General features: G+C 60.2%; 78 protein-coding genes, 2 tRNA genes and 5 pseudogenes. 37 read left to right on the top strand and 48 right to left on the bottom strand.

Annotated elements, in window-relative coordinates:
• Positions 1 to 38: 38 nt before the first annotated feature.
• From pth to HMPREF2614_RS03165, 5 genes are all read right to left on the bottom strand, one after another.
• Entirely contained in the window at positions 39 to 647 is a 609-nt protein-coding gene (pth, locus tag HMPREF2614_RS03185; RefSeq protein ID WP_070560114.1) for an aminoacyl-tRNA hydrolase, read from the bottom strand.
• 144 nt (positions 648 to 791) lie between these two features.
• On the bottom strand, positions 792 to 1,433 hold the full coding sequence (locus HMPREF2614_RS03180) for a 50S ribosomal protein L25/general stress protein Ctc (protein ID WP_038626221.1): 642 nt from the start codon (positions 1,431 to 1,433) through the stop codon (positions 792 to 794).
• 250 nt (positions 1,434 to 1,683) lie between these two features.
• Positions 1,684 to 2,661, bottom strand: a complete 978-nt coding sequence (locus HMPREF2614_RS03175; protein ID WP_016423206.1) for a ribose-phosphate diphosphokinase — start codon at positions 2,659 to 2,661, stop codon at positions 1,684 to 1,686.
• 7 nt (positions 2,662 to 2,668) lie between these two features.
• The gene (glmU, locus tag HMPREF2614_RS03170; protein ID WP_038626219.1) at positions 2,669 to 4,159 is read right to left on the bottom strand and encodes a bifunctional UDP-N-acetylglucosamine diphosphorylase/glucosamine-1-phosphate N-acetyltransferase GlmU; all 1,491 of its coding nucleotides are present in this window, start codon (positions 4,157 to 4,159) and stop codon (positions 2,669 to 2,671) included.
• An 87-nt stretch (positions 4,160 to 4,246) separates the two neighbouring features.
• Positions 4,247 to 4,317: transfer RNA gene (locus HMPREF2614_RS03165), tRNA-Gln, on the bottom strand.
• Between the two features lie 100 nt (positions 4,318 to 4,417).
• Between HMPREF2614_RS03165 and HMPREF2614_RS03160 the strand changes: the two genes are divergently transcribed.
• The 9 genes from HMPREF2614_RS03160 to HMPREF2614_RS03120 all read left to right on the top strand — a co-directional run bounded on the left by HMPREF2614_RS03160 (position 4,418) and on the right by HMPREF2614_RS03120 (position 14,495).
• A complete protein-coding gene (locus HMPREF2614_RS03160; protein WP_141737464.1) occupies positions 4,418 to 5,110 on the top strand; it encodes a TetR/AcrR family transcriptional regulator in 693 nt (230 codons plus the stop codon).
• Positions 5,111 to 5,154: 44 nt separating this feature from the next.
• The gene (gene mfd / locus HMPREF2614_RS03155; RefSeq protein ID WP_070560112.1) at positions 5,155 to 8,781 is read left to right on the top strand and encodes a transcription-repair coupling factor; all 3,627 of its coding nucleotides are present in this window, start codon (positions 5,155 to 5,157) and stop codon (positions 8,779 to 8,781) included.
• 7 nt (positions 8,782 to 8,788) lie between these two features.
• Positions 8,789 to 9,814: a MazG nucleotide pyrophosphohydrolase domain-containing protein gene (locus tag HMPREF2614_RS03150; protein ID WP_038626213.1), complete on the top strand. Its 1,026-nt coding sequence runs from the start codon at positions 8,789 to 8,791 to the stop codon at positions 9,812 to 9,814.
• A 71-nt stretch (positions 9,815 to 9,885) separates the two neighbouring features.
• Positions 9,886 to 10,746, top strand: a complete 861-nt coding sequence (locus HMPREF2614_RS03145) for a lytic transglycosylase domain-containing protein (protein WP_038626204.1) — start codon at positions 9,886 to 9,888, stop codon at positions 10,744 to 10,746.
• 85 nt (positions 10,747 to 10,831) lie between these two features.
• Positions 10,832 to 12,106 (top strand): phosphopyruvate hydratase, encoded by a 1,275-nt coding sequence (gene eno / locus HMPREF2614_RS03140; protein ID WP_038626202.1) that lies wholly within the window; start codon positions 10,832 to 10,834, stop codon positions 12,104 to 12,106.
• A gap of 112 nt (positions 12,107 to 12,218) precedes the next feature.
• Positions 12,219 to 12,755 (top strand): septum formation initiator family protein, encoded by a 537-nt coding sequence (locus HMPREF2614_RS03135; RefSeq protein ID WP_038626200.1) that lies wholly within the window; start codon positions 12,219 to 12,221, stop codon positions 12,753 to 12,755.
• Positions 12,756 to 12,882: 127 nt separating this feature from the next.
• The gene (locus HMPREF2614_RS03130; protein ID WP_016423198.1) at positions 12,883 to 13,419 is read left to right on the top strand and encodes a DUF501 domain-containing protein; all 537 of its coding nucleotides are present in this window, start codon (positions 12,883 to 12,885) and stop codon (positions 13,417 to 13,419) included.
• Positions 13,420 to 14,409 (top strand): Ppx/GppA phosphatase family protein, encoded by a 990-nt coding sequence (locus HMPREF2614_RS03125; RefSeq protein ID WP_038626198.1) that lies wholly within the window; start codon positions 13,420 to 13,422, stop codon positions 14,407 to 14,409.
• A gap of 12 nt (positions 14,410 to 14,421) precedes the next feature.
• A tRNA-Leu gene (locus HMPREF2614_RS03120) sits at positions 14,422 to 14,495 on the top strand.
• A 65-nt stretch (positions 14,496 to 14,560) separates the two neighbouring features.
• Here HMPREF2614_RS03120 and HMPREF2614_RS03115 read toward each other — a convergent pair.
• Entirely contained in the window at positions 14,561 to 16,144 is a 1,584-nt protein-coding gene (locus HMPREF2614_RS03115; protein ID WP_038626196.1) for a succinic semialdehyde dehydrogenase, read from the bottom strand.
• Between the two features lie 71 nt (positions 16,145 to 16,215).
• Positions 16,216 to 16,548 carry a hypothetical protein gene (locus HMPREF2614_RS03110; protein WP_016423195.1) on the bottom strand — a complete coding sequence of 111 codons (333 nt, stop codon included), beginning with the start codon at positions 16,546 to 16,548 and terminating at the stop codon, positions 16,216 to 16,218.
• A gap of 238 nt (positions 16,549 to 16,786) precedes the next feature.
• On the opposite strand from HMPREF2614_RS03110, the gene HMPREF2614_RS03105 reads away from it, so the two are divergent.
• Positions 16,787 to 17,614, top strand: coding sequence for a Bax inhibitor-1/YccA family protein (locus tag HMPREF2614_RS03105; RefSeq protein ID WP_016423194.1), 828 nt, complete (start codon positions 16,787 to 16,789; stop codon positions 17,612 to 17,614).
• 321 nt (positions 17,615 to 17,935) lie between these two features.
• On the opposite strand, the gene greA is transcribed toward HMPREF2614_RS03105, so the two are convergent.
• A complete protein-coding gene (greA, locus tag HMPREF2614_RS03100) occupies positions 17,936 to 18,448 on the bottom strand; it encodes a transcription elongation factor GreA (protein ID WP_038626190.1) in 513 nt (170 codons plus the stop codon).
• Between the two features lie 174 nt (positions 18,449 to 18,622).
• On the bottom strand, positions 18,623 to 19,090 hold the full coding sequence (locus HMPREF2614_RS03095; RefSeq protein ID WP_038626188.1) for a DUF4307 domain-containing protein: 468 nt from the start codon (positions 19,088 to 19,090) through the stop codon (positions 18,623 to 18,625).
• Between the two features lie 261 nt (positions 19,091 to 19,351).
• Between HMPREF2614_RS03095 and mca the strand changes: the two genes are divergently transcribed.
• The 4 genes from mca (at position 19,352) to HMPREF2614_RS03075 (ending at position 22,746) form a co-directional block, all read left to right on the top strand.
• Positions 19,352 to 20,206, top strand: a complete 855-nt coding sequence (gene mca / locus HMPREF2614_RS03090) for a mycothiol conjugate amidase Mca (RefSeq protein WP_042388838.1) — start codon at positions 19,352 to 19,354, stop codon at positions 20,204 to 20,206.
• Between the two features lie 27 nt (positions 20,207 to 20,233).
• Complete coding sequence (locus HMPREF2614_RS03085) at positions 20,234 to 20,518, top strand: hypothetical protein (RefSeq protein WP_016423190.1); 285 nt, start codon at positions 20,234 to 20,236, stop codon at positions 20,516 to 20,518.
• 312 nt (positions 20,519 to 20,830) lie between these two features.
• Positions 20,831 to 21,922: a 3-deoxy-7-phosphoheptulonate synthase gene (locus tag HMPREF2614_RS03080; RefSeq protein ID WP_070560110.1), complete on the top strand. Its 1,092-nt coding sequence runs from the start codon at positions 20,831 to 20,833 to the stop codon at positions 21,920 to 21,922.
• 38 nt (positions 21,923 to 21,960) lie between these two features.
• Complete coding sequence (locus HMPREF2614_RS03075) at positions 21,961 to 22,746, top strand: isoprenyl transferase (protein ID WP_070560108.1); 786 nt, start codon at positions 21,961 to 21,963, stop codon at positions 22,744 to 22,746.
• 30 nt (positions 22,747 to 22,776) lie between these two features.
• Here the strand turns inward: HMPREF2614_RS03075 and coaA are convergent, their stop codons facing one another.
• The gene (gene coaA / locus HMPREF2614_RS03070) at positions 22,777 to 23,712 is read right to left on the bottom strand and encodes a type I pantothenate kinase (RefSeq protein WP_038626177.1); all 936 of its coding nucleotides are present in this window, start codon (positions 23,710 to 23,712) and stop codon (positions 22,777 to 22,779) included.
• 150 nt (positions 23,713 to 23,862) lie between these two features.
• On the opposite strand from coaA, the gene glyA reads away from it, so the two are divergent.
• Positions 23,863 to 25,164, top strand: a complete 1,302-nt coding sequence (glyA, locus tag HMPREF2614_RS03065) for a serine hydroxymethyltransferase (protein WP_049192849.1) — start codon at positions 23,863 to 23,865, stop codon at positions 25,162 to 25,164.
• A 71-nt stretch (positions 25,165 to 25,235) separates the two neighbouring features.
• On the opposite strand, the gene HMPREF2614_RS03060 is transcribed toward glyA, so the two are convergent.
• A complete protein-coding gene (locus HMPREF2614_RS03060) occupies positions 25,236 to 26,453 on the bottom strand; it encodes an HNH endonuclease signature motif containing protein (protein WP_235191262.1) in 1,218 nt (405 codons plus the stop codon).
• Between the two features lie 171 nt (positions 26,454 to 26,624).
• Positions 26,625 to 27,182: a GNAT family N-acetyltransferase gene (locus HMPREF2614_RS03055; RefSeq protein ID WP_070560106.1), complete on the bottom strand. Its 558-nt coding sequence runs from the start codon at positions 27,180 to 27,182 to the stop codon at positions 26,625 to 26,627.
• Positions 27,183 to 27,262: 80 nt separating this feature from the next.
• Between HMPREF2614_RS03055 and HMPREF2614_RS03050 the strand changes: the two genes are divergently transcribed.
• Positions 27,263 to 28,021: an enoyl-CoA hydratase-related protein gene (locus HMPREF2614_RS03050; RefSeq protein ID WP_049182362.1), complete on the top strand. Its 759-nt coding sequence runs from the start codon at positions 27,263 to 27,265 to the stop codon at positions 28,019 to 28,021.
• Between the two features lie 42 nt (positions 28,022 to 28,063).
• On the opposite strand, the gene metS is transcribed toward HMPREF2614_RS03050, so the two are convergent.
• From metS to HMPREF2614_RS03025, 5 genes are all read right to left on the bottom strand, one after another.
• Entirely contained in the window at positions 28,064 to 28,231 is a 168-nt protein-coding gene (gene metS, locus HMPREF2614_RS03045; protein ID WP_038626160.1) for a methionine/alanine import NSS transporter subunit MetS, read from the bottom strand.
• Positions 28,232 to 28,236: 5 nt separating this feature from the next.
• Positions 28,237 to 29,847, bottom strand: coding sequence for a sodium-dependent transporter (locus HMPREF2614_RS03040; RefSeq protein ID WP_070560104.1), 1,611 nt, complete (start codon positions 29,845 to 29,847; stop codon positions 28,237 to 28,239).
• A gap of 295 nt (positions 29,848 to 30,142) precedes the next feature.
• A complete protein-coding gene (locus HMPREF2614_RS03035; RefSeq protein WP_038626156.1) occupies positions 30,143 to 31,315 on the bottom strand; it encodes an acyl-CoA dehydrogenase family protein in 1,173 nt (390 codons plus the stop codon).
• Between the two features lie 636 nt (positions 31,316 to 31,951).
• Complete coding sequence (locus HMPREF2614_RS03030; RefSeq protein WP_038626154.1) at positions 31,952 to 32,725, bottom strand: alpha/beta fold hydrolase; 774 nt, start codon at positions 32,723 to 32,725, stop codon at positions 31,952 to 31,954.
• A 42-nt stretch (positions 32,726 to 32,767) separates the two neighbouring features.
• Positions 32,768 to 33,160, bottom strand: coding sequence for a DUF5997 family protein (locus HMPREF2614_RS03025; RefSeq protein WP_070560190.1), 393 nt, complete (start codon positions 33,158 to 33,160; stop codon positions 32,768 to 32,770).
• Positions 33,161 to 33,200: 40 nt separating this feature from the next.
• Here HMPREF2614_RS03025 and HMPREF2614_RS03020 point away from each other — a divergent pair, with 40 nt between their 5' ends.
• Together HMPREF2614_RS03020 and HMPREF2614_RS03015 are read left to right on the top strand one after the other, a co-directional pair.
• Positions 33,201 to 33,953 (top strand): type 2 periplasmic-binding domain-containing protein, encoded by a 753-nt coding sequence (locus HMPREF2614_RS03020; RefSeq protein WP_038626152.1) that lies wholly within the window; start codon positions 33,201 to 33,203, stop codon positions 33,951 to 33,953.
• Between the two features lie 64 nt (positions 33,954 to 34,017).
• Positions 34,018 to 34,650 carry a GNAT family N-acetyltransferase gene (locus HMPREF2614_RS03015; protein WP_038626150.1) on the top strand — a complete coding sequence of 211 codons (633 nt, stop codon included), beginning with the start codon at positions 34,018 to 34,020 and terminating at the stop codon, positions 34,648 to 34,650.
• Between the two features lie 30 nt (positions 34,651 to 34,680).
• On the opposite strand, the gene HMPREF2614_RS03010 is transcribed toward HMPREF2614_RS03015, so the two are convergent.
• The 4 genes from HMPREF2614_RS03010 to glpX all read right to left on the bottom strand — a co-directional run bounded on the left by HMPREF2614_RS03010 (position 34,681) and on the right by glpX (position 39,785).
• Positions 34,681 to 36,279 (bottom strand): MDR family MFS transporter, encoded by a 1,599-nt coding sequence (locus HMPREF2614_RS03010; protein WP_070560102.1) that lies wholly within the window; start codon positions 36,277 to 36,279, stop codon positions 34,681 to 34,683.
• Positions 36,269 to 36,964 (bottom strand): TetR/AcrR family transcriptional regulator, encoded by a 696-nt coding sequence (locus HMPREF2614_RS03005; RefSeq protein ID WP_224786636.1) that lies wholly within the window; start codon positions 36,962 to 36,964, stop codon positions 36,269 to 36,271. The genes HMPREF2614_RS03010 and HMPREF2614_RS03005 overlap by 11 nt, the downstream gene beginning before the upstream one ends.
• A 234-nt stretch (positions 36,965 to 37,198) precedes the next feature.
• A complete protein-coding gene (locus HMPREF2614_RS03000) occupies positions 37,199 to 38,599 on the bottom strand; it encodes a class II fumarate hydratase (protein WP_048733835.1) in 1,401 nt (466 codons plus the stop codon).
• Between the two features lie 160 nt (positions 38,600 to 38,759).
• A complete protein-coding gene (gene glpX / locus HMPREF2614_RS02995; protein WP_038626141.1) occupies positions 38,760 to 39,785 on the bottom strand; it encodes a class II fructose-bisphosphatase in 1,026 nt (341 codons plus the stop codon).
• A 370-nt stretch (positions 39,786 to 40,155) separates the two neighbouring features.
• Here glpX and HMPREF2614_RS02990 point away from each other — a divergent pair, with 370 nt between their 5' ends.
• Positions 40,156 to 40,785, top strand: coding sequence for a DUF4245 domain-containing protein (locus tag HMPREF2614_RS02990; RefSeq protein ID WP_083300192.1), 630 nt, complete (start codon positions 40,156 to 40,158; stop codon positions 40,783 to 40,785).
• Positions 40,786 to 40,903: 118 nt separating this feature from the next.
• Here HMPREF2614_RS02990 and HMPREF2614_RS02985 read toward each other — a convergent pair whose 3' ends face one another.
• From HMPREF2614_RS02985 to HMPREF2614_RS02970, 4 genes are all read right to left on the bottom strand, one after another.
• Entirely contained in the window at positions 40,904 to 41,194 is a 291-nt protein-coding gene (locus tag HMPREF2614_RS02985; protein ID WP_070560098.1) for an exodeoxyribonuclease VII small subunit, read from the bottom strand.
• 61 nt (positions 41,195 to 41,255) lie between these two features.
• Positions 41,256 to 42,491: an exodeoxyribonuclease VII large subunit gene (gene xseA, locus HMPREF2614_RS02980; RefSeq protein ID WP_070560096.1), complete on the bottom strand. Its 1,236-nt coding sequence runs from the start codon at positions 42,489 to 42,491 to the stop codon at positions 41,256 to 41,258.
• Positions 42,492 to 42,598: 107 nt separating this feature from the next.
• Positions 42,599 to 43,753, bottom strand: a complete 1,155-nt coding sequence (locus HMPREF2614_RS02975) for a DUF6542 domain-containing protein (protein WP_070560094.1) — start codon at positions 43,751 to 43,753, stop codon at positions 42,599 to 42,601.
• A gap of 79 nt (positions 43,754 to 43,832) precedes the next feature.
• On the bottom strand, positions 43,833 to 45,383 hold the full coding sequence (locus HMPREF2614_RS02970) for an AI-2E family transporter (RefSeq protein ID WP_070560092.1): 1,551 nt from the start codon (positions 45,381 to 45,383) through the stop codon (positions 43,833 to 43,835).
• Positions 45,384 to 45,477: 94 nt separating this feature from the next.
• Between HMPREF2614_RS02970 and ychF the strand changes: the two genes are divergently transcribed.
• Positions 45,478 to 46,560 (top strand): redox-regulated ATPase YchF, encoded by a 1,083-nt coding sequence (ychF, locus tag HMPREF2614_RS02965; protein ID WP_070560188.1) that lies wholly within the window; start codon positions 45,478 to 45,480, stop codon positions 46,558 to 46,560.
• A gap of 20 nt (positions 46,561 to 46,580) precedes the next feature.
• Positions 46,581 to 48,092, top strand: coding sequence for a recombinase family protein (locus HMPREF2614_RS02960; RefSeq protein ID WP_070421670.1), 1,512 nt, complete (start codon positions 46,581 to 46,583; stop codon positions 48,090 to 48,092).
• 540 nt (positions 48,093 to 48,632) lie between these two features.
• Here the strand turns inward: HMPREF2614_RS02960 and HMPREF2614_RS02955 are convergent.
• A complete protein-coding gene (locus HMPREF2614_RS02955; RefSeq protein ID WP_048733850.1) occupies positions 48,633 to 49,037 on the bottom strand; it encodes a MerR family transcriptional regulator in 405 nt (134 codons plus the stop codon).
• Between the two features lie 169 nt (positions 49,038 to 49,206).
• Here HMPREF2614_RS02955 and HMPREF2614_RS02950 point away from each other — a divergent pair, with 169 nt between their 5' ends.
• Positions 49,207 to 50,766: a SulP family inorganic anion transporter gene (locus HMPREF2614_RS02950; protein WP_034664651.1), complete on the top strand. Its 1,560-nt coding sequence runs from the start codon at positions 49,207 to 49,209 to the stop codon at positions 50,764 to 50,766.
• Positions 50,767 to 50,935: 169 nt separating this feature from the next.
• On the opposite strand, the gene HMPREF2614_RS02945 is transcribed toward HMPREF2614_RS02950, so the two are convergent.
• Positions 50,936 to 51,472, bottom strand: coding sequence for a hypothetical protein (locus HMPREF2614_RS02945; RefSeq protein ID WP_218079069.1), 537 nt, complete (start codon positions 51,470 to 51,472; stop codon positions 50,936 to 50,938).
• 35 nt (positions 51,473 to 51,507) lie between these two features.
• Between HMPREF2614_RS02945 and HMPREF2614_RS11270 the strand changes: the two genes are divergently transcribed.
• The 5 genes from HMPREF2614_RS11270 to HMPREF2614_RS02930 all read left to right on the top strand — a co-directional run bounded on the left by HMPREF2614_RS11270 (position 51,508) and on the right by HMPREF2614_RS02930 (position 53,996).
• The gene (locus tag HMPREF2614_RS11270) at positions 51,508 to 51,771 is read left to right on the top strand and encodes a recombinase family protein (protein WP_371325817.1); all 264 of its coding nucleotides are present in this window, start codon (positions 51,508 to 51,510) and stop codon (positions 51,769 to 51,771) included.
• A 28-nt stretch (positions 51,772 to 51,799) separates the two neighbouring features.
• A complete protein-coding gene (locus HMPREF2614_RS11265; RefSeq protein ID WP_246815668.1) occupies positions 51,800 to 51,982 on the top strand; it encodes a helix-turn-helix domain-containing protein in 183 nt (60 codons plus the stop codon).
• Positions 51,983 to 52,152: 170 nt separating this feature from the next.
• Complete coding sequence (locus HMPREF2614_RS02935; RefSeq protein WP_049181628.1) at positions 52,153 to 53,175, top strand: DUF4192 domain-containing protein; 1,023 nt, start codon at positions 52,153 to 52,155, stop codon at positions 53,173 to 53,175.
• Between the two features lie 160 nt (positions 53,176 to 53,335).
• The gene (locus tag HMPREF2614_RS11105) at positions 53,336 to 53,479 is read left to right on the top strand and encodes a hypothetical protein (RefSeq protein WP_016456431.1); all 144 of its coding nucleotides are present in this window, start codon (positions 53,336 to 53,338) and stop codon (positions 53,477 to 53,479) included.
• A gap of 91 nt (positions 53,480 to 53,570) precedes the next feature.
• Positions 53,571 to 53,996 carry a single-stranded DNA-binding protein gene (locus HMPREF2614_RS02930; protein WP_016456430.1) on the top strand — a complete coding sequence of 142 codons (426 nt, stop codon included), beginning with the start codon at positions 53,571 to 53,573 and terminating at the stop codon, positions 53,994 to 53,996.
• 569 nt (positions 53,997 to 54,565) lie between these two features.
• On the opposite strand, the gene HMPREF2614_RS02925 is transcribed toward HMPREF2614_RS02930, so the two are convergent.
• The 4 genes from HMPREF2614_RS02925 to HMPREF2614_RS02915 form a co-directional block, all read right to left on the bottom strand.
• Positions 54,566 to 55,897 (bottom strand): hypothetical protein, encoded by a 1,332-nt coding sequence (locus tag HMPREF2614_RS02925; RefSeq protein ID WP_016456429.1) that lies wholly within the window; start codon positions 55,895 to 55,897, stop codon positions 54,566 to 54,568.
• A 269-nt stretch (positions 55,898 to 56,166) separates the two neighbouring features.
• Positions 56,167 to 56,397: a hypothetical protein gene (locus tag HMPREF2614_RS11025; protein ID WP_070431900.1), complete on the bottom strand. Its 231-nt coding sequence runs from the start codon at positions 56,395 to 56,397 to the stop codon at positions 56,167 to 56,169.
• Positions 56,398 to 57,439: 1,042 nt separating this feature from the next.
• On the bottom strand, positions 57,440 to 57,739 hold the full coding sequence (locus HMPREF2614_RS02920) for a hypothetical protein (protein WP_024058949.1): 300 nt from the start codon (positions 57,737 to 57,739) through the stop codon (positions 57,440 to 57,442).
• A gap of 171 nt (positions 57,740 to 57,910) precedes the next feature.
• Positions 57,911 to 58,219, bottom strand: coding sequence for a helix-turn-helix domain-containing protein (locus HMPREF2614_RS02915; RefSeq protein WP_022865471.1), 309 nt, complete (start codon positions 58,217 to 58,219; stop codon positions 57,911 to 57,913).
• 2,205 nt (positions 58,220 to 60,424) lie between these two features.
• On the opposite strand from HMPREF2614_RS02915, the gene erm reads away from it, so the two are divergent.
• Complete coding sequence (gene erm, locus HMPREF2614_RS02910) at positions 60,425 to 61,279, top strand: 23S ribosomal RNA methyltransferase Erm (protein WP_016456425.1); 855 nt, start codon at positions 60,425 to 60,427, stop codon at positions 61,277 to 61,279.
• 70 nt (positions 61,280 to 61,349) lie between these two features.
• Here the strand turns inward: erm and HMPREF2614_RS11260 are convergent, their stop codons facing one another.
• The 4 genes from HMPREF2614_RS11260 to merA all read right to left on the bottom strand — a co-directional run bounded on the left by HMPREF2614_RS11260 (position 61,350) and on the right by merA (position 64,425).
• Positions 61,350 to 61,703 carry a type IIL restriction-modification enzyme MmeI gene (locus tag HMPREF2614_RS11260; protein ID WP_016423158.1) on the bottom strand — a complete coding sequence of 118 codons (354 nt, stop codon included), beginning with the start codon at positions 61,701 to 61,703 and terminating at the stop codon, positions 61,350 to 61,352.
• A 368-nt stretch (positions 61,704 to 62,071) separates the two neighbouring features.
• Positions 62,072 to 62,461: a peptide chain release factor I gene (locus tag HMPREF2614_RS02900; RefSeq protein WP_038626129.1), complete on the bottom strand. Its 390-nt coding sequence runs from the start codon at positions 62,459 to 62,461 to the stop codon at positions 62,072 to 62,074.
• A 192-nt stretch (positions 62,462 to 62,653) separates the two neighbouring features.
• Positions 62,654 to 63,004: a hypothetical protein gene (locus HMPREF2614_RS02895; RefSeq protein WP_038629112.1), complete on the bottom strand. Its 351-nt coding sequence runs from the start codon at positions 63,002 to 63,004 to the stop codon at positions 62,654 to 62,656.
• Positions 63,001 to 64,425: a mercury(II) reductase gene (gene merA, locus HMPREF2614_RS02890; RefSeq protein ID WP_038626127.1), complete on the bottom strand. Its 1,425-nt coding sequence runs from the start codon at positions 64,423 to 64,425 to the stop codon at positions 63,001 to 63,003. The genes HMPREF2614_RS02895 and merA overlap by 4 nt, the downstream gene beginning before the upstream one ends.
• A gap of 98 nt (positions 64,426 to 64,523) precedes the next feature.
• On the opposite strand from merA, the gene HMPREF2614_RS02885 reads away from it, so the two are divergent.
• Entirely contained in the window at positions 64,524 to 64,913 is a 390-nt protein-coding gene (locus HMPREF2614_RS02885) for a heavy metal-responsive transcriptional regulator (protein ID WP_005290994.1), read from the top strand.
• Between the two features lie 46 nt (positions 64,914 to 64,959).
• Here HMPREF2614_RS02885 and HMPREF2614_RS11255 read toward each other — a convergent pair.
• Positions 64,960 to 65,205 (bottom strand): annotated as a pseudogene (locus HMPREF2614_RS11255) (alkane 1-monooxygenase); the annotation flags it as partial.
• 114 nt (positions 65,206 to 65,319) lie between these two features.
• On the opposite strand from HMPREF2614_RS11255, the gene HMPREF2614_RS02875 reads away from it, so the two are divergent.
• Positions 65,320 to 65,607 carry a putative quinol monooxygenase gene (locus tag HMPREF2614_RS02875; RefSeq protein ID WP_038626125.1) on the top strand — a complete coding sequence of 96 codons (288 nt, stop codon included), beginning with the start codon at positions 65,320 to 65,322 and terminating at the stop codon, positions 65,605 to 65,607.
• Positions 65,608 to 66,040: 433 nt separating this feature from the next.
• On the opposite strand, the pseudogene HMPREF2614_RS02870 reads toward HMPREF2614_RS02875, so the two are convergent.
• The 4 genes and pseudogenes from HMPREF2614_RS02870 to HMPREF2614_RS02855 form a co-directional block, all read right to left on the bottom strand.
• A pseudogene (locus HMPREF2614_RS02870) lies at positions 66,041 to 66,342 on the bottom strand (cytochrome c biogenesis protein CcdA); the annotation flags it as partial.
• A pseudogene (locus tag HMPREF2614_RS10850) lies at positions 66,339 to 66,953 on the bottom strand (TlpA family protein disulfide reductase). The pseudogenes HMPREF2614_RS02870 and HMPREF2614_RS10850, both read right to left, overlap by 4 nt.
• Positions 66,954 to 67,103: 150 nt before the next feature.
• Positions 67,104 to 68,585: a multicopper oxidase family protein gene (locus HMPREF2614_RS02860; protein WP_048731338.1), complete on the bottom strand. Its 1,482-nt coding sequence runs from the start codon at positions 68,583 to 68,585 to the stop codon at positions 67,104 to 67,106.
• Between the two features lie 70 nt (positions 68,586 to 68,655).
• A complete protein-coding gene (locus HMPREF2614_RS02855) occupies positions 68,656 to 69,231 on the bottom strand; it encodes a CueP family metal-binding protein (RefSeq protein ID WP_038626118.1) in 576 nt (191 codons plus the stop codon).
• 404 nt (positions 69,232 to 69,635) lie between these two features.
• Here HMPREF2614_RS02855 and HMPREF2614_RS02850 point away from each other — a divergent pair, with 404 nt between their 5' ends.
• The 7 genes and pseudogenes from HMPREF2614_RS02850 to HMPREF2614_RS11395 form a co-directional block, all read left to right on the top strand.
• Positions 69,636 to 70,358 carry a response regulator transcription factor gene (locus HMPREF2614_RS02850; RefSeq protein ID WP_038626116.1) on the top strand — a complete coding sequence of 241 codons (723 nt, stop codon included), beginning with the start codon at positions 69,636 to 69,638 and terminating at the stop codon, positions 70,356 to 70,358.
• Positions 70,355 to 71,482, top strand: a complete 1,128-nt coding sequence (locus HMPREF2614_RS02845) for a sensor histidine kinase (protein WP_070560090.1) — start codon at positions 70,355 to 70,357, stop codon at positions 71,480 to 71,482. The genes HMPREF2614_RS02850 and HMPREF2614_RS02845 overlap by 4 nt, the downstream gene beginning before the upstream one ends.
• 114 nt (positions 71,483 to 71,596) lie before the next feature.
• Complete coding sequence (locus HMPREF2614_RS02840; protein ID WP_070560088.1) at positions 71,597 to 71,923, top strand: heavy-metal-associated domain-containing protein; 327 nt, start codon at positions 71,597 to 71,599, stop codon at positions 71,921 to 71,923.
• Between the two features lie 52 nt (positions 71,924 to 71,975).
• Positions 71,976 to 74,171, top strand: a complete 2,196-nt coding sequence (locus HMPREF2614_RS02835) for a copper-translocating P-type ATPase (RefSeq protein WP_070560086.1) — start codon at positions 71,976 to 71,978, stop codon at positions 74,169 to 74,171.
• Between the two features lie 297 nt (positions 74,172 to 74,468).
• Positions 74,469 to 74,669: a DUF305 domain-containing protein gene (locus HMPREF2614_RS11340; protein ID WP_255463406.1), complete on the top strand. Its 201-nt coding sequence runs from the start codon at positions 74,469 to 74,471 to the stop codon at positions 74,667 to 74,669.
• 25 nt (positions 74,670 to 74,694) lie between these two features.
• Positions 74,695 to 74,937, top strand: a complete 243-nt coding sequence (locus tag HMPREF2614_RS11335) for a DUF305 domain-containing protein (RefSeq protein ID WP_115598834.1) — start codon at positions 74,695 to 74,697, stop codon at positions 74,935 to 74,937.
• Between the two features lie 494 nt (positions 74,938 to 75,431).
• Positions 75,432 to 75,770, top strand: a pseudogene (locus HMPREF2614_RS11395) (pyridine nucleotide-disulfide oxidoreductase); the annotation flags it as partial.
• A gap of 78 nt (positions 75,771 to 75,848) precedes the next feature.
• On the opposite strand, the gene HMPREF2614_RS02825 reads toward HMPREF2614_RS11395, so the two are convergent.
• The 8 genes and pseudogenes from HMPREF2614_RS02825 to HMPREF2614_RS02795 form a co-directional block, all read right to left on the bottom strand.
• Complete coding sequence (locus tag HMPREF2614_RS02825) at positions 75,849 to 77,741, bottom strand: heavy metal translocating P-type ATPase (RefSeq protein ID WP_070560084.1); 1,893 nt, start codon at positions 77,739 to 77,741, stop codon at positions 75,849 to 75,851.
• Positions 77,738 to 78,097, bottom strand: a complete 360-nt coding sequence (locus HMPREF2614_RS02820) for a Cd(II)/Pb(II)-sensing metalloregulatory transcriptional regulator CmtR (protein ID WP_005510636.1) — start codon at positions 78,095 to 78,097, stop codon at positions 77,738 to 77,740. Before HMPREF2614_RS02820 ends, HMPREF2614_RS02825 begins: the two co-directional genes overlap by 4 nt.
• Positions 78,098 to 78,179: 82 nt before the next feature.
• A complete protein-coding gene (locus tag HMPREF2614_RS02815; RefSeq protein WP_038626104.1) occupies positions 78,180 to 78,326 on the bottom strand; it encodes a hypothetical protein in 147 nt (48 codons plus the stop codon).
• Between the two features lie 377 nt (positions 78,327 to 78,703).
• Positions 78,704 to 79,246, bottom strand: coding sequence for a DUF488 domain-containing protein (locus HMPREF2614_RS02810; RefSeq protein ID WP_070560082.1), 543 nt, complete (start codon positions 79,244 to 79,246; stop codon positions 78,704 to 78,706).
• Positions 79,247 to 79,739: 493 nt separating this feature from the next.
• Positions 79,740 to 80,237, bottom strand: coding sequence for a sodium-independent anion transporter (locus HMPREF2614_RS11390; protein WP_338079002.1), 498 nt, complete (start codon positions 80,235 to 80,237; stop codon positions 79,740 to 79,742).
• A 66-nt stretch (positions 80,238 to 80,303) separates the two neighbouring features.
• Positions 80,304 to 81,434 (bottom strand): annotated as a pseudogene (locus HMPREF2614_RS11385) (SulP family inorganic anion transporter); the annotation flags it as partial.
• Between the two features lie 312 nt (positions 81,435 to 81,746).
• Positions 81,747 to 82,055 carry a hypothetical protein gene (locus HMPREF2614_RS02800; protein WP_038626100.1) on the bottom strand — a complete coding sequence of 103 codons (309 nt, stop codon included), beginning with the start codon at positions 82,053 to 82,055 and terminating at the stop codon, positions 81,747 to 81,749.
• Between the two features lie 291 nt (positions 82,056 to 82,346).
• A complete protein-coding gene (locus HMPREF2614_RS02795; RefSeq protein ID WP_070560080.1) occupies positions 82,347 to 82,670 on the bottom strand; it encodes an amphi-Trp domain-containing protein in 324 nt (107 codons plus the stop codon).
• Between the last annotated feature and the right edge of the window lie 131 nt (positions 82,671 to 82,801).

Genomic DNA, 82,801 nt, shown 5'->3' with positions numbered 1-82,801 from the left:
GGGGGGGGGGGCTCGTTGCTGCCATTTGCCTCTATTTGCTACCGCCCGTGCACCTGGTTCTGAGCAATTTCCAGCCCGTGGCTGGCGATTAGCTCCACTGCCTCCGCCGCGGTGGGCAGGGTGAAAGCGAGTTCCTCGCGCTCCTTGGCATTGAAGTTGTGCAGCACATAATCAGCTGGATCCTGGCGGCCCGGAGGACGACCAATGCCAATGCGCACGCGCATGTAGTCCTTCGTGCCCAATGACTTCGAGGTCGAACGCAGCCCATTGTGGCCATTCTCGCCACCGCCACGTTTGAGGCGGACCACGCCCGGGTCCAGATCTAGCTCATCGTGGACCACCACGACGTCGGTAGGTGCGATGTTGAAGAACTTCGCCAGCGCCGCGACCGGCCCGCCCGACAGATTCATGTACGTCCGGGGTTTAGCCAGAATCACCTGTCGCTCGCCACCATCGGAGGTTTTAAACCGAGTCTGCACAATCTCAGCGTTGGACTTCTTGTGCACGCTAAACGACGACGGCATCGGAGAAGTGCGGCTAGCTAGTTCATCTAGCACCAGATGTCCGACGTTATGGCGGGTGAGTTCATATTTGGGCCCAGGGTTGCCGAGGCCCACGACAAGTAGAGGCGTGGTGGAGGCGTTCATGAGTTCAATCTTGGCACACGGTAAGCAATCTTTTGGTTTTGGGGAGTGCAAAAAAGGGACGGACAAGAGCGTCCGTCCCTTTTTTGTTAGCTAAGCGTGAAAGCCTGTATTGGCTCAGTCAGCTAGAGCTATTCAGCGCTTAAATTACTCAGCGGATTCCTCAGCTGGCTCATCCGGGGTCTCAGCCTCGCCCATGCCCTCGATGTCGGCATCGACGTCACCAGCCGGCTCCTCCTCCGGCTCGACGATGTTGAAGATGAGCAGGTCAGCGTCGTCGGTGAGGACCAGGCCCTCTGGCAGGGTAACGTCGCCGGCGTGAACCATGGTGCCGACCTCTGCACCCTCGACGGAGACCTCAATCTCTTCCGGAATAGCCAGAACCGGTGCGTTGACCAGAATGGTCTCGGCATCCTGCATGAGCAGGGCACCCGGAGCGAGCTCGCCAGTCGGAACGACCGGAACCTCAACCTCAACCTTCTCGTCACGGTGAATGGCGAGCAGGTCAGCGTGGTCGATGTCGAGAGTCAGCGGGTTCTGGTCAACAGCCTTAACCATGGACAGCTGGGACTCGCCCTCGATGTTGACGTCCAGAACAGCGTTGACACCGTGGTTACGGATGACAGCGTGGAAATCCAGAGTGTCAACGAGGATGTGCTTCGGAGCATCCAGGTCAGCGCCGTAGATGACAACCGGGATGTCGCCAGCAACGCGGGCACGGCGAGCGGCACCCTTGCCGAACTCGGTGCGGTTACGAGCATCAATCTTGATGATGTTGGGCTTTGCCATGAAAATGGACTCCTAAACGATTCGATACTGAGTCGTCGAGTCGAGCACGTGCCGCATCCATGCCTCTGTGGGCGCAAAAGTTGGGCTGCGAGCGTCGCGTCGATAACGGCAACCAGCTATTGTGGTCGCCCTCGCCGAGACTTACCGGAAAAATTGTAGTGGACTAACAGGTCAAACAGCAAACCCCGCCACCACCAGCAAAACTAGGTTGCTGGTCGCAGCGGGGTGCCCGTCGGCAAGCGGAAAGAGCTTATGCCTGGCCCTCGAAGAGAGTGGTGACGGAACCGTTTTCGAAGATCTCGTGGATCGTCTTAGCCAGCAGCGGCGCAATTGGCAGGACGGTCAGGTTGTCCCAGCCCTCGGTGGACTGCGGCAGAGTATCGGTGGTGATGACCTCGCGGGCACCGCACTTCGACAGGCGCTCGCGAGCTGGGTCAGAGAAGACACCGTGCGTGGTAGCGATGATGACATCCTCAGCGCCAGCCTCACGCAGCACCTTGACAGCGCCGGCGATGGTGCCGCCGGTGTCAATCATGTCGTCGATGAGTAGACAGGTCTTACCGGAGACCTCGCCGACCACACGGTTGGCGACAACCTGGTTCGCGACATCGACGGAACGGGTCTTGTGAATGAAAGCCAGCGGGGCATCGCCCAGGGTGTTGGCCCACTTCTCGGAAACCTTCACACGGCCGGCGTCAGGGGAGACCACGACGAGGTTGTCCAGGGAGTAGTTCTTCTTGATGTACTCCGACAGAATCGGCATGGCGTGCATGTGATCGACCGGGCCGTCGAAGAAGCCCTGAATCTGATCGGTGTGGAGGTCCACGGAGACGATGCGGTCAGCGCCAGCGGTCTTGAGCAGGTCAGCGACCAGGCGAGCGGAAATCGGCTCACGGCCACGGTGCTTCTTGTCCTGGCGGGCGTATGGGAAGAACGGCAGGATAGCGGTGATGCGCTTGGCCGAACCGCGCTTGAGCGCGTCAATCATAATCAGCTGCTCGATGAGCCACTTATTCAGCGGTGCCGGGTGTGCCTGTAGCACGAAGGCATCGGAACCGCGGACGGATTCCTCGTAGCGCACGAAGATTTCGCCGTTGGCAAAATCACGAGCGGTCATCGGAGTCAGCTCTGTGCCGAGCTCCTTGGCAACTGCCTCGCCCAATTCCGGGTGTGCCCTTCCGGAGAAGAGCATGAGGTTCTTTTGGTTATCGATCCACTGGCCGGTCATCTGCCGTCTAGCCTTCCTGGTCTTCCTTGTTGTTGTCAGCGTTGTCAGCTACCTGCGCCGCCTGCGCTGCCTCAGCAGCAGCGGTACCTGGACGCTTCCGCTCGACCCATCCCTCGATGTTGCGCTGACGGCCACCACTGACCGCCAATGCTCCCGGAGGAACGTCGTCCTTAATAACAGTACCTGCACCTGAGTACGCACCATCACCCACGGTCACCGGAGCGATGAACATGGTGTCGGAGCCGGTGCGAACATGCGAGCCGATAACGGTGCGGTGCTTGTTGACACCGTCGTAGTTCACGAACACGCTGGAGGCGCCAATGTTGGAGTGCTCGCCAATCTCCGCATCGCCGACGTAGGTCAGGTGCGGAACCTTCGAACCGTTTCCGATCTGCGCGTTCTTCGCCTCTACGAAGCCACCGAGCTTCGCGCCGACACCGAGTTTGGTGTTCGGGCGAATGTAGGTGAACGGTCCGACCGTCGCATCCTCGCCGATCTCCGAATCGGAACCGTGCGTACGCACGACGCTGGCGCGCTTGCCGACGACCATGTTGGTCAGTGTCGTGTCCGGTCCCACGGTGGCCCCGTCGCCAATCACAGTCTTGCCGTGCAGCTGGGTGCCCGGCAGAATCGTGACATCGCGTCCGATCTCCACCTCAACATCAATCCACGTGGTGTCCGGATCGACGAGAGTGGCACCTGCGCGCATAGCTTCCTCGCAGGTGCGGCGGTTGAGCTCGCGGCCAAGGGTAGCCAGCTGTACGCGGTCATTGACACCGGCGACGACGGTGGCGTCGGCGAGGCGGTGGCCGCGCACTGAGCGGTCGGCCTCCCGGGCGATGCCAATGACATCGGTGAGGTAGAGCTCGCCCTGGGCATTGTTGGTGTCCAATTGCTTGAGGGCGTTTGCCAGGGTCTCGGCATCGAATGCGTAGACACCGGAGTTGACCTCGGTGATCTCACGTTCCTCGTCGGAGGCGTCCTTTTCCTCCACGATGCGCAGAACTTCGCCGTCGGCGTTACGAACGATGCGGCCGTAACCGTGCGGGTTTTCAGCAGTGGAGGTCAGCACGGTCACGGCAGCGCGTGGCTTGCGGTTGTGTTCTTCGAGCAGCGCCTGGAGCGCTTCGGAATCCAGCAGCGGAACATCGGAAGTGGTTACCAAGATGGTGCCATCGAAATTCTGCAGCTCAGGGTGTTCCAGTGCGCACTGAACAGCGTGGCCGGTACCGTTTTGCTCTTCCTGCGGGGCAATGACGACGTCGTTGGAGTGCTCGGCCTTCTCTGTCCAGGTGCCGATGGCGTCGATTACCTTTTCGCGCTGGTGGCCAACGACAACAGCAATCTCATCCGGACTAATGCCCTTGGCGGCATAGAGCGCGTGCTCCAACATGGTGCGACCGCCGATAGCGTGCAGCATTTTCGGCGTATCGGATTTCATTCGGGTGCCTTGACCCGCGGCGAGAATGACCACAGCGGTGGCCGAACCGTTTGACATGAAACTTGCTACTCCTCGGTCAGGGTGCATCACGGTCACGGCGGGGCGAAAAGTCACTTCTTAATTAAGGGGCCGGCCCCCCGCTTGCTCTCCCACCAGGACTCGAACCTAGAATGCCGGTACCAAAAACCGGAGTGTTGCCATTACACCATGGGAGAATGGGGCGAACGCGAAAAAATTGCATGGCTGAGTCGACTCAGCCGGCTCGCTTGCGCCTGCGATATACGATAGCAAGACTTTAGCCACTAATCTAAAAGCATGGCCTCTAATTCTCCGAGACGACGTATGACCGGTCCACAGCGCAAAGCTCAGCTGACAGAAGTCAGCCGTGGAATCTTTGCCGCCAAGGGGCTTGATGCCGCCTCAATGGAGGAGATCGCTGCCGCAGCCGGGGTGTCAAAGCCGGTTGTCTACGAGCATTTTGGTACCAAAGAGCGGCTCTACCAGGCAGTCGTCGACCAGGAGATGAAGACCCTGGAGGCCACGATTAGGGAAGCGTTGTCCCTGGGGCGCTCGCGTTACCGCATCGAACAGGCGGTGTTGGCATTGCTGACTTATGTCGAGGAAAACCCGGAGGGATTCTCCATTATTTCTCGCGACCCCGGTGTGGCGGGTGGCTATGAGACGCTGCTGAATAATGCCACTGAGTCGGTTACGCCTATCCTCTCCGAGGCTTTCAAACGCGCTGGTTTCGACCCGGCCATGTCGGTGCTCTACGGAAACTGCATGGTCGGTATGGTTTCGCAGACTGCTCGCTGGTGGATGGAGAAGCGCAGTCCGGATAAAGAGACGGTGGCGGCGCACATCGTGAACCTGTGCTGGAACGGGCTGGCCGGCATGGAGGGGGCCCCGACTCTGCATGGCTCCGCTGATGTACCAGCGGCCGCTGAGGGCGCGAAGTTCGGAGCAGGTGCTGCGGCAGACCCGATGCAGGTGGCGGAGAACGGCTAACCAGCGCGCAGGGTGAATCCGGGGTGCATGGTTATATTGGGGCTATGCCAACTTCTGCGTCTTCCTCGGCGAAAGCCACACCCAGCATTCTGCCGAACCCGCTGTCGGGGCTGGAAAGTCTCGTTGTCACGGATCCTCAATTTGTCGGCGTGCTCGGGCGCGTCGGCGAAGACGGGCTGGCGCTCACGGGTGCGGACGCGGTGCGTTCGCACCTTATTTACGCCATGTCCACGAAGGTGCCGGTGCTGGTCGTCACGGCTACTGGCCGTGAGGCGGAGGACCTGACTGCCGAGGTCAAGTCGATGATCGGCGACCGTGTAGCTATGTTCCCCTCGTGGGAGACGCTCCCGCATGAGAAGCTTTCGCCGGCTGTGGATACTGTGGCGCAGCGTCGTAAGGCGCTTTACGACGTTCGCCGGGGCAAAGTCGACGTTCTGATTGCGGCGGTGCGCTCGTTGGTGCAGCCGATTGTGGACGACCTCGAGGCTGAAGCCAGCGCGCCCATCCACATCCAGCTGGACCAGGACTGCGAGAACCTGGTTGAGCGGCTGGTGCATCACGGCTATTCGCATGTGGACATGGTCGGCAGGCGTGGTCAGTTTGCCGTGCGTGGCGGCATCGTCGATGTCTTCCCGGCGACCGAAGAGCTGCCGGTTCGTATCGAGCTCTGGGGTGACGAGGTTACCGACCTGCGCGCCTTTTCCGTCGCTGACCAGCGCACGATCTCTGAGATAGAGGTCGACCAGCTGGATATCTTCCCGTGCCGTGCACTGCTTATCGACGACGACGTGAAGGGCGCCGCGGAGAAACTCGCCACCACGCGTTCTGGACAGGTCCAAGAAATGCTCACCCGCATCGGTGATGGCCAGTGGGTGGAGGGCATGGAGTCGCTGATCCCACTGATTAGTCAGCATCCGATGAAGATGCTCACCGAGGTCATGCCGGAGAAAACGCATGTGCTCATGTGCGGGCCGGAGCGCATTCGCTCTCGCGCGCAGGACCTGATTAGTGCGGGCGAGGAGTTTATGGCCGCAGCGTGGGAAACGGCCGCGATGGGTGGCTCGGCGCCAATCGCCACCGATGGTCTGGAGCCCAGCGCTTACCGTAGCTTGGCCTCTATCCCGATGCCCACCTCGTGGCATATTTCCCCGCCCGGCATGTTGGAGGCGGGGGTCACCGAAGATGATGTGCTGCCGCTAACCTTTGAGCCTGGGCCCGCGCCACGCGGTGACTTAAAGGAAATTGGTCACCTGATGAGGCAGCTGCGCGATGCCACGGTCGCGGGGGAACGAGTGGCGTACGTGGCGGCGACGCCCGCGGGCGCGCGTCGGCAAGCGGAAAGGTTTAGGGAAGCCGGAATTGCGACGCGCATGGCGGCGGGCCCGGAGTATCCCGAGTCCGGGAGAATTACCGTCTACCAGGGTGTTTTGCACGGCGGCCTGGTGTTCCCGCGTATTCCCGGTGGCGCGCTGACTCTGATTACTGAGCAGGACATCACGGGTAACCGCATCGCGGAAGGTGCCCTTGGTGGTCGCCGTAAACCGGCGAAGCGCCGTGGTCGCGTGGATCCGCTGGCACTGAAGGCCGGCGACTATGTCGTACACGACACTCATGGCATCGGTCGATTTGTGAAGCTCACTGAGCGCACCATCGGCACGGGCGAGGATCAGGCTCGCCGCGAGTACGTGGTGCTCGAGTACGCACCGAGCAAGCGCGGAGGTCCCTCGGACCAGCTCTACGTGCCGATGGAGAGCCTGGATCTGCTGTCGCGCTATGTCGGCGGCGAAAAGCCCGCGCTGTCGAAGATGGGCGGCTCGGACTGGAAGTCCACCAAGCGCAAGGCCCGTGGCGCTGTCCGCGAGATAGCGGAAGAGCTGGTCAAGCTCTACGCCGAGCGTCAAGCCGCGCCGGGCCACGCGTTCGCGCCGGATACGCCGTGGCAGCAGGAGATGGAGGATAACTTCCCCTTCACCGAGACTGAGGACCAGCTGCAGGCCATCGACGAAATCAAGTCCGACATGGAAAAGCCGGTACCGATGGACCGCGTGCTCATCGGCGATGTCGGCTACGGCAAGACCGAGGTGGCACTGCGTGCTGCTTTCAAAGCGGTTCAAGATGGCCGTCAGGTAGCAGTGTTGGTGCCGACCACGCTGTTGGCACAGCAGCATTTGACTACTTTCACTCAGCGTATGGAGGGCTTCCCAGTCACCATCCGCGGGCTGTCCCGCTTCACCTCACCGAAGGACTCCAAAGAGGTTCTCGAAGGGTTGAAGAATGGGACGGTCGATATTGTTATCGGCACGCATCGTCTCTTGCAGACTGGCGTGCAGTGGAAAGAACTCGGTCTGGTCATCGTTGACGAGGAGCAGCGTTTCGGCGTCGAGCACAAGGAGCACATCAAGGCGCTGCGTCACCACGTCGACGTGCTCACCATGTCCGCAACGCCAATTCCGCGCACGCTCGAAATGTCGATTGCCGGCATCCGCGAGATGAGCCAGATTCTTACCCCGCCGCAGGACCGCCACCCGGTGCTGACATACGTCGGCGCGCAGTCTGACAAGCAGGTCGCCGCTGCTATCAGGCGCGAGCTGCTTCGCGACGGCCAGGTGTTCTACCTGCATAATAAGGTGGAAACCATTGACAAGGTCGCACAGAATATCCGCAATTTGGTGCCCGAGGCCCGTGTGGTAGTGGCCCACGGTCAGATGGGGGAGGAGCAGCTGGAGCGCACGGTCGAGGGCTTCTGGCAGCGCGAGTACGACGTGCTGGTGTGTACCACCATCGTGGAGACCGGCCTGGATATTGCCAACGCGAATACGTTGATTGTGGAAAACGCTCACCATATGGGTCTTTCCCAGCTGCACCAGCTGCGTGGTCGCGTGGGCCGTTCCCGTGAGCGCGCCTATGCCTACTTCCTCTACCCGGAGAATCAGACGCTGACGGAGACTTCCTACGACCGTCTGTCCACGATCGCGCAGAACAATGACTTGGGTGCCGGTATGGCCGTGGCCATGAAGGACCTGGAAATGCGCGGAGCCGGAAATATCCTCGGTGCGGAGCAGTCCGGTCACATTGCCGGCGTCGGCTTCGACATGTACGTCCGACTGGTTGGCGAGGCCGTGGCTGCACTGAAGGCAGTGGCCGATGGTGAAACTCCGGATGCTTCCGATAACGAACCGAAGGAAGTTCGGATTGATTTGCCGGTGGATGCGAATATTCCGGCCGAATATGTGTCGTCGGAACGCCTACGTCTAGAGGCGTACCGCAAATTTGCTGCCGCCAGTGCGCTGGACGATATCGACGTAGTGCTCGAAGAGCTCGTCGACCGTTACGGAACCCCACCCATTGAGGTGGAGAGACTGGCGGTTATTTCACGGCTTCGAATTATTTGCCGGGAATTCGGCGTGCATGAAGTTCAAGCCATGGGGGCGCACATTAGAATAACCCCTATGGAGCTTGCTGACTCCAAGCAGGTGCGTCTCAAGCGCCTGTATCCACAGGCGACCTATCGTGCGGCAACGCGCACGGTTTCCGTCGGAATGCCGAAGGAAGGGCGAGGGTTGCGGGCAAAACCTGTCCGCGATATTGCATTGGTGCAGTGGGTAGCAGACTTCTTGACATCGATGGCGGGAATTCCACGTATGGATATCTCGCACATGGGAAAGGACTAGAAAACGTATGACTATCATCAAGCTCGATAGCCGCTTTCCAACTGCGATTCCGCTGGAAGCCGCTAGCCTGCTGACCGGTGAAGTCAGCTACACCGAAGAAGTCCCGATCCGTGTGCGCTGGGCAATCGCCGACGCCGGTGGGCACTCGGTGTCTCGGGCGGAGATTCTGGTCACCACCGATATGGAAAATGATGAGGTACTCGATCGCCTCGATGCGGGCGAGAAAGTCTACTCGGTCGAGCTGGATGATGCGCCGGACCCAGCAGCTCCAGCGGACCCGGCCGCTCCGGTTGCCGCGGCTCCCGTGCAGGAGTCGGCGCCGGAACCAGAATCGGAACCAGTGGCAGAACCGCTGACTCTGCAGGAACAGCTTGCCGCAGCTCGTCTGCCCCACGTCGTCGAGGCTGTGGACATCATGGCGGCCGCACGGCGCACGGGGCAGTGGGAAGCTCGCCAGACGCACAAGAGCCTGCTGCCGTATCTCATTGAAGAGACCTACGAGTTTGTCGATGCAGTCAACGAAGGCGGTGACATTCGTAGCGAGCTGTCAGATCTGCTGCTGCAAGTCCTCTTCCACGCTGAAATCGCTGAGGACTTCGACTTCGACGACGTGGCGACCGACTTTATTTTGAAGATGCGAGCTCGTCAGCCGTACCTCTTCGACGGCACTGTGGCCGAGGGAGAAATGGTCTCGGAGGAAGAGCAGGAGCGACTGTGGACTTACGGCCGCGGACGTCCGCGCTCGAACCCGGCTACGCAGTTGCCAGCTCTGACTTTGGCTGAGGAAGCCATCCGCCGCGCACGTGCGCTGGGACTGTCCGATGCCGACATTCCAGTGGAGATTCTGGTCCCGACCCCGGGACTGGAGACTGAGTCCGGTGCTGAAGAGCGGACCCGACAGGCTTCACGCGCATTCCTGGCTGAGCTGGCCCAGATGGAGAATCAGCAGGCCGGTAGTGCTGAGCAGTGGGCAGCGGGCAGCGAAGATAACGAAGGGGCTGAGGACCTCGGCCCGTCGGAAAGCGACAGCTAGTTTCCAACAAAAGTGATTTCTGTCCTCGAGTTTGAGTGATTTTTACGGTTCACCCCGTAGAGTAATTCCCCATGCCTTCTAATTCTCCCTTTGATGAATACGCGCACCCCGCACCCCGCGGGGCGAAGTCGCGTGGCCGCAGTAGGGGGAAAAAGAAGTCCTCGCGAGGCTGTGGCTGCCTCGGTCTAACCTCCCTGGCGGTGCTGATTATCATTGGCACGGTTGGGGCGTTGGCGATGTTCACTGGACCCGTTATCCCGTCGTTGACCAAGAAGCCGATTCCGGACAATGTGCCGCCTGCCGCGGCTGAGCCACCGCCGATGATTGATGTCAACGCGCCCGGGCGCACCTCTGAACAGCTCCGACAGTGGGCGCAGCAGATTTCCCCGAAGACGGGGATTTCTGAGGACGCCCTCCGCGCCTACGGCAACGCATATGTGATTGCGGCCGAACAGTTCCCGAACTGCCACCTGGAGTGGAACACGCTTGCAGGACTGGGCAAGGTGGAGACTAATCATGGCACGTACTCGGGCAATTGGCTCAAGCCGGCGCATATCGGTGCCGATGGGGTAGTGCGTCCGACGATTATCGGCCCGCCGCTGGACGGCACGAATGGCTTCGCCGAGGTTCTCGATACTGACAATGGCGAACTCGACGGTGACACAGAGTATGACCGCGCTGTGGGGCCGATGCAGTTTATTCCCGAGACATGGCATCGCTTTGCGATGGATGCTTCGGGTGATGGTGTCGCCGACCCCAACAACATCGACGACGCGACTGCGACAACCGCACGGATGCTCTGCAGTGGGGAACGCGACCTCGCCACCCCGGAAGGGTGGGCATCTGCAATTCGCTCATATAACCAATCTGAGCAGTATCTTCGCGATGTTCGGGACGCTGCGGCGAACTATGCGCTGAATCAGCCCGCATAGGGTGAAAAGGATTTAAGGCGAAGGTTGGCAAACCGTGCCAAAATTGGAGTCATGTGCCGGAACGGTTCCGGCGGAAAGGTGACCTATGGCTGCAATCATCGAGTTGAACGCACGCGAAATTCTGGACTCCCGTGGTAACCCGACCGTTGAGGTTGAGGTGCTGTTGGAAGACGGCGCTGTGGGCCGCGCTGCGGTTCCGTCCGGTGCCTCTACCGGTGTACACGAGGCTCACGAGCTCCGCGATGGTGAGGATCGTTACCTGGGCAAGGGTGTCCAGAAGGCTGTCCGCGCGGTGCTCGAGGAGATTGAGGACGCAATTATTGGCCTCGAGGCTGAGGATCAGCGTCTGGTTGACAAGACCATGATTGAGCTGGACGGCACCGACAACAAGTCTCGCCTGGGTGCCAACGCCATTCTCGGTGTGTCCATGGCCGTTGCCAAGGCCGCTGCTGAGTCCGCTGGCCTGGACCTGTTCCGCTATGTCGGTGGCCCGAACGGCCACGTTCTACCGGTCCCGATGATGAATATCCTCAACGGTGGTGCACATGCGGACTCCGGCGTTGACGTCCAGGAGTTCATGATTGCTCCGATTGGCGCCCCGACCTTCAAGGAGGCACTGCGTGTCGGCGCTGAGGTCTACCACGCACTGAAGAAGGTCATCAAGGACAAGGGTCTGTCCACTGGTCTCGGCGATGAGGGCGGCTTCGCTCCGTCGGTTGACTCCACCAAGGCTGCTCTTGACCTGATTGTTGAGGCAATTGAGGCCGCTGGCTACAAGCTGGGCGACGACGTCGCTCTGGCTCTCGACGTGGCTTCTTCCGAGTTCTTCAAGGACGGCAAGTACCACTTCGAGGGCGGCGAGCACACCGCTGAGGAGATGGCCGATGTCTACGCTGACCTGGTTGAGAACTACGCCATCGTCTCCATCGAGGATCCACTGCAGGAAGATGACTGGGAGGGCTACACCAAGCTGACCGCTCAGCTTGGTGACAAGGTCCAGATTGTCGGCGATGACTTCTTCGTTACCAACCCGAAGCGTCTGGCTGAGGGCATTGAGAAGAAGGCCGCTAACGCTCTGCTGGTCAAGGTCAACCAGATCGGTTCCCTGTCTGAGACCTTCGAGGCCGTCGCAATGGCCCACAACGCCGGTTACAAGACCATGATGTCGCACCGCTCCGGTGAGACTGAGGACACCACCATCGCTGACCTGGCCGTCGGTCTCAACTGTGGCCAGATCAAGACCGGTGCTCCGGCTCGCTCCGAGCGCGTTGCTAAGTACAACCAGCTGCTGCGCATCGAAGAGTACCTCGGCGACGCTGCAGTCTACGCTGGCCGCAGCGCTTTCCCGCGTCTTAAGTAAGCAGTTGATACGCTGCGAAAGCTGCGTATAGCATTGCCCGCCCGCACCACGCACGTGGTTGTGGGCGGGTTTTTGTTATTTCATCGGCTGGCGGTCGGGTAGAGTGTGGGGCATGAGTGCATCGGACCGATCTCGCCGCGGAACACAGTCGCGCCCTGCAGGGGCGGGGCAGCGTTCGGCAGCGGCAATCGCATCGGGAATGCGCTCGCTGAGCACGGCACAGAAGATCGGGATTGGTCTGCTGGTACTTTTCTTAGTATCTGTTCTCGCAATCCCGCTGCGGACTTTTGCACAACAGCAGGCGGATGTAGCCGCAACGCAGGACAATATTGTTCGCATGGAACAGCGAATTGAGCAGCTAGAGGATGAAAAGGAGCTTTACTCCAACCCTGCCTATATCAAGGAGCAGGCACGTCTGCGCCTGGGGCTGGTAGAGCCGGGGGAGACCCCATTCCGTATCCTCGATCCGGCAGTGGGCGAACAGCCCGTGACGCAACCGGAGGAAATGCCGCAGCACCAGGCCAAGAAGTGGTACGAGACTCTGTGGGATTCCATTTCCATCCCGCCCGAGCCTGAAGAGACTCGCCCTAATCCGGGGCGCGATCAGGCAACGAGGCCTGAGAGCTTGCCGACGGTACCGGAGTCCTAAATCTCCGTAGGGCTCTCGGTGGGGTTGAATGCGCGGCGGAGTGTGCCGTCGTAAAGCGAAACAACGCGCTTGTAAGGCGACTGTGAGATTATGTGTCAGTAAAACGGAAGCAAAAGGAGTGTGACCGATGTCTGTGGATACCGCAGATTTGGAAGTGATAGCGGAGCAGCTCGGACGTGAACCACGGGGTGTAGTGGACATCTCTTACCGCAGCCCCGACGGCACTCCTGGTGTGGTCAAGACGAAGCCTCGTTTGGACGATGGCACTCCGTTTCCCACGCTCTTTTACCTGACTGATCCGCGACTCACCGCGGAGGCCTCCCGGTTGGAGACGACCGGCGTGATGAAGGAAATGACCGCGCGTCTGGAAAGTGACGAAGAGCTTGCCGCCGATTACCAGCGTGCACACGAGGCGTTTCTGGCGGAGCGCAATGAGATGGAAGACCTGGGCACGGACTTCTCCGGTGGTGGCATGCCGACGCGCGTGAAGTGCCTACACGTTCTTATTGCCTACGCGTTGGCAAAGGGGCCGGATCACTTCCGACTGGGTACGGAGTCAGTGGCGCTGGCGGCGGAGAATGAGAAGCTGCGCGGCACCGCGATTCCCGCGGACTGGCCGACGATTTCCGAGCTCGGTATTGCGTATCCGGGGGTGGAGGGATAAATGACGACTCTCGCTGCCGTCGACTGCGGCACTAACTCGCTTCGACTGCTTATCAGCCGGGTCGAGGTCGTCGATGGAGTTCTCGAAATCACAGAACTGCACCGACTGATGGAAATCGTCCGCCTTGGCCAGGGCGTGGATGCCACTGGCATGCTGGCCCCGGAGGCACTGGAGCGCGTGCGGGAGGCTCTGACGAAGTATGCAGAGCTTATGCAAGTCGAAAAAGTCCAAGCAGTCCGAATGGTGGCGACATCGGCGACGCGCGACGCAAGCAACCGCGACGATTTCTTCGCCATGACCCGCGAGATTCTCGCTCCGTGGGGTGCAGAGGCCGAGGTTATTTCCGGCGACGAGGAAGCCGCGCTGTCCTTCCGCGGGGCAGTCGATGACTTGGAGCCCGAGCTGGGGCCGTATTGCGTCATCGACGTCGGCGGCGGCTCCACCGAGGTTATTGTCGGTGACCACGATGGTACGGTAGCCGGCTCTGATTCCGTGGCTATGGGCAGTGTGCGCTTGACCGAACGGTTCCTGCAGGCCTCGCCGCCGACGGCGGAGCAGGTCCAGGAGGCGCGTTCGTATGTTGCGGAACTGGCCGACGAGATTGTTGCGAAGGTGCCTGTCGACAAGGCTCGCACCATCGTCGGCTGCGCCGGGACCTTCACCACTCTGTCGGCGCTGGCACAGGGCCTAGAAACCTATGACCCGGAGGCAATCCACCTGTCGCAGCTGCGCTTTGCGGCGTTGCGTGCGTTGACAGCATCCGTCGTCGAGACCGATGCGGAATCCCTTGCTGCGAATCCGGTCATGCACCCGAAGCGCGCGGATGTCTTCGCCGGTGGTTCCATCATTGTTGACGGTCTGATAGACATGTTTGAGGCGTTGCCGCTTTCCGAGGCAGCCAAGGAAGAGCAGCGCTTTTTCTACATCAGCGAGAAGGATATCCTCGACGGAATTGTGGCGAGTTTGGTAGACACCCATATCGCCCATTAATCTTTCTTAGGGGCCCCTATAGCCCAATTGGCAGAGGCAGAGGACTTAAAATCCTTTCAGTGTGGGTTCGAGTCCCACTGGGGGCACTAAAAGGCCAGGTAGAAGCGTTTTTCTACCTGGCCTTTTGCTATTTGTGTGCGCTACACACGTATTACGGCAGGACGTTGAACTTCTTGCCGAGAACAAGTGCCGTGTTGAACACCTTCGAGTACAGCTCACGCGGCATCTGTGGCATCGACACCGGGGAAAGACGCTGCACGGTCACCGTCTGCGCATCGGTGTACTTCAGCAAGCCGCCCGCTGCTTGACGACGGCCCACACCCGAATCCTTGAAACCACCCATCGGGGCATCGACAGACGCGAAGGCCGCAGCAAAACCATCGTTGACATTGACGGTGCCGGCCTCAAGCTGTGGAGCCAGCTCCTTTGCGCGACGCGGGGAGGTCCACAGCGAAGCGTTGAGGCCATAACGGGAATCGTTGGACTTGGCGATGGCCTCATGAACATCCGAGACGCGCTGGAGGACTACTACTGGGCCGAATACCTCTTCGGTCAGCAGGGCGACGCCCTCCGGGACGTCGGTAAGCACGGTTGGCTCGTAGAACAGCGGTCCCAGATCGGGACGAGGACGACCACCGGCCAGTACAGTGGCGCCGGCCTCGATGGCCTCGTCGACCATGGACTTGACGATGTCGAACTGCCCCTGCGACTGTAGGCAGCCCATTTCGGTTTCCCACTCGTAGCCAGCGCCGATGGACATTGCCTTCACGCGGTCGGTGAATGCCGGGACGAATTCGTCCCAGACGGAGTCCACGACATAGATTCGCTCAATGGACACGCACAGGTGACCGGAGTTGGTGAAGCAGCCGATGCGCGCGCCCTCGACCGCGCGGTTGATGTTGGCATCCTCAGCGACAATCAGCGGGTTCTTGCCGCCGAGCTCCGCGGAGAAACTAATCAGGCGCTCGCCGCACTGCTGTGCCAGTGAGCGGCCGGTCTCGGAGGAGCCGGTGAACATCAGGAAGTCGCACTGGCCGACAATGCCCTGGCCGACCACGCGACCCGGACCTGGAATGACCTGGAAGAGATCTTCCGGAAGACCAGCGCGGTAGAGCAAATCGACAGCGAAGAGAGCGGTAAACGGAGTGGTGCTGTCCGGCTTGAGCACGATGGCGTTACCGGCCATCAGCGCAGCTAGCGCGTCGGAAACCGCGAGAGTCAGCGGGTAATTCCACGGCGCAATAACACCGACGACACCCTTGGGGTGGTGATAAACGGTGGTTTTGGACAGCACCGGTACTGCGCCGTGTGCTCGCTTCGGCTCCAGCAGCTTCGGCCCCTGGTTGCCGTAGTAACGAGCTGTGATGGCGGTGTGTACGAGCTCCTCGTGGGCACTGGCTCGGTTCTTGCCGGTCTCGGCCTGCAGTAAATCCAGCACCTGGTCGCAGTGGGTAAACAACAGGTCGTGGAAGTGGTGCAGCACTTCGCCGCGCTTTTCCGGTGCCATGCGGGCCCACTTCTTCTGCGCCGCACGGGCACGCTTGAAGGCCTCGTCGACATCGGCCTGGGTACCGACAGGAATCTGCGCCAGCTCCTGGCCGGTAAATGGCGCCGAGATAGTGGCGGTCTTCGACTTATCAGCTACCGTGACGCGCTGAAGAAGGCGGGCAACGAGCTCGTCGTTAAGCGGATTGCGGATGGTAGTTCGGTTTGTCGTGGCAGTAGATGCTGTCATGGCACAGATACTACTGTCGTACGGCACCCCGAGATAGAAAATTTGGCAAAACTACTAAAATTTAGAAAACTCTAGTAAGTAGTCCAGCCCATCCGACGGTTGCGGTCCGGGTCTCGCGGGCCATCGTTGCCGAACTCGAACGGTTCGTGACCGTCGACATCGCCGTAGCGCATCTCCGGGTCATCATCCAGATCGTCATCGATGTCGATGTCCGGCTTTTCCTCTGCCAACCGCTTGCCGAGAGTGTCATGCGGAGAAGCGCCTCGCCAGCGGTCTGGAGGATCCATTACATAATTCTCGCCGTCACCGGTGAGGAAGTCGCCATCGAGCCCCTCTGAGCCATCGAGCGTGGTCTCGTCGAAATCACCAGTGGTATCCGGATCGTAGTCAAGGCCATCAGACATCTTGACCAACCTCCTGTTTCGTAATCACTCAAGTGGTGCCCACGCCTGGCGACTGTGAGTGTTTCCGCGATTACAAAATCACCGCCAGCAGGCGAGGAATTACCTTGATACTAACTGTTTTTCAGGGTTGGGAACAATACCTTTACGTCGCCCGTTGAAGACAGTGTAGGCAGACGTATGCACGTGTGCCTAAGTTCAAAACTTGTAAGAAAAACTGAGAAAAAGAAAGAAGGACGACGTGCGCGAAAGCAGCAATCCTGCATTCAGTTCACTTACTAAGACCGTCGCCCGCGGACAGGCGGGCGCACAACACTACGGCCAAGGTCAGATGGGCGCTGACTACGGGGATAACCCGTACCAGTCGCAGGTTGCCGCCGACTACCGTCCGATGACGGTCGACGATGTCGTTTCCAAGACCGGCATCACGCTGGCAACCATCATCGTTTTGGCTGCAGTCAACTTCTTCATTGCCGTTAGCGTCTCCACCAGCCTGGCCATGATTCTGACCATCGTCGGCGCCATCGGTGGTCTGATTACTGTTTTGGTTTCCACCTTCGGCAAGAAGTACGGCTCCGCGCCGGTTACCCTCACCTACGCGGCCTTCGAGGGGCTCTTTGTCGGCGGCATCAGCTTCATGTTCACCGCCCCGATTCAGGGCGTTGCTGCTGGTGCGCTGATTATGCAGGCCGTGCTGGCCACCCTGGGTGTCTTCATCGGTATGCTCTTCGTCTACAAGTCGGGCGCTATCCGTGTGACCCCGAAGTTCACCCGATTCATGAGTGCGGCTCTGATTGGTGTCCTGGTCCTCATGCTGGGCAACCTGGTGCTCTCCCTGTTCGGCCTGGGCTTCCCGCTGCGTGACGGTGGCATGCTGTCGATCATCTTCTCGCTGGTCTGCATCGGCCTGGCAGCCTTTAGCTTCCTGATTGACTTCGATCAGGCTGACCGACTGGTCCGCGCAGGTGCTCCGGCTCAGTACGCCTGGGGTGTCGCCCTCGGCCTGGCTGTGACCTTGGTCTGGCTCTACACCGAGATTCTGCGTCTGCTGTCCTACTTCAGGGACTAAGCGCTAGAAAACTGAATAACGCATAAGCGCCGGTTGGCCCGTGATTACGGGTTGGCCGGCGCTTTCTCTTATCTGAAGTGCTACTTTTTCGATTCGCATTAAACACGGACGCGCGGTGGGCCAATCGACCGGCAGTCGACATATTGATCGATCGGGCTGTGCAGTGTGACGTCGTAAAGCGCGATATTGAAGCGGGAGAGGGTACAAAAAATGGACCGATAGGCCATATGGGCTTCTATCGGTCCAAGAATCGGGCGCTGTGGCCCGAGATCGCCGCCTGGGTTGAGGCGGTCTAGCGCCGGGGGGGAGTAACCTCGGCGTTTAGGCGTCCATATCCGGGTCGTACGGCTCAGCCTTAACTACGGTGACAGACACTTCGTCGCCGCTCGGGGAAGCGTAAGTGCGGGTCTCGCCCTCCTTAGCGCCGACCAGAGCCTTACCCAGCGGGGAATCGGTGGAGTAGGTCTCCAGATTCGGGTTGGAGGAGTCAGCGCCACGGGTACCGATGAGGAAGGTCTCGGTGTCGTCCTCGTCGCCGTCGTAGTAGACGTGGACCACGGTGCCGACCAGAGCCACACCGGACTCCTGCGGAATCTCGCCGACAGTGGCGCGCTGGAGCAGGTCTTCGAGGTAGCGGATGCGTGCCTCTTCCTGTCCCTGCTGCTCGCGGGCGGCATCGTAGCCGGCGTTTTCCTTCAAGTCGCCCTCTTCGCGGCGCTCGTTAATCTCGGCGGCGATGACCGGGCGGTTTTCATATAGCGCCTCAAGCTCGGCCTTGAGCTTGTCGTAGGACTCCTGGGTGAGCCATGGGCTATTGTTCTTTGCCTCAGTCATGGTTCCTCCTGTGTTTTTGGCTATTTAATACAAAAGCGGCCCCGCGTGGGGCCGTCGGCTGCGTCACAGGATAGCACTGTCACGCCACATGGCAATAACAGGCGCGTCGGAGTGTTGTCGCGCACGCTTTACGACGTGCCCCCGCAGCGCATGATCCTCAGTCGCGAAGGGAGATTATTTCGCAGGTGCGAGGAACTCCGGAATGTCGGTGGAGCAGCCATAGACATCGCCTGCGACGGCCAGCTCGCGGGTGGCAATGGGGACGTCCATCCGCACGGTAGCGGGGCCGCCGCCCGGGATGAATACGTCGCGACGGCCGACCTCTGCCACGTCATAGTTCAGCGCATAGATAATGCAGTAGCTATCCAGCTCCGGCTTTTCGCGGGTGACATCCAGTGTGAAGATGAACTGCTCATCTTCCTTACCTGGAGTGCGGCTCCAGCCCGCTTGCGTTGCAGAGACATCCGGGGCGGAGACGCGGTTCATCTGAACGAAGATGTATGCGCCGGCGATGACGAGCATGCCAACAATAGCGATGACAACCAATTTTGCGGGGAGAGTGCGACTGTTGTCCCCATAGCGCTCGCGCTGCTCGTTAGGCGCTGCGGTATTTCGGGTGTTTCGCTCCGAACTTTCAGCCATGCTTTTTAGCCTATCGGAGTTCTCGGTCGACGTGGTAAAATGTTGACAGTTAAACAATCTTTCTGGTGTGGCGCGGTGTCCTGCTGCTATGTCGTTCCGCCGAGTAGCGATGCTGCGTGGTCATATGATGGTGCAGCGCTATAGTGGGGCGGTATTGAAACGGTGCTGGAGTAGCATCGTTGCGGTCGAAGGGCTCCGGCCTTGGCCAGAAAACATGGACTGAGATAGTAGCGGGAGTGACTTCAATTGACACTTCGTCTGATGGCAATTCACGCTCATCCTGATGACGAATCGAGCAAGGGCGCCGCAACGATGGCCCGATATGCGGCGGAAGGGCATCGCGTCAAAGTGGTGACCTGCACCGGCGGTGAGGCCGGTAGCATTCTCAACCCTGCGATGGATCGGCCGGAGGTGCGGGAGAATATCGCCGCAGTGCGCGTTCACGAAATGGCTGCAGCCGCTGAGACTCTCGGCGTTGAACATGAGTGGCTCGGCTTTACCGACTCCGGTCTGCCTGCGGGCAACCCGGTGCCGGTGCTGTCGCACGGAGTGTTTGCTCGCCAATCGGTCGAGGATGCGACCAAGCCTCTCATTCGGGCAATTCGCGAGTTTCGTCCGCACGTCGTCATTACTTACGACGAAAACGGTGGCTACCCGCACCCGGACCACATCATGACCCATATCGTGTCCATGCGCGCTTGGCTGGAGTCTGGAACGGATAAGTACCCCGAGCTCGGTGAACCATGGGAAATCTCCAAGCTCTACTACACCCACGGTTTCATCAAGGCGCGTCTCATCGCGCTGGACAACTACTACCGCGACAACGGTTTGGAAAGCCCGCTGGCCGAGTCCTTCCGCCGTTGGACTAAGACTCCCGGCGACATCATGACCCGCGTGACCACGCAGGTTGAGTGCGGCGAATACTTCCAGCAGCGGGATCAGGCGCTGCTGGCGCACGCTACGCAGATCGATCCGAACGGGCCATTCTTCGCCGTGCCGGTAGACATTCAGCAGCGCGTTTGGCCGACCGAAGAGTTTGAGCTTGCCCGCACTCGAGTGCAGACCGAGCTGCCAGAGACCGATCTCTTCGCCGGTATCGACCCCGACGCGGAATAGTCCGGAATTAACGCTAAGCTGGAACTCATGATTGAAAGCTTCGATGCCTTGGCGGCTCGCACGACAATTTTCCTGGCGCAGAACCCCACTGGTCCGCGGGGTGCTGACTTCGGAAAGGCCTCTCCTGTTGGCCTGCTCATCATTGTCGTTTTGCTCATCGTCATCCTGGCTCTCGGCTGGGATCTCTCGCGGCGCGCGAAGCGCATGGCCGCTCGCCGGAAGTTCGCCGAGGCGCACGACATGGATCCCTTCGATTCCGAGGCTGTGGATAAGGCGATGGCTGCAGCAGAGCAGCGTCGTGAAGCGGAGTAGTCAGCGTCAAGGTGTGTGCGCGTCGCTTGACGACGGGTAGTTGCGCGCACCCCTGATTGTTTCCCGTGTGGCGGGATTTGGAGTTCGAATTGCGGGATTCTAGGCAGTGCGCTACAGTCAAGCGCATGCGTATGTGGCGATTTTATTTTTCGAAGGCTCCGGAGGCAGTGACGACATAGTCACAGCCGGCGGCTAATCGTCACGTCGCCACCAACCGGAGCCAAAGGCAGCAGCCCCACCAATAGGGGCGCTGCCTTTTGTCGTATCTACAGCCAAATACATGCGTAACGCCCCAGAGAAAAGAGACCTCAGATGACCCCTCCAACTTCCCTCGAAGCCCCCGCCTCTACCGCGAACCGCCGTGTCGTAGCCTTCCACGACCTGCCCTCCCCAGAAGAGGTCATGGCCAAACAGCCACTGACCCCGAACCTAGTTAACGAAGTGGAGCAGTCGCGACTCGACATCGCCCGCGTCATCGCCCGCGAGGACGACCGCCTGCTGGTCGTTGTCGGCCCGTGCTCCATTCACGACCCCGAGGCCGCCATCGACTACGCCCGCCGCCTGAAGGCCACCGCCGATGAGCTCGACGAGGACCTGCTGGTCGTCATGCGCGTCTACTTCGAAAAGCCGCGCACCACCGTCGGCTGGAAGGGACTCATCAACGACCCCGACCTGGATAGCTCCTTCAAAATCAACAAGGGCCTGCACATGGCCCGCGAGGTGCTCATCGAGGTCCTGCGCACCGGCCTGCCCGCCGGTGCTGAATTCCTCGAGCCCAACAGCCCGCAGTACATCGCCGACGCCGTCTCCTGGGGTGCGATTGGTGCGCGCACCACGGAGTCGCAGGTCCACCGCCAGCTCGCTTCCGGACTTTCCATGCCCATCGGCTTCAAAAACGGCACCGACGGCAACGTCCAGGTCGCCGTGGACTCGCTGGTCTCTGCAGCAAACCCGCACTTCTTCTTCGGCATGAACGACCAGGGCCGCGCCGCCGTCGTCGAAACCGCCGGCAACCACAATTGCCACCTCATTCTCCGCGGCGGCACCTCCGGCCCGAACTGGGACGAGGCATCGCTTAACGACGCCGAAGCCCGCCTGAACAAGGCCGAGCAAACCATCAGCATCATGGTGGACGCCTCCCACGCCAATTCCGGAAAATCCGAGGTGCGCCAGGCCGAGGTCGTTGAGGAGCTCGGCAAGCTCATCGGTGCCGGCGACGAGCGCATCACCGGCATCATGATGGAGTCCTTCCTCGAAGCCGGTGCGCAAAAAATTACCGATGGGCGTAATGGCCTCGTATACGGCAAGTCCGTCACCGATGCCTGCATGGATTGGGAAACCACCGACCGGCTGCTGCGTACGCTTGCGACAGAAGTCCGGAAGCGTCGGCAGGCACGTGACTAAGCACAAAGCGGCCGTGCCCATTGGGTAGAGTTACATATGTGAAAGAAAACCAGCCGTCCTCACTCCGGCGGATTGCGTATCCGCTCTACGAGCGCAAACTAGCCCAAGAGCTAGAAGGAAAACCTCGCCCCAAGCACGTTGCCATCATGGCCGATGGCAACCGCCGCTGGGCGAGGGAGGCTGGCTTCACCGACGTAAGCCACGGCCACCGCGTCGGCTCCCGCAAAATCGCAGAATTCGTCGGCTGGTGCGCCGAGCAGGAAATCGAGCTGGTCACCATCTACCTGCTCTCCACCGAAAACCTCGGGCGCGACCCCGAAGAGCTGGAGTTACTGTTCGACATCATCGCCGACGTCGTCGACGAATTGGCGCAATCGCCTAACGACGTGCGCCTGCGCATGGTCGGCCACCTCGAGCTCCTTCCGGAAAGAATGACCGCCCGGCTACGCCACGACGAAGAAGTCACTGCGAACAACACCGGCATCCAGGTCAACATCGCCGTTGGCTACGGCGGCCGGCAGGAAATCGTCGACGCAGTACGCAGAATCATCCGGGAATCAGTCGCCGAAGGAATCGATGCTGCCGAGCTCGAGGAGAGCATCACCACCGACGCCATTTCTCGCCGCCTCTATACATCCGGACAACCGGACCCCGATCTAGTCATCCGCACTTCCGGAGAACAGCGGCTCAGCGGCTTCCTCCTCTGGCAAACCGCCTACTCCGAGATTTGGTTCACCGATACCTACTGGCCCGAATTCCGCCGCATCGACTTCCTCCGCGCACTTCGAGACTTTTCGCAGCGCTCACGCCGCTTCGGCAAATAACCTCCCTACATCCGGAAAAATTTCCGGATGTTAGAGTTTGCGCATCCGGACCCTCGAAACCTTGTGGTCCCGAGACTTCGTAAGAACTAATGACGCCCGCACTCGAGTGGGCAAAATATTTTCCGTCAGGTTCGGCAAGTTCACCTGCTGCCAAATGCGTCGGGCCACCTCGGCCGCAGCTTCGTCGTCAAGCGTGGCGTAATCCGCGAAGTGTGCGCCCGGAGCGCGAAACGCCGTCTGGCGGAGACTGAGGAAACGATTAATGTACCAGCGTTCGATGTCCGCGCGCGGGGCATCGACGTAGACACTGAAATCGAAAAGATCGGAAATCATCAGCGTCGGGCCCGTCTGCAAAACGTTGAGCCCCTCGAGAATGAGAATGTCCGGACGATCGACATCGACGAACTCATCCGGCACCCGGTCATAGAGCGTGTGCGAATACACCGGCGCCTTCACATGCCGCGCCCCCGACTTCACCGCCGTGACAAACCGCATCAACGCACGCTGATCATACGACTCCGGATACCCCTTGCGCTGCATAATGCCACGGCGATTCAATTCCTCAGAAGGGTAGAGGAAGCCATCAGTGGTGACCAAGTCCACCCGCGGATTAGTCTCCCAGCGCTCGAGCAGTACCTGCAGCAAACGCGCCGTCGTTGACTTGCCGACCGCCACCGAACCCGCGACGCCGATAATGAACGGCACCGACGCCCCCTTCGAAGGATTTTCCCCAAGGAAGTTCGACGTTACAGCGTTCAGCTCCCGATGCGCCGCCACACGCATGTGAATCAGGCGAGAAAGCGGAAGATAGACCTCGGCGACTTCGTCCAGGTCGATGTTTTCACCGATACCGGAAAGTCGTTCAGCTTCCTCTTCCGTCAGCACCAGAGGCATATTCTTGCGCATTTCGCGCCACTGCTCGCGTTTGAACTCGACGTACGGGCTGGGGGATGTTGCGCGCGTCATACTTCCAATTGTGCCAAGGGGGTGCCGAAAACCGGAAAACGAGTCAATAAAGGGGGCATGCTTGATTGGTGCTGCTTTCGTGGTTTGCCCCATAAAGGGCTAGCATGGCCTGTGGCATTGAAGTTTTATTGAAAGGTCGAAAACCTACTCATGACCGGGGCTAACAATAACGATGTCCGCTACCAATCGCTGCGTGAACTCGATCCCGACCTCGCAGAGGCAATGGCAGGGGAGCTCTCTCGTCAGCGTGACATGCTCGAAATGATTGCTAGTGAGAACTTTGTTCCACGTGCAGTGCTGCAGGCTCAGGGCTCGGTTCTGACCAACAAGTACGCCGAAGGATACCCGGGTCGTCGTTACTACGGCGGCTGCGAATACGTCGACGTCGTCGAGGACATGGCACGCAACCGCGCCAAGGAGCTCTTCGGCGCTGAGTTCGCCAACGTTCAGCCGCACGCAGGCGCGCAGGCCAACGCTGCCGTTCTGCATGCGCTGATCAACGCCGGCGACAAGATTATGGGCCTCGACCTGGCACACGGCGGTCACCTGACCCACGGCATGAAGCTGAACTTCTCCGGCAAGCTCTACCACGTCGCCGCATACGGTGTGGATAAGGACACCATGCGGATCGATATGGACAAGGTGCGTGAGCAGGCGCTCGCAGAAAAGCCGGATGTCCTCATCGCAGGTTGGTCGGCGTACCCGCGCCACCTCGACTTCGAAGCTTTCCGCTCCATCGCCGATGAGGTCGGCGCGAAGCTGTGGACGGACATGGCGCACTTCGCAGGTTTGGTTGCCGCCGGTCTGCACCCGTCGCCGGTTCCGCATTCTGACGTTGTGTCGACCACCGTTCACAAGACTCTCGGTGGCCCTCGTTCGGGCATGATTTTGGCCAAGCAGGAGTACGCCAAGAAGCTGAACTCCGCTGTTTTCCCGGGGCAGCAGGGTGGCCCGCTGATGCACGCTATCGCCGGCAAGGCCGTGGCGCTGAAGATTGCTGGTACCGAGGAGTTCAAGGAGCGCCAGCAGCGCACTCTCGCCGGTGCCCGCATCCTGGCTGAGCGTCTCACCGCTGCCGACTGCGCCGAGGCTGGCGTCGATGTTCTCACTGGCGGCACCGATGTCCACCTGGTTCTGGCGGATTTGCGGAATTCGGAGATGAACGGCCAGGAGGCCGAGGATCTACTCCATGCTGTTGGTATCACTGTCAACCGGAATGCTGTTCCGTTTGACCCGCGTCCTCCGATGGTTACATCTGGACTTCGTATCGGTACTCCGGCGCTGGCCACCCGCGGTCTCGACGAGAAGGCCTTCACCGAGGTCGCCGATGTCATCGGTACTGCTCTCGCCGCCGGCAAGAATGCGGATGTCGACTCCCTGCGTGCTCGTGTTTCGAAGATCGCTCAGGAATTCCCGCTTTACGACGGCATCGAGGACTGGAACCTCATCTAATTCTGCGTTTTTGCAGCGCAAGTACCCGTTCTAGCAGTGCGCTAGGACGGGTTTTCCCGTACATCCGGGTTTTATTCCGGAGGTGGTGGCTCCGGCCCGAGCTGTCTCGTCGTACCCGCTCGATACCCCGCGTAGGACCTCCCGGACATTGATGTCACAAATGAGTTGCTAAACAGAGGCGGTCGAGTTTTGTCCGGCGGGCGCCATCGAATATGTCCGGATGTGGGGATGCGTTCGAGGTAGCCGTTGCGTCCTTCCCGGTCGTCGTCGTTAAGCCCGTTGTGTTCTCGGCAGACCATGGTGAGGTTGTCCAGCGTGGTTGTGCCGCCGTTTTTGTGGGCGACTAGGTGGTGCGCTTGTCCGCTATAGGCGGGGCGTTCACAGCCGGGCCAGGCGCAGATGGGGTTGTCGATGAGCATCGCGATGCGCTGCTCTTCAGTCGCCAGACGTGGGTTGCCGATGGGAAATAAGTCCGTAATGGCGCTGTGTTCGTCGTAAAGCACGGCCCACCCGGTGTCGGCGAGTAGGGCGTTGAGGAAGACGTCGGGCGCGAGCGCGGAGCCGTTGGTGGTGGCGGCGAAGCGCGGGCTGTAGTCGACGATGTCTTGCGCGGTGATGATGATGGCGGGTTGGTAGCGCATTTCATCGAGCTTGTCGACGGGCATTGCGGCATCGGCATGCTCGAGGCGTTCGGCAAGCGCCTGACCGACGCATCGGTCGTGGGAAAACTCCGGATGGGACTTCCGGATTTCTGCGGCGCGGATGGTAAGCGGCGACAGGAGATTGTCGAGCATATCCGAGGGGCCGGAGATGTGGAAGTGCTTCATTCCCCGGATGTCTACCTTCCGGGAAAACCGGGCGCGCAGGTGCTGGGGTGGTTCGTCTTCGGTGTTGAGCTCGGTGAGAGTTTCCCGCATGTAGAGGTCCAGTTCTTCGAAGCCGAGACGCTCGGCCGCCGCGACGAATGTGAGCCGCAGGTTGTCGTGGAGTTCTGCGTTGTTGGCTTGGCGGCTGCGCTTGTCGATAAGCACGCAGGTGTCCAGGCTGAGCCCGAGTCGGCGGGCCAGAGCTGCTGCGTCTTCGCGGGCTTTGGTGTTTTCCTCGGTGTCAGCGGGTTGGAGATAGTGGGCGGCGACGCGTAGCAACAGCCGAAGGCGCGCCGGGTCAAGGCCGAGGGTTGCCGCCAGGTGGGAGGTGGCGGCGTGGCCGTCGGGACGCGCGGCGTGGAGTTCCGCCAGCGTGTCCATTCCGCGCGAGGCCAGTGCGGCGAGCGTCCCAAGAACTGTCATGCCTTTGAAGGTAAAAGTCCGGATGTAGGGGGACAACGCCCATGAGGGCAGGCTGTGGATAAGTCAGCCGGTTTAGCAGTTATCCACATCCGGACTTTTCTGTTGCCGCATTACCCTGCAAACGCAGCGCAGCTGAACCTTCACACCGCCGCACAGCAGCATCTCCGCTTTCTACGCCCCGAAGTCGCTTAGGGCATCGCCGGTGAGGCGGAAGGTCTCCCATTCGTCCATGGGGAAGGCACCGAGGGAGCGGTAGAAGTCGATGGAGGGCTGGTTCCATTTCAGGACGCACCATTCGACCCGCGAGTATCCGCGTTCCACGGCAATCCGCGCGAGGTTTTGCAGCAGCGCCTTGCCCTTGCCAGTGCCGCGCGACTCAGGACGGACGTAAAGGTCTTCGAGGTAGATGCCGTGGGTGCCTTCCCAGGTGGAGTAGTTCAGGAACCACAGTGCAATGCCGTCGAGGCGAGGGCCGCCACCAACACCGCCACTACTAACAACACTGCCACTACTAACACCGGCGCCGTTATCGTCGCAATCGTCCAAATTTCCGGATGTGGAGTCGACGACGTGGCAGAAAATCGCGGGGTTGTCCCCGAAGAGCTGTTCGCGCAGGCGCTCGGGGGTCAGTCGGACGGCGTCGGGTTCTTTTTCGTAGGCTGCCAGGTCTTTGATGAGGTCGACGATCTCGTGGACGTCGTCAGGCGTGGCGGGGCGTGGAAGTGTCATGTGTCCCTTGTTACTCGCGGCGGGTGATTTGGTGCAAAAGTGCGTCCGAGGCGGGGGAGATTGCGATAACCTGCGAGGTTATGAGCAACGTTACTCAAGACTTTTCCGACGGCATTCTAGCCATCACCATCGACCGCCCGGATGCATACAACTCCCTGGATAAGAATCTCCGGTTGGAGCTAAAAGCCGCTTTTGAGCGTGCGCAAGAGCCGGACGTGCGCGCTGTTATCCTGCTCGGCGGGCCGAAGGCGTTTTGCACGGGCCAGGATTTGAAGGAGCACATCTCTGACCTGCAGTCGGGCGCTGGCATGGGCAAGGTTGTCGAGGAGTACAACCCGATGGTTGCGGAGCTGACCGCGATTAACGTTCCGGTTACTGCCGCTATCGAAGGTGCTGCGGCGGGTGCCGGTTGGTCGCTGGCGCTGCACTGTGATTTCCGTATCGCTGGCCCGAAGGCGTCGTTCAAAGCGGCGTTCCCGTCGATTGGCCTGGCCACGGACTGTGGCATGTCGGCGCTGCTGCCGCGCATGGTCAGCGACGCGAAGGCGCGTGAGCTGTTGTTCTTCGATAAAAAGGTGCTTGCCGACGAGGCCCTGAGCCTCGGCCTGGTTACTGAAGTGGTAGACGATCCAGCGGCTCGGGCACGTGAGTTGGCAGCTCAGTTTGCCGCGGGCCCGACGGCCGCGCTGAAGGAGATTAAGGCTCTGCTGCGCCGGGACACTCTGGCCGCTGCGGCGGCGGAGGCGGATGCGCAGGCACGCCTGGCGGTCTCGGCCGACCATAAGGAAGCGGTGGCCGCTTTCTTGGAGAAGCGACCACCGCGTTTCGTAGGTGAGTAAGTCAGATACCTGGAGTGGCTGGGGAGAGGTAGTAGTGAAGAACTACTGCTCTTCCTGCGCTCCTAGTACTTCGCTGGTGAGTTCTGGGTGATCTCCCAGCTCACCGGAAACCTCGTCAGGGTGCTTGGATAGGCTGACCAGCGCGACCGCCAGGCCGCCCCAGATGACGATGATGAACAGTGCCATCATGACAATTGCGATACCGGACATTTGGCTTAAACCTCCTGATTTTCCGGAGTGTGCTTGCGTGGCAGGTGTGAGGTCCGCTTGAAATCTGGCGTCACGCCGAAGTCCGAGCCCGGAGGGCCGTCGAGACGGTGTTGGCCGCGCCAAGGCAGGATGGCCATAATCAGAGCGCCGATGAGAATCACGCCGATGACGCCCCAACCAAAGATGTCGATTTGGGTGTCGGAGTAGCCTTCGTAGTTTTCCTGGAAAAGTCCGATGAGCTCCTGGAACAGGATGACGGCGAGAATGACCGGCGTGATGTTTCCGACGAAGATCTGCCACATGGTGCCGACCTTGAACGAGGACACGGCGTTGAGGTGCATGGCGAATTCGTTGGTGCGGCGCAGGATCCAGTCGATTGCGATGATGGTCAGCAGCGCAACCAGGACGATACCGACGTTGTTGGTGAACTTATCGACGATGTCGAGGGTTACCAGACCTGAGGTGGTCGGGAAGGCCAGCAGCGAGATGACGGCCATGGAGCCACCGACGGTGAGAGTGGCCTGGACGCGGCCGAGGTTCAGCTTGTCCTTGACTGCGGAGACGACGACCTCAAGCAGCGACATCAGGGAGGTCACACCGGCGATTGCCAGGGAGAGGAAGAACAGCAGGCCGAAGACCGAACCGATGAAGTTTGGCATCTCAGAGATGACCGTCGGGAAGGCGATAAAGGCAAGGCCGATACCGGAGGTTGCGACCTCGTCGACAGCCTGGCCCGACTGCGTTGCCATGAAGCCCAGGGTGGCGAAGACACCGATACCGGCGAGAACTTCGAAGGAAGAGTTCGCGAACGCGGTGACCAGGCCGGAACCGGTGAGGTTGGTGCGTGGCTTCAGGTAGGAAGCGTAGGTCAGCATGATGCCGAACGCCACGGACAGGGAGAAGAAGATCTGGCCGTATGCGGCGATCCACACGCTGGAGTCGGTGAGTGCGGACCAGTCCGGGGTGAAGAATGCGTCCAGGCCCTTGGCAGCGCCTTCCAAGGTCAGGGAGTAGATGACCACTGCGACGAAGAGAACGGTCAGCAGTGGGATGAAGATAATCGAGACCTTACCGATGCCCCTGTCCACACCAGCGGCCAGAATGCCGATGACGAGAACCCAGACGACGAGCAGGACAATAGAAATCGACGGGACGAAGTCCAGCGAGAAGACGCTTTCGGTGTCGGCTTGGAGGAAGTCCTTCATGAAGTGGGTCTCGGCATTTGGACCCCAGCTCTTGCGGATGGACTTCCAGGCGTAGATGAAGGACCACGCGATAATAACGGCGTAGTAGACGGTGATGAAGAAGGCGATACCGACCTGAATCCAGCCAATTGGTTCAGCCCAGGGCTTGATGCGACGCATCGACTTCGGTGCTGACCCGCGGAAGCGGTGGCCGATGGCGAAGTCGAGGAAGAGTAGTGGGATACCTGCGGTCAAAAGCGCGACCAGGTAGGGGATAAGGAAGGCGCCACCGCCGGAGTCGTATGCGACATAGGGGAAACGCCAGATGTTTCCGAGCCCGACTGCCGAGCCGATGGCGGCGAAAATGAAGGCTGCTCGGGTGGAAAACACCTCCCTTCGCTGAGGGGTAGCGGTCGAGTTGGTTGTGCTCATACCTCTGGAACTCCAATCCTTCATCTTCGGTCACGCGCCCCGCGTGGCCGAGGGGAAAATTGGTGAAGTGCATCACCATTACCTAATGGAATCTTAGTATATGAGATAGGTATCTCATTGTATAGTTTCAGTTTTGTAGGGGGTAATGGTTTTGGTGAGGACTGTGGCACAGGGGGGGGGCAGCTCCAATCAAGCCTCGTAAATAATCACCAGCCATCCACTTTGAGGTATGCAAAACCCCGCCAGGAAAACCTGACGGGGTTTGTGTCGAATCAGCTAGGCCGACGTGCGCTATTTACTCTGCGCCGCCCTTGGCGATGCGACGGAAGATGATTTCCTTCATGATCTCGTTGGTGCCACCGTAAATGGTCTGGACCTTGGAGTCGAGGTAGTGAGTGGAAATCGGGTACTCGAGCATGAAGCCGTAGCCACCGAACATCTGCAGGCAGCGGGTAACGATGTCCTGCTGCTCCTCGGTAGTCCAGTACTTGGCCATGGAAGCGCCGGTCTCGTCCAGCTTGCCTGCGTTGTGAGCCATAACAGCCTGGTCAACGAAAGCCTGCAGGGCGGTGACGCGGGTAGCGATGTCGGCCAGGTAGTGGCCGTGGACCTGGTGCTGGATGATCGGGCGGCCGAATGCCTCGCGCTCCTGGGCGTACTTGTAAGCCAGAGTCCAAGCGCGGCGGGAAGTTGCGACAGAGCCGCAAGCCAGGGTCAGGCGCTCGTGTGCGAGGTTGGTGCGCAGGTAGCCGAAGGCAGCGCCCTCTTCGCCGAGTAGGTTCTCGGCCGGAACGCGGACGTTGTCGAAGTTGAGCTCAGCGGTGTCCTGGGCCTTCAGGCCGACCTTCTGCAGCGGGCCAGCCTTGGTGAAGCCCTCGAGGTCGGCGTCGACGATGAACATGGAGACACCAGCGCGGCCCTTGGATGGGTCGGTGATAGCTGCGACGAGAGCGAAGTCGGCCATCATGCCGTTGGAGATGAAGATCTTGGTGCCGTTGAGGACGTAGTGGTCGCCGTCCTTCTTGGCGAAGGTGCGCATACCTGCCAGGTCGGAACCTGCGCCCGGTTCGGTCATGGCGAGGCAGCCGATGGTGTCGCCGGCGTTCATGGAAGCCAGGTACTTCTGCTTCTGCTCTTCGTTGCCGAACTTAGCCAGGTACGGAGCGACCAGGTCGTTGAGAACGCCGAAGGAAACGACGATGGAGCCACAGTCAGCGTTGGAGAGCTCCTCGTTCAGGACCTGGTTGTAGCGGAAGTCCATCTCTCCGCCGCCGCCGTATGCCTCCGGAGTGGACATACCAATCAGGCCGAGCTCACCGGCCTTCTTGAAGACCTCGCGGTCCGGCTGACCTTCCTTGTGCCAGCGCTCTACGTTCGGGGTGATTTCCTTCTCGACGAAGCCGCGAACCATGTCGCGGAACATGTTGTGCTCTTCTTCGAAGTGAGTACGGGGCAGAAAGTCCTTCATGACATGCTCCTAGAAATATTGTCGTGGAATTTTTGTCTTAAGGCCTTTTCGTACGTCGCAGATAAACGCTGCAGATAAACGCGATGGCCTCGGTTCATCGTCATAGTGACTATGACTGTTGTACCCCATTATGCATGAGTGTGATGAGAGACACTTGTTTTTTTAAAAGTTTTTTCCCGATTGGTGATGTGGAATCGCTTGACGACGGATATTGCGCTCAGCCCTCCCGGAAAACTACCCCCGTTGCGGTTGGGGGTTGCTATTGAATTTTGGGCTATCAGCGACGGTCGGCAATGTTAGGTAATGCTAACCTGCAAAGCCAGGTGAATGGCTATTTTTGTCATGTTTGCTAGTTGGGCCGCTGGGGCTTTGGGGTGCGGGGGTTGTGTGTGTGAGGTAGTCGCCATGGGGGTGATTAACGAAACATTTTCGTTTTCTTATTCCCATTAGTGCTGGTGGTCGTTAGTATGAGCATCAGGTGGAGACCGGTTCCCTTGATTATCCGAGTTTCTTCCACTGCAGTCATAGCAACCTCCAATTGCACTCGAAAAAATGACGCGACCCGTGCGCCGTCCCTGTGGAATGGACAGCGAGCAGGTCGCGTCATTTTTATTTTTTTATTGCTTCGATTAGGCGCTAGTCGGCAATCCCATCAATGTGCGCCAGCAGAGCAGAGTTGTAGTACTCCGGGGTTTCCTGGTTAAGCAGGTGCTTGGCCGGCGAAACGACGACCATGGTCGAGCCCGCGATGCCGTCGTGAAGCGAAGTGACGACGTCGAGTGACGTAGAGGTGTCTTGCTTGCCAGCGATGACCAGCGTCGGAGCGGTGATCTCGGCGAGGCGCTCGCGGGTGTCGAAGCGGGACAGTGCTCCGCAGGCGCCGATGTAGCCGTCATCGGGGCAATCTGCGATCATGTCGCGGAAGCGGGCGGGGAGCTCAGGGGTGGTGTCGAAGCACTCGTCGGTAAACCAGTTGCGGACGACAGTGTCTGCGAGCGCGACCGTGCCCTTGTCGCGCACGAGCTCGGCCTTTTCCTGCCAGGCCTCGGGTGTGCCGAATTTCGGTGCCGTCGACGACAGCGTCAGGCTGACCACACGATCGGCGTGTTCTAGTGCGACGGTCTGGGCGATAGCGCCGCCGAGAGATAGTCCCACAAAATGTGCGCGGTCAACATCCTCTTCGTCGAGGACCTCGATGATGTCGGCGGCCAAGTGGCTCATGTCCCACTCACCCTCGGGGATAGGGGATTCGCCATGGCCACGGACATCTGGCGTGATGACCTGGTACTTTTCGCTCAAAGCGGCTACCTGTGGCTCCCACATCCCCTGTGTGGTGCCCAGCGAGCCAATCAGGACAACCGTACCGTTGCCCTTGTGGTTGATTGCATGTGCGGTGTAGTCGATGGCCACGAGGATCCTCCTTGAAGACGTCGGCTGTGTCGGCTGTGTCTGCTATTTCTCGGCGTTGCGAGCAGCTTCGGCGGCAGCCCGACCAGGGCCGTCGTCCTTCTTGGACTCTGCCTCAGCGGCTTCCACGCGCTGCTTCGCCATGGACTCACGAGCGACCTCCAGCCACTCCGGCATCTGCTCGAGCAAATCCTTAATCTCCGCCGTTGTCAGCGGCCTGTCCATGTCATTCTTCTTCAACGCCGTGATAGTAATGCCCAGCTTGCGGGCAACTTCCGGGCGCGGGTGCGGTCCGTTGCGACGTAGCTCAGCGAGCCACTCCGGCGGATTGGACTGCAGTTCCGCAAACTGCGCGTGCGAAATCTCACCAGTGCGAAATTCCTCGGGTGTGGCCGGGAGGAAAATGCCAAGTTTCTTGGCTGCGGTTAGGGGTTTCATGGGTTCAACGCTAGCACCCATTCGAGTAACCTTGCGGAGTATGTCGACTCCTGAACCCGCCGTCCTGCGCATCGTGTTCGCCACCGGCACCAGTCCCGAGAAGTGGTTTCGCCGCTTTAGAGAGCGGATTCCGGCAACACTGCACACCCACGCCGCCGACGATCCGATGTCCGACCTGGTCGGCGGTGCCGCTGACATGGCGCTGGTTCGGTTAGAGTCTGAAAGCTCGCTGCCCGAGTCGCTCCATCGCATCCGGCTTTACGACGAAGCCTGGGGCGTGGCCTACGAAAAAGAACACGTATTCTCCCTCACAGAGTCCGTGCCGGAGGAGCTGTTGGCAGACGAAACTGTGCTGCTGACCTCCGTGGATGCGGACGAGCTGCGACAGATGCTGCCTGTCGCAGCCACTGGTGCAGGTGTCGTAGTGGGGCCTCGCACGATTTTGAAGGCGCTATCGAAGAAGGCGGTGGCCTCATCGAACTTGGTGGCCGAGGAAGGTGCCACAGATCCGCTGTCCCGGACAGCTATTTGGTTGGTGTGGCCGAAAGCAGAGGACGACGAGCTCCGGCAGGAGTTCGTCGGCATTGTCCAGGGGCGTCGGGAGGGATCGACACGCACGCAGCTGGGGCGCAGGAACCCTGATGAGCACCCGAAGAAGTTGTCGGCCCGAGAAAAGACGCTTGCTAAGCAAGCCCGCCGGCAGCGCGCTGGGGCCGTCGTAAAGCATGCGCGCAGTGGCCGTGGCGGACGTCGAAGCGGTGGCGGAAGCGGGCGACCACGCAGGAGAAAGTAATCTTTTTACAATATTTTTGCCGTTTCGTTCGACGTGCGCGAAAAAATTAGCCACACTTGTAGTTATGGCTGAAAAGAAGCGCGATTTCACGATTCGAATGATGCGTGAAGAGGACTATCCACAGATCCAAGAGATCTACGAGATTGGCCTGGATACGGGGCATGCGTCGTGGGAGCACTCCGCTCCGGAGTGGGACGAATTCATCGCACTCAAACGAGTGGATTTGTGTTACGTCGCCGTCGACGCAGAGAACCCGGATAAGATTCTGGCTTGGGCATCAGCAGCGCCGGTATCCAAGCGCCCGATTTTCAATGGCGTCATCGAAGACTCCATCTACGTCCACCCTGACGGGCAGGGCATGGGGCTGGCGGCGACGCTGCTGCAGAAGCTTATCGACGATGCCACGGAGCGCGGCTGCTGGTCGATTCACTCGTGGGTCTTCCCGGAGAATGTGGGATCGCTAAAGCTGCATCGAAAGCTTGGCTTCCGAGAAGTGGGGATTTACCACCACATGGCAAAGATGACCTACGGCCCAATGGCGGGGCAGTGGCGCGATGTCATTATTTTGGAAAAGCTCCTGGAAAAGCCAGAGGAGCGTGCGCTGAAGCGCGTCCAGGAAGAAGCAGAAGCCGCCGGTGAGCCGAACCGTCCGATTCTGGACAAGCTCGACCGCGCCGACGGCCAGGTGGGGGCATAGCTGCCGGGAGCTGTGGCTCCCGCGAATTAATTACTCGACGGTTTCCTTCAAAGGATCCTCGCGAACGAAGAACACAATGATTGCTGCCAGAATAATCACTGGCGTTAGTACCAAGAAAATCGGCGTCAAACCATCGTTGTAGCTGGAGATCAGCGCTTCATGGATTGGCGCCGGCATGCTATCCAGTACATGCGGTGTCAGTGAGCCAATCGACTTAGAGGAAAAGCCCTCCGGGCCCATCTGTTTTGCGAACTCCGCTGCAGCCTCCGGTGATGCGGCCTTGATTTGTTCGACAGCCGCCGGAACGCGTTCGCCTGCCAGGTCCTTCATCCGGTGGATGAAAATCGAACCCACAATGGAGGAACCGACCGCACCGCCAATCTGGCGGAAGAAGTTATTCGCAGCGGTAGCGGTACCGACCATGGCGACCGGGAAGGAGTTCTGCACGATGAGAACCAGAACCTGCATGCCGGTTCCCAGGCCGAAGCCCATGATGAACAGGTAAACACCAACCTGCCACAGTGGGGTGGTGGTCTCCAGCGTGGACAGCAAGTAGAGGGAGACAGCCATAATCATCAGGCCGACGAAGGGGTAGAAGCGGTATTTACCAGTCCGGGAAACAATCTGGCCCACGCCAATCGAGGTCAGAAGCATGCCGACCATCATCGGCGTCATCATCAAACCTGCAGCGGTCGGTGACATTGAGTGCACCATCTGCAGGTAGGTCGGAATATAGGCCATAGTGCCGAACATCGCGATACCCAGAATGAGGCCCGACACAGTCGTGAGCACGAAGTTCCGGTTATTAAACAAGTGCGTCGGAATCAGTGGGTTGGAAACGCGAGTCTCGGTGAGGAAGAACAGCCCCCAGGAAACGACAGAGGCAACGATAAGCGAGATGATGATCCGGGAGTTCCAGTCGTACTGTGTACCGCCCCACGTGGTGGTGAGAATTAGCGTCGAGGCAGCAGCGGTCAAGAACGTCGTACCGATGTAGTCGAAGTTTCCTTCGCGCTGGCGTCGGGGCAGCTTCAGGAAGGCCGCAGCTGCCGATAGTGCAATCACGCCCATCGGGACGTTGATCCACAGACCCCAGCGCCAGCCCGGGCCGTCGGTGAACCAGCCTCCCAGTACTGGTCCCAGCACAGAACTCAGGCCGAACACAGCACCCATGATGCCCATGTACTTACCGCGCTGGCGTGCGGGAATAACCTCGGCCAGGATGGCCTGTGAGGAAACCATCAATGTACCGCCAGCAAATCCCTGAAAAGCGCGGGCGGCGATGAGCAGGCTCATGGAGCTGGTGACTGCACCCATGACGGAACCAATCATGAACAGAGCGATGCCCATCATGAACAGGCCCTTGCGCCCAATCATGTCACCGAGCTTGCCGACAATCGGCATTGCCACAGTCTGTGCCAACAGGAATGCAGAAATAACCCACGACATGTGGTCAACTCCGCCGAGCTCGCCGACAATGGTCGGCAGGGCGGTGGCGAAAATCATCTGCCCCAGCGAGCTCATCAGCATAGTGAGAATGAGCGCGAAGAAGATGATTCCCAAGTGGGACTTGTTGTCAGAAACCGTGGTGTCGGTTTGGCCTTGAGCAGTGGTGTTGCTAGCTGTCACTATTCCTCCTCCAGAAATTTTTAACGACGTCGGCGGCGTCGTGAAGCGGTGTGTCTGTTGTGAATTCGTCCCGATGAGCCGATGAGTAGAGCACGCATTCGCGGACGAAACCGACCGACAGTGCTACCTCGTGCCCGACGGGCAGCTCGGGGTGCGTGCGCGACTGTGGATTCATCTCGAAATAGCGCTCAAATGCGGACCGGACGCGGCGCATTGAGCTGCCAAAATTGGAAATGACAACCGTCGAGAGCTTTGGCTCATTGCGCAAAATCTCGCGGATACGCTCCTTGAGCATGCGGTGAAATTCCTCGGTTGCCCCCAGCTCTTTATATCGGAGTAGCTGGGCCCGCTGCTTTTTCTCGATGAAATTGAGCATGTCCGCAATGGGGTCTTGGTGGGTTTGGGCGAGGAATGTCTCTTCATCGTCAGCATCGAATGACATGATGCCGTTGCCGAAGATGGATTGATCCTTGGAGTCGAAGTAATTGAAGAATGTGCGTCGACTGATATTGACCCGCTGGCAGATGTCTTCGATGTTGACGTGGTCGTATCCGCGATCCAGCACAAGAGTGGTCGCGGCATCGGCCAAAGCGCAGTGTGTTTGAAACCTTTTGAGCTCCCGGAGACTGCATTCGGGACGTTCGCCCGGGTCCAATCTGGGAGAAGCTTTTTCATCAATTTGCACAAGGTGCAAAGTTACACCGAGTGCAATGTGGTGGCAAGTTGATTAATCAACAAAAAGTTTGCCGCAGGGCGCATCCCCGGCAGTATGGCAGGGGTCGAATGGGGGACACGAAGTCACTCTCCGATCATTGCGAATGGGGAGTACCAAAACAAAGGACCCCGGAGTCTCTCAACGAAGTGAGACTCCGGGGTCTTATACGGAAGGTGCATTCACACCTTTGAGCTCAGAAAAGAACTAGTCACGATCAGTGTTGGCCATTGCCAGCACGTCGAGGCGCTTGTCCAGCTCTTCCTCGGTCAGCTTCTCGCCGTCGACGAAGCCCATGTCAATAACAGTCTGACGGATGGTCTTACCTTCCTTCAGAGCGGTCTTAGCGACCTTAGCTGCGTTCTCGTAGCCGATGGCGGAGTTCAGCGGGGTCACAATCGACGGGGAGGACTCAGCCAAAGTCTTCATACGCTCAACGTTCGGCTCGATGCCGTCGACCAGCTTCTCAGCGAAGACACGTGCGGTGTTCGCCAGCAGCTTAGCGGACTCCAGCACGTTACGTGCCATGACCGGGATGAAGACGTTCAGCTCGAATGCGCCGTTAGCACCCGCGAACTCAACAGCGGTGTCGTTGCCCAGAACCTGCGCTGCGACCTGGGTGGCGGTCTCGCACAGAACTGGGTTGACCTTACCTGGCATGATGGAGGAACCCGGCTGCAGGTCCGGCAGGTGAATCTCAGCAAGACCGGTCAGTGGGCCGGAGCCCATCCAGCGGATGTCGTTTGCGATCTTGTTCAGGGAGACTGCGACGGTGCGCATAGCGCCGGAGAATTCCACCAGGCCGTCGCGGTTAGCCTGAGCCTCGAAGTGGTTCTGAGCCTCGCGCAGCTCCTTGATGCCGGTCAGCTCGACGAGCTCAGCGGTGACCTTGGCGCCGAAGTCCGCCGGGGTGTTCAGGCCAGTGCCAACAGCGGTACCACCAATTGGCAGCTCGCCCAGACGCGGCAGGGTCGCCTCGATGCGCTCAATGCCAGCCTCAATCTGGCGAGCGTAACCGGAGAACTCTTGACCCAGGGTCACCGGAACAGCGTCCATCAGGTGAGTGCGGCCGGACTTAACAACGGTCTCCCATTCCTTGGCCTTCTTAGCCAGGGACTCCTGCAGAACCTTCAGTCCCGGGATGAGGTCCTTGACAGCTGCCTCGGTTGCTGCGACGTGAGTAGCAGTTGGGAAGGTGTCGTTGGAAGACTGGCCCATGTTGACGTGGTCATTCGGGTGAACCTCAACACCGTTGGCCTTTGCGATGGATGCAATGACTTCGTTGGTATTCATGTTGGAGGAAGTGCCCGAACCGGTCTGGAAGACATCAATCGGGAACTCAGCATCGTGCTTGCCTTCAGCAATTTCCTTGGCAGCGGCGACGATGGCATCTGCCTGCTCAGCAGACAGCAGGCCGCGGTCCTTGTTGACGATGGCGCAAGCTGCCTTCAGCAGACCCATAGCGCGAATCTGTGCAGACTCCAGCGGACGGCCGGAAATCGGGAAGTTCTCAACTGCACGCTGAGTCTGTGCGCGCCACAGTGCGTTAACCGGAACCTTGACCTCGCCCATAGTGTCGTGCTCGATGCGGAACTGCTGCTCTGTCATTCGTTGCCTCTTTCAGTTAGGGGAACTTGAGTGCGTGCACAACGGCCGATTTCGCATGTCATTTTCATGCGATGCAGAGCCGCTAGCGCATTCGCCTTCAAGTATGAATCAGATTGATAAAAAAGTGGTGCCCTGAGGGCACCACTAAAGGGGTAGTTACTTACAGATCGATGTCAGGCATCTCGCCCTTGCCGTAGTCGATGGTGGCGTACTTACGCAGCTTCTCCAGGGAGTGGAAAGCCTCGATGCGGCGAATGGTGCCGGACTTGGAGCGCATAACCAGCGAGCGGGTCCATGCACCGTTACCGCGGTAAGCGACGCCGCGCAGCATGTCGCCGTTGGTGACACCGGTGGCAACGAAGTAGCAGTTGTCGGATGCGACCAGGTCATCGGTGGTCAGAACACGAGAAAGATCGTGTCCAGCGTCGAGAGCCTTCTTAATTTCAGCCTCATCGCGCGGGTGCAGTTTGCCCTGGATCTCGCCGCCCATACACTTCATGGCGCATGCGGTGATGACACCTTCTGGGGTGCCGCCGACGCCCATCATGATATCGACGGAGTTCGTGTCCTGCGCTGCGGCAACAGCGCCGGCAACGTCACCGTCGCCGATTAGGCGAACCTTGGCGCCAGCCTCGCGGATGTCACGAATCATGTCAGCGTGGCGCGGGCGATCCAGCACGACAACGGTGACATCTTCCGGACGCAGACCCTTGGCCTTAGCGACGGCTTTAATGTTGTGCTCAACCGGAGCCTCGATGTCAATCTTGCCGGCAGCTTCCGGGCCAACAGCAATCTTGTCCATGTAGAACACAGCCGATGGGTCGTACATGGAACCGCGGTCTGCAGCGGCAAGAACAGCGATGGAGTTCGGGCGGCCCTCAGCCATCAGAGTCGTGCCGTCAATCGGGTCAACCGCGATGTCAACGGCCGGGCCTTGGCCGTTGCCGACCTTTTCGCCGTTGAACAGCATCGGGGCTTCGTCCTTTTCGCCCTCGCCAATTACAACGACACCGTTCATAGCCACGGTGTTGATGAGCTGACGCATGGCATCGACGGCAGCGCCGTCGCCCTTTTCCTTCTGACCACGGCCGACCCACTGGCCGGCTGCCAGTGCAGCGGACTCAGTAACTCGGACGAGCTCCATCGCAAGGTTGCGATCTGGTGCTTCAGGATTCGAGGCGTTCATTGAATTCTGGCCCTTCCGTCTTTTTTAGGAACTCTTTTGAGGTTTGAGAATGTGCTGGGAGACGCCACGCCAGGAAACTGGGGTTTGGCGCTGCAACAATTTCTATTTATCGATGTTTGGCGCGTCCTTTTGAGCGCCATTGCATCTGTTACTAGTGTTCCACCTTTTTCATGTTCGGGGGTGGACGCAGCGCCAAAGTGGGGGGAGCTTCAGGGCTAAACCCCCACATCATGCGGGTATCAAAAGTTTGTTCCGGCGTCAGTTCGCTTGACGACGTCGACAGCGTCCGTCATCAAGTATTGCTAGCCGCAGCTGTGCGGATGCGACTGATGACTAGGTTCGTTGCGAGGCCTTTGGCATACTTGAGCGCGTGGCGAATGAGAAACCTAGGATTTTGCAGGACAGTCGAGACATGGTTCTCACCCTCGTGGTGATGTTTCTTGCGGTGGCTGTCACCATCGGCTTTACCGGCCTGTGCAGTTTTAACCCCGGGAAGCCGGAAAACGGTCCGGTGCGCGAGGTCGATGCCGCCCCATTCGTGAACATGGAGGCTCGGCGCGTGGACTATCCAGTTCGCCTGCCGAAGGTGCCTGAGGGCTGGACTTCAAACTCGACCCGCGCGGGTATGGCAGCGGGGAAGCAGACGACCATTATTGGCTATGTCACCGCTAGCGGAGCATTCATTCAGGTCACGCAAACAGATGCGGAAGCAGGTCAGCTGCCGGATGACGGTAAGAATCGTCTCCGCGACGGTACCACTGACGTGGAAGGTACAACCTGGACTAAGTATGTGCCGGCTGAGGACAACGTGCGTCGCGTATGGGTTGGGGACCTCGGTGACTCCCGCGCAATTATCGAGGGCACTGCCAACGACGAGGAGTTCACACAGTTGGCGGCGGCTTTGCAGAAGGCCGAGCCAATCGATCCGGACGCGACAATGCCGGATCCGTCACAGCCACAGCAGACTGCGTCCGAGACGCCATCGGCACCAGCAAAGTAGGCCGAGTCGAGCACTCACCTGGATTGGTAATCCCAACTAGGGCCATAAAATAGCTGAACTCAGCTATCGGCGACGAGACGAGAAACGACGTGCACTGACGGTCGTTCCTCGTCTCTTTTTATTCCTTACCGCCCCCATTCTCGGCCGAAGTCGCGGCATCCTGATTTTTGCTGGCCAAGGCGGCTTCAACCTTTGCCCGGGCGCCAGCCAAATGCTCCTCGCAGCGGCGGGCCAACGCCTCGCCTCGCTCCCACAGCGCCAGGGATTCATCCAGGCTCATCTGCCCGAGTTCTAGGAGCTTGACGGTCTCGACGAGTGCATCTCGCGCCTGCTCGTAGCTCAGGTTCTCAACCGGTACCTGTTCCTCCGAAGAGGGAGCCTGACCCGCGCCGAAAACATTGTCATTCATTAGCGAATACGTCCTTCACATCTAGTGATTAAAGCTTCAAGGTTGGAAAAGTCATTGCTTACTAATTCGCCGGCTTCGTAGCTAGCGTCGCTGCAGAGATGGAACCGTCACTGACGCGAATTCGCAGTTGGGAACCCATCGGAGCATCTGTAATAGAAGTCACAATCTGTGGTTCTGGCTGAGCAGCCGATTGTGCCTGCACGATGGCATAGCCGCGAGCGAGTGTGGCAGAGGGGCCAAGTGCTGAAACCTTGCCGCGCAATCCCGATACCACTGCTTCCTCGCGTTCCAGACTGCGGTGAATGAGAAAACGCAGCCGATCCACCTGCGCCGTGACAAACTCGTCACGCACGCGGATGGGAGTGAGTGGATCGCGCAGTACCGGCCGCGACGTCAAATCCCGCAGGGTCGCTACTTCACGGTCAACCCATCGCCGCAGAGATGCTGAGGAGCGCTCACGCAGCTGTGCAATTAGGCGGCGTTCCTCAGCAGCATCGGGCACTGTTTTCTTCGCTGCATCCGTAGGTGTGGCAGCACGTAAATCAGCGACGTAATCCAACAGCGGAGTATCCGGCTCGTGTCCGATCGCAGAAACCACCGGTGTTGTCGCCTTACTCACCGCACGAATCAGCGCCTCATCTGAAAAAGGCAGCAAATCTTCGACACTGCCACCGCCACGGGCGACGATGATGACATCGACCTCCGGGTCGGCGTCGAGCTGTGCCAGCGCCTCAATAATCTCCGGAACAGCCTTGGCTCCCTGCACAATTGTGTTGATTACCCGGAAGTCCACCTCAGGCCAGCGGGCACCCGCAACCGAAAGCACATCGCGTTCAGCTGCCGAACCGCGACCGGTAATCAACCCGATTTTGTTGGGGAGGTAGGGCAGAGGGCGTTTCAGCCGTGGATCAAAAAGGCCTTCCGCCGCTAGCGCCTGGCGCAGCTGTTCCAGCCGTGCCAATAGTTGCCCCAAACCTACGGGCCTCCACTCCGTAGCCCACAGGGAAAACTGCCCCCGCCCGGCATAAAACGCAGGCTTACCCAAAACCACTACGCGGTCGCCGTTGCGCAACGGATTATTGCGCAGAGCCGCGGTAGAACAAGTCACCGACACCGAAAACTCCGCGGAGGTGTCACGCAGAGTGATGTAGGAGAGCTTCCAGCTCGGCTTGGAGTTGACCTGGGCGATTTCCCCCTCGACCCAAATCTGTCCAAGGCGCTCAATATAGTCCTTGACTAACTGGTTCAGGCGCCGAACCTGAACCGGTTTCTCGGCCGACGTTTCCATTTTCGACATACATCAACACTTACACGATGGGGCGGATCGCCCTGCTAATAAACGCAGGTTGCCCACAGGCTAAATTTGCCTGTGGGCAACTGTGACGGTAAAAGTGCAAGCCCGAGCTACTTGCGGTAACGAGACCTGCTATCGCGGCCGGTTATCCGCTCCTGGCGAGGGCGCTGCTGTCGCGGTGGCCACTCCTCGGTGTGGCGGTGGTTGCCCACTTGGCGTGCGGGGCTCTGTTGAGACTTTTCGGACGGAGACTCCGGTGAAGACTGTTCTCCCCACATCCGTGCCGTTCCTTCAGCTTGACGACGGGGAAATTCTGGCGTTGGCCGCTGCGGTGCGTTTGGCCTTTCAATCGGACGACGAGGCTGCTGTCTAGTCGATTTTGGCGAAGTGGAATCCTGAGTGAACTGCACCTGCCCCGGATGCGGGCGAGACTGCCAACGGGAGGTTGGCTGCTGAGCCCGCTGTGCGAAATTCGAGCGCTGCTGGGCACGCTCCCCAGAACGGTCAACTGGTCGCTTACGCAGTTGCTCGGCGTTGCGCGATGCCGAGTTGGCGTTCGCTGCAGGTCGGGCACCAGAACGAGAAGTCTCCTGCCGAGAGCGTGCAGCTTGCTGGCGCGCCTGGCGGCGAGCTTCGGCATCTCGGATAATGTCCGCAGCGGGACGTCGTGAAGCAGGACGTTCCTGGGTACGAGAGGCGACCCGGCGATCAGATTCGGCGAGACGACGGCGAACCTGAGAGCTGGATTCGACAGCGGCTTCGTCACGGTGCTGGCGTTGTTTAGCGACCTTGCGCTGGGTGTTGAGGGATTTCTCCTGGGTGCGGGTGATTTCGAGGTAACGCCACACTGCGATGATGACACAGATAATCATCAAGACCAGCAGCCACGGGAACTGCTGGATGATGGGATATGCCGAGGTCACCAGGCGAGCGCGTTTAGAGGTCGTCGCGGTCGCGCCACCATTTTCAGGATCGGCGAGAGAACCGGTAAACCACGCTGTGAAAAAGGTGACAAGCGCGAACAAAATGGGGATTTGAGCGACGGTAACTACCAGACCGCGAGGAACCACCAACAGTGTTCCGGCCACAGCAGCCACGGCAAAAGCAATGAAGTAGGGCTTGCCAATCGAACCGTTGGGAACAGAAAAGAGCAAACCAATAACGCCAGCTAGAAGCATCAGCAACGGCGGCACAAACATTGGCACGCGTGGAAGCAGGGGTTTGTTTCCACTGCCTTTACGGGTTATTGCTGATCTGTTCGACACGAATGCGTATCCTACCGGTTATTAGTGATAATACGGGCAAGCCCGGTATGTGGGCTCGCCCGTGTCTTAAAATTTCGCCTTACTTCTTTTTCTTAGAGAAAGACCCGGAGACCACTTCAGAGACTTTATGGAAGGCCTTGGTCATCGTTCCCTCTTCCTGCTTGGTCGGACCAGCATCGGGGGAAACCTTACCGGCGGTGCGAGCATCTGCCTTCACGGCGCTCTCTGCAGAGCTGTCGGAGTCGTCACTGCCCAGGCGGAACGAAGCCAGTCGGTCGCGCATCGCACGGCCGGCAGCTTCAATCTGAATGCCGGAGATCGATCCGGCATCCGTGGCGAACTCGATATCCTTTGCGGTCTTGTCACCCGTACGCAAATCTGTGAGGTCGCCGAGGTAGCGGAACCAGACCGCGACGACTGCAGTGACTGGCACCGCGAGGAAGGCGCCGATGATGCCGAAGATACCGCCACCGAGCAGAACCACCAGCAGGACGATTGCGGCGTGCAGGTCCATAGCCTTGGACTGCAGAATCGGGGAGAGGATATTGCCCTCAATCTGCTGGACGGCAATGATGATGAGCAAGACAAAGATTGCTGTGGTCAGGCCGTTGGCAACAAGTGCGACTACCACTGCAATGAAGCCGGCGGTGAAAGCACCGACAATAGGAATGAAGCCAGCGAAGAAAGTCACCACGGCCAGAACCATTGCCAGCGGCACATTCAAAATCGCAAGACCAGCACCGATGAAGACCGCGTCGATAAGCGAAACGATAGCCTGCGTGCGGATGTAGCCCGACAGCGTGTTCCAGGAGCGGGTGAGTACCTCCGTGAGATGCCAGCCGAGGCGACGTCCGGTCAGGCGGCGGAGCCATGGCAGGAAGTCCTGGCCGTCCTTGATGAAGAAGAACGTCAGAACCAGCATTGCCATCAAGGTTACGGCGACCGAGGAGACCACCGAGATGCCTTGGAAGACTGTGTTGGCGATATCGCCGGAGCGCTCCTGAAGCCATGTGGACCCCTGGTCCAGAGCATCGAGAATCTGCTCATCCTTGACGTTAAATGGTGGGGCCTGAATGATGTTCTGGACTTCTTGGATGCCGTCGGTGAACTGGCGACGCAATTCTGGGAACTGCGACTGCACAGTCGGTGCGAGGACCGCGACAACGCCGCCAAGCACCGCCAGCGCGCCTAGGATGACCGTCAGTGCGGAGAGCGCGCGGGGCCAGCGGTGCTCCATCAGGAACACTGCGGGCGGAGCCAGCACCGTGGAGACAATCAGGGCCAACAGAATCGGCAGAACGCCAGCCCAAATCTTTCCCAGAATCATAGCGCTGACGTACAGCGCCGCTGCGGTGATGAGGAAACGCAGGCACCAACCTGCGAACCATCGGGCGCCCTCGCCAATGACGTCGGCGCGGTCGATGGACTCGGAGTCGTTTTCGCTCATAAGCTCATCGAGATTCTCAGCATCTTCCGGCAAATCCGGTTGCGTTACCGCTGACTTATGGGCGTCGGAGGGGATAGACAGAGACTGTTCTACACACAGAGGCTCCGATCCCATTACGTGATCGATAGCGTCTTTTTCGGACTGTGCAGTCCACTCTTCGCCTTCATTGGGTTTATTGCTCACATATTCATTATGGGGGTTCGCAGGGGATAGGGGGCAACTTCACGAAGTTAGGGCGAGTTCAAATCTGTCTTCCCAAGCCCGTAAGATGGGCAATGTGAGTCTTACACTTGGAATCGTCGGTCTGCCCAATGTCGGAAAGTCAACCCTGTTTAACGCCTTGACGCGCAACGATGTGCTGGCTGCGAACTACCCATTCGCCACCATCGAGCCGAACGTCGGTGTTGTGGAACTTCCCGATCCCCGTTTGAATAAGCTCGCGGAAATTTACAAATCGAAGCGTATCGTTCCGGCTACGGTGTCGTTTGTGGATATCGCCGGCATCGTCAAGGGCGCATCCGAGGGTGAAGGTCTGGGTAACAAGTTCCTCGCCAACATCCGCGAGGCTGACGCGATCTGTCAGGTCGTCCGCGTCTTCAATGATGACGACGTCGTGCATGTCGACGGCAAGGTCGACCCGGCCTCTGACATCGGTGTGATTGAAACCGAGCTGATTCTGGCGGATATCCAGACTATTGAGAAGGCGCTGCCGCGGCTAGAGAAGGAAGCCAAGAAGGACAAGGACAAGGTCGGCGAGGTTGAGGCCGCCAAGCAGGCTCATGCCGTACTGGAAGAGGGGCGCACCCTCTTCGCTGCTTCCGATGATGTGAAGCTGTCGGCTCTGCGCGAGCTGCACTTGCTCACCGCAAAGCCCTTCCTCTACGTTTTCAATGCTGACGAGGAAGTGCTTGCCGACGAGGACCGCCGCGCGGATCTGGCCGCCGCTGTGGAACCGGCGGACTGTGTATTCCTCGATGCGAAGGCTGAGTCGGACCTGCTGGAGCTGGATGAGGAATCCCGCAATGAGCTGCTGGCCGAAATTGGTCAGACTGAGCCGGGCCTGCATTCGCTTGCTCGCGCTGGTTTCCGCACGCTGGGGCTGCAGACTTACCTGACTGCTGGTGAGCAGGAAGCTCGTGCGTGGACTATTCGCAAGGGCGCTACGGCTCCGCAGGCTGCCGGTGTGATTCACACTGACTTTGAGCGTGGCTTCATTAAGGCCGAAATTGTGTCCTTCAACGACTTGGTTGAGGCCGGCTCAATCGCTGAAGCGAAGGCCAAGGGCAAGGTCCGCCAGGAGGGCAAGGACTACATCATGCACGACGGTGATGTGGTGGAGTTTCGTTTCAATGTAACCTGAGGCGCGCTAGTGTTAGCGGCATGACAACACGTGCTGCTATTTACCTCCGTATCTCGCTCGATGCTGCCATGGACGGCCTCGCCATCGACCGGCAGCGCCAGGACTGCGAAGCCCTTGCCGAGCAACGCGGCTGGGACGTCGTGCATACCTACGTCGATCAGTCGATCTCCGCGTCGAAGAAGGACGTGGACCGCCCCGACTACGACGCGATGGTGGCGTCCTTTGAGCGCGGCGAGATCGACGCGATCATTTGCTGGGACCTCGACCGCCTCACACGGCAGCCCTGGCAGCTCGAAGAGTGGATCGACAGGGCAGAGGAGCAGGGGCTGAAACTCGTCACTGCGAACGGTGATGCTGACCTTGCCACCGACGGCGGCAGAATGTACGCGCGCATCAAAGCAGCCGTGGCACGCGGCGAGATCGAGCGAAAGAGCATGCGCCAGTCTCGTGCGCAACAGCAACGCGCCGAGCAGGGCCGCTGGTACTCCGGCGGTGTGCGCCCTATCGGCTACACCTCCACCGGCGAGATCATTCCATCCGAAGCCGCCGCCGTGCTCGGTATGTTCCGCGCTGTCGAGAGGGGCAACTCCATGCGCGACATTGCGCGCGCCTTATCTGGGGTCGATCAACCGGGCTTGCCGGATATCCCGACCACGCCGCGCCATATGTACACCGTGGTCACAGAGCGCAACGCTCGACGCCGCGCTGAAGGCCAGGAAGAAAAGCCGGTTCCCGACGCGCAGCCGTGGGCCTACACGTCGTTGCACTCGATCCTGCGCAACCCCGTGTATGCGGGTTACTCCACTTATAAGAAGGCCAAGCGCAAAGGCGTGAAGAACAAATACCGCCGTGTCACGCATATCGTCCGCGACCCCGATACCGGCGAGCCGGTGAAAGGGCAGTGGGAGCCGATCGTCACACCAGATCTGTGGTGGCGCGTGCAGAACGTGCTCGACGATCCCGACCGGCTGACCAACAAGGAGCGCCGGAACACTCGCCGCCATCTCGGCTCGGGTCTGTATGTCTGCGACGAGTGTGGCAACCCCGTGCGCACACATGCCGACCGCTACCGCTGCGCCGCCTGTGGATTAGTGCGCACACATAGCGTCGATGATTTTGTGCTCGCCGTGATCCGCGCCCGCCTTGGCCGTGACGACCTGGCGGACCTGCTGCCGACTGTGGACGACGACGAGGTCAACGCCATCGACGACGAACTCGCTGAGCTTCGCGCAAAGCTCGCCCGCGTCCAGGCTGACTACGATGAGGAGCTTATCGAGGCCCGTGACCTCAAGCGCGCGCGAAACCGTTATGAGCCGCAGATCGAGAAACTCGAAACGCGCCGTGCCCGTCTTGCTGGCGCATCGGCGCTGCTCGACACAACCGGCTACGCCTCGCCCGTGGATGCCTTCGACAACGCAGAGCTTGCCGTGCAGCGCCGAGTCATCAATACCCTGTGCCAGGTGCGCCTGCGCCGTGGCGTGCGCGGCACCAAGACCTTTAACCCTGAATCGGTGCAGATCGTGTGGAACTAGGTTGCAGTGTGTGACACGTCAACAATCGCGCGCATGCGCTGCGGCGCGCAAAGCTCTTACGAAGGAACGCCACGGGAGCCGGCAGTTCGGGGGAGATCTGCCTTCGTGTATCGGGGGCGACACTGCTCAACCGTGGCGTTCGCAGGAAGTATGACACGGCTCTTGTTACCCCAGAGGTCGTAGGTTCGAATCCTGCCCCCGCTACCAACTTCCAAGCCCCTACCAGGAGAAACACTGGTAGGGGCTTTAGTTATTTCTCTTAAGGCGCACGTCCTGGGACTCAAATCGGGACTTTAGCGATGGCATTTTGTCACTTAAGCCGGTTTGGAAGTGATGGGGTTAAGTGACAATTTTCGATTTTGTGACCTTGGATGACTGTGTCGTTTTGAGGAGTCGTCTGCACGGATTTCAGAAGTCCTCTGTACTATCGCCATCCACTCCGGAGAGGCCGCGGGCGTTCGTCCACTTCATCTGGAACGCGATTCGACAGAGCGCATTTAATACGATGGTCTTTTTCTCCCTGCGAAGGATGGGGGCAGTTTAGGGTACCAGGGTGTTGACCAGATCGAGGAATTCCTCAGCGTAGGCAATTTGCTTGCGTAGCTTTTCGTAGCGGGTGCGCGTCTCCTCACGAATGTCGGCAAGGGTGGCCTTGGCATTACTCCGTGCCTGCTGTGCGGTATCACTGTCCTGCCCGCCATCTGAACTATGAAGAATCTCCGCAGCTTCCAGGAATTCCCGCATCTGATCCAGAGTAAACCCCAGCGGTTTCATCCGTCGCACCAGCAAAACACGACGTACATCAGCCTCACTATAAAGCCTGAACCCACCAGGGCTACGCCCCGATGGGGTAATCAGGCCGACGTTGTCATAATAACGCAAGGTGGGAATCGACAACCCCGTCTGGTCAACGACCTCGCCGATCTTGAAATTACTGTTTTGCATTGCCTGTTCTCCTTCACGGTGATGTTGCCCACGGGTTCCTGTGCCTGGGTTGGCGGTTGAGTAAAACTCCCGCTACCATGACCACCATCACCAAACCTAAAGTTACTAGAGGGTTGGATTCCTTTCGGGCGTTCGCCCAGTTACCTATCCCCTCAAAGATTGGACATCTATGACTGAAACTAGCACGGCGGCCCCCCGCCCCCTCCTGAGTCCAGACGGCGCTGATGCCCCTACCGGGATCATCGCATCCTTCCGTTACGCATTTTCTTCCCCCGCCCGTATCCGTATAGAGATTCTGGCCGGACTGGCGGTATCCCTGGCGCTGATCCCTGAGGCCATTGCCTTTTCCATCCTTGCCGGTGTTGACCCAGCCATGGGTCTGTTTTCCTCGGTAGTCATGGCCATTGCGATCGCCTTTACCGGTGGCCGCCCGGCAATGATCACCGGCGCCACCGGGGCTATTGCCCTAGTCATTGCTCCTGTGGCGCGTGGTTACGGGATGGATTATTTCATCGCCACCGTCCTGTTGGGCGGTGTCCTACAAATCGTGCTCGGCGCCCTCGGTGTGGCGAAACTTCAGCGTTTTATCCCCCGATCGGTGATGCTGGGTTTCGTCAATGCACTGGGCATTATGATTTTCACCGCCCAACTCGAACACCTCATTGATGTGCCTTGGATAGTCTACCCACTCGTCGGCTTGGGTGTGGTGATCATGATTTTCTTCCCCAAGCTCACCAGTGTGATCCCCGCCCCGCTGGTCACGATTATCGTGCTCACCGGTTTGGTCATTGCCGCCGGTTTGACTGTCCCGACGGTCTCGGACATGGGCAAGATGCCGGAGACCTTACCGTCCCTGTTTATTCCGAACGTGCCGTGGACGTTGGAGACCCTGCAGATCATCGCGCCTTATGCCCTGGCCATGGCCGTGGTCGGTCTCATGGAATCGTTGATGACCGCCAAGCTCGTCGATGACATCACCGACACTCATTCCGATAAAACTCGTGAATCCTGGGGACAGGGGGTGGCTAATATTGCCTCCGGTTTCTTCGGCGGCATGGGTGGCTGCGCGATGATCGGTCAAACCATGATCAACGTCCGCGAATCCGGGGCACGTACCCGCCTATCCACCCTGTTAGCCGGTGTGTTCCTGCTGGTCCTGGTCCTGGCACTGGGCGACATCGTTGGCATGATCCCGATGGCTGCCCTGGTGGCAATCATGATCATGGTCTCGGTCGGCACCATCGACTGGCACTCGGTGCATCCACGCACCCTTAAACTCATGCCGGTCTCTGAGACCATTGTTATGGCCGTGACGATTATTGCCACCCTAGCCACCAGCAACCTGGCCATTGGTGTGGTGTTGGGTGTGGTCACCGCGATGATCATGTTCGCCCGTCGGATGGCACATATCGCTTCCATTGAAAAGGTCTCCGAGATCGACGGCGACGGCGATGGAGAGATTGATACTCGTACCTACCGGGTGCATGGCCAGTTGTTTTGGGCATCAAGCAATGACCTGGTTTATCGCTTTGATTACACCGATTCTGCCCGTCATATCACTATTGATCTCACTGAGGCGGAGATCTGGGATGCCTCCACGGTCGCGACCTTTGACGCGATTACGCAGAAGTTCCAGGACAGAGGCAAAACCGTGTCCATTATCGGGCTCGACGGTCCCAGTCAGGACCGGCTGAACCGCCTGTCTGGCCGGCTTGGCACCGGCCACTAACATCCCCCGACTCGAGCACATCGACTTGGCGCCCCAACTTATAACCGGGGCGCCAGTTTATTGGTGCTGTTGCAAAGTTGGGGCATAGGAAGAGCATAAAAGAAGCGTAGCGGTTAACCGCTACGCTGTGTTGTGGGGATTTTTACTTTTTACGGTGCACGTGTTCTAGTTAGTGGTTCGTTTCTTTCCTCGGGTGATTGCGACGGTATTCCTCGACTAAGTGAGCAATACCCGGCGCAGCCTGGGACAACATCCAGGTCATAAGCGCTATAAGAACCCCTATGACGATAAGTGTTAACGCCAACCAGCCCAGTGTTGGGCCGATGCCGTTGGCCTCCTGGACGTGACCCCACAAGGCAGACACGCCGTCGGGTATGCCGAGCATACTTAGCAGCCCGTTCCCCAAGGCTCCGACAGCAACGAGTGCGATAGCAACGAAGAGAACACTGGCTGCAATCCACGAGGCAGACATGCAGGCCTTAATAAAGTTCGTGTTCGACTTTTCCATATCGTCGTTATACTGCTTGCGTTCTGCGCGTATCTCCTCCAGCAGCTTTTCGTTGGACTCCTTCTCCTGGAGCAGAGCGCTGCGAGCCTTCTTAGAGGCTTCTGCTGCCTCGTGCAGGCTCTTAGGCTCTTTCGACATTGCCTCAGATACAGCTACTTCTACCAGCGGTTCCAGGCTAGAAGTCAGGCTCGAAGTCATCTGAGCGTTCAGGCTCTGGCTGCGACCCGGACCACATCTACTCAGACACCATCTCCGGCACCAACTGGCAACGGCCTGGTCTTGATGACGCGCTGGCGTACATGCGCCCCGACGACACGCTCGTTGTCACGCGCTTGGACAGGCTCGGCCGCAGCCTCGCGGACACCGTGAACACCATCGCTGACCTCGCCGAGCGTGACATCAACGTCAAGGTGTTGGAGCCAGCGCTGGACACGTCGAAGCCCACCGACAAGGTGGTTATCAACGTCATGGCAAGTCTTTGCCGAGTGGGAGCGTGACCTGCTTGTCCAGCGCACCCGTGAGGGCGTGGCGCACGCCCGCGCACAGGGCAGGGTCGCCGGCCCCAAGCCGAAGCTCAGCGCTGAGCAGGCGCAGATGGCCAAGGAGCTTATCGACGGCGGCAAGTCCGTCAGCGCTGTAGCGCGCACCTTTAACGTCTCGCGGCCGACGATCTATCGCGCTCTCAAGCGCATCGAAGCCGACGCTTAAGCACAGGCTGCGTCGCTAGCGCTCGCACCCGGCGAGAAGGCATCAGGCTGCGCTAGCGACGCTCGGCACACATGAGTGCTGCACTGCTGGGATACGCCTGCGACCGGCAGAGCCGGGCCGAATACGGGATTGACCACATACACCCCGTATTCGTGCAAAGGAGCACTGCCATGTCCACCCATTCTCACACGCTTGCATCCCACGGCGAGATCCTCGCGAACCTCCCCGGCATCCTCGGGTTCTACCCGAACAACTCGCTGATCCTCGCGTTCTTCGTCGACGACGAGGGCGTCGACACCGTCCGCCTCGGCCCGGTCGCACGGTTCGACCTGGACGAAGCAGTGGAGAAGCTCACCGAGAGCCGCGAGCGGTTCGCAGCGTGGGTCCACCACCTCGAACTCGACGCTGTTATCGCGTACATGATCAGCGATGACATTGCGCAGCCGGTCTTCGACGAGACGGCCACGTACCTCACCAGCGGGGCCTCGCCGCTACCGCCGCTGCTCGGGGTGGTGCAGGTGCCCGAGATCGTCACTGGGGCTGCTTGGTGGTCTGTGTACCAGCATCCGCTCATCGACGAGCCGCGCCACGGTGTTGTCGGCGAGGTCGCCGCATCAGCGGCGCTGCAGCAGATGCTAGAGCACACCGGCGAGCTGCCGGAGCCGAGCAAAGACGACATCGAGGCACGGTTGAACAGCACTGACCACGGCATCGACGCTGCCGAGCACGCCGACATCATCGAAGACGCGCTGGCGTATATCCCGCCCATGTTCGCAGACGTGCTGCAGCGTGAGTATGAGCAGGCGGCGGCAGGGATCACCCAGCCGAGCGCTCGCGCTGTTCGGTCTGCGCTGAAATGCTTCACCACGCCGCGCTTGCGGGACACGCTGCTTGCCGCACTGCTCGATGACCCGCAGGCGGGCCTTGCGTTCATAGAGAAGGTTATGCGCGCTGTCCCGACCAGCTGGCCAGGCATGCGCTCGCAGCTCACCGCCACTGTTGCCGTGCTCGCTCACGCCACAGGCCAGCCGGGGCTAGCTGGCGTGGCTGCGCAGCGAGCCACCGAGATCGGGCCAGACGAGAACTTCCCGTCGCTGGTGGCGAAGCTGACCGATATCGGCCAGGGCGAGCGGATGGTCGAGCTTGTCCGCGAGGGCGCTGAGAAGACCCGCACGATCTTGTTTGCCGAGTAGCACCACACACCCCGTTGTAGCAATGCAACGGGGTTTCTTTTTCTCGCGGGGCCTTGGCTTGCGACGACAGACACCGCAACGAGGCAGGGGAGTGACCTTTAGACAGCAGAGCTGTCTCCAACAGACGGATTGACCATCAATCCGAACAAGGAGGCACGTGATGCGCGACATCACCCACACCGACCTGGAACTGCTCTACCAGCTCGCCGACGGCATCGACGGCGAGGACGCCGATCCGGGCGCAGCACAAGAACTGCGCGACCTAGAGGCGGCAGGCACACCGCTGCCCTGGGCAGTGTTGTAACGACAGCGCAACCGCCCCGCAGCAGCAAAGCAGCTGCTTAAGTACCCAAATTGCACGGCAAATCACACCCACTCACGTAAGGAGAACCAACATGTCCAACCCCTTCAACAACGGCACCATCGTCGGCAACGCAGCTCGCGCACCCAAGCTGTTCGAGCACGCAAACGGCGGCGCGACGGTGAAGCTCAGCGTCTATGCGCGCAACACCTTCAAGAACAAGTCCACCGGCAAGGTGGAAAGCGAGATCGTGGAGCTGACCGGCTACGTCCAGGACGCCGCGAACCCCGGTGTGTTCGGCTGCATCGGCTCCGGCGATCGCGTTGCGGTGAGCTACTCGCTCAAGACCGACGTCTACACCGACAAGGACGGTGTGAAGCAGTACCCGCTGGTGGCGCGCATCGACACGGTGCAGCTGATCGATTCCAAGAAGGAGTCCGCTGCTCGCGCTGCCCGTCGCGGAGGCGAGGCGGCGACCGCCGCCCTGGCTGGCGCTGAGGGCGAAGAAGTACCGTTCTAACTACGAAACCCCGCAGGGAAACCTGCGGGGTTATTTTTTCAACCATTTCACACGCCAATTTGCTGCGAATCACTTGTGCAGTTTTACGGTGCAGTGGTGCGGTGCTTTTACTGGCGTTTCTGCTGCGCAACTCACTGCACTATGTAGTGTCTGTGACATTTCATTAACACGTAGGTTGCACTGTGTATTGGGCACCCATTTCATCGACACGTTTACTGCGCAATCAAATGCCCTGTCACTTTAATGACATGTGAATTGGGCAGTGAAGTGGTTTGTCATCCTATTGACACCTTTACTACGCAACAGAATGACAACGACATTCTGTCGGCCCTTCTACGGACATCTCTTCTGCGCAGCACATGCCCCGTCGTACACACCGACGTGCTGCGCACTATCTCCGCCACTCAACAGGCCAATTCACTGCGCAACGTAGTGACACCGGCCCCGCCTAGCCGAGATTTCTTCGATTTTCGCTGAATATCAGCCGTTTACCCGCCGCCAATGACCTACGACGCCGACGGCCCCCTGTTAGGCCCGCAGAAGGCCGTACAGGGCAGGGGAGAGCAGTGCTACAACTCCATACCGCCATCACGATCACGCTGCTGTTGCTGCTGGCGGCGCTTCTCGATGCGCTCGCGTGCACGCTGCTGCGCCCCGCCCTTCTTGCCTGAGGTCTGCGACTGCCTGAACAGCGTGTAACGCTCAAGCAACTCTGGGCTGCGATGCAGTTCTTGCACCAGGAACTTCTTATCCAAGTGCTCCAACTGTTGTCCTGACTTCACCGCTTCTTCGATGATGATGGCGGCTTCATCTTCGGCGTCCGTGTGCGCGTTGCGGCGGATCTGATCAGCCTCATCGCGGGCATCCTTGCGCGTTACTGCAGCGTCGCGTGTGGCCTCGTCGCGGATGCTCGTGGCCTCATCTCGTGCTTTGCTGCGGATCGTCTCGGCGTCGCGCTCAGCCTGCTTACGGGCCTCGTCGGTCTTGCGAGTGATCGTCTCTGCTTCGCTGCGAGCTGCGGCTGTAATATCGCCCGCCTTGGCCCGCGCAGTCTCTTCGGCTCGTTCGAGCAGCTCGTCTGCTTGCGCTTCGGCCAGGCCCAACTCCTGCTCAGCATCCTTGCGTGCTTCGCTGCGGATCTCTTCGGCTTCTTGCTCGGCCTTCTCGCGTGCTTCCTTGAGCACACGCTCGGCAACCTCGCGAGCCTGTGCTTCAGCATTCTCCTGTACGCGCTGGGCTGCTTCGCGGGCTTCTTGCGCCTGTTCAAGTTCCTTAGCAGCCTGCTCGCGGTCACGATCAATTGCGTCCATGTCGCGCTGCACGGATCGCTTCTTGACTTCCACATCATCCTCGCGCTTGGCGAGATCGCGCTCCCGGTCTTGTTGCTCGGTGTAGCGGTCGAGGTTCAGCGACTCGTCGTGTCGTTCAGAGACTTCCAGCTCGACCGGATAGCCGAGCGAGTGCATGTGTTCGCGCAGGCCCCGTTGCGCGTCGATGAACTTCTGGTTACCCGAGATCTGCTTGCCCTTCTTCGGGCCGGATGTGTACCGCACTGAGGTGTCAGTGTTGTACGCGATGCCGGGGCGGCAACGGAGCTTGTCGGGATCTTCGGGCTTCGGTGAGAACGTATCCGCCTGGAACTGGATGTGTGGCGTTGATTCGTCAAAGTTCATATCACCGCCAGCGACTGCGTCGATACCGCCGGGGATGAAGTTTTCTGCAAGCCAGCGCATTGACTCTTCGAGGTACTGCTTTGCTTCCTCGTAGTCGCGGGCGACATAGCGCGGACGTTTCACTTCGCGCCCGTCCACCTCACTGGTGTAGTAGTCGGGGATCTCCTTGCACATCGACTTCGGCAGATACACGACGAACAGCGACGTCTTGAAACTGTTCTTCTGCACGCGCACTCCGTCCATCCGAGGCGTCTACGGCCGCCACAGGGCCGTACAGCCGCTGCCACAAAGATGAACCAATCGAGTCGCGGCGCTACACATTTGCATCAACAGCTGCCGCTGGATCTGCTGCGAGCGGGCGCTCGCGAAACACACGTCGCTGGCGGTGCTCATTACATGCGCTTGCGCGCATATCTCCGCCGCGAGCGTGATGCGTCTGCACCGATACTGTGCTTATGGCACGGGCCGATATGGAGTGTGTTACTCAGCCCGTGTCGTTACCCCCGCAGCAGCATCAACACCGCCTGGCGGCGGATGGCTCGCTGCGGGATTTTCACCACCCTGCAATAACCGCCTAACGGCGGTGTCACGGTGCAGGGTGTGGCTGTGCGCACCACGTAGGCGATGTCGGTCTTGCCGTTCAGTTCGACGCCGTGGCACGTTCGCAAGCTCACGTTGCACACGGCGTGCGCGATGACGCGGGAAGACGCCGCAAGCGGCGTTTCCACCCGTCATCGGCCCTTACTTTAAGACCGACATACAACGGACGTAGCCGCATGTGGTGCGCACAGCGTGGCGACCTGCAGGTTTTGCGTAGGCACCATGTGCGCTTCGCGCATCAACGGGCCGTTTCGGGTAAGGGTCGAAGACCGCATTAAGACCCGAAACACGCAGGTCGCAGCCCCCTTCTGTGTCAAAACCCCTATATGTTTGTCGTTATAGGGGTAGAAGGGGGAAAAGGGCATAAGGGGGTGCGACGCCTCCGCTGCGCTCCGGCGCTCGGCATAGCCGAGGCACTGCACCGGGTATTACTGCTCGCTGGCGCTCGCATAACCCGCTGCCCGGCGCTGGCGCGCCGCCCCCTACAGCCCCAGTCTCAGACCTCGCTCGCTCGGTCTGGCTGGTGCTGTCTTGCCCTCCGCTTGCGCTCCGGTCAAGATGCCCAATAGTGCAGCTGGCGCTGCACCTTGTGTGATGACCCATGCTCTGCATCACGACACTGCCGGCAATCCGATATATCCCGTTGATATACATTCGGATATGCCAGCATCGATGTGTCGTGTTTGGGTCATCACGAAACGCTCCATCACGGCAAGCCTGCCGAGATGGATATTGGCGTATCTCACGACGCGGCATTATGCGGCATGCGCCGCATACCATCTGCCGTCGCGGTTGCATCTTCAGCAGCACAGCTGCTGAAATCTGCTCTGTCCACGCTGCTGTCTTTGCTGCACCCACGGCCCCGTCTTCGGCATATTTCAAGTCCACACAAGACTATGCCGGCCAGAACCGCGCATAACAGCAGCGCGACATACCGCCAGCCATGTGGCGGATGATCCAGGCGACGGGGCAGACGTGTATATGCCCCGTCGCCGATACCGGCGCAAGCATCGTGACAGTGTCACGTGTAGCGGTGCCGCAGCCACCCGCACACACGCGAAAACCCCGCCCTTGCGAGCGGGGTGTGTGGCGACATCAAACGTGACGGCTGTACGTCGTCACGCCGCGTGGCCGTACACACATGAGGTGATTGCGTGTACGGCTAAAGGGTTAGTCGGGTACAACTTCTAGATGCCGCTTCGGCTTACTGCCCTCGGTGCTCTCAGGCGTGTCGCCGTCACCGTTCTCAGGTGTATCGCTGTCGCCTTCGGTGCTGGCGGACTTGTCACCGTCCCCTTCGGTGCTGGCGGACTTGTCACCGTCGAGATTCACCTCGAACTCTTCGGCATACTTGCGCAACTGCGCAAGGCGCTCCTTTGTCGCTTTGTGTGCACGGCGCGCCTCGTTCACGGTATCTTTTGCTTGCTGCTCATCGCGCAGCGCTGCTGCGTAATCGTCTCTGAAAGACATGGTTTGTTCTCCTTGGTTGAATGAACTGTTTATTTGGACTCGGGGCACGACGGTGGAGCGCGCGTGTGTAGTAGCACGGCCATCACCCATCAGCCCTCGCACTCAGTTCAAGACCCAGCCTGACTAGCTGAGCTAAGCGGCGGGATCTCGTCGTAGGCGGGTTTGTCCGCACTAGTGCTTCGCACCACCCAGCACCGTGACGAGCTGCTGGCGCTGCTCATCTGTCAGTTGGGGCGCTGCATCCACGACGGCATCGACGAAGCCGTCAAATAGCTGCGGGGCAGGGCGGCGTGCGGCCGCGAGGTAGGCGTCGAGATCGTCTTGGCGAATCCGATAGGCGGTGCCGAAACGGTGGAATGAAAGACGGCCCTCTTTAATAGCTTTTCGCAACGTGGACTCAGAGCCGACACCGAGATCGGTGAGTTCTTGCAGCGTGTAAAAGCGTGGCGCGACAGCGGTAGTCGTGTCCTTTTCGGACATAGAAAAACGCTCCTGGGCAGATTGATCTGTCCCGGAGCGGGGTGCTTTACCGGCTTGCTATTCAGGCGGCTTGGAGTGCCGTGCTCAACTCGCTAGAACGGTGGTCTGCCGTCCCATTGCTTTACGGGAGCGCTTACTCCCTACCTGACCGCTTTTGTGGTTGGCAATGCCGTTGCCAACCGGTCTATCTCGTCGGAGGAACCGCGCCTATCACGGTCGAGAGACTATCTCTTTGTGAATTATCCTCGGGGTTATCCCCCGTATGCGGCTGGCTAGACCAGAAACGAATTAAAACGCCACATACGGTCTAGAGGCCATCGTACGAAACTTATGCGTCGCGCACAATAGCCTGCGACCTGAACTTTAAAGACAGATCCGAGTACGTCTCTACACGCCACGTGACACGGCTGGGGTGTTGTGGTGGGGCAGCTGTTGTGTGGCGGCATGGTGACACGCAAGGGGCGCGCCTCTTTGTGACCTGTGACACGTCTGTAGTGTGCTCGTTTCGTAGTTTTGGCCTCGTTTCGTAATTTGCCGATCAAAATACGAAAAAATTACGAAACGCTCTACCTGCGGTTTCGTGGAACTACGAAAATCGGAAAACCAAATTACGAAACACGCGATAACGCTGTGACCTGCACAGACACGTCACATTTCGGGGATGTTTCGTAATTTTGCGGTATTTCGACCTAAACCTTTTAAGAGAGAGACACAGACACACATTGCAGGCACATGTCTACGACATAGACCGTCCTCATTGAGGGCGCGCTGCAGGGGTTGTAGCTAGCTGACACGGCCGGGACGCTGCAGCACGGTGACACGCAAGGGGCGCGCCTTTTTATGACCTGTGACACGTCTGTAGTGTGCTCGTTTCATAGTTTTGGCCTCGTTTCGTAATTTGCCGATCAAAATACGAAAAAATTACGAAACGCTCTACCTGCGGTTTCGTGGAACTACGAAAATCGGAAAACCAAATTACGAAACACGCGATAACGCTGTGACCTGCACAGACACGTCACATTTCGGGGATGTTTCGTAATTTTGCGGTATTTCGACCTAAACCTTTTAAGAGAGAGACACAGACACACATTGCAGACGTGTGTCTATGACGTACGGCAGCACGGTGACAGTGCAGCTGCAGCAGATCTAGCGATGTGACACGGCCGAGATACTGCCACACTGCAACATGTCCGTGGCGCGCATTTTGTGACCTGTGACACGTCTGTAGTGTGCTCGTTTCGTAGTTTTGGCCTCGTTTCGTAATTTGCCGATCAAAATACGAAAAAATTACGAAACGCTCTACCTGCGGTTTCGTGATTTCCGCAAACGAAAAGAACAAAACTACGAAACACGTGATAACACTGTGACCTGCATAGACACGTCACATTTCGGCGGTGTTTCGTAATTTTGCGGTATTTCGACCCAAACCTTTTAAGAGAGAGACACAGACACGCATTGCAGGCACATGTCTACGACATAGAACGTCCTCGATGAGGGCACGCTGCAGGGGTTGCAGCTATGTGACACGGGGCACAATCACAATGAAGGTGTCTCTTCTTATTTAGATTTTCTTCAAAAAGTGGAAAAATTACGAAACGAAAACCATTTACGCTGCTCAACGTATGTTTTTGTGTTTCGTAGTTTTGTTCTTTTCGTTTACGGGATTACGAAATGACCCGTAAATACCTACCGTGACCTGCGGTGATGTGTTTCGTATTTTTCTGCGTAATTTCACGTCGCCCGAAGCAGACACCCTGCCGTGTGCTTGCTGCAGGGCCGCGGCCGCCCCTCCATGTGGAGCGTCAGTGTCGATGCTGTAACTTAAACGTACATACATTTGTGGCGCTCTCGTTACGTGTCTGTGCATTGCCGAGCTCTTTACTGTTGTGTGTGGGCGCGCAGCCGTAGTGTCCGTGCCACTCCGAGTAGGGCGCGTCGTACCCCAAACCCATGTTCAATTAAATTCCAATCCAGAGAGGTCTTGCACTGTTGCGGTGCGGTTGTCTTCTTTCTCACCGTATTGGACCCTGCGAAATTAATTGGATACGATAGGCCCATGTTGATTTCAGGTTCCGTTTTCATGCGGCCGCTCACCAGCCGCTAAGGCGGTTTTCTCCCTCCCGCAGGTTAGAAACCGCTCCGGTCCTTTAGCCGGGCGGCCATTTGCCATGCCCGGCTCCGTTTCAACTCCACGGAGCACACCTCATGTCTACATACGGATACGGCCGTCACGAACATGGCCAAAATTTTCTCACAGACCACAAGATCATCAACTCCATCGTCGATCTTGTAAAACAAACCTCCGGCCCCATCATTGAGATCGGGCCAGGAAGCGGTGCCCTCACTCACCCGATATCCCACTTGGGGAGGGCAATAACGGCAGTTGAGGTAGACGCAAAACTAGCTGCCAAACTCACAAAAAAGACCGCCTCGGCGTCGGTCGAAGTGGTCCATGATGATTTCCTCAACTTCCCGTTACCCGCCACTCCCTGCGTCATTGTGGGAAACATTCCCTTTCACCTCACCACTGCCATTCTTCGAAAGTTGTTGCATGCGCCGGCATGGACTGCCGCTGTACTCCTCATGCAGTGGGAAGTCGCTCGCCGCCGGGCCGGGGTAGGTGCAAGCACGATGATGACAGCTCAGTGGTCCCCATGGTTCACGTTTCACCTTGGTTCCCGAGTACCAAGGTCTGCTTTCCGGCCACAGCCAAACGTTGACGGGGGGATCTTAGTGATCCGCCGGGTGGGTGACCCGAAGATCCCGATAGAGCAACGCAAAGCCTTTCAGGCGATGGTGCACACCGTTTTCACCGCCCGGGGACGCGGGATAGGGGAAATTCTCCGAAGGGCAGGGTTGTTTTCATCACGTTCAGAGACACAATCATGGTTGCGCTCGCGAGGAATCGACCCCGCAACCCTACCTCCCAGATTGCACACCAGCGACTGGATCGATCTCTTCCAGGTGACTGGTTCCTCTTCACCGCGCCATCGGCCCATTTCACAATCGGGAAGTAGTCAACGCCCTCCTCAACGGAAAAATCGAGGCCGGCGGCGGTAATCCCCCCACCACCAAAACCGAAATCCACCAGTAGTAGTGAACGACCCATGTTCGTCTACCGTGAGCCGCGTTATGGCAGTGACGTGTTCTCGTCGGGCACAGTCATAGTTCCCGGCGTTGCCAGCGACAGGGTTCTACACCCAGCAGCGGGACCGATCAAAATCACCCGCACGGGGAACGACCCTGCTGGTGGTTTCGATTTTGATGAAAGCGAGGAGACATAGCCCCTCGCCAACTCCCCGTAGCTGGCGAACAGTAGCTCCTGGCGCTGGCGCTCGTTGGTGAGTTTGCGTGCCACATCGAAAGCCTTATCGACTTCCCGGTCCAAGTTGTTGTGGGCCTTGAGCAGAATTGGGTCCATCGATAACGGGTTGTAGTGCTCCGCGAGTGACCGCTGGGGGTGCCGCTCGCGTGCCCGCAGCACCAACTGTCCAGCGTCGATGATTCGCTGCTGCGCCTTCTCATCTAGTTCACACAGAGCTGGTCCGCAGTTGTAGCTCCCGATGTACTCCGAAAAACGGAAAAAATGAATAGTGGGGATACATCAACCTTCCACTTTCCATTCTTCCGGCTCAGAGTATTGAGGGGTCTGGGACCGGGTCCGTAAACCCTTTATGTTTTTCGCGCACAGCGGTTCTTAGCGACGCACCCTATAGGTTTTCCGCAGAACCTATATGTGTTTCTGTGCACCCCCATATGTTGTCTGTTTCTAGCGGTATTTCGTTGTACTTTGCGCATCGAATAGTTATTTATCGACGACACTCCGTCGAGTTCAAGTTCAACGTGTAGTGCTTAACCTCTGCGATGAACTCTTTGATCCCGGGACGTGATGAGGACTGGGGCTATTGTGCTCCCCCGAACGCTACGGCCCGGGGGCACGAGGCTGTGTCGCAGGTGCAAGCGAGAGGACCAGGAGCGAAACACAGACCGCTGAGTCGACGCAGTCACGGTAAAGACGGAGCCGTCTAGGCGGTGCTCGAGGTTGCGCGAGATACGGTGACGCTGGGCGTCGGTAAGCGATGCGCATTCGGCGACATCGATGGAAAGCTGGACTTTGCCGTCCGTCGTGTTGACGCCCTGGCCGCCCGGAGTCGACGATTTCGCGAAACGCTCCGCGAGATCGGCGGCGATGACCGCACCGTCGGGGATCCCCGGGCCGGGCGCTATGGTCATGTCGTTCATGCCGCCCAGCCTAGGTGCCCACAACCCTTTCTCGTCTCGGCGGAAGCGGAGACCGCGTCGCGACGGCCGGGATCCAGCCTCAGTATTATCCTCGTCACCGGTTGATTCGAACGCTTTTTGCTCCTCCTTCTCCCGTCGGGCTTCGATTTCAGCGGCCTCCGCAGGTGGCAGTGATCGCTGGATCCGCTCGAACTACCGGTTCCGATCAGCGGTCGAAGGATTTTCGCAGCAGCCGGACCTGCAGCGCCGGTGCCGCCGCCGTAGCCTGACGAGCATCCCCGCCATGACGGCCATCACGACGGCGGTCCCGGCACCGATGATCCAGGGATTACCGAGGAGCCCACCGACGCCTGCGAGTGCTCCGCCCGCCGCGATGAACGGCAGGCCGCAGCAGAGCAGCGACGGAAGCGCGCAGCATGCCAGTAGGAGCAGCCCGGTCACTGCAGCGACGACGGGACCGGCGCGCCATTCGTCGCGGTCCTGATCGGCGCTCATCGTCTGCTTCTGGATGAGATCTCCCCGATTGCCTGCGTTGCCGTTCATGCGCAGCACGACAGCAGCGACGGGTCGGTGGTGAAGGCCTTCGCGGCGATCCGGATGCCCTCGGCCATGGTCAGGTAGGGGGCCCAGGCGTTGGCGACCTCGGCGACGGTCCTGCCGAGTACGTGGACGCCTGCGGCGGCGAGCTCCCCGGCGTCCTTGGCGACGGCGGTGAGGCCGAGGATCTCGCTCGTATCGGCGTTCACGACGATCTTGATGAACCCGCGGGTGTCGCGGTTGATCACCGCCCGGGGCACATACTCCAGGGGCAGCACGCGGCAGTCGCAGCGGATCCCCGCGGCGACGACCTCCTTCTCGGTCATCCCGACCGCGCCGATCGCCGGTCCGGTGAACGTCACCCGCGGCAGATGGGAGTAGTCGACGGACCGGTCGGCGTCGGCGAACGCGTTCTCGGCGACGAGGGTGCCGTGGTGGGCCGCGACGTAGACGAACTCCGGGTGCCCGGTCACGTCGCCCGCGGCCCAGATCCGCGGGTTCGACGACTGCAGATGGTCGGAGACGACCACCTCGCCGGAGTCCCCGGTCTTCACCCCGACCGCATCGAGGTTCAAGCCGTCGGTGACGGGACGGCGTCCGAGGGCGACGAGCACCTGGTCGGCGCGGAACTCCTGCGAGCCGCCGGACACGTCCGCGGTAACCACGACCTGCCCGGTCGCCGCGTCCCGGGACACCCGGGTCGGCACCGCGCGGCGGACCACCCGGATGCCCTCGTCGGCGAACACCTCCTGCAGTGTCCGGGACACCTCCGGCTCCTCCTTCGACGCGAGCCGGGACCGCACCAGCACGGTGACCTGGGAGCCGAGGCGGACGAACAGCTGCGTCTGCTCCAGGGCGACGTAGCCGCCGCCGAGCACCAGCAGCGACTCGGGGACCTCCGTCAGCTCCATCGCCGTGGTCGAGGTCAGGTACCCGGTCTCCTCCAGGCCGTCGATCGGCGGTGCCCACGGGCGAGAACCAGTCGCGACTAGGTAGTGGTGGGCCTCGATGGTCTCGACGCTTCCGTCGGATCCGGCAACATCGAGAACCGGCGCATCAGGGGTGCCCACGAACGAGGCGTCGCCGCGGAGGACCTGCCAGCCGTAGGAGTCGGCGACGTCGGCGTACTTCTCGCCGCGCAGCGACTCCACCAACGCTTGCTTCCCAGCGATCAGCGCGGGCATGTCGACGGGATCCGCCGTCGTAGCGATTCCGGGGAACCGGGTTGCGGCGTCGACCGCGACGTGCCGCGCGCCGGCCGCGGCAATGAGCGCCTTCGACGGGACGCAGCCCGTGTTCACGCAGGTGCCGCCGAGCGTCCCGCGCTCGATCATCACCACTGACTTCCCGAGCGTGCTGGCGCGGATCGCAGCGGCGAACGCGCCGCCTCCCGATCCGATGATGGCGAGATCGTACTTCGTAGGCATCGCTGCTCCTGTCAACTCTTGGCTTTCTGCTCTGTCTCAGCCATACTGGACCTTCCAGTGCAGGGGAAGGTCAAGCGCGGCCACGGAGGGAGACAGTAATGTGGATCGGAGAACTCGCCGAGAGGGCGGGCACTACCGCGAAGACCCTTCGCTTCTACGAGGAACAGGGCCTTCTGCCCCCGACCGAGCGCACGCCGTCCGGATACCGCGACTACGCGCCCGAGACGGTCGCTCGGATCGACTTCATCCACCGCGGCCAGGCCGCGGGCCTCACCCTCGCCCAGATCCGCCAGATCCTCGACATCCGCGACGGCGGCCATGCGCCCTGCGAGCACGTGCGCGACCTGCTTGACGTGCGCCTCGCTGAGATCGAGCAGCAGATCGCGCAGCTCTCCGTGCTGCGCGACACTATCGCGGACCTTAGCCAGGACGCCGCGCACCCGGATCCTGAAACGTGCAGCACCGATCAAGTGTGTAGGTACTTGTAGACGGCGGGACTCAATGACTCAAACGCTACAACCCCGATATGCGCTAGCGCAGGTCGATGCCGCCGGTGCCCACCTCGATGATTTTGGTGGTGGCCGCGATAGCACACAGCAGCGGCATCGGGGCGGAGGCCTGCAGCGCGAAGTGGTGGACTCGGAAGGACGCGTTGTTCACGCCGATTTCGTCCGCAGCCTGGGTGATCTCCAGACGAGTCTTGGCGATCTTTTCCGCAGATGGCCCGCACTAGCTGCCGAAGGCGTAATGCCCGAAGCTTAAGAAGCCGAACGCTTTCATTGGATAACACTCCTTTTGATGGTGTTAACGAGAGGGAGTAACTTTGCAACGACATACCGTCGAGTTCAAGTTCAACGTTTAAGCGCCGCGTCTGACTTATAGCGAAGGTGTTCTATGAGCATGATCGAGCTGAACGGCACCTTGATCTGCAAAGACCACAGTGATGTTTCAATCGTTGAACGGTTCCTTCCAAAACACGTTGAGCTCTCTCGTGATGAACCCGGGTGTCTGCGCTTCGAGGTCACTCAATCCGACGACCCGCTCGTATGGAATGTATCAGAACAATTCACTGATCAAGCATCGTTCGATTCGCACCAAGCGCGGGTTAAAGCGAGCGAGTGGGGTCAGGCAACAGCGCATATTCAACGTGACTACACCATCACGGGGCCCAGGGGAGGGTGAAATCGTTGACTACCGCTAGCAAGCTTCCGCCAGTGTACCCGAGCGTAAAGGCGCTAGGCAGTCACGCGCCCAACAGCAGCGTGCTGAGCAAGGGCGCTGGTGTTCCGACGGTGTACGTCCTATTGGCTACAACTCAACAGGCGAGATCATCCCTGCTGAGGCGGAGGCTGTACTTGGTATCTATCGTGCTATCGAACGCGGTAATTCCATGCGCGATATCGCCAGCGTGCAGTGCATTGCTGCTTCAATTGGCCCTTCTTGCGTGCTCTCTTCTGTCCCAGCCACTTTATTGACACGTAGATTGCACTATGTACTAGGCAGCCATTTCATTGACACGTTAATTAAACAGTGAAGTGGCCAGCCATTCGATTGGCACGTTTACTGCGCAATAGATTGACACCAACGCCGTGTCCTTTACTCGGGAGACACCCCCGGTGACGGTGGCCAGCACAAAGACGACGGTGAAGCCGAGAATGAACAACCCGGCCGCACCCGCTACCGCCCACTGGCGTTTGGTGACCACCGCGCCCCCTCGGCGTCGTAGTCGACCTCCCCGCCGACCACACTGGCCAGATACGACATATATCCGGGTACCAGGGGTACGACGCACGGGGAGGCGAACGAGATCAGACCTGCAGCTGCTGCAGCCAGGATGCCGATCATCAGTGGCCCGGTGGCCGCGGCGTCGGCGAACTGCTGGCCGATCGCCAACTGCGCAATCACATCAACGGTCATGATGCTGGTGCCTCCTCGGCCAGCGGCAGAGCGACATCAAGGATGTCATCGGCGGTGACCTCCCTCAGGAACACCGCGGCCGGGCGGTGGCTTCGGTCCAGGACAATGGTGGTCGGGATGACCGAGGTCGGCACCTCCCAGGGCCGCAGCGATACGAAACGGCGGGTCGTAGATCGAGGGATAGGTCACCGCGTTGTCGAGTTTGAAGTCCTGGGCGATGGTCTGGTTGTAGTCACGGACGTTGATGCCCAGCACCGTGCCACCGAGGGGGTCGAGAGTCTCTTGGACAAGCTGCAGGTCATCGACTTCCGTCCGGCACGGTGCACACCACTAGCCCCAAGCGTTGAGGACGACGACCTCGCCTTCAAAATCAGACAGGCTGATCTCCTCACCTTCCTCCATCAACGACGGGCAGGAGAAGCCCGGCAGCGGCGCACATTCCTCCTCTGCGTAGATAATCTCGGTTTGGCCTCCTGGTGAGTGGAACTGGAAGGTGCCCCCCCGACGGCGACGGCGTTTCGGACGCCGTCGCCTGAGGAACAGGCCACCAGGGTCACGGCGGTGAGCACCGCGGCAACCGCGATGGCGGCTCTGCGGGGTGTGCTCGGCAGGGATTAGATCTCCATATTCCGGGGCGGTGGGGAAGAAGACGGTGTTCTGGTTGTCCCGGAAGACCACAACACCGAGGAAGGTCATCGTGCTGCCCGGTGGGTGGCCTGCAGCGACTCTGCCCACCTCGGCACTCAACCCTGCTGTGGGGGTTACTCGTAGCGAAGCGAGCTGAGCATCCCGGTTTCCATGTGATAGGCGTTATGGCAGTGAAATGCCCACTCACCGGGGTTGTCAGCGATCAGGTCGGCGATCATGGTTTCACCGTGGCGGAGAAGGACGGTGTCCTTGCGTAGCCCGCCGCTGCCGGGCAGCGCCCACGTGTGGCCGTGGATGTGCATGGGATGGGGCATCATGGTCCTGTTGCGCATGACCATCCGCAGGCGCTGGCCCTCCTGCACGGTCGCGGAGGACGATTGGCCGTCGGTGAGAATGCTCCATTCATACGGCATCATCTGCCCGCCCAGGTCGATGCTGACTTCTCGGTCTGGTGTGCCCTCGGGCAGGAGTGCACGGTCTGCTGGCTTCAGGGAGGACAGAAGCAGTCCGGTGGATGACAACTCGGGGAAGTCGACATCGGGGCGGGGGGCCTGGCCGCCGGCGGTGCGGATGACGGCGAAGGCGCGGTCGTCCTTACCCACCGCCAAAGCCGTGAGCGGGAAGATGCCGTCGCCGAGGATGACCTCGACGTCGACACGCTCGCCCATCGACAGGTAGATCGATTCGGTCTCCCGGGGTTGGACAGGGAAGCCGTCGGTGTGGGTGACGGTCATGCGGTGACCACCGAGGGCCACCTTGAAGATGGTGTCACCGCCGGAGTTGATAAACCGCAGGCGGGCCTTGTCGCCCGGGCGAGCCTCGAAGGTCCGGTGAGCACGGGGGATACGTCCGTTGATGAGGTAGTGCGGATACATCACATCGCCGGCATCCCCGCCCAGTACCCGGTCCGGGGTGCCGTGCATCATATGGCCGTGACCTCCCATCCCCTTCTTCCCGTTATGGTCGTCCGAACCCATTCCGGTGAGCTTGTCGAGCTCATCGTCGGGAGTGCCCTGAATGCCATCGACCCAGTCGTCGAGCACGATGGTCCACTCGACGTCCTGGTCCTCAGCGTCTTGCGGGTCACGGACGATCAGTGGGGCGTGGAGGCCGCGATCAAGCTGCAGGCCGGAGTGGGAATGGTAGAAGTAGCTGCCACCGTGGGGGACTTCAAAAACATAGGAGAAAGACTCGCCAGGTTCAATGGGGTCCTGGGTCATGCCGGGCACACCGTCGGCTGCGTTGTGGAGTGCGATGCCATGCCAGTGGATGGAGGTGCTCTCAGGCAGTTCATTGGTGATATCGACCTGGAGGACGTCGCCGGCGGTGGCCTCAATGGCCGCATCCCCGGTGTCAGAGACGTATCCCCACGTCTTGGCTTCGATACCGCCGATATCCAGAGAGAGGGGCCGGGCGGTCAGTGTCCGGCGCACCGTCGGCTCACCGAGCGCAGTGGGGGTGGGAGTGGGGTGAAGGGAGGAACCTGGTGCCGAGGCAGCGGGTCCAGGATCGCTGGTGCAGGCGGCCACGGCCCCGGTGCCGGCGAGGACGAGCCCGCCGAGCAGAAACTGTCGTCGGGAAAACGCGTTCGTCATGATTTAACCTTCCTGGTGTAAGAATTCAGTGACACGGGAGACAGGCGCAGGTGAGGACCCTGCTGAGCCATCACGTCAGGCGCAGGTCTGTGACACAGGTGGCACCGTCGTCGGTGGTGGAAAACTCCGTGGTGCCGGTACGCCCCTGGTAGCTGACCTCAATCAGACCGGTGACATCATCGGGAAGCCAGAAGCCAATAAACCCGTTGTCGAAGGTGGTTGTCGCCTCGTCCACCAGCACCTCACCGGTCGCCTCATCGGTGATCGTGACCTGGATATCCTCATTGTTGAGTTCCCCCAGGCAGGTCGTGAGGCTGTGGTAGAAGCAGTCGTGGGTGGAGGTGAGATAGGGTGCGATCGAGACATACGTCTGATTGTCGGGAAGATCGACCACGACTTCCTGGTCACCGCTCGAGAGCAGCAGTTCATCGGCGCGCACTGAGGCGATCAAATCCGTGGGACGCTCAGTGACCTTCTGCCGGTCGAGGTGATCAATGATCTCCACCGCGCCCATGTCGGCCAGGCCATGGGTAGTCAGGAATGTATCCTGGGACACCGTCCCGTCGGCCGTGGGTTCCGGGTCGGCGGCCGAACACCCCGTGAGGGCGAGGGCAAGGGCGGCGACTGCGATCGCTGCTCGTTTCACGTCAATCTCCTTGGATCGTGGGTAGGACCGTGAGAAGACACCGCCTCAAGGTCGATGCCATACCTTTATCTAGCACGGGTGCCTGACGGACTAGAAATCAAAAACCCTGCTCACAGCTTTATAGCAGGGCGAAAAGAGGGTGAATTCGGTGAGCTGGGTCACCACCGGGACACCACCCCACAGCCGTGGGCGATGTCCTTCTACCCGCCCCGGGTATGCGGTGCTTGCAGTAAAATCCCTGGTGGCGCCTGCTGAACCGACCAGGGGAGGCGATGCCGCCGGCCCGGGGTGGGGCACAGGGGTGACGGCGGTCGAAGGGTTATATTTGAAGATTTGATGAAGATTCCCCGCCGGGCACTGAGCGAGGATGGTATTCCCCCCTGGCCGGAGCGATACTGGGGTCTATGGCTGACCACACACCGACCACCGCCACGCCCCCGGGGCGGGTGCTGGTCGTCGATGATGAACAACCCCTGGCTCAGATGGTGGCCTCCTACCTCATCCGGGCAGGCTTCGATACCCGTCAGGCGCACACCGGCACCCAGGCCGTGGACGAGACCCGTCGCTTTTCCCCCGATGTTGTGGTGCTGGATCTGGGGCTGCCCGAACTCGACGGCCTGGAGGTGTGCCGACGGATCCGCACCTTCTCGGACTGCTACATCCTCATGCTCACCGCGCGTGGCAGCGAGGACGACAAGATCAGCGGTTTGACCCTGGGGGCGGATGACTACATCACCAAACCTTTTAGCATCCGGGAACTGGTGACCCGGGTGCATGCAGTGCTGCGCCGTCCGCGCACCAGCACCACCCCACCGCAGGTGACCACCCCCTTGATCGTTGGTGACCTCATCCTTGACCCCGTCGCCCATCAGGTGCGGGTGGGGGAGACGACTGTGGAGCTCACCCGCACGGAGTTCGAGCTGCTGGTTGCCCTGGCCCTGCGCCCCGGCCAGGCGCTGACCCGCCACGACCTGGTCACCGAGGTCTGGGACACTACCTGGGTCGGTGATGAACGCATCGTCGATGTCCACATAGGCAACTTGCGTCGCAAGCTCGGCACCGACACCCGAGGCCGGGGGTTTATCGACACCGTGCGTGGCGTGGGCTACCGGGTGGGGCAGCCATGAATCACGGACCCGGCTTGACCTTCCGCTTCCTGGCCGCCCAGGTGTTGGTCGTGGTGATTAGCCTGATGGTGGCCGCGGCCGTGGCCACGACGGTGGGGCCGACCCTGTTCCATGATCATATGTTGATGGCCGGCCGGGAGGACCCCTCGCTGGAGCTGTTCCATGCCGAGCAGGCCTACCGGGACGCCAACCTGATCACCCTGGCCGTCGCCCTGCCCACTGCCTTTATCAGCGCCCTACTGGCCAGTCTGTGGTTATCGCGTCGCCTGCGCACCCCCCTGCAGGATCTCACCCGCGCCGCTACCAGCCTGGCGGCCGGTAACTCCCGTATCCGCGTGCCCGCCGGAGAAGCAGGCCCCGAGGTCACCACCCTGGCGCATGCCTTCAACACCATGGCCGACCGACTGGAACACACCGAACAGGTCCGCCGCCAGATGCTCTCTGACCTGGCCCACGAAATGGGCACCCCCTTATCGGTGCTCACGGCCTACCTCGATGGTCTCCAGGACGGGGTCGTGGACTGGAATAATGCCGCCCACACAATCATGGCTGACCAACTCACCCGCCTGACCCGGTTGATGGAGGACATTGACGATGTCTCCCGGGCCCAGGAACACCGGATCGATTTGGACCTGGCGGAGGAAGGGCTCGGGGATCTGCTCCATACCGCCGCTGCTGCCGCGGGGGAAGCTTATGCTGACAAAGGCGTCGATTTACAGGTCGAGACCATTACGGACACCGCCCGGGTGCTCGTGGACCGGCAACGCTTCGGCCAGGTGATGAGCAACCTCCTGTCGAACGCGCTACGGCACACCCCGGCCGGCGGGCAGGTCCGGATCAGCGTCCACCGCCAGGGGGCGTCCACCGCGCTCATCCACGTCGCCGATGATGGCGAGGGCATCCCACCTGGCCAGCTCGGACACATCTTCGAACGCTTCTACCGGGGGGATGCCGCCCGCAGCCGGGACAACGGCGGGTCCGGTATCGGTCTGACCATCTCCAAGGCATTGATCGAGGCCCACGGCGGCACTCTCACCGCCACCTCCCCCGGACCCGGTCGCGGAGCGGTGTTTGCCCTCCGCCTCCCGATGCCCCCTCCCGACAGTGAGGGGGCTGCTCGGTGACCACACCCTGCCCCGCGTGAGGGCCGTGCCCTCCACTCCTTGAAAATATACCCCCCGGGGGTATACGCTAGAGAGCGGAATTGCCACACCCCACCGAACCGAAGGAGCCTTCCCATGATCACCTTCCCGCCCCGCCTCTTGCCGATGGCCTCCCACGGCTGCACCTGTTGCGGACCTGCCTCACGTGCCGACACCGCCTCCGTCCCTGCCGCCAGCGACTCGTCAGCAGGAGGGTCCTCCCTTAGCTACCAGATCACCGGCCTGACCTGCGGGCATTGCGCGAAAAGCGTGACCCAGGCCCTTCAGGGCCTCCCCCAGGTCGACGACGTCCAGATTGATCTCGCTGCTGGTGGTGTTTCCACCGTCACGGTCACCGGTGTCGTACCTCCGGAGATGGTTCGCCGGGCCATCGAAGAGGCCGGCTACACCGTCTTATCCTGATCGGTTTTACCCATCATCTCGACCCCGACCGGGTTGAGCGGAAAGGAACGTCATGAGCACTCTCCACCATTCCGGCGATCACCATGGTGATCACCCCGCTCCGGAAACAGACCACACCCCCCACCCGGATCATGCCAGCCACGAACACCACGCAGACGCCGACACCCACGGCCAGGCGATGCCCCACGATCACCCGCACTCCGCCATGGACGAAGACCACCACGTTCATGGTCACGGCGAACACGCCGGACACAGCACCGCAATGTTTCGGGACCGCTTCTGGTGGTCGCTGATTCTGTCCATTCCCGTCGTTATTTTCAGCCCCATGGTCGCCCAGCTGCTCGGCTACCACCTCCCGGCATTCCCCGGATCCACCTGGATCCCCCCGGTGCTGGGCACGATCATCTTCGTCTACGGCGGAACGCCTTTCCTCAAGGGCGGATGGAACGAACTGAAATCCCGCCAACCCGGGATGATGCTCCTGATCGCCATGGCCATCACCGTGGCGTTTGTCGCCTCCTGGGTCACCACTCTGGGGCTGGGCGGTTTTGACCTGGACTTCTGGTGGGAGCTGGCCCTGCTGGTGACCATCATGCTGCTGGGCCACTGGCTGGAGATGCGTGCTCTCGGGGCTGCGTCCTCCGCGCTTGACGCGCTGGCTGCCCTGCTGCCGGATGAGGCCGAGAAAGTCATCGACGGGACCACCCGCACCGTGGCCATCTCCGAGCTGGTCGTCGACGACGTCGTGCTGGTGAGGGCCGGTGCCCGGGTGCCGGCCGACGGAACCATCATCGACGGAGCCGCCGAATTCGATGAGGCGATGATCACCGGCGAATCCCGTCCCGTCTTCCGCGACACCGGTGACAAGGTGGTCGCCGGTACCGTGGCTACCGACAACACCGTCCGCATCCGGGTGGAGGCTACCGGCGGGGACACCGCCCTGGCCGGGATCCAACGCATGGTTGCCGACGCCCAAGAGTCCTCCTCCCGGGCCCAGGCCCTGGCGGATAGGGCGGCAGCGTTGTTGTTCTGGTTCGCGCTGATCTCCGCTCTGATCACCGCGGTGGTGTGGACCATCATCGGCAGCCCGGACGATGCCGTGGTGCGCACGGTCACGGTGCTGGTCATCGCCTGCCCGCACGCCCTGGGCCTGGCGATTCCGCTGGTCATTGCGATCTCCAGCGAGCGGGCCGCGAAATCCGGGGTGCTCATCAAGGACCGGATGGCGCTCGAGCGGATGCGCACCATCGACGTGGTGCTCTTCGACAAAACCGGCACCCTGACCGAGGGTGCGCACGCGGTCACCGGTGTCGCAGCAGCTGTCGGCGTCACCGAGGGCGAGCTGCTGGCCCTGGCTTCCGCCGCGGAGGCCGACAGTGAGCACCCCGTGGCCCGCGCCATCGTGGCGGCCGCGGCCGCCCATCCCGAGGCCTCCCGTCGGCAAATGCGTGCAACTGGTTTCAGCGCCGCCTCCGGCCGGGGGGTCCGGGCCACTGTCGATGGCGCTGAGATCCTCGTGGGCGGGCCGAACATGCTGCGCGAGTTCAACCTCACCACCCCGGCCGAGCTCACCGACACCACCAGCGCCTGGACCGGGCGTGGGGCCGGTGTGCTCCATATTGTCCGTGACGGTCAGATTATCGGTGCGGTGGCCGTCGAGGACAAGATCCGCCCCGAATCCCGAGCTGCCGTGAAAGCCCTGCAGGACCGCGGGGTGAAGGTCGCGATGATCACCGGTGACGCGCAGCAGGTGGCTCAGGCGGTTGGCCAGGACCTGGGGATCGATGAGGTCTTCGCCGAGGTCCTGCCCCAGGACAAAGACACCAAGGTCATGCAGCTGCAGGACCGGGGTTTGAGCGTGGCCATGGTCGGTGACGGTGTCAATGACGCCCCCGCTCTGACCCGCGCGGAGGTCGGTATCGCCATCGGTGCCGGCACGGATGTGGCCATGGAATCTGCCGGGGTGGTCCTAGCCAGTGATGACCCGCGGGCAGTGCTGTCGATGATTGAGCTGTCCCAGGCCAGCTACCGCAAGATGATCCAGAACCTGGTCTGGGCCTCTGGCTACAACATCCTCGCCGTGCCGCTGGCCGCCGGAGTGCTCGCCTCGATCGGGTTCGTGCTGTCCCCGGCCGTGGGCGCGATCTTGATGTCTGCCTCGACCATAGTGGTGGCCCTGAACGCCCAGCTGTTGCGCCGGATTGATCTGGACCCGGCCCACCTGGCTCCCACCAGTCCGAAGGAGTAACACACCACGCCTACTCCGAAATCCACCGCCGTCCACTGATCCATCACTTCTCTCCACTGACCCTGAACGGGCTTCACCATAAAGCGCACCCTTGTTCTTTCCGCTCTCGCCGTAGCCTCCACCCTGGCGCTGGCCGCCTGCGGTGAGGCCACCGACTCAGGCAACACCGACGCCACCACCTCGGCCACCAGCACTGCGACGACTACCGCTGAGACGACCGAGACCACCAGGGCGGCGACTGAGGAGGACGGGGAGATTTCCGCCGATCACAACGACGCGGACATCATGTTTGCCCAGATGATGATCCCCCGTCACAAGCAGGCCGTGGAAATGGGTGAGATGCTCCTGGCCAAGGAGGGCATCCCCGCCCAGGTCGTGGAGTTTGCCCAGGGGGTTATTGACGCCCAGGGACCGGAGATTGACCGGATGAACGCCATGCTCGAGGCCTGGGGCCAGCAGCCGGTCACCGACTCTGGGGGGCATGGGGACCATGGATGAGATAGGTGGAATGGATCACGGCTAGATGGGTGGCATGAGCGGGATGATGAGCCAGGAGGACATGACAGCCCTTGAGGAAGCCCAGGGCACCGGCGCCGCCCGCCTTTACCTGGAGCAGATGACCGCCCACCACGAAGGTGCGGTCGACATGGCCCGTGACGAGGTTGCTGACGGCCAGAATTCCCATGCAATCACCCTGGCCGAACAAATTATCAACGACCAGGAGGCCGAGATCGCCCAGATGCAGCAAATGCTCACTGACCTATGACAGGTCCCCGTCTTTTTCTGATCCCGAGGACAGGAATCTGAAAAAGAGGGATAACCGTGACGATTGCCACCTGCTGCGGGCGATGGGTCGTTGTCACCGCAGCAGGTGCACCGGGGTGGATGTTTCTACTCCTTCTGGTCGCACCACTGAGGAAAGGGGGAAAGCCCCTGTGTCCAGACCCTTGGAGGACTACGCATTATTGTCCGATACTCACACGGCCGCCCTGGTCTGCCGGCAGGGCAGCATTAATGTTGGGGTGTCCCCCGAGTAGTGGACACGGCGTTGGTGTCAGTTAGGCAACGAGGCCTACGGTAGCAGCCGTCGTCGCGGTCTCGAAGGTTGTACTGCGATCCTAGCTATCGCTTTTTACTTCTTGTATCTACTCAATCTCTAGCAGCTTCTACTGTATGTCCATAGGGTAAAGGGTATTTAGCAACGACACGTCGTGGAGTTCAAGTTCAACGTTTAACGCGGGCAGCCGCCGCCGGATTCTCGGTGGCGATTCCGGCCCGAACCTCGGGGACATTCTCGCGCTTCCTCATCTACGTGAGCTCCGCGATTCCGGCCAGCTCACCGCTGCCCCCATCTTCGATAGTTTGAGCGAGCTCGACCACGACCATCTGATCTGGTGCACTGGTTTCCGTCCGGCCCTCGGCCCATTCCGCCATCTCATGCGCGGCCGCGAAACCGCGGTGAAGAATCTCCATCTAGTTGGTTACGGCAACTGGACCGGCGACGGCTCGGCAACCCTGATGGGTGTCGGGCCCTTTGCCAAATACACTGCCCAGGTAGTCGCGGGTCGTGTCGATGAAGCTCGGCATCAAAAGTTTTGAGGCGACGCTTGGTCCCTGAGCAGCTCGATCCTTCCAAGATCCGCACTGGAGAGTCAGCGCGCTGGGCGAAGGTATGTCTCAGCGTTTCGCTCGTGCAGCCCGCAGGCCGTTCAAGATCACGATGACTTCGGCGACTTCGTGTACCAACACGACGGCGGCCAGGCCCAGCACACCGCTGATCGCCAGTGGCATCAACACGATGATGATGGCCAGAGACAGCACGATGTTTTGGTTGATGATCCTGCTGCCTCGGCGGGCGTGCTGCAGCGCCTGCGGGATCAGTCGGAGGTCGTGGCCAGTGAAGGCGACATCAGCGGACTCGATCGCGGCGTCAGAGCCGGTTGCTCCCATCGCAATGCCCACCGTTGCGCCCGCCAGTGCCGGCGCGTCGTTGATGCCGTCGCCGATCATCGCCGTCGGCGTCTTGGAGGAGAGTTCGGCGACGATGCTTGCCTTGTCCTCCGGTCGCAGCTCGGCGCGCACGTCGTCGATTCCGGCGATTTCAGCCAGCGCCCGGGCGGTGCGAGTGTTATCGCCGGTGAGCATGCTCACTTCCACGGCGTTGTCGTGCAGGGACTGCACGGCATCGGGCACCTCGGGCCGCAACTCGTCGCGCACCCCGATTGCCCCGGCGATAGCGTCATCGACGGTGACTAGTACGCAGGTCTGGCCTTCGGACTCCATGCGCTCAACGTCCGCCTTCAGTGGCCCGGCGTCGATCCATCGGGGGCTGCCCACCAGCACCCGTCGGCCTTCGACGGTGCCGCCGATGCCATGACCGGCTTCCTCGCTGATATCCAAGGCGGTGGGAGCTTCGGGCTCCGCTGCCACAATCGCCGCGGCGAGGGGGTGCGTCGATTGCTGCTCAACCGCCGCCGCGAAGGAAAGCACCTGCGCCCGATCGAATCCTTCTGCCGGGACCACTCCGGTAACCTCGGGCTGGTTGCGGGTAAGGGTTCCGGTCTTGTCCACCGCTAGGTGACGGATGCTGCCGAGTCGCTCGAACGCTGCGCCGGACTTGATGACTACTCCGAACTGGCTGGCCGCGCCGATCGCGGCCACGACCGTCAGCGGCACGGAGATTGCCAGCGCGCACGGCGACGCTGCGACCAGGACCACCAGCGCACGGGTGATCCACGTCTCGGGGTCGCCCAGCAGCGAGCCGATCACGCCGACCAGCACCGCCAGGATCATCACCCCGGGCACTAGGGGTTGGGCAATTCGGTCGGCGATCCGGGCGCGGTCACCCTTCTCCGCCTGCGCCTGCTCGACGAGGTCGACGAGTGTGGTCAGCGAGTTGTCCGTTCCAGCTGCGGTCGTCTCGACCTCCAGCACACCGGCGGAGTTGATCGCTCCCGCGGGTACCTCGTCGCCGGGCGCAACCTCCTCCGGAATGGATTCTCCGGTGATCGCTGAGGTGTCAAGGCTGGAGCGTCCGGACCGAATGATGCCGTCCGTGGCGATCCGCTCCCCGGGGCGTACGACCATTAGCTCGCCAACCTCAAGGTCCTTCGCAGCGACCTCGGCCGTCGTACCGTCGCGCAGCACGGTCGCGGTTTGCGGTACCAGCTTCAACAGTGCCCGCAGTCCGCCCTGGGCCCGGTCCATCGCCTTGTCTTCCAGTGCCTCGGCGATCGAGTACAGGAACGCTAGCGCCGCGGCCTCTCCGACGTAACCGAGGATTACCGCGCCGACCGCGCTAATCGTCATCAGCAAACCAATGCCGAGCTTGCGCTTCGTGGCAAGGTTCCGGATAGCGCCGGGCGCGAACGTATACGCCCCTAGCAGCAGGCCGACCCAGAACAGTACTGTCGCGGGTGTCTCTAGCCCGGACCAGCCCAGCGCCAGACCTATGCAGAGGGCTACGCCGGAGAAGATTGGCAGTAGCAACTCGGGGTCCTTCCACCATGGCCGATCGAGATCTTCGATCTCCGTGGCTGGTTCGTGTTCACATCCACATGCTGAACTCATGCGTCCGCTCCTTTTCCGTCGCAGCCAGGCACCGAGCACTCCGGGTCGATGCACGGGGCGTTTTCGTCGACAGCCAACGTCGCGTTCACTAGCGCGTTGAGCGCTGTCGCGAGGTGCGGATCGGCGATTTCGTAGCGTGTCTTGCGGCCCTCCGGCTCGGCGACGACGATGCCGCAGTCACGCAAGCAGGTCAGGTGGTTCGAGACGTTCGAGCGGGTCAGGTCCAGGTCGCGCGAAAGCACGGCTGGGTAGCTCGGGCCGTCGAGTAGGGTCAGCAGGATTCTGGAGCGCGTCGGATCCGCCATGGCCCGGCCGAGCCGGTTCATGACGTCGAGGCGTGAAGCAATAGTCAGCATGGGGTGAACTATACAGCAATTACTGAACTATTCAACACGCGCTGAACTGAGATTGAAGCGAAGAGCTTGCGGCCTGCAGGAATTATTCGATGGGATAGCCGGTAACTGGGCCTTCGTGATTCGGCTGCCAACCCAACGCGGGAGCGACGTGGGCGGCGAGGTTCTCCAGAATCTTCACGTTGACGTCCACGCCATCCCGCAAAACCTTTACGTGTTTCCACGCGCCCATATGTTCTCTGTGTACTGACGTAATTACTGTTTTCTGATTGTTGCAGGCTAACGAGAAAGTAACTTTGCAACTACATACCGTCGAGTTTAAGTTCAACATCTAGGTCCGTGACAAGTCGGTAGCACGTTTTTCGATTCGACGCTTTGGGGCACTACCGGGGTTCCCGGTGGTCTTCTTGGGTTGTGCGGTTCAGATTTCCTAACCTAAAACTCGTTTGAGCGTGCTATCCGCTGGTGTGCCGCCGATGCTGCTGCTCATAAGGGGCGGGCGCTCCATGAATACAAGGCGTAGGTCGCGCCTGAGGTCAGGCCGAGGCGGATGCCGTGGCTGACTGGGGCGTAGTCCGAGCATCCGCACCCCGGCCTTTGGTGTATGCGCTAGCCCCGCTCGGGGTAGCGCACGAGGAGATCGTTGCCGATGACTGCGCCGTCGTTGAGCGTTGCCTCGCTCACCTTCGCCCCGGCTGCACCCAGGCCCATAATGTGGCCAACCTCGTCACCGTGGGCGATGAGGTGGTCGGCGATGATACGCCGGTGGCACCGCCACCACACTGCCTCGGAGCACATGATTACGGTGGGGGTTTCGGCGGCGTTTGCCCGTAGCTGCGAGAGCGCGTCCGAGAACTCCTCGCCCAGCGCATGGTCGGCGTAATTGTGGAAACTGCGGTTACGCCAGTTGCCGTTAACCTCAAACGGCACCGAGTGAGACACGTTGCGCCGTCCGGTTAGGCCCTCGCTTCTGCTGTAAGTGATGCCACATGAGGGAAGGTGTTCGGCAAGGTGGTCGCCGTTGAACCACGGGTACTTCCTGGACCCGGGCAGCTTGCGCACATCCACGATGGATGCCACACCGGCAGCCTTGATCATTTCAGCGAAGTCCTCGAACTCGAGGTTGGAGTGGCCCACGGTGAAAATGCGCATGTCGCCAATGCTACGCGCCCAGCGGGTACCCCCACATCGGCGTCCAGATATCGTGCATCGGTAGGTGGTCGGACCGGTAGAACGGGGGGGGTAGGCAGGACGTTTAATGCATTCGCGCCCGCCTTTGCGCGGCATCAATCCTATTCACGGCCGAGCGTTCCGCACGGACCGTTCGTTTAAGTTTCAACGGGTCGCTTGGGGCGACAGCGGAAGCCTGAATTAACCGTATATGGGGCGAATCCCATGTATGTCTTGTTAAAGGACGCTGCTGCACGAGGAACGGGGGCTGAGGTTACCTGGTGTGCACTCTAGCTTTGCCACACATAGCCGGGTGTGGTGGTTTTTAGCTGCTATTCACGAATGAGAAGGTGACTTTGCAACGACACGTCGTGGAGTTCAAGTTTAACGTTGAGCGTTATTGATGCTTCGCGTTATGGCGGTCGCGTGAGTCGTCACCTTAGAAGGCGGCCTCACGACTACAGGCTCGACAGCGCTACTCGTCATGCTGATTTCTTTGCGATGCCGCGGGTGCGCCATCAGACTCTTCATGCTGAATGCGTGCGGCATGCAGTCGGGCGTGGGCGATGGCGTCGAGAGTGTTGTCGAAGACGTGATTCTCGTGCGCAAGTTGGTCGAATACGCCGAGTTCGCGCAACGCCGGAATATGTTCGGGCTTCGTGGCTGCGAGCAAGACCCTGGTACCGTGGCGTTCGAGGCGCCCAATCGTGTCGGCGAGCATCTGGGCGCCGGTGGCGTCGATCGTCGTAACGTAGCGCATGCGGAGCACGACAACCTTGACCGACGAGACATCAGCGAGCTCGAGGAGGAAATCGTGCGCTGCACCAAAGAAGAGGGGGCCTTCCATACGGAAGGCGGCGATGTGCTCGTCGAGAAGCTCACGCTCCTTGTCGCGGTGGTCTCCCTCGTCTAGCGGGGCGGCTTCCAGCACCGCCGTGCGGGCGGTATCGCGCAGTGCGAAGAAGCCCGCCATAACAAGGCCGATGAGTACGGCGACGACAAGGTCGAACACGACGGTGGCGGCAGCCGTGATGAGCAGGGTGGCCCCGTCGCCCTTGGTGGCGCGCATCACCGAGCGGAGGTTCCGCAGGTGGATCATCTGAATCGCTGTGGCGATGAGCACGCCGGCGAGCGCGGCGAGAGGAATCTCGCCCACCCACCGGGCCGCGACGAGTACGGCGACGAGCAGGAGCAGCGAATGGAACACCGCTGCCAGGCGTGTGCCTGCGCCTGCCCGCACATTGACGGCAGTTCGGGCGATCGCGGCGGTCGCGGGAATCCCGCCGAACAGGGGCGCGACGACGTTGGCCACGCCCTGTCCGAAGAGCTCGCGGTCGGGATCGTGCCGGTCGCCAACAGTCATTGCGTCGGCAACCGTCGCAGATAGTAACGATTCCAACGCGCCGAGAGCTGCGACGGCGACTGCTGCCAACAGAAGCGAATCCAGGTGCTCCCACGGGATCTGTGGCCAGCGCGGAGCAGGCAACGTCGACGGGATGTAGCCGATTGTCTTCAGGCCGCTGTCTGCCAGCATGTTGATGGCCGTCGCGGCAGCTACCAACACCAGCGCCGCGGGGAAGCCGCTACGAACGCGCGCAGCAAGCACGATTCCAGCCGCCACTGCAATGGTCAGCACGGGCGCCTGCCATGCCGGAGCGTCCAACTAAGCTTTGATCGAGCCCCACGCCAACCCGAGGACTTTCTCGCCGTCCACGTCAACACCAAGTGCTGCGGGCAGCTGTTGGAGGCCGATGATTAACGCAATACCGGCGGTGAAACCTTCGACGACAGGTAGTGGCATGTACTTCATCGCGCGGCCAGCGCCGGTGAACGCCAACAAGAGCAGCATGAGCCCTGCCAGCACGCCGACGACGAGTACCCCATCGGCACCATGGTTGGCCACGATGGGGATTAACACGACGGTCATTGCGCCGGTCGGGCCGCTTACCTGGACATTGCTACCGCCGAAGATCGCGGCCAGGATGCCCGCGACGATGGCCGTCGTAATTCCGGCCGCCGCACCGACACCGGACGCTACGCCGAAGCCGAGCCCGAGGGGGAGTGCGACGAGGGCCACCATGAGGCCTGCCGATAGGTCGCGCCCGATTGTCGCGCGGGACCAGTCCGAGCGGCGCGGTGCGAAACGCAGGGCACGCGGCCGGATGTCCATCCTAGAGACAGCGCGTGGGTGGGGCATGCTCTTTTCTTGCTCCTTCAAGGCTCAATGACACTCAAAGGATACACACGGTGCAATCCTCCGACGGTCACATTCCCGGTTCTGGCCGAGGCCTTATGTCGACGGAATAAAACTTCCTGACCTGGCGAGTGTTCCCTGGAGCGTTGTCGCGGTGCTTGGAATGACGCGTATGAGCCGGTGTCCGAAGAGCAGATAGCCCAGGAGAATCGGTACCAGTGCCATACAGAGCGCGACACCACTGCTCATGGGACGGCCCGACGGCGGGCTGGGGGGGGCGAGGGCCGGCTACCGGATCCGGGCTTTCGCGGCGACGAGCAGCAGGGTGGCATGGTCGACTTCGCCGTTTTTGATCTCGCGATTGAGCTTGTGTAGCACCACAGGGCAGCGCAGGCAGCGGATGCCGGATTTACAGCACTTCTTCTTCGGCGTCATCGCAGCCAGTTTAAAGGGGTCCTTGCCGGCGAGCTTTTTCGCGGCTTTGGCCTCGGCCTTCGAGTATTCGGGCAGACGTAGCGAGGTCGTTGCCGCAGCCTTTTTCTTGGCTTTGGCGGAGTCCTTCTTCTTGCCCTTGTGGCCTTTCTTGCCGTTGGCCATGCGCGTTCCCTTCGTCGCGAATTTTCCCGAATTAGGTTAGCGTCACCTCATGCAATGTGGGGAGGCGTGGGTGCCTGGCGGGTGTAATTGGGTGTTGCTTGACGACGGCTTGCTTGTCGGCCAGTGTCGCAGCGGTAATTGACGGCCAAAGGACGCAAAATCGACCAAAACGACTCAGATCTGTTCGCTGTGACCTGCGGAAATGGCGAGCGGTAGTGAGTTGTGTCGGCGACGGGCGCTCCTCGGCGTGCAGGAGTTCATTGTGCGACAGATTGGACAGCAACAAGCCCGCTAGGAGATTGCGAAGCCAGATGCTGGTCCTGGCTTTTCGACGGGCTCGCCAGCCTCGTCGACCATCCAGTCAATTTCCAGCTCCAGCTCGCGCTCAATACCAGCACGCTTTCGAGAGTCGACAACTTCCATCGTGGTATTAAACGATGTCGGCATGGTCATCGTCACCGCGGACTCGCCAGTGCCGAGAGTCATTTCCCCGGCACGGATGCGAGCTGCCAGCGTCTCCAATAAATCAGCGAGCTCATCGCGGCTGAAGCTTGCCTTGCTCTTCACCAACTTTTGATTCTTCGGAGGCGTAGTCTTTTTAGGTTTCGGTGCCATGTCTTTACTTACCTTTCCAGCCGTGTCGGGATTTGTGCAGCGTGGAGAATTGGCCGTCACTCCGCACTGTCTTTGAAGATGGTCTAGAGAGCTTTCAGGGCTCTTCCGTTTTTAGAGTGCGTTGATCTTCC

It is taken from the genome of Corynebacterium sp. HMSC074C11 (assembly GCF_001809455.1).
GTDB classification, from domain to species: Bacteria; Actinomycetota; Actinomycetes; order Mycobacteriales; family Mycobacteriaceae; genus Corynebacterium; species Corynebacterium amycolatum.
Note: the sequence above shows the minus strand (reverse complement) of the source record. Positions and strands in the feature narration are given on the sequence as shown.

What these genes read in the sequence shown, in the direction of transcription:
- HMPREF2614_RS11390 (WP_338079002.1), bottom strand. Translation starts at nt 80,237, where the DNA reads ATGGCGGGCTTCTTCGCACTGCGCGATACCGCCCGCACGGCGGTGCTG.
- HMPREF2614_RS03020 (WP_038626152.1), top strand. Translation starts at nt 33,201, where the DNA reads ATGTCGACTCCTGAACCCGCCGTCCTGCGCATCGTGTTCGCCACCGGC.
- HMPREF2614_RS03145 (WP_038626204.1), top strand. Translation starts at nt 9,886, where the DNA reads ATGCCTTCTAATTCTCCCTTTGATGAATACGCGCACCCCGCACCCCGC.
- HMPREF2614_RS03110 (WP_016423195.1), bottom strand. Translation starts at nt 16,548, where the DNA reads ATGTCTGATGGCCTTGACTACGATCCGGATACCACTGGTGATTTCGAC.
- HMPREF2614_RS03115 (WP_038626196.1), bottom strand. Translation starts at nt 16,144, where the DNA reads ATGACAGCATCTACTGCCACGACAAACCGAACTACCATCCGCAATCCG.
- HMPREF2614_RS03050 (WP_049182362.1), top strand. Translation starts at nt 27,263, where the DNA reads ATGAGCAACGTTACTCAAGACTTTTCCGACGGCATTCTAGCCATCACC.
- HMPREF2614_RS02860 (WP_048731338.1), bottom strand. Translation starts at nt 68,585, where the DNA reads ATGACGAACGCGTTTTCCCGACGACAGTTTCTGCTCGGCGGGCTCGTC.
- HMPREF2614_RS11335 (WP_115598834.1), top strand. Translation starts at nt 74,695, where the DNA reads ATGGGTGGCATGAGCGGGATGATGAGCCAGGAGGACATGACAGCCCTT.
- glmU (WP_038626219.1), bottom strand. Translation starts at nt 4,159, where the DNA reads ATGTCAAACGGTTCGGCCACCGCTGTGGTCATTCTCGCCGCGGGTCAA.
- HMPREF2614_RS03040 (WP_070560104.1), bottom strand. Translation starts at nt 29,847, where the DNA reads ATGAGCACAACCAACTCGACCGCTACCCCTCAGCGAAGGGAGGTGTTT.
- HMPREF2614_RS02895 (WP_038629112.1), bottom strand. Translation starts at nt 63,004, where the DNA reads ATGAACGGCAACGCAGGCAATCGGGGAGATCTCATCCAGAAGCAGACG.
- mfd (WP_070560112.1), top strand. Translation starts at nt 5,155, where the DNA reads ATGCCAACTTCTGCGTCTTCCTCGGCGAAAGCCACACCCAGCATTCTG.
- HMPREF2614_RS02800 (WP_038626100.1), bottom strand. Translation starts at nt 82,055, where the DNA reads ATGGCCAACGGCAAGAAAGGCCACAAGGGCAAGAAGAAGGACTCCGCC.
- HMPREF2614_RS11340 (WP_255463406.1), top strand. Translation starts at nt 74,469, where the DNA reads ATGATGATCCCCCGTCACAAGCAGGCCGTGGAAATGGGTGAGATGCTC.
- HMPREF2614_RS03135 (WP_038626200.1), top strand. Translation starts at nt 12,219, where the DNA reads ATGAGTGCATCGGACCGATCTCGCCGCGGAACACAGTCGCGCCCTGCA.
- xseA (WP_070560096.1), bottom strand. Translation starts at nt 42,491, where the DNA reads ATGTCGAAAATGGAAACGTCGGCCGAGAAACCGGTTCAGGTTCGGCGC.
- HMPREF2614_RS02900 (WP_038626129.1), bottom strand. Translation starts at nt 62,461, where the DNA reads ATGAACGACATGACCATAGCGCCCGGCCCGGGGATCCCCGACGGTGCG.
- HMPREF2614_RS03025 (WP_070560190.1), bottom strand. Translation starts at nt 33,160, where the DNA reads ATGAAACCCCTAACCGCAGCCAAGAAACTTGGCATTTTCCTCCCGGCC.
- HMPREF2614_RS03000 (WP_048733835.1), bottom strand. Translation starts at nt 38,599, where the DNA reads ATGACAGAGCAGCAGTTCCGCATCGAGCACGACACTATGGGCGAGGTC.
- HMPREF2614_RS02875 (WP_038626125.1), top strand. Translation starts at nt 65,320, where the DNA reads ATGAGCATGATCGAGCTGAACGGCACCTTGATCTGCAAAGACCACAGT.
- HMPREF2614_RS02915 (WP_022865471.1), bottom strand. Translation starts at nt 58,219, where the DNA reads ATGTCCGAAAAGGACACGACTACCGCTGTCGCGCCACGCTTTTACACG.
- HMPREF2614_RS11105 (WP_016456431.1), top strand. Translation starts at nt 53,336, where the DNA reads ATGCGCGACATCACCCACACCGACCTGGAACTGCTCTACCAGCTCGCC.
- HMPREF2614_RS03180 (WP_038626221.1), bottom strand. Translation starts at nt 1,433, where the DNA reads ATGGCAAAGCCCAACATCATCAAGATTGATGCTCGTAACCGCACCGAG.
- HMPREF2614_RS03055 (WP_070560106.1), bottom strand. Translation starts at nt 27,182, where the DNA reads ATGACACTTCCACGCCCCGCCACGCCTGACGACGTCCACGAGATCGTC.
- HMPREF2614_RS03125 (WP_038626198.1), top strand. Translation starts at nt 13,420, where the DNA reads ATGACGACTCTCGCTGCCGTCGACTGCGGCACTAACTCGCTTCGACTG.
- metS (WP_038626160.1), bottom strand. Translation starts at nt 28,231, where the DNA reads ATGTCCGGTATCGCAATTGTCATGATGGCACTGTTCATCATCGTCATC.
- HMPREF2614_RS02935 (WP_049181628.1), top strand. Translation starts at nt 52,153, where the DNA reads ATGTCCACCCATTCTCACACGCTTGCATCCCACGGCGAGATCCTCGCG.
- HMPREF2614_RS02845 (WP_070560090.1), top strand. Translation starts at nt 70,355, where the DNA reads ATGAATCACGGACCCGGCTTGACCTTCCGCTTCCTGGCCGCCCAGGTG.
- HMPREF2614_RS02930 (WP_016456430.1), top strand. Translation starts at nt 53,571, where the DNA reads ATGTCCAACCCCTTCAACAACGGCACCATCGTCGGCAACGCAGCTCGC.
- HMPREF2614_RS03150 (WP_038626213.1), top strand. Translation starts at nt 8,789, where the DNA reads ATGACTATCATCAAGCTCGATAGCCGCTTTCCAACTGCGATTCCGCTG.
- HMPREF2614_RS02835 (WP_070560086.1), top strand. Translation starts at nt 71,976, where the DNA reads ATGAGCACTCTCCACCATTCCGGCGATCACCATGGTGATCACCCCGCT.
- HMPREF2614_RS03085 (WP_016423190.1), top strand. Translation starts at nt 20,234, where the DNA reads ATGATTGAAAGCTTCGATGCCTTGGCGGCTCGCACGACAATTTTCCTG.
- HMPREF2614_RS03015 (WP_038626150.1), top strand. Translation starts at nt 34,018, where the DNA reads ATGGCTGAAAAGAAGCGCGATTTCACGATTCGAATGATGCGTGAAGAG.
- HMPREF2614_RS02815 (WP_038626104.1), bottom strand. Translation starts at nt 78,326, where the DNA reads ATGGGCGCGTGGAAACACGTAAAGGTTTTGCGGGATGGCGTGGACGTC.
- HMPREF2614_RS02885 (WP_005290994.1), top strand. Translation starts at nt 64,524, where the DNA reads ATGTGGATCGGAGAACTCGCCGAGAGGGCGGGCACTACCGCGAAGACC.
- HMPREF2614_RS02825 (WP_070560084.1), bottom strand. Translation starts at nt 77,741, where the DNA reads ATGAGTTCAGCATGTGGATGTGAACACGAACCAGCCACGGAGATCGAA.
- eno (WP_038626202.1), top strand. Translation starts at nt 10,832, where the DNA reads ATGGCTGCAATCATCGAGTTGAACGCACGCGAAATTCTGGACTCCCGT.
- HMPREF2614_RS02850 (WP_038626116.1), top strand. Translation starts at nt 69,636, where the DNA reads ATGGCTGACCACACACCGACCACCGCCACGCCCCCGGGGCGGGTGCTG.
- coaA (WP_038626177.1), bottom strand. Translation starts at nt 23,712, where the DNA reads ATGACGCGCGCAACATCCCCCAGCCCGTACGTCGAGTTCAAACGCGAG.
- HMPREF2614_RS03035 (WP_038626156.1), bottom strand. Translation starts at nt 31,315, where the DNA reads ATGAAGGACTTTCTGCCCCGTACTCACTTCGAAGAAGAGCACAACATG.
- HMPREF2614_RS02960 (WP_070421670.1), top strand. Translation starts at nt 46,581, where the DNA reads ATGACAACACGTGCTGCTATTTACCTCCGTATCTCGCTCGATGCTGCC.
- HMPREF2614_RS03095 (WP_038626188.1), bottom strand. Translation starts at nt 19,090, where the DNA reads ATGGCTGAAAGTTCGGAGCGAAACACCCGAAATACCGCAGCGCCTAAC.
- HMPREF2614_RS02810 (WP_070560082.1), bottom strand. Translation starts at nt 79,246, where the DNA reads ATGCGCATTTTCACCGTGGGCCACTCCAACCTCGAGTTCGAGGACTTC.
- HMPREF2614_RS02920 (WP_024058949.1), bottom strand. Translation starts at nt 57,739, where the DNA reads ATGTCTTTCAGAGACGATTACGCAGCAGCGCTGCGCGATGAGCAGCAA.
- HMPREF2614_RS02820 (WP_005510636.1), bottom strand. Translation starts at nt 78,097, where the DNA reads ATGCTGACTATTGCTTCACGCCTCGACGTCATGAACCGGCTCGGCCGG.
- erm (WP_016456425.1), top strand. Translation starts at nt 60,425, where the DNA reads ATGTCTACATACGGATACGGCCGTCACGAACATGGCCAAAATTTTCTC.
- HMPREF2614_RS02795 (WP_070560080.1), bottom strand. Translation starts at nt 82,670, where the DNA reads ATGGCACCGAAACCTAAAAAGACTACGCCTCCGAAGAATCAAAAGTTG.
- HMPREF2614_RS03175 (WP_016423206.1), bottom strand. Translation starts at nt 2,661, where the DNA reads ATGACCGGCCAGTGGATCGATAACCAAAAGAACCTCATGCTCTTCTCC.
- glpX (WP_038626141.1), bottom strand. Translation starts at nt 39,785, where the DNA reads ATGAACGCCTCGAATCCTGAAGCACCAGATCGCAACCTTGCGATGGAG.
- mca (WP_042388838.1), top strand. Translation starts at nt 19,352, where the DNA reads ATGGCAATTCACGCTCATCCTGATGACGAATCGAGCAAGGGCGCCGCA.
- HMPREF2614_RS02955 (WP_048733850.1), bottom strand. Translation starts at nt 49,037, where the DNA reads ATGCAAAACAGTAATTTCAAGATCGGCGAGGTCGTTGACCAGACGGGG.
- HMPREF2614_RS03160 (WP_141737464.1), top strand. Translation starts at nt 4,418, where the DNA reads ATGGCCTCTAATTCTCCGAGACGACGTATGACCGGTCCACAGCGCAAA.
- pth (WP_070560114.1), bottom strand. Translation starts at nt 647, where the DNA reads ATGAACGCCTCCACCACGCCTCTACTTGTCGTGGGCCTCGGCAACCCT.
- HMPREF2614_RS02985 (WP_070560098.1), bottom strand. Translation starts at nt 41,194, where the DNA reads ATGAATGACAATGTTTTCGGCGCGGGTCAGGCTCCCTCTTCGGAGGAA.
- merA (WP_038626127.1), bottom strand. Translation starts at nt 64,425, where the DNA reads ATGCCTACGAAGTACGATCTCGCCATCATCGGATCGGGAGGCGGCGCG.
- HMPREF2614_RS02840 (WP_070560088.1), top strand. Translation starts at nt 71,597, where the DNA reads ATGATCACCTTCCCGCCCCGCCTCTTGCCGATGGCCTCCCACGGCTGC.
- HMPREF2614_RS03060 (WP_235191262.1), bottom strand. Translation starts at nt 26,453, where the DNA reads ATGACAGTTCTTGGGACGCTCGCCGCACTGGCCTCGCGCGGAATGGAC.
- greA (WP_038626190.1), bottom strand. Translation starts at nt 18,448, where the DNA reads ATGACTGAGGCAAAGAACAATAGCCCATGGCTCACCCAGGAGTCCTAC.
- glyA (WP_049192849.1), top strand. Translation starts at nt 23,863, where the DNA reads ATGACCGGGGCTAACAATAACGATGTCCGCTACCAATCGCTGCGTGAA.
- HMPREF2614_RS02950 (WP_034664651.1), top strand. Translation starts at nt 49,207, where the DNA reads ATGACTGAAACTAGCACGGCGGCCCCCCGCCCCCTCCTGAGTCCAGAC.
- HMPREF2614_RS02945 (WP_218079069.1), bottom strand. Translation starts at nt 51,472, where the DNA reads ATGACTTCGAGCCTGACTTCTAGCCTGGAACCGCTGGTAGAAGTAGCT.
- HMPREF2614_RS03080 (WP_070560110.1), top strand. Translation starts at nt 20,831, where the DNA reads ATGACCCCTCCAACTTCCCTCGAAGCCCCCGCCTCTACCGCGAACCGC.
- HMPREF2614_RS03130 (WP_016423198.1), top strand. Translation starts at nt 12,883, where the DNA reads ATGTCTGTGGATACCGCAGATTTGGAAGTGATAGCGGAGCAGCTCGGA.